The following is an 83,816-nucleotide window of genomic DNA, read 5'->3' on the forward strand; positions in this document are numbered from 1 at the left end:
CCGCTTTGAACCATGGCGAGATGTACGACAAAACCCACGCGCAGATGTGCGAGGCGCATTGCCTGCCGGTGGACGCGGCCCGCATCGGCGATCTGACTGGACCGGGCAAGGCGCATGTCTCGCGGGTCACGGCATCGCGCGTCGATGTCTCCCTGTCGTCTCAGGATTTCGCGCCCTCATCGCCCCCTCCCCGAAACTGATCTCCACGGGACCCAGTCCCGCATTGCGAAACCTCAATTTCCGGAGATCATCATGACCCGATATTCCCGCCGCGGCTTTCTGGCCGCTTCTGCCGCCATGTCTGCCTCGCTGCTATTGCCCGCAAGGGCGCGGGCGGCGACCGACCGGCTATCCCTCACCGCATGCACCCGCACTATCGAGGTGAATGGCCGTGCCGCCACTGTCATGGGGCTGACCAATGGCACGGGTGGCCAAGGGCTGACCCTCGATCCGGGCCAGCGCTTCGCCGTCGACCTGGCCAACGGCCTCGATGTGGAGACGATCACCCACTGGCACGGGCAGATCCCGCCCAACGCACAGGACGGTGCGCCCAACACCAACCCGATGCTGAAGGTCGGCGAGCACCGCGCCTATGACTTTGCCCCGCGCCCCGGCACTTTCTGGATGCACAGCCACATCCCGCAGCAGGAGATCGCCATGCTCGCAGCCCCGCTGATCGTGCGCAGCGCCGAAGATGTCGCTGCCGACCGGCAGGAGGTGGTGATGTTCCTGCACGATTTCAGTTTCAAATCCCCCGAGGAAGTGCTGGCCGAGGCCTCCGGCAGCACCGGCGGGCACCATGGCGGGGCGCATGCGCCAGCCCCGATGGACCATGGGGCCATGCACCACGGCGAGTCCGCGGCCCCGATGGGCGCAATGTCGGGCTTGGGAGAGACGGGGGGCATGTCCGGCATGGGCAACATGTCCGGTATGGGCGGCATGGCCGAGATGCCGATGGATCTCAACGATTTCGACTTCGACGCCTATCTCACCAACGACCGCACGCTCGACGATCCCGAGATCGTGACGGTCGAGCGTAACGGCCAGGTGAGGCTGCGGATCATCAACGGCTCATCGATGACTGCCTATTGGATCGACACCGGCGAACTGCAAGCTCGGCTGGTCGCGGTGGACGGCGACGCGGTCGCGCCGCTGCCCGGCACGCGCTTTCCCATCGCCTCAGGCCAGCGCATGGAGATCGACCTCGACATGCCCGGTGACGGGATCGCCCAGCCGGTAATCGCGCTTCGCGAGGGGGCGCACGAACAGACCGGGCTCATCCTCGCACCCCAGGGCGCCGCGGTGCCGCGCCTGCCGACCCGTGCCGAGACCGAAACCCCGCCCGTCGCGGGCGACATGCGGCAGGAGCTTGCCCTGCGCGCCGTCTCGCCCATCGTGGCCCGGGAGCCGGATGTTCGCCAGATGGTGATGCTCGGTGGCACGATGGACCCCTACGTCTGGACGATCAACGACGCCGTCTGGGAGGATCACAGGCCAATCACGGTACCCCAGGGCGCGCGGATCGAGATGATGTTCCACAACATGTCGATGATGGCGCATCCGATGCACCTGCATGGCCATGTCTTCCAAGTGGTCGCGGTCGGAGATCAGCCTGTGCAGGGCGCGCTCCGTGACACGGTCTTCGTACCGGCGATGGGCTCGGTGACGGTCGCCTTCGAGACGGGCGAGGCGGCCCGCTGGATGATGCACTGCCATCACATGGGGCATCTGGCGACAGGCATGATGACCGAGCTTCAGGTGCGGGCCACGGCCTGAGCATGTGACCGGCGGCGCGGTGAAACTCCGCGCGCCGCCGGTCCGCCATACAATCTGCGAGGTGGCGTCAGGCCACCTCGATCCAATTCGTCATCCCCGAGGCGGCATGGCCGAGCATGTGACAATGCAGCAGCCATTTCCCGGGGTTGTCGGCGACAAAGGCGATCTCCGCGCTTTCCTGTGGCATGACCAGCAACGTGTCTCGCATCGGGCCCAAGCCGTCCACCGCGACTGTCCGGAAATGCATGCCATGCAGATGCATCGCATGCGGGAACACGGTGTCATTGACCAGCCGGATGCGCGCGGTTTTGCCACCTACGTCGCGGGCGAGGGGGGCGTCGCCGCGTCCCACATGGCCCGCCAGCGCCCAGAACAGTCCGCATCGCAACAGCTGCTGGAAACCCACACGCAGCATTAGTCTTTCGGCGCTGGTGCAGGAGGCAGAAGACCGCACGCAAACCCCGTCCGAATGCGAAAGCCCGCGTACTTCCTTTCGCAACAAGCACTGTCATGCGTGAGGAGCAAAGGGATCCGGCGAAGGTCGTGAGAGGCCGGGGGAAGGTCGTCATGAGCAGTATAGTGAGCCGAACGAAACGCAAGCGACTTCCTCGGTTGCGATGTTCTCGTCGGGTTTCTCGAAAACGGGCAAGCGCGCGGTCGATCTGGCGGTCTGTGAGCGCCCGGTGTCTGCTGAACTGCGCCATGCTTACGGTTGTCCTGACCCAATGCAGGGCTTGCAAGCGCGGCATTCAGATCGCGCAGGTGCAGCAAACGGCAGCTTTGTCCCGCAGTTGGTGAGTTCAGCGCCGGTTCGGCGAATGGCCATGTTTCTCGAACCGGGCGTCGGTACTGACCGCAGCGATCGGCCCTTCCAAGCCCGATGCGGCCCTTAACCGTAGTGCCGATAGACTAGGTCCGACGGATCAGGCCGCGGTGCGTCGGTATCCAGCGTCGCACCGAGCCGTTCTGCCAATCTGGATGATCTTACATTTTCAGGATCAACGTAGCTCACCAGCGTTTCGATGTGCCTGACATCGAGGCTCCATGCTCGCAGAGCGGATGCGGCTTCGAATGCGAAACCGTGTCCTTCGGCAGCCGGGTAAAGCAACCATCCCAGCTCGAACTCCGGGAACAATGGCCCTGAATTAATCCCCACTTGCCCGAGACATTCGCCGCTGGCCGTGTTCTCGATCATGAGCGCTCCACACCCGAATAGGTTCCATTGGGCGTGATCGGCGCAGAACATCCCCCAAGCCGCCGAAGTGGAGAAGGGACCACCCATGTAGATGGAGCGAACTGACGCCATAAGGCGATAGTAGCCATTCCAGTCTCCTGCCCGCATAGGGCGTAGGGTCAGGCGGGGAGTGGTCAGCGTCGGGATCGTGGTCATCTGCAAGCCTTTTGCCCTTGGTTACAGGACCTTCATCACGGATCAATGACTGCAAGGTCCCGCACTGTGGACCCTCCCACCAGCGGCAGCAAAGGGCCGCTTCGCCATAGCCAGCCCGACCAGAGGCGGCGACTCTAACGAAAACCATGTTTTCGGTGGAACAGAGTGGGGTGGGCGAAGCCCGCTTCACGGGCCTGAGCCGGACAGTCAAAGGATCGCAGACGGGGATGGTGCGGCCCGCAGGCCGAAGGCCGAGGACGCGGTCCCCGGCGGAGACGACGCGCGGCGCGCGGCGCTTGTCTTTTGACTTTCCGGGGCAGGTCTGTTGGCGGACAACCAATTGGATCGTGCCAGGGCGGGGGTGAGCGGGCGCAGCCCGTCGATCCCCTGCCCTGACTTTCGAGATCATGCGAGGCGCGCGCCCCGCGCGGCTCTCCAACTTTTTAATCCGAATAAAAATTCCCGACATTCCGCTGACTATCTGACCTCGCAACAGGCCGAGCATCGCGAGGGAAGACCGTCACCCGAAGGGACGAGACTTGCCCGCTGCATCGACCATGTCGGCGCGACGCGGCCGGGCTCGTAGAGACCGGACGCATCGCACTCGGCCGGCAGGGAGATCAGGGGGCAAGGCTCGGGGAGCGCGCCGGCAACGCCGGGGCGTTCCTAGGGCCCGATCCTGGGTGTCCCCGGTCGCGGGCAGTTGCACGCGACCGGGGGCGGCCGGGAGTTGCCTAGGCCTCCGATCCGCGTGACAAAGAATTGCCGACGGGCCACACTTTCTCTAGCTCTATACGCATGACGCCCGGCTCCGAAAACGTGACCTGCCTTGCCGCCTATCGCGCGGAGAGGCTCCGTGCGCAAATTCGGCACTGTCTCTGGGAGCTCAGACAGCGCGACAGGTCACGGTCCCGCCGTGAGATGAAGTCACTCGAGAACGAGTTGAGCACCATGTGCCTCCATCTCGCCAAGCTCAATGAGGCCAAAGAAATCCGGTAGCCGAGCCACACGTTCGGGCCAAACCCGCACCCTCTGCGCCGTGTCGATCTGCCATCACCAACACTCGGCAATGCGTGAAAAACTCCCCTTGCGCCGATAGGACAAAGCACATTCACCGCACTATGTTGCACAACACAGCATAATTCTGCATATGCTTGCAAATTGTGGAATCAACCCGCAGGCTGGCACATGGCCCTCACCCTTCCCGATGCGCGGCAAGATGCGTTCCGCGCGCGTCTGACACGCGGTCAGACGCTCGAGCTCTCCGCGCTTTCTCAGGAATTTGCGGTTTCGATCGACACCGTACGTCGTGACCTGAAGACCCTTGAGGCAGAAGGTGTCGCGCGCTGCGTGCGCGGCGGGGCAATGCCCGTGAGCCGCCCCTCCGGCACCGCGCTGCAGCGCGTGGCATTGGCCGCGCCAGGCCACGACGCTCTTGCATCAAGAGCTCTGCCGCTGATCGAAGATGGCATGGTTCTGCTGCTCGACGGCGGGGCAACGGTTCACGCGCTGGCGCAAATCCTACCAAGCCTGCCGAACAGCCTTGTGGTTACCCCGGCTCCGGCGGTGGCGCTGGCCTGCCTTGCGGCGGGCATTGACACGCAGCTTGTCGGGGGACGGTTGTCGCCGAGCGGTGCAATTTCCGTCGGCCATGGCGCTGTCACGGCGCTTTCCGACGTCGCGGCGGACATCGCCTTTCTCGGGACCTGTAGTCTCGATCCGGCCTTTGGCCTGGGCGCCGATGATCTCGGTGAGGCCGAGGTGAAGCGCGCCATGGCCACGGCAAGCCACCGGTCCATTGCCCTGGCCGGCGCGGACAAGTTGGGGCGGCGCAGCCGTCACCGCGTTCTTAACTGCCAGGACCTCGACATGCTGATCACCAATGCCAGCCCGGAGAGCGTCACCCTATATAAAGAGCAAGGGGTCGAAATCTGTCATGCCTGAGCTGAGAACCCCCTGGCGGGCGGTAGCCGCCGCATTTGCCCTGAATGGCGTTCTGCTCGGATGCTGGGCCTCACGCATTCCCGCCTTCGTCGACCGGCTTGGCCCCGACGAGCGAACGCTCGGCAGCCTCCTGCTGGTCATGGGTGCCGGGGCCCTGACCTCGTTTCCGCTCGCCGGGCGGCTCTCCGACCGGTTCGGTGCGGTCCGGCTGACGCGCTGGATCGCGCTGGCCTACCTCGGGTCGGTGATCTTCCTGGGGCTGTCGCAGTCGCTGGCCATGCTCGCCGCTGCGCTCTTTTTCTTCGGAATGTGCCACGGCTCGATGGATGTAGCTATGAACAGCTGGGCCAGCGAGGTCGAGCGCCACATGAAACGCTCGGTCATGTCGTCCTTCCACGCGATGTGGAGTCTCGGCGCAGGGCTCGGCGCCGGCGGCGGCTATCTGGCAACCCTCGCAGGCGCCTCGACCGGGGTGCATTTTGCGCTGGCCGCGGTGCTCTCTGCGGTGCTCTTCGGGCCGTTCCTGCGCCTGCCCTGGCAATCGCAGATGCGCCTGGCACAGGCGGGCGAGCCTCGCGCGCCGATCTTCGCGGTGCCGCGCGGATCGCTGCTCCTGGTGGCGGTCATGGCTCTGGCGGCGGGCTTGGGCGAAGGCGCGGCGGTGGATTGGAGCGCGGTCTTCCTGACCGACACGCTGGGCACGCCCGAAGCGCAGGCGACATTCGGCTATGCAGCGTTTTCCATCACCATGGTCATCATGCGGCTGACCATCGGCACCCTCATCACCCGCTTCGGCGCAATAACGGTCGCGCGCGGCAGCGGGCTTCTTGCCGCGGCGGGCTACGCGATCTGCGCCGGCACCGACGCGCTGCCGATCGCTCTCGCTGGGTTCATCTTGATGGGCATGGGCTATGCCGCGGTGATCCCCATGGCCTTTTCCCGCGCCGCGAATGATCCCATGGTGCCCGCCGGGCAGGCCATCGCCTCGGTCGCAACGCTGGGCTATGGTGCCATGCTCTTCGGACCGCCGCTGATCGGTTTCATCGCGCATGCGACCTCGCTGCGGGCACCCTTCGCCATGGTCGGCGGCGCGGCGCTTCTGATCGCGATCTGCGCTGGAGCGCTCGGCACGACCCGGAACTCACCGGATGCTTTGCCTGGAGAAGGTGGCCGCGCCTGAAGAGGTTTGCGACCGCACTGCTCGGCTCGCGCACATATTGCTCGACAGGGTCGGCGGAAATCTCAAAGAGGATCCTTAGATCCGGGCCCCTGTCGCTGCACGGCCTGGTCCGGTCGACATGAATGTGAGCACGGCACAATGTGCGCGCGTCTCGCCAACCTCAATGGCACGCAAACGGCAAGACGTCAGGCAAAAGGGTGCCAGATCGCGCTTCTGAACCGATGGCGGACTCCACGCGCCGCCGCTGTCAAACCGGTGTAGAGGCCGTACCGACTGGCTTTGAGGGTGCCGCATCGGGATTCTGCGCCTTCGCCGCTTGCGACACGGCCTCGGTAGCCTCGTCAGTCGCCTCGGCCGTCAACTCGCTCATCGCTGTCCCGCAGCCCTTCATGACCTCGGCAAGTGCAGCAGCCATGTCCTGAGCGAGTTGGGCCTGTGCCTGCGAGAACTCCGCAATCGCTGGACCATACTCGGACCGTTCCCGGACTCCGGACAAAGCCCTAAGATTGCTCAACGCCTTCTTGGTCGACGATGCGAAAACATCCGTCGACAGAGATGCGGCTTCCAGCGCGAGGCTCGCGAACTTGCCTTGGAACTCCGAGAAAGCGGCGAAGCCGGACATGACAGCTTCTGCGTCATAGGGCGCCGACATGCTGTATGGAGCCTTTCCGAAGGCTGCTTGGGTTCCCATGCTGATCTCCTCGAATGCGGGGTAAGGGAATGGCAACAAGTGTGTTCGCTGCGCTGCGGCATAACAAGAGATTCCATAGACGGTGCTCAAATGTCGGGGCCGACTGGCGAGTACTCGCCGGTAAGAATTCCCTGGCGCCGCGGTATGCGTGCAAGCCCCGGACCGGGATGCCCAGAAATTGAGCACTGTAGGTTGCGCCTTTGCACGTAAAGAACTTCGAGGCTCCCATCCACGTAGTTGCCCACCGTCAATGTGGATAACTCCGCGCACCAGCTGGTTTCACGCGGTGACGCAATGCCGGCCACTTGATGCGCAACGCTCAGGGCCGCCCTCTCAGCTCTTTAGCGCGATGCGCGCCAGATCGGCGCGCTCGAGCTGACCAAGAAGCCGCTGCCGCAGCGCGGCTGCGCCATCCTCCTGCAGGTCATCGTTGAAATCCCCTAGGCGGGGCTCGAGCACTGAAACCGAAATGCCTGCTTCTCTGGCCCGCGCGCTCAGCTTGTCTGCCGCGGCCTGGCCGGCATCGTCGAGATCTCGCGCGATGTAGAGCTGGCGGATCCCTTCGGGCAAGTCGACGGCGCCGAGGTGCGCAGAAGAAAGCGCAGCCCAGACCGGAAGACCCGGGAGGGCTTCGCGGAGCGACAGCATGGTCTCGAGACCTTCACCGATCGCAAGGCACTCGCCCGGGTCGTCGATCTTGACGGCATTGCCCAGAAGTTCCCCCATGGCCCGGCGTTGCACCTCGACGGGCGCCTTGTCCGATCCATCCTCTGCCAGCCAGGTGCGATGTACGCCGCGAAGGCGCCCTGCCCTGTCGGTCACCGCCGCGATCAGCGCGGGACGCGGCTTGGATCCGGCCTCGTCGTGATCGCGATGCCAGCAGCGCGGATGAAAGCGCAGCGCTGTCGCGGACGCTGCGCGGGTGATGCCACGGCGCTGGAGGTAGGTTTCTGCCAGGCTCCCTGAAAGTGAAACCGACCCCTCATAGAGACGCGTTGCGGATATCCGTTTGCCGGATGCGCTTTTGCGCGTTCGAGGCGTGCTCGGATGCGCCGCCGGCATGGGCCGCCCGAGGTGTGCCCGGACCTCCGCCAGCAGATCGGGAAACCAGGCGATCCCAGTCCGCGCCTTGATGATGTCGAGCAGGTCGCCGTATTCGCCGGTCGCGCCATCGGTCCAGCGGCCGCGTGCCCCCTTGCCTTCCTCAGGGCCGGTAAGGCGCACGTAGAGCGAGCGTCCGGGCGTGTTCTGCAGGTCGCCAACCAGCCAGTACCCGCCTTCGCGCCGCCCGGCGGAGAGATAGTGACGGCACACGCTTTCGGCATTCTGTGCCAGCTCGCGCAGCAGCTCCTGAGTTTCTGTATTCATGGCAAAATCAACCTTTGCGTGTAGGTATTCCCCGAGCGACATGGATATGCAAGCCTCTGAGGAGACGCTAAAATCTGGCGCCGCGGAAATCCGCTGACCCCTACTGCCTCAGCGGCAAGCAGACGCCACGATCGACACGTTCGTGGGGCCATGCGAGATCGCCTCGGCGCTCGACGCCTTGTTCGCGTTGAAGGATTCAGGTAGGTCTGCCTCCGCCCTAACGGGGCTGAGGCGAAGGGCTCAGACGGCCCCGTGCTGGATCAGGAAGCGGCGTCCGATGCCAAAGCGATCGCCCTTCCTGAGAAGCGCCCAGGCCTCGACCAAGAGACGCGCCTTCATTTCAGAACCCATGATCAATACTCGCTCGGGAAGAGCAGGGTCAGCACGCGGCGCGTTTGCGCATCGTCCAATGGATCTCCGGCGCCATAGGCGTAGTCCGCATCGAAGATATCAATCTTCCACCAGACCACCTTGCCCGCGATGGTGACCGCGCCGAAGGTGTGATCCCCATAGGGGTCATTGTCCTCGGTGAACTCCGCAAACGCGGCCACGGCGATCTGGGCACGGGTCACGAAGTCCAGTCCTTCTTCGGCGACACCACAGGTGCAAAGAACCCGCCCCTGATAGACCGGATGTCCGCCCCGGATCATCGCGGCGCGAAATGCGTCATTTGCCGCCGCAACCTGCCGGGCGATCACATCGGGATCGTTGCCCGCTTGCTCTTGGGGTACACTGTGCTCTTCAACCATATCGGCTCCTATTTTCTGAGGCGGTTCGGGCTTGGTGCCTGCGTCCCGCCGGTGGGCTCGGCCTCGCCACTCTGATTTGACGAAAACCATGTTTTCGGCGGAACAGAGTGGGGTGGGCGAAGCCCGGTCCACGGGCCTGAGCCGGACAGTCAAAGGATCGAAGACGGGGATGGTGCGGCCCGCAGGACGCAGGCCGAGGACACGGTCCGCGGCGGAGACGACGCGCGGCGCGCGGCGCTTGTCTTTTGACTTTCCGGAGCAGGTCTGTTGGCGGACAGGAACTGAAACATGCCATGGCCGGGGTGAGAGGGCGCAGCCCGTCGATCCCCTGCCCTGACTTTCGAGATCATGCGAGACGCGCGCCCCGCGCGGCTCTCAACTCAGATCCCCTCGGGACCGATGGGCGCCGCCCTTTCCATCAGTTGTTCGACATCTTCCAGGCGAAACTTCGCAAGCGCAGCAGCAGAACCATAAACCTGAAAACCGCGATCATCCGGTCCGCGACCTTCCCCGGGATTCCCACAAGGCATACCGCGCTCGGGCTTGGTCGCGCCGAGCGGTCGCAACTCAGCGGTTTGCCAACACCGCCGAGCAAGCAGAACATTGGGGTTGAAAAAGCCCACATAGATGCGAACTATTAAGATCTATTATGAAAGGAAGTTCGCCATGTCTCGACTGACCATCTCGATGCCCGCCCAGATGAATGAGTGGGTAGAGGCCCAGATCAGCACCGGCCGCTATGGCAACGTCAGCGAGTATTTCCGCGATCTCGTTCGCCGCGACCAGGAACGCAGGGAAGCCGCGATTAACGAGCTTCGCGCGCTGCTCGATCGTGCAGAAGAAAGCGGCGTGAGTGACCGCTCCGTCGCGGAAGTCCTCGAAGCTGCACGACAAGAAGCACGCCAAAAAGGCCTCCTGCGTGGCGACAACTGAACTATCAAGGGCGGCGGAGCGGGACCTTATCGATATCTATCGCTATGGAGCCGAACACTTCGGCGCTGCTCAAGCTGAACGCTACGCAAAGAGCCTCGCCGCGAAAATCGCGACGGCGGCGGAGGATCCGGGTTCGCTGTAGACCTCGGCTATGTACGCTGCGGGCTGCACCGTTACGAGAACGTGTCCCATGCTATATACGACCAACCGACGTCGGACGGCATTTTCGTCCTGCGCATCCTACATGGCCGCATGGATGCCGCCCGCCATTTGGCTTGGCCAAGGTACCGCCGGTGCTTGAGCGTTTCAACGCTCGATGCGTTCTGGGCCCGTTAGCCCCGGTGTCGGCGATGTGTGCCGAAGTTCATTCGCCCGCCCCCTGCCCCTCAACTGACAGGATCAGTTGCCCTGTGTCGATCATCGGCGCGTCAGAGGCGATGAAGCCGCCCAGACCTGCGACTGCGTCCTTGGCATCCCGGCCACTTGGGTATCGCCGCAAAGCGTCGTGCAAATCGTAGGCCGCCGCGCGGGCGTCTTCGTGCACGTCAGCCGTGACTTGGTTCCAGCAGTTGAGAAACTCTTCGACCTCACGGAAATACATCTCGAATTCGGCATGGATTTCATTGCCGGAATATCCGGCGTCGTGGAGGTAGCTCGCTTCAGGCTTCACCGGCTCAATGCAGGTCTCGGCCTCCACAGCAAGTGGCGCCAAGAACACCAAGGACAGGGCCAAATGGACGGGACGCGTCACGACTTCGCTCCTTATGTAGTCACGGCGCACGGTCACGCCGATCAACTCTTCAAATTATTTCGGCGCGGAATGCCTCGTCCGCCGCCACTGCACCTTCCAGGCGGCACTCTCCGGCGACACCTGCGTTCGGTCCGGGCTTCGCTCAAACATCTCGCCGATAGACTGAGCCTTGACCACCCCGTGGCCCCGAAACGAAGGCATTCCGCCAAACAAAGCCAGGATCACGATGCCCTGCGCACCTACAGCGTCACACCTGGTGCCTAGCCGCCTGCGGCTCAAGCGACTGGTGCGCGACAGAGTCCGCTCTCCCTTGGGCGAAGGACGCACCGGTGGTAAACAATCGCGGAAAATCCATAAATACGTAAGAAAACCAGAATGTTATATGTGACGCTGATTGGCGTCTTTTCGCCGATTCCCTCAACTCGAGGTTCAACTCAAAGATGATTCTTCCTAGAGATTACCCGTTCGCGCCGAAACCGGAAAACGAAAGCAGCCCGGGAACTACGTTGCAAACTGAATGCCTTGCGATCCCGTTTTGCGACGCACCACCAGCCATCCGCGTGCCCCTCGCGGTAGCCGAGGCGATGAGCTTATCCTGCCATGGTTTTCCTCCATGCGCGCGATCAGAAGAACCGGAAATAAAGGAGCAGATTATGGCGCAATTCTCAGGCCTCCCAAAAAGGCGCGTTGCACAGATTCTACTTGGGAACGCCGTCCGCAAGTTCCTCAACATGGGGGGGCGACTACAGTATGACCCTCGGATAGAGGCCAAGACAAAGAGGACACTGTGGTATGTGATCGGAGTTACCGGTGACGGCAAGACTGAACTCCCCGTGTACACGGTCGCTGGACAGCCCAAATGCTTCCGCACTGCCGACGCGATGATCCGATACCATTGTGAGATGTGCCCGGACGACCGAGAGCTGACGATCCGCCTGCCCAAGATGGCTTAGTCCAAGAGTAGGATGGTCTCGCCCTTCGCGCTCTCCTGCGCCACGCAGGCGGGCTAGCCAAATGCTCGTGTGGCGCAGGAGAGCGCGAAGGGCAAGCGCACGGAAGCACCAACAGGCCGGCACCCTTCCCGTTCACGGCCTTCACAGAGAATCGAAAAAGGACTGTCGGGACGCTCTAGTGATGCGAGTTTACGTCACTTGCATGGCTGTGGATAACGCTGTCGGCGTCGCCTGCAGAGCAGGAAAATAAGGTTAAACCACTGATTAACAAAATAGAATCATCATATTACTGTCAGGTCGACTTATCGCTGCGCCCCCGCCTCCAACAGAAAATGGTGGAAATTCAGTGAGAAGGTGATAAGCAGGTCTCAATGATATAAGAACGTCGAGGGCAGCATGAGCGGTATTCGAGGCTCGCAGAGGCTGGAGAACTACGCTTCCAAGCTCATTAAGAGCTTGCAAGACCACACGGCCGAAATCTTCCCACCGGATGCGCAGAAGACGCTCCGTTCCTACTCAATGAAGGAAGTGGGCGACCTCATCGGCGTCAATCCCAACACATTCCGGCACTACATCAAGACCTATGCCGACCAGATGCCCACGGGCAAGCTGGTCAACGGCAATCGCCGGTATTTCACCGCCGAGGAGATGCAGGAGATCCGCGAGTTCCTATGGAAAGAAGGCCGGATCGGCATCAAGGAGTACCGTCGCCGCCAACCGGGCGAGGAGATGAAGGCCATCACAGTCTTCAACTTGAAGGGCGGGGTCAGCAAGACAAGTTCGACGGTCCACCTCGCGGAAATCCTTGCTCTCCGGGGGTATCGGGTGCTTGCGGTCGACCTCGACGCTCAGGCCTCTCTGACGAACCTTTTCGGCCTCACCCCCGAGGCCATGCCGGACATGCCGAGTTCCTATAACGTCATCAGCTACAAGAACCCGTTGCCAGTGCGCGATGTGATCCGGAAGACTTACTTCCCGGGCATAGACATCATCCCGGCGTCTATGGACATCATCGAGTTCGAGTATGAGACTGCTCTCTCCTTCCGCGATGGCGGCACCAGTTCTCCGTTCCACAGCAGGATGGCGGAGGGGCTCAGCCAAGTGCGCGATGACTATGACATTGTCCTCTTCGACACCCCGCCTCAGCTTTCATTCGCGGTGATCTCTGCCCTCTTCGCATCAAGTGGGATGATCATTCCGCTCACAGCGTCGATGCTGGACGTGATGTCGCTATCGACCTTTATGACGATGGCGGCCGAGCTCATGGCCGTCGTCGAGGAGCAGGATCAAGATAAGACCTACGATTTCATCAGGTTCATGATCACCAGATATGAGACCGGTGACCAGCCTCAGCTGCAGGTGGCCTCTTTCATGCGCACCGTTCTTGGCGATGCGGTCATGAACAACGAATTCCTCAAATCCACTGCGATCGGCGATGCCGCGAACACCAAACAGCCGCTATTTGAGGTCGAGCCGCGAGACATCACCAAATCGACTTACGACCGGGTCATGGCCTCAATCTCTGGCATGGCTGACGAGGTCGAGGCAGACTTGCGAAAAGCATGGGGACGAACCTGATGGTACGCAAAAACGTCTTTTCGAGCACACTTCGTGAGGCCATGTCCGGCTCCAAACAAGAGCAGCAGGAACCGCGCGCAGACGAAACTATTTCGGAGCCCCCTGCCCCGCCAGCCGCCTCGGCTTCTCAGCGGGATCAGAAGCCCGCAGCAGCGAGCACGCCAGGCAAGCGGAGCAACCCCAACGTAGAGATCTTCAGGAAGTCATTCCAAGAACAGATGCTGCGTACAATGCAGGATGTTGATCCGGATCGGGTGGACAGCTCACGTTTCCAGGACCGGCTCGATGTTTCTGAAGAACTCGACGGACTTAAGGACTCGATCCGCGTAAACGGGCAGCAGGTGCCTGTCCTGTTGCGTCGGGTGGCGGGGGACCGGTTCGAAGTGGTCTATGGGCGGCGGCGTATCATGGCTTGCCGCCAGCTCGGTATTGATGTTCGCGCAATGGTCGTGGACATCAGTGATGAAGACGCGCTGATCGCACAAGGACTTGAGAACGCGGCGCGCCTCGAAAACAGCTATATCGAGAAGGCTCTATTCGTGGCCCAGGTCACGGAAGCGGGTTACAGCCTCTCCACGATACAGAAGGCGCTAGACATCGATAAAACGCAGGCGTCGAAAATGCGCGGTGTCATCCGCGATGTCCCACGCGATGTCATCGCCGCGATAGGGGCGGCACATGGCGCAGGTCGACGGCCGTGGGAAGAGTTGCGCAACGCACTCTCGGGCGATGACGCTCCCGGTCAAGCCCGTCTCCTCAAGATGATTGACGAGGAGTTGCCAAGCCACGAGCGACTGAAAAAGCTACTAGTTTTGCTGCGGCAAGCACGACGTATCGAACACGCGGCCCCAGCCCCAGATGTGAAGATCGGCAACGGAAATTTCAAGCTCGATCGAACTCCGCGCTCACTCACCGTCAAGGCGCATCGCAACGCGCCAGAGGCTTTCCTACAGCATCTCGAAGAAAACCTCGAAAGAATATATCAGGAGTGGCAAAATGATAACGCCTAACTCATTGATTACGAACGGATTTTACCTGCATTCAGGGCTTCCTTTCCGACTTGGAAAGGACTTGGCGGCAGTTGTCCGAAAGGCAAATCCTGCATTGCATTGGCTATTGCCCACCGGGCAATAGCAACTTTCGGAGAAGAAGAGCGCCCGGCCAGGCACCGGGTTGAGGTAAACGAGCAGAAAAAGGAGCAGACCCCAGCAAAAGAAAACCCCCCAAAGACAGTGTCTTCAGAGGGCTTCTGTTCTGTGTAGCAACTAACAGATACCCGAAATCAGATTCACTGACAACACCGATTTCGGTGAACGGGTAGCTTTTGCCGTCTGAAATGACATGGAATCCATAAAATCCGCGGCATTCAATGCCGGGGCGCGGGAGAACTGCGTCCAAAGCATGGGGCCGGTTTTCCGCCCGATCCGGCGCTGGTCCCTCTTCGACCTAGTCAAGGCCTCCGCAGAAGCGCTTGCGCTCAATCCAGGCGACCTAACAGCTCTGCGAGCAATGCTAACCTTCCTTCCCTTGAAGGACGGCAACGGCACAGAAGTGCCCGCTACGCATGAAATGCTACTCATCTGCTATGCATCGAACGCCTCCATTTGCGAACGGACTGAAGGCATGGATGAAAGCAACCTAAGGCGACACATTCGCAAACTGGTAGACCGCGGTCTCGTCCGCCGGAAAGATAGCGCGACCGGCAAGCGTTTCCCTCTAAAGAGTGCCGGCGTCGTAGTCGACGCCTTCGGAATCGACCTTCGACCTTTGTTCCAAGCTGCTGAGCATTTGCAGGGCATAGCCACCAAGATTAGAGAGGAAGACCAGCTGCGACGGAACTTGCGCAGCGAAGCCTTTTCCTTGCGCCGACGCCTTCTCGATTTGGAGATGCCTTTCGATGCTTCCACCCAGAGCTTCCTCAATGGCCTCACCAACTTTCTTCGTCGGAAGAGCACGACCGTTCCTCAGATCGCGGCAGCCCGAGATCGACTGCTCAACCTGCTTAAAGCGCCCTGCCCCGCACGGCAGGATCACGCCACCTCGAAGACATGCGGCCTGCACGCCGGCAACACTAGACCGGTTGTCGAACACCTCAACAAAACAGAATGTTCAGGAACCATGCCTCGAAAGGATGACGCAAAAACCGGTGATTTGCCCGCCAGCGACGGACGAATTACCCGCCAAGTAGAGTCACAAACTTTGAGAAAAAAACATACGCAGCTACGAAAGGCGAAGAACTCGCCTGGAGTAACCTACGCCGATTTGCTGAGAAGAAATCCTCATGCCGCGAGCTTCCTTCCCGAGGCGGAACCAAGTGACGTAGGCTTGGTCGAAGCTCTCTATGGATTAGGGGTAAGCCTTGGCATAAAGAACGCGCCATACACAGTAATTCTCCAACGTCTAGGTCTGCACAGGCTCGTTGATATTTTCGACCAGATGATCACTCGGGTAGAGACTATCAGCAATCCACAGCGCTACTTCGAAGTGGCTATCGTGCAGAGTATGCCTGCGGGCTACCCATGATTTAACTCTGACCCGTGCCTGCCGGGGAAGCCATGGAGACAACTGTCGCGACTCTAAGTGTCCGTCTTGCTGAGTGTCCCGAAAGCCGCTCGGACACAAAGCAACCCTTCTGCTTCAGTAGGACCGGACGAGTTGCGGTGGTCGAGGCTTATGTCGCCCTAAAGCTCCTTCCCAATGTCAGAAAACTGACTTCCAGCGTGCAGTTTGCACGTGTCTCAGGCACCTAGTCGTGAATTGTTTTACGTGGCTGAGAGTGCCACCTCCCACTTCAGGAAAGGTTCTACATGCCTTTAAGCCAAGCCGGTCCTTGGTCTTAACGGTATTAGACTGGCTTAGGTGCGCCCATGCGAGTTCGGGAATACCGTAGCTATTGCCCACTGGGCAACAGGCAATCAAAGCGAGGAACCGTAGGGTGGCCGACCGAGAAAACTTCCTGTCGGCTAGCACTCTCAGACAGGAGGTTGCGGTTACCGATCAGCCAAACAGTCTTGGTTTTCACTGAACTTCGAACCCCACGTTTAGATCAAGTGGCGCTCACCTTAAGACCCTGCGAGCGCTCAGTAAGCACACGAAAAGCCCTATTGCCCGGTGGGCAATAGCTTGAAGGATCAAGCAGCTTGGCTTTGATATGTTTTGGCCCTTTCGAAGTCCCATACCGTTGATTGATAACGGCGGCGCCATGTTGACTTCGTCCGAATGAAACCCAACCAAATCGTAGGCTCAGGATCTACTTCGGGGAACCCCTTGGAGACGACGTCGATTTTGCGCCCGCTGGGGGGCGTCATACGTCCGTGCGTGAACCAATCTCGGGAAGCTCGATAACTGTAGCTTGGTGAAAATCTCAGAACTCGTGAAGAGTGCCCTAACGTCTCAAAAAAAGCCCTCTGCTGTGACAGGTCAGAGTCATCTGGAAAATATGAATTCAGCCAAAAAGCGCTGTCGGCCTGAAGTTAGCCTTTGCCCGGTGGGCAATAGCACCCGGCTCTCCGACTAGCGCCGGTTCTCGGCCCTAGCCGGCTGCGTGTTGGCTTAACCAAGAATGGTACGCAGTGCCGTGCTTCGAGATCGAGTTACATCCAAGCTATTTCTCCAAGAACTCTTGGTACTTCCTAGTCGATTGGTTCCCAGTTCGGATACCAAAGTCTTGTGCTCCCAAGCCACCAACGAAAACAGTGGGCACGAAAGACAATAGGTTCAAAGCGCGCCCCGTGCGCCGTGAAAAAAGTAGCGGTCAGGTCTAAGCTGATTGCAGAGAGTCAAAACTCCATCACTCGCGCGTTCCCTGCGGACGTCCGATCTCTTCCAACGCTCTGACCAGGTCCAGGTCTCCACGGCGGAAATCTCGCAGCATACCCTCGAGAATCCCGGCAGGATACGCATCAGCTCGCGCACGCTCGGAATGCTTTGCATCGGCGATGAGCACACAGATTGCAGCACTCGCAGACCCCATCGCACTGCGGAGTTTCCTCCACATGGCGGGATGCGCACCCATCTCCGGGAGCCTGTTCTGAGCCGAGACGACGAAATCGTAGAACACAAGCTGCCGCTGTCCGTAGTGGCGCATATCCAGGTGAATCTGCATTTCCTGCGAGCATAGCGCGTATAGGCGTTCCGGGCCTAGTGATCCAAGAAACGCCGCCTGACCTTCTCCTGCTTCTGCGCGCCCGCGGCTCGACGACGCTCCCTCTGTCCCGGCCTCCTTCGGAAGCTTGGCGGGCTCCCTGCAGGTTTGATCTTCCAGCTCGATGTCATCGGTATGCCGTGCGTCATCCACCGCTTTTGCCGAAACTCGACCAGCGCCTTGAGTAGGATCTTGGGTCATATCTTGTATTAAGGGCCGCTCGTTTTCGCAGGTCCGACCGCTTGCTTTTCGCGCCTCACTCAGCGTGGCTGCGATCTTTCGGCACAGCGCGGCAGCTTCCGCTTCGTGCGCGCTCAACTCCTCCAGCGACATGCGATGCAATTTGGCGGCCGAAGGCCACGCATCGAGCTCGGCCCGAAGGGCCGCGGTGATCTCGTAACCTCTGGTCCAGTCAGCAAGGTCCGCTAGGAGCATCAGCGCGCGCCGCTTGTGGGCGCTGCGCAGACCGCGGAGTTGCCCGTGGGCCCTGCGCGTCTTCTCGAGCGCATCTCGGAGTCCAAGGAATTCTTGCACGCGGGCGATCCCGCCGCCGAAGAAGACACCGCAGCCAGCGAACCCGGATCGCGCACCGTTTGCCATGGTGCGCTTCTCGATGAGGCCAGCGCGCTCCAGGACTTGTTCATGTGCACGGATGCGGCAGGGCGAGACACCGCGCTTTCGCGCGAGCTCGGTCTGACTGAGGTAGCAGCACGGCTCCTCTGCGCCGGTCTTGAAAGATCGTGGGCGCGTGGCACCGATCATCGCACGGAAGGTCATCATGGCGGCCGCCCCAATGCCGACGGCACTGGCGATGGCATCGACGAGGTTCACGAAACCGTCGCGCTCCATGCCACTGGGGAGTGTGGGGAAGGGGCTATGTTGTCGGCCATGGCTCCATTGTTGCATCACTGTCATTCTGCTCGGTCCTTCTTCTTGAGAACGCGAGGCGGCGTGCAGACAAACCTCTCCGGATCGCACAGATGCGGTTTGGGGTTGTCCGTCATGTCAGGAAGCTGCTAGACCGTGAACATGTCAGTGTTCTTTTCAGGGTTTGCAGATCCTGAAGGTCTTGAGCTTCCCCGTGTAAGGCTGCCGCCTTCGCGGGGTTTGCTTCTTAAAAGGGGCTGATCCTTTCGGGAGATGTCAGTAGTTCACCTGCTCGAACCCATAGGTTCCGCTATAGTCTCGCCAGTCGACAAACACCGCACGGGCATGGATGGATGGACAATCCTCGCCCCAACTATCCAGTCCTTCGAACGCGGCGGGGAGGTCGTCGACACTGCTGTCTGACCAACCGAACGCCCCGTGCTCCCCATAGGTCCCGATCTGAACGTTCTGAGTGCGCCGGCAATAGCTCTCTTCGCTGCCGATCTCTCGTTGTCTGGCTAAAGCGACATGATAGACCCGGACCGAGCGAACAAAGTCAAACTCCGGGCCGCTGATGTCGACATCGGCAGCAAGGGATTGATTACCGTCCTGCGCCGCCAACGTGAGCGCGGTCATCGGGTCGGTGGACATGGCCCCGAGCGTCTGGCGCAGAACCGAGGGCAGAACCGCCGTGCCAGGTTCATGGACGTCTGGCGCACTTTGCGCTGCGATTGGCACGAGACGGGGTAGGGGAGTTTCGTCGCGATCTCTGTCGTAGCTGGCGCCGAGCGGGCAGTTCCAGATTTGAAGGGGCGGCTCGATCGGCGATGGGGTGATGCGCTCAATGAAGGTCTCGCGAGCTTCGGCGCACTCCGCGGTGAACGGCCAACCGCCCGCAAGACAAATCAGGATCGCGCAATCAACCTGGTAGGCCTGGGCGGTGCGCGGGGCTCCCACTGCCAACTCGGAGGCCAGGATGGCCACACCGGCGATTTTCCGCGCATGCCGGATTCTCAACTTAGCCACGTCAACTGACCTCCATCTTCCGTAGGGTCCGGGCTCCCGCACGCTTCGTGTTGACGTTAGGGAGCCCGCTATGAAATTAAGGCGAACAAACACGGGATATGCAGCCTCAGGTTGCGCCTTGAACGGGTAAATTTCAGCAAACGCCGATTTTGTCAAATTCGCGTTTCAAGCTTTTTCGAAAATGGCATGAAAGGCGATTTTAAAAATAGGCCTTTCTCGTTGTGACTGGGTGTGTTTCAACGTTACCCATCACCTGGCCAGAAAATCCCGACGACAGGTGTCCCCGAATGAAAAAACAACGCCCGATTACAAGCGATGCAGTACAAGGCTTCCTTCAGGATGGTGGCAAAATTGAATACCGCCCGATCGAGGCTTCCAGAGGATGGCACTGGGAGCTTTGGGCGATCCGCCCTGACGGGTCGGAAACCGTCGTCATCTCATCCAAGACCGGAGATGACCGCGTCTTCAAATCCGCGGACGCGCTGGTCAACTTCCATCTTCGGACGTTCCCCGGCTCCGAAGGTGTCTGGGTTCCGATCCCGAAAGGCGCCGAAAGCCAAGACGCCAAATGACCGGCTGGGCGTATCCCGCGCCCAAATCCGCCTGCCTTATTCTGGCGCGCGCCTCTCTCTGACCCTCTCAGCACTCCTTGCGGGCTGGCCCGGGATCGCCGACGCGGAGCCGATGAATGCCGCTGCGTTCCGCGCCCTGGCTGAGAACTGCGCGCCAGGCGTTTCGCCGAGCGTGATGGAAAAGCTCGTCTCTGCCGAGAGCGGCTTTGAGCCCTACGCAATCGGCGTGAATGGCCAAAGACAGCGATCTTACACGGCGCGAAGCGCCGAGGAGGCTGCGCAATTTGCGCAGCGGCTGATCTCCGAGGGCGCCTCCATCGACATGGGGCTCGGACAGATCAACAGCGCCAATCTCGAGTGGCTTGGTCTGACGCCCGACACTGTCTTTGACGCCTGTCGTAACCTCGGCGCGGCGCAGACTGTGCTGCGCGATGGCTACGTCCGCGCGCGTGAGCGCGGCGCGGAGAAGGGCACAGCCCTGCGGCAGGCCCTGTCATCTTACAACACCGGATCGCCGACGCGCGGATTTGCGAATGGCTATGTAGACCGCGTCCTCGGGGGAGGGCAGGGGGCCGTCCCCGTAGCTGCCACGGCACGTCCGGCGGCGCCCCGCGGGCAGGCCGATCCGCCGGAGGGCCGGGATGTGTTCGCCACATCAAACGGCTCCGGAGCCCACGTCTTCCAGTAGAAGGATTTCACCTTGAAACGTTTCCTGCAACGTCACCGGTCCGCCGGTGCGCCGATCTCGCTCGCCCTGATCCTGGCCCTTGTCGCGCAGCCCGCATCGGCCGCCGGGTTCACGGATTTCCTGAACAATATTCTCGACGAGTTCGAGAGCGCCAAGCAGCCGATCGCGCTCATCGCAATCATGTTTATCGGCGCGGGCTGGCTTTTCAACTTCGTGGACCTGCGCCGCGCGGCCTGGGCCGTGGGCGGGGTCGTGATGATCTTCGCTGCCTCCGAAGTGCTGACGATGATCACCGCATAAGGCGGGGCAGGGGGCTTTGATGACCAAGGAGAAGCTCAACGAGGATACGTTGTTCCTGGCGCTGACGCGTCCGGCAATGGTCTTCGGCATTCCAATCGAGGCTTTCGCGATCTCCTGCGGGCTTGGCGGCCTTGCGATGATCGTGGCGGACTCGATTGCCTATCTGTCCCTGGCACTCCCGCTTCACGCGCTCGCGCGGCTGGTCGTCGAGCGTGACACCAACGCCTTCCAGATCCTCTTCCGGTGGCTGGATACCAGTGCCCGCTGCCGAAACCGCAGCTTCTGGGGCGGATCGTCCTGCTCGCCACTGCGGTTGCGCCGGCGGTACCTGCTCGAGGAAATCGATTGATGGGCTTTGCGCGCAAGATCAAGACCGAGACCACCGCCGAGCGCTACCTGCCGTTTCTGCGTCATGCGGATGAGCATGCGATCATCACGCGCAATCGCGGTGCGTTTCAGATGATGAAGCTCGAGGGGGCGTCCTTTCGAACGGCGGACACGCACCACATCAATGTGCTGCATGACACCCTGAGCCATGCGCTGCGCAGCATCGCGGGCCTCGGGGTGATGGTCTATGTCCATGTGATCCGCAGCCGCGACGAGGGCGCTCCGGCGGGCTCGTTCACCTCCGATCTTGCCAGCTGGATCGACGGCGCCTATCGCGCCCGGCTCGAGGCAAAGCGCCTTTACCGGAACGACATCTATCTCACGCTCTACCTGCAGCCGCGGAACCTTCCGAGCGAGCACTTCGTCCGCGGGATGCAGCGGGCCCGCTCGCGCCAGATCGAGGTGGATCAGGCGCTATTGGACGAGCTCGATGACAAGGCGGCCCAGCTTGCGGGGAGCCTCAGCCGGTTCCGGCCGCGTCGGTTGTCGGTGGTTCGCAACAACCGCGATATTCTGATCTCCGAGCCTGCAAGCATCCTGAAGCAGGTGATTTCCGGACGAAGTGCTGAAGTCCCGCTGGTTCAGGGTACGCTCGGCGGAGCGATTTATACCGATCGGGTGATCTTTGGCCGCGAGGCCTGTGAGATCCGCCATGCCGATGCCAGCACCTACGGGGCCATGTTCGGGCTCAAGGAATATCCTGCCTGGACCCGGCCCGACATGCTGGATGGCCTGCTGACCGCGCCCTTCGAGTTCATCCTGACCCAGTCGTTCCGCTGCGCGGGCAAGATCGACGCCCTGCGCCAGATGTCGCTAAAGGAAGGACGGCTGCGCAATGCCAATGACCCGGCGCTGTCGCAGGCGGACGGGCTGCGGGCGGCACGCGACGAGCTGATGTCCGGGACCTTCGTCATGGGCGAGCACAATCTCTCGCTGCTCGTGCTGAGCGACGATCCGGTGGCGTTGAAAGCCCGCGCCGCGGATGCCGTGACCCTGTTGTCGGAAGCGGGCGCGGTTGTCGCGCGCGAGGACCTGGGCCTAGAGCCGCAGTTCTGGGCACAGCTGCCGGGCAACCACGCCCACCGTGCCCGCACAGCGCTGGTGACCAGCCGCAACTTCACCGCGCTGGCCCCGCTGCACAACTACCCGACTGGACACCGCGCCGGAAACGAATGGGGCGCGGCTCTTGCGAAGCTCCAGTCGAGCGCGGGGACGCCGTTTTACTTCAATTTCCACGTCGGCGATCTTGGCCACACGTTCATCTGCGGTCCCTCCGGCACGGGCAAGACCGTTGTGCAGACCTTGCTGCTCTCGCAGCTCGAGAAGTTTGGCGTGAAGCGCGTACTTTTCGACAAGGATCATGGTGCCGAAATTTTCGTGCGGGCCTCGGGCGGAACCTACCTCGATTTCCAGCCCGGTCGGCCTACGGGATGTGCACCGTTCATGGCGCTCGAGCTTGATGCCGCCGGCCAGGCCTTCCTTGTGGACCTCGTAAAGTCCATGCTGGGCGCGGATTGCGGCAGTTTCTCGGCCAGCGATGTCCGCCGCATTGAGCAAGCCGTAGCGGGGCTGGCCAATCTTCCGCGCGCCGAGCGCAGCCTATCGGCGCTGCGTGAGCTGCTCGGGTTCGGCGGTGGGGCCGAGGACATTGGCGCGCGGCTCGACCGCTGGACGCGCGAGGGCCGGCTGGGCTGGGTCTTCGACAATGCTGCCGATGAGCTGTCGCTCGACGCCGATCTCGTTGGCTTCGACATCACCGCTTTTCTCGACGATCCGGAAATTCGCAACCCGATCATGATGTATCTCATGCGGCGGGTGGAGCAGCTGATCACCGGCCAGAGGATCGCGATCTTCATCGACGAGTTCTGGAAAGCGCTGTCGGACCCGTATTTTTCCGATTTCGTGAAGAACAAGCTCAAGGTGATCCGCAAGCAGAACGGCATCATCGTCGCGGGCACGCAGTCGGCTTCCGATGTTATCGCAAGCCCGATCGCGCGCACCATCATCGAGCAATGCGCTAGCCAGATCTACTTTGGCACGGACCGCCCCAGCCGAAACGACCTGGTGGACGAGTTCGGTCTTTCTGAACGTGAGTTTGAGATTGTGCAGAGCGAACTGCCCATGGGGCATTTCCTCATCAAGCAGGCCCAGAATTCTGTGGTCTGCGATCTCGACCTCTCCGGTCTTGATGATGTGCTGACCGTTCTGTCGGGGCGCACCGCGACCAACGCGCTCATGCATGAGCTGCTGCAGGAATACCCCGCGCCCCGGGACTGGCTCCCGCGGCTCCTCGCGGCACGAAAGGACCTGGCATGAAACGGCACGCACTTTGCGCCGCGACCCTGCTCGCCTTGCTCGCGCAGCCGATGCACGCGCAGGGCGTTCCGGTAATCGACACCACCGCGCTGGCCAATGCCAAGGCGGAATTTGCCCAGCAAATTGCGCAGATGGTGCGGGAGCTCGAGCAGGCGCAGGCCCTATACGCATCGATCAACGGCATGACCGACATGGACTCGGTGGTGAATGCGCTCAACTCGCCGGAGGTGCGAGAGCTGCTCGGACCCGAGGCCATGCAGATCGCCCGGGACTTCGATGTGACAATCGATGATCTCGGTGATCTTGCCAGCACTGCCCAGGACGCGGCGGATTTCGCCTCTCTGGGCGGCACAGACATCGACGCCGAGGATTTCTACCGCAGCGAGCTCGATCGGATCACCAATCGCTCGGTGCGAGACACCGCCATAGGCGAGCGGATCGTGACCCTCTCGGACGACCGGCTCGAGGGGCTCGATCAGCTCCGCGACAAGATTGGCGACGTCTCGACGCAGCGGGAAATGGATGCGCTTTCCGCCAGGATCGCGGTGGAGCAAGCCATGCTGCAGAACGACACCAACCGCATTCAGGGCCTTGCCATGCTGCAGGACGCGCAAACCCGCGTCGAAGAGCAGCGCCAGGCGGAAATTGCTGAAGAGCGTCATGCCCGCGAGAGCGAAGCGTTTGAGCGGCTCTACGGCCCGGACGAATTCTAAGAAGGAGAACTGCCATGAAACGTCCCATTCCAATGCTGGCGGCACTGGTCGCCGCTGCCTTCGTTGCTGGCTGTCAGGAAGATGAGAACCAGACGGTTGAGTATTTTTCCGAAAACCCTGACGCGCGTGCTGTGATGCTCGAGTCCTGCGAGGTAGCCGATCGAGCGATCGAGGACGCGAACTGCGTCAATGCCGAGCAAGCCGAGCTCGAAGGCCTGCATGCGAAAGAGAGCGAAGCTGCAGAACGCCTCTTTGGCGAGCCATCGTTCGATTGATCACGCGACGCCATAGAAGAGACGGGTCGACATGCTGCAAGCGCTCTACGACAACTTCACAAATAGTCTGAGCGAGAAGATGAGCGCGATCAGCGGGACGATGTCGGCCGAGCTGACAGCACCGCTGACCGCCGCAATGACGATCTATCTCATCCTCTACGGCTGGGCGATGATCCGGGGCTCTGTTCAAGAACCGTTGCTGGACTTCACACTGCGGGGCGTCAAGCTCGCAATTATCTGGACGCTCGTCTCCAGTGCTGGCGAGTACACCGCTTGGGTCGGCGACACCATTCAGCAAGGCATCCCAGACTTCGTAGAGGTTCTCGTCGGTGGCCCGGCGAACCTCCCGTCTGACCCAGTCATGACCATGTCCTCGAAGATCGGCGAAGAGGTACGAAAGCAGTTTGGTTCGGGCATTGCCGGGATGCTCTATGGCTACGGACTCTCGCTGTTCGTGCTCGCGTCCACGGTGCCGTTTGCGGCGTTGGCCTTTGTTGTAAGCCTTATCGTTCATTTTGGCTTGGCAATGCTCGCCGCCGTTGGCCCGCTGTTTGTCGCGTTTGCGCTTTTCGAGGTCACTCGCGGCTGGTTTTTTGCCTGGTTGGGACAGACAGTGAACTTCGCGCTCTTGAAGCTCCTGGTCATCGTGCTCACTCAGGCGATCACCGCCTTCATTGCGGACGTTTATACCGCCTTCAATCCAACCGACGGCGCCGCCGCGGTCTCGGCTTTCGCCGTCGCGATGGCCTGCGGGACGATCTTCTTCTTCCTGCTGCCGTCCATTGCTTCGGCGCTGAGTGCCGGCACGTCGGCGTCGACCGGCGCGGCGCAGCGCATGGTCGAGCGCAAGCTCTTCGGCACGTCCCCACGTGCCCATGGCCCCGGCAGTTCGAGTGGCTCGGCAACGCGTACAGATTGAGGCCGACAAATCGGCCTCTCCAACCCGCAAACCTCCAAGGTAACGAGATGAAATTTTCTGTCCTGCTCATGGCTGTGCTCGGCCTGACGGCCTGCGCGACAACCACACCGCTGCCGGATGTCGCTGGCACTCAGGTGCGCCCGCTGAACCCGACCAAATGGAACTACCAGGACGCGGTGCTGCAAAAGCAGAAGGAAATCGGCGTGTCGCCCCGGATCGCAGATACTCGGGGAGGTGCGGAGACATGAAACCCGCAGAGGACAAGGAATTTGCCGCCTATCTGAAAGAGGCGCGCAGCTTTGACTATGATCTGCGCCTGGCCGCCGAGCGCTCCAAGCGCACCGCCTGGATCATTGCCGGGGTCGCGAGCCTTCTCGCTGTGACCAGCGTTGCGGCGGTGGGGGTCATGGCACCGCTCAAGGAGGTCGTGCCCTTCGTGATCCGCGTCGATACCGCGAGCGGTGTTCCGGAGGTCATGACCAGCCTCGGTGATGGCGCCACGAGTTACGAGGAAACCGTCACCCGCTACTTCCTGGCGCGCTATGTCCGGGAACGCGAGGGCTACAGCTTTGCCGAACGCGAGGCGATCTACCGGGAGGTGACGCTGCTCTCGGCCCCCGAGGAGCAGGCACGCTTCTCGGATGCCTTCAACGGCTCGAACCCCAACAGCCCGCAATACATCTATGGCACCGACACTCGTGCAGAGATCAAGATAAGATCGATCTCCTTCCTGGGCGACGAACTCGCGCAGGTCCGTTTCTACAAGACCGCGATCAATGAGCGCGAGAACCTCCGGACCCAAACGCTCTGGGTTGCAACGATCGAGTTTGGCTTCGACGGCAAAGCCGAGATCAGTGCCGGGGATCGGACCATCAACCCTCTCGGGTTTCTCGTCGAAAGCTATCGGGCCGACCCGGAGGTGCCGCAATGAGGCTTCGGGCAGCTCTTCTTGCTTGCGCGCTGCTGACGGCGGTGACGCCAGTTCTTGCACTCGACGTGCCGCGCCCCTCGCGATCGGACACGCGGGTCCGGTCAGTCAGCTACAACGAATGGGACGTCGTGCGCGTGGTTGGCACAATTCGCACCACCGTGCAGGTTGTCTTCGCCCAGACCGAGGAGATCATCGATGTCGGCAGCGGCGATACCGTCTCCTGGGAAATCGTGCCGCGCGGGAACATTCTCTATCTGAAAGCGCGAGAGGCAAATCCGCCCACGAACCTGCAGATCGCCACGATGCGCGCCGACGGGACCACCCGAACGTATTCCTTCGAGCTCATCGTGCGCGAGGGGGCGGTCACCAACACGTCCAAGGATGTCTATTTCCAGATCCGCTTTGCATATCCGACCGATGAGGCCAATAGGCGGCGCGAGGCTGCTGCCACCCAGAAGGCCAGGGCCCAGGAACAGGCGGCCAAGGCTCGGCTGGCAGAGTCGGTGGCGACATCGGGTTCAAAGAACTGGCGCTACCTCGTGGCCGGCAGCCGCGATCTGCAGCCGACCCAAGCCTATGACAATGGCGAGATGACTGTGCTGACCTTCGCGCGCCGAACTCGCATGCCCGCCGTGTTTATCGTCGGCAGCGCCGGCACCGAGCGTTTGGCCAACACCACCGTGCGGAAAAACCAGGTCATCGTGCACGACGTCGCGCCGGAGCTGCGCCTGCGTCTCGGAGGCGAAGTGACCGCCCTTTACAACATGGGGCAGGGCTCTGCGACCGGCGGTGATGCCGGCACTGGCACCACCAGCCCCTCTGTGCGCCGCGAAATCATCGGAGAGTAAGCATGGCCGAGACTGAAAATTCCGATGAAACGCTGGACAATGCCGAGACCACTCTTCCGGGCGAGCGGGGCATCTCGTCGTTCGTAGGGGCAAAACCCGCAGGGCTGACCGAGAAGAATAAGAAGCTCCTGGTCGCAACGGGCATCGTGTTCCTTGGGGCAATGGCCTTCCTGCAATGGCCCAGGAACGCCGAGCCTGCCCCGGAAGAGGAGACGGAGCGTAGGGCCAGCACGATCCGCACCGCGGAAGATTTCCAACCCGCGGACCTTCCGGGGCAGGAAGAGACGACATCCGCGCCTGAGCCTGATGAGGAGCCCGCGGCAGCAGAGGATCCCGAGGCGCTCGGACCCATCGAACGCGCACGCCAGGAAGAGCAGCAGAGCCAGTCGTCAGAACCGAGCGAAGCCGAGCAGCTCTTTGAGGCCTCGAAGCGCGCCCCGCTCATGGCGCATGCGGGCTCAGGGAGTTCAGCTGTGGGAGGCGCAACGCAAGGCGCAGCGTCCGCAGAAGGCGCCGCACCAACACTCTTCGGCGGGGGAACTGCCGAAGGTGCCGGACGCGACCTCTCAGGGCTGGCTGCGGAACTGGTTACCGGCACGCGCGGGGCCGAGCAGGCTCGAGTGCTGGCCCACCCGAACCTGACGGTCACCCAAGGCACCGTCATCCCCTGCGCGCTCGACACGGCGATGGAGTCTACCGCGCCCGGTATGGTGCGCTGCACCGTCACGGATGATGTCTATGCCACCACCGGCGCTGTCATCCTTCTCGACCGCGGCACAAAGATCGTTGGCGAGTACCGGGGCGGTCTGCAACGTGGGCAGAAGCGACTCTTCGTTCTGTGGACCCGGGCCGAGACGCCGGCTGGGGTCATCGTGAACCTGGGCTCGCCCGGCGCCGACGCGCTGGGACGCACTGGTTTTGAAGGCGACATCGACACCCAGTTCTGGACGCGCTTCGGCGGCACGATGATGCTGTCGATCATAGATGACGCGCTAATCCTCGCGACCCGCTCGGGCACGGATGACGAGAGCAGCTATGAGAACACGCGCGACGCAGCGCGCAGCCTTGCGGAGACCGAGCTAGAGAGCACGATCGATGTGCCGGTCATCCTGCGCAAGAACCAGGGTGAAGAGGTCTCGGTCATGGTCGCCCGCGATCTTGATTTCTCCAGCGTGTACCGGCTGCGATGATGCAAGTGCGTGACACGGGTCTTGCAGAGCCGAGCGCTGCCAGCAGGGTCGTGCCCTCGGCGCTTGCCTCCCACCTGGGACCGCTTGCGCCTTGGCTCGCGCGGAGCGACGTGCTCGAGATCTGCATCAACCGCCCCGGAGAGGTGTTTGTCGAAGACGCCTCCGGAACCTGGGAGCAGGCCTCCGCCCCGGCGTTCACCTATTCCTTTTTGCTCGGTCTCGTCGCCACCGTCGGCAGTTGGACTCGCCAGCAGGTCAATGAGCAGACGCCGCTCCTGTCTGGCGCCCTGCCAGGCGGCGAGCGGATTCAGATCGTCCTGCCGCCCGCGGTGCCCGAAGGCACAGTCAGTATTACGATCCGCAAGCCGGCCCAGAAGAGCTACACGCTCGATGACCTGGTGGCTCAGGGCATGTTTGAGCAGGTGAAAAGCTGCTCGCAGGCTGGTGCCTTGAGTGCGGAGGACGAGAGCCTTCTGTCTCTGCACCGCGGCGGCAACTGGCCGGCGTTCCTGACCTCGGCGGTAAGGGCGAAGAAAAACATCCTCATCTCCGGTGCCACCGGCTCGGGCAAGACCACGTTTTCGAAAGCGCTGCTCCCGCTCATCCCGGCGCACGAGCGACTGATCACGATCGAGGACACGCTCGAGCTTGGCCTGCCGCATCAGAACGTGGTGCGGATGATCTATTCAAAGGGGGAGCAGGGCGCGGCGCGCATCACCGCCCGCGATCTTCTGGAAAGCGCCCTGCGCATGCGCCCGGACCGGATTTTCCTGCAGGAGCTGCGGGATGCCGCGGCCTTTTACTACCTGCGAAACGTCAACACCGGCCACGGCGGATCGATCACCACGATCCACGCGGACTCCCCAGCACTCGCCTTCGAGCAGCTGGCGCTGCTGGTCAAGGATAGCGACGCCGGCCGGGACCTCACGCGCGGCGAAATCAAGGAGATGCTGATCCACATGGTCGATGTCGTTGTGCAGCTCAAACGCACCGAGGCGGGGCGCCGCGTCACCGAGATCTACTTCGAACCTGCCCGGAAATTGGGAAGCGGGGCATGATTGTTCAGAACTGGCATCGTCTCGGCACGCCGGCGCGGGCCGCCGCAATCACCGCGGCCGCCGGCATTGGCGTGGTGGGCGGGCTCATGACCTCGGCCTACGCCCTGCAGTGGGGCCTCAACGTTCCGGTGCATCTGCCCCGCGACCTGCTCCTCTGGCCGCGCGCGGCGCTCGCCGGGTATACCGATCCCGAGACCCTGAAGTGGGTCAAGCTTGCCGGCTACGCCGGGCTTTTGCCCGCTGCTGTCCTGGGAGCGGCCATCCTCAAGGCAAAGCCCAAGCCGAATGTCCACGGGAGGGCCGAGTTTGCACACGAGCGCGAAATCCGAGGTGCAGGCATGCGCTCGAGCGCCGGTCTGATCGCGGGCTTCACCTCCACGCGCCCCCACAAGACTTACGGCAAGCCCGTGGACAGATGGGGCAGGGCGGTCGAGCACGGCGGCAAGCTCAAGATCCACAAGGCGGGGCACCTCAACGTCCACAACCTGCTGATGTATGGCGGGGATGAGCACGTGCTCCTCTATGCCCCGACCCGCTCGGGCAAAGGTGTCGGTGTGGTCATCCCCAACTTGCTGAATTGGCCGGGCTCCGCTGTCATCCTTGACATCAAGAAGGAGAATTGGGCGCTGACCGCGGGTTTCCGTAAGTCCGGAGGGCAGGAGGTTTTCCTGTTCGATCCGCTCGAGCCTTCCGGCAAGACCCACCGCTGGAATCCGCTGGCGACCGTGCGCCGGGGCAGCGAGTTCCAGATCGAGGATCTGCAGCGCCTGGCTGATCTCTTCATCCCGGTGGCTTCCAAGGACCCGTTTTTCGACCGGGCGGCGCAGACCGCCTTTGTCGGCGTCGGTGGCTATCTCGCCGAAACCCTCGAGCTGCCGTTCACCCTTGGGGAGATTTACCGGCAGCTGACGCTGACCCCGTCCTTTGCAAAAACATTCCGCAAGCGCATCGAGGACCGCGCGAAATCCGAACGCCCGCTCTCGGTGCAGACTGTCTCGACGCTGAACGACTTCCTGTCGAAGAGCGAAAACACCTTCGAGAGCGTCAAGTCGACCATCACCGCCAACCTCGGGCTCTTCGCGAACCCCATGTTGGATCGGGCGACCGCGGCGTCCGATTTTGATTTTGCCGACCTGCGGCGCAAGCCGATGTCCATCTATGTCGGGATCTCGCCAAACAACCTTGGCCGCCTTGCGCCGCTGATGAACCTCTTCTTTCAGTCCTGTGTCGATGTCAACATGCAGGAACTGCCCGAGCAAAATCCGGCGCTGCTGCACAAGGTGCTCCTTTGCATGGACGAGTTCGCTTCCGTGGGCGAGCTGCCCGCCTTCAAGCGCGGCATTGGCTACTTTGCCGGCTATGGGCTCAAGGTGCTGACCATCGTGCAGACCCCGGCGCAGTTGGCTGATATCTACGGCCGCGACGGCGCCGATGCCTATATGGACAACTCTGGCGTCAGCATTGTCTTCACGCCTAAGGGGCTCACGGAGGCGAAAAACCTCTCCGAGCGGCTCGGCACGCTGGGCATCGAGGTGGAGAGCGAGAGCAAGTCCAAATACCTGGCCAATCGCCAGGGCACGACCGTCAGCCAGAGCGAGCAGCGGCGGTCTCTCATGTTGCCGCAGGAATTGCTGCAGATGGACCAGAGCGAGGCTCTGGTGCTGGTGGGTGGGCACCCGCCGATCAAGGCAAAGAAGATCCGCTACTACGCGGAATCTGCGTTGCTTAAGCGCACGAAGATTCCGGCGCCGCATGTTCCGTCCATCGCGGGCAGCACGCTCGAGCGCGAGCTCGCCATGGTCAAGGCGCAGAACGCCATGCTGATCGCGCGCCAGGCGGAGATGCAGAAAAAGGTCGATCACATTATCAGCCTGCAGGCCGCTCATGCGGAGAACATCGCCAAGGGCGAACCCGCAGAAGTGCCGATGTCCGACGAGGAGATCGCTGATCCGAGCACAATTTCCTACGAGCGGCTGAGCCTGACGGGACATCAGCAACAGGCAAAGATTGCAGAGCTCAACACCGCCGGAACGATCGGAACGAAAGAAGGCGCCATCGACCTGCTCGAGGCTTTTGGGTGTGGCGACATCGCAAACCAGCAGGGCGACGAAAGGGATGACCATGGCTGAGAAACAGAACGAGGTGGGGTTCACCCTTTCCTACGCCGGCAATGACACCGTGGCGCGGTTTGCCACGGCAGCGGAGGCGGGACGGGCATTCGCCGATGCGGATGCAGCGCAGCAGCCGCGGGTGATCGAGGCAGTGGGGCAGGGCGCACGCACACTGGCCTCGACCGTGACCATCGGGACGAACGTGCAGAAATCTGTGCCGGCGCTGGACAGCCTGTCCGAGGTTTCGACCAAGGAGTTCGGTTCCAAATCCGGTGAAGGGTTTGGGGAGACCGACCTCGACTTCTGGACCGCATATCATGAGCGCGTTGCGGAGCAGAAGCGCGAGGACACCGTGAAATCCCCGGAGCCCGAGGTCGCCGCAACAGCGCGGGAGAACCAGGGGGCGGGAACGATCGCGCCGGACGAGGCCACCAAGTCCCGGGCAGGGGAGGATCGGTTCTCGCTGCCAGCAAGTTACCACGACCGTTTCCTGGTGACGAAGGCCGCGCATCAGCAGGATCTCTACCGATCCTACGAAGACGCCCGCCCGGCAATCAGCGACACGGGCGACCGGCTCAGCACACGCAATGCGGATCGCGGCACCGCCATGGACATGATCGAGCTCGCGGCGCACCGTGGCTGGCAGAACCTGACAGCCCGGGGGCCGGAAGAGTTTCGCCGCGAGATGTGGATCGAGGGCACGGCGCAGGGCCTGAAGGTCCAGGGTTATCGACCGTCCGAGAAGGATCGCGAAGAAGCCAGTCGTCGGGCGCAGATGCTCGGCGAGCGCGTGCTCGAACGCGCGGAGGGTGAGCAGATCGTGCGCGGCGGCAGTACAGCAGGGGTGTCGCGACCTGACGGGCCGGCGAAAGACGGAAACGTGGTGCGGATGCCGCGCGCCAACTTCGCCGAGGGCATCACCGGCACGATCACCGAAATCGGCTCTGCGCCCTACCGCAATCGCGAAGGCGCCGATCCCGTGCCATTCATCGAACTCACGCGCGAGGGCGGCAAGGCAGAGCGTCTCTGGAGCGTGACCCTCCCGGACGCTGTCGAGAAGCATGATCTCAAGGTTGGGGATCAGGTGACGCTGTATTCGCCGGGGGTCGAGCCGGTGACCTACAAGACCGTCGACAAGAAGTCAGGCGAAGAGGTCGAGAGACAGGGGCATCGGCGCCTTTGGGACGCGCGGGATATTCAGCGAGCGGCAGAGGTCAATAGAGGTGCGCCGGACGCCGTCGAGGCGCAGCCACAGGAAAAGTCGGCAGCCGAGGCAGAGGGGAAAAACACAGTGTCCGAAAAACCGCGGGAACAGGAAATGTCGTCAGAACGCCTCGAAGATCGCATCAAGCACTATGAGCCCGGTGATCAGGCGGTCAAAGGCCCTGCCAGCGTGCTCGCGCATATGGACGCGCGGATGCGGGCCGGCGGGGTGTCGGAAGAGGATCGCGAAGCGGCGCGGGCGAATGTCGCGAAGCTCCTGTCGCAGGGGCTGCAGGCTGGGAGGTCGGTGCAGGTTCAGAGCTTGGCGAATGTTTTCAGGGAGCAGGAGCGGCTGGTTCAGAATGCTGGGCAGGTGGCTGAGAAAGAGCGGGGGCGTGGGGGGCAGAAGGGACAGGAGCGGTGAATGTCGAGCGTGCCGTGATGGGTGGGGGGATTTCAGAATTGGGTCCTGTCCGCATGCTCGTAAGAGTTGCGGCCTTGGTCTGGCTGGAACTCCAGATCTCGATGCGTTCGGCACTATGCCATTGACGGCGCTTTGGTCCGTGGACACTAGCTCCACCTGAGGTAGATCTCGCGCCCGTGACGTGCGGCATCAGGCTTCAAAGAGGCGGGGGAAAAGCATCTCGTGCGTCTGACTGGGGAAGCGCAGTTGCAGGGGCGCGCGGGGCGTGGCGCTTCGGGTCGGCATCAAAAGTGCCTGACAAGGCGCGCTCGATCTCCCGGGGCCGGGTGTTGTTGCCCTCGATCCGGTTCGAGTATTAGCTGTTCATCACCCGGATCATCGCGGCCACCTCGGTCAAGGTCTTGGGGGGGCAGGTTCCTACCCAGCTTTGTGGCAGGCGACGCCAGGGCCAGGGCGGAGTCTGCCAACTTTATCGGCAGATCCTCGATCCGGGCAGGCTCGATCCGCGTAGGGGCGATGATCATCTTGGCCATTCCAGAACTGCATCTCTTGCCACTAAGTTGCTTGTCTAAGTATCGGCCGCGTGGTGAATTATTCAAGGCTTTCGAGATTTTATGCCACTGACTCACGCCACTGTTTCGGGCCACTCTGCCCTACCGTTAGAAATCCCGGAGTTTCCTAAGCCGCGGAAGGAAATAAACTACGGCCAGCCAGTACTGTGGCGGCGGGACCGCGTCCGTGTGGAGGCAAACTAGGTATTGCTCATGGCTTGGAAGCCAGCCACGGGCACCTTATCTGCGAACGGGGCGGACAGGGTGCTCGGCCCGGTGAGAGGACACAATGCAGCGCGAAGCGACCCAGCCCTCGGAGCCCGAAGACTACTTTGCCGAGGCGCGGGCGCGCGTCGATTGTCATGTTGCATCGACCTTTTCCCTCGCGGGCTCGGCCCGATTGCATCGCAGGGCCCTAGGTTTGGATGTTCTATGTGCTCCGCTCAACGTGGTCTTGGCGCCCCTGCATGCCATCCTGCGCCTCATCGCCCTCCTGTTGCGGGCAGTGCGTCTTAGGCGCACTGCAGGCCTTCTGGGGCGCGCCCACCTGATCCTGCCCACGCGCACGGCTCGCGCGGTGGAGGAGGGGCTTCTCGAGCATGTCTTTGCCCTTCCGGACGGTCCGGGGCGCTCGATCGCCGATCGCTTCGCCGAGGCTCCTCCGCTTCGAGATGACACTTCCCTCAGCGAAGATGAAACGCGCAGGCGGGCGGAGCGGGCTGCAGCGACCATCAAGACCTACACCGGCACCCGGTCGGCCGTGGCCGAAATGACCACGGCACTTCTGACCATCTGCTTCGGGGCCTGGCTGTTCCATCGCCTGACGCCCGGCATGCTGTCTCTGGCGCCTGCGCTGGCCGATACCTATGCCATGGACGCCGCAATCGGGAACTTCCCGCTCGGCCGTGCATTGGGCGGCCTCTGGTACGGCGCTTTCCCTGTCGGCGCCTCGCCTCTGGCCATTGTCACGATCGCCCTGATGCTGATCGTCACGGCGGCCATCATCACGGCCTTCGCGGGCATCCTGGCCGATCCCGTCCAGACCCGGCTCGGTGTTCACCAAGCCCGTCTGCGCCGGTTGGTCACCGCGGTGGAGCGGGATATGTCGGGGTCGGACTCGGTGACCTTCGCGGCGCGCGAACACCTCTATGCGCGGGTCTTCGACATCGCCGATATCGCCGGCGGACTGTTCAGGCACTTCCGCTGAGGTCAGCCTGGATTAGCCCTGAACACGCGTCATCGCCTAAGCACCAAAAGTACCAGGTGTCCGGCATGGGCCCACTCCTCGTTGGAGCGAGCGGTAGCTTTGCGTGGCCTTTTCCTTCCGAGCATCTTCTGGACGATCTCGCAGTCTTTAGACCCAATGCCGTTAGCCTTCCCCTGCCCAGTTGGGGTACCCCCGCTTGGTCGCGAACTCATTCCTAGAGCTGATGATCGCGGAGTGGGCTGACTGGGCACGGCAGACCTCGTTACATATTTCGACCTTACACGCATTCACCGTAGCAAAAGGGCAGAGCGAACCAAGCTCTTCTGTTGATGAAGGCATATACGTCGGAGGAAGCGGTAGTCTGAGTGCAACGCTGTTGATAAACACCTGACGACCATTGGCTAACTGAGAAGCGAAAAGCTCCCACTGGATATAACATTTCACTATAGCGGTAGTTCGGGAACCTGCGATCTCTGCGCGATCATCGGCTGTTATTGTCTGGGGGTAATGATCCGTGCATTCCCTGGAGCTATCATGAGCAATTTCCGTCCCGCCGCCCGCGTTTCGAGCATCCGCGTTTCGCCCACCACTGCCGCGGCGCAGAGGGCCCGGGACCTCAAAGCAGAGGGCAAGGACATCCTCAACCTCACAGTCGGCGAGCCCGACTTCGACACGCCAGAGCTAGTCAAGGCCGCGGCCGCGGCCGCGATGGCAGAGGGCCAGACCAAGTACACCCCGGTGAACGGCACGCCCGAGCTGCGCGCGGCGATCCGCGGCGACTTTTCACGCCGCCTGAACATCGAGGCGAATGATGAACAAGTCTGCGTTGGCGGCGGGGCCAAGCAAATTCTGTTCCTGGCGCTTATGGCGACCGTTGAGAAGGGGGACGAGGTGATCGTCCCCGCGCCTTACTGGGTGTCCTACCCCGACATGGTCATCGCCAACGAGGGCACGCCGGTGATCGTGCCTTGCGCTGAAGAGGAGCGATTTAAGCTAACGCCCGCCGCGCTCGAGGCTGCCATCACGCCACAGAGCCGCTGGCTGATCTTGAATTCGCCGTCGAACCCCACCGGCGTCGCCTATTCGGCTGACGAGCTACGCGCTCTCGGCGAGGTGCTCGCACGGCATCCGCATATCTGGGTGCTCTGCGACGAGATCTACGACCGCATCTGGTTCGCCGAATTCGAAGCGGTGAGCATTCTGACGGTTTGCCCCGATCTGGCGGGTCGGGCGCTGGTCGTTAACGGTGTTTCAAAGTCTTATGCGATGACCGGCTGGCGCATTGGCTATGGCGTTGGGCCAGTGCCGCTGATCGCGGCGATCAACAAGTTGCAATCGCAGATGTCCTCCTGCCCGTCCTCGATCAGCCAGGCTGCTGCTGCGGCAGCGCTGGCCGGGAACCAGAGCGATGTCGACGCACAGGTCGCGGTCTACCGCGAAAGACGCGACCTTGCGGTAGACCGCCTCAATGCCATTCCCGGCCTGTCCTGCTTGACCCCCGACGGGGCCTTCTACATCTATGCCAGCTGCGCCGGCACGTTGGGCAAGAAAACGCCTTCGGGCCGGACTATTTCGAACGATGCGGACTTCGTGCTTTACTTGCTCGAGGAGGCGGGGGTCGCGGCGGTGCATGGCGCAGCCTACGGGCTCGAGCCATATTTCCGTATTTCCACGGCGACCTCGGCAGATGTCATAGCGGCGGCCTGTGATCGCATCTCCGAGGCCTGTGCGAAGTTGAGCTGACCTACACGGCGCGGCGTGTTTAACAAAGGGTTGTCCCCGCAGGGACAACCCCTTTTGCATGTCTGCGACTGCTCGACATTTGCGCAACAAATGCGCCTGCAGCTACAATGGCATAGGAGGGCGAACCAGCGCCGCGGATGGCTACGACATGAGCTGCTAAAATCATTGAATTCCCATAAATAGGCAACTGTGTGACGATCATCGACGGGCGCGGGATCTTGCGCGCGGCAGCGCTCACCATGCAGTCGCTGGTCGAGGACACTGACATAGCGCTGCTGCGATGATCGCTGGTGATCACATGGTCTAGACAACCGAGGCGATCGCCGATCTCGACGAAGTGTTGAAGGTCGAGAGCGTGGAAGCGTTTTTGGTCGGCCCGTCGGCCCTGGCGCAGATCATGGGCTACTCGCTGGCACTTGCGGCTACCGTAATGCGCCCTCGTAGGGTATTCGGATGATCGAGCATGCCTCCGGGAAGTTCCGCGGCGCCGGTCGGGCCATCGGTACCCTGGTGCGCTAGGCCAATATCAGCCACTAAACGGAAAAGGGGGGGCACTTGGTCTACATCCACTCCAATCCACTCCTGAAGGCAGGGATGGCGCGGATGAACTCGCTCATCCGTCAGGGGTGAGCAGAGCGCCATGGCGACATTCCTATGACCGTTTCGCCAGCTTGCCACCTGCCGCCGCCAGACCCCCTGGCGGCGGCATTGTCCTGTTCGGTCGCGGTAGAGAATACGCGCTCAGACCCCGTCGTCCGTCGGCCTGAAGCTCGCGGGATCGGCGCGCCGCCAGCGGGCGAGGTAGCCCGCGCCCTCGTCCCGACCCTCGAGCAGGAAGCCGACCGGCAGTTCGGGGTAGACCTGGTTTCCGACGATCACGTTGCGGTCCTTCTCGCGCAGCATCAGGTGATGCGGGCGGAACTCTCCGGGATGGTCGAGCCCCGCGGCTCCGGTGATCTCGGCCAGAGCATGCAGCGTGTTGCGGTGGAAATTGGCGACCCGCTCGGCCTTGTCCGGCACCACGAGCGCTCGCGCCCGCATCCTGTCCTGCGTCGCCACGCCGACCGGACAGCGGTTGGTGTGACAGGACTGCGACTGGATGCACCCCAGCGCGAACATGAAGCCGCGCGCGGAATTGGCCCAGTCGGCGCCGAGCGCCATCGCCTTGGCGATGTCGAAGGCCGAGACCAGCTTCCCGCTGGCCCCAAGGCGGATGCGGTCGCGCAGCCCGGCGCCGCGCAGCGTGTTGTGTACGAAGGTCAGCCCCTCGATCAGTGGCATGCCCATGTGGTTGGCAAATTCCAGCGGCGCCGCGCCCGTGCCGCCCTCCTTGCCGTCGATGACGATGAAGTCGGGGGTGATGCCGGTGGCCAGCATTGCCTTGACGAGGCACATGAACTCGCGCCTGTGCCCGATGCAGAGCTTGAAGCCGACCGGTTTGCCGTCCGACAGGCGGCGCAAGGTGGCGAGGAACTCCATCAGCTCGAGCGGCGTGGAAAAGGCGGAATGCGCGCGGGGAGAGATGCAGTCGACGCCCATCGGCACAGCGCGGGCCCGGGCGATCTCGGGGGTGATCTTGGCGGCGGGCAGCACGCCGCCCAGCCCCGGCTTCGCGCCCTGGCTCAGCTTCACCTCGATCATCCTGACCTGCGGATGCGCGGCCGCCTCGCGGAACGCCTCGGGGTCGAAGTGGCCCGCCGCGTCGCGGCAGCCGAAATAGCCCGAGCCGATCTCGAAGATCAGATCACCGCCCTGCAGGTGGAACGCCGAGATACCGCCCTCGCCGGTGTCATGGGCAAAGCCGCCGGCCTTTGCACCCCGGTTGAGCGCGAGGATCGCGTTGTCCGAAAGCGCGCCGTAGCTCATCGCCGAGATGTTGTAGATCGAGGCCGCGTAGGGGCGTTTGCAGTCGGGGCCGCCGATGGTGACGCGGAAATCGCTGCCGGCGATGGTCTTGGGCAACACCGAATGGGTCAGCCACTGGTAGCCCGCATCGTAGACCGGCTTGCGCGTGCCGAAGGGCCGCGCGTCCTCGATGTTCTTGGCGCGCTGGTAGATCAGCGTGCGCTCGTCGCGCGAGAAGGGTTCCTCGTCCTGGTCGTTCTCGAAGAAATACTGACGCATCTCCGGGCGGATGCTCTCGAGGATGTAGCGCAGGTGCCCGATCACCGGGTAGTTGCGCAGGATCGCATGGCGGCGCTGCGAGAGGTCGTAGAGACCGAGCAGGCAGAGCGCCGCCAGCAGCGGCAGGGCGATCCGCGCCTCTGCATGGCTGGCGGCCAGCAGCGCCGCGCCCAGGGTGCCCATGAGGCAGAGACCGAAGATGCTGAAGCGGAGGGCGGCATGGATCACGTCTGTGTCTCCAGGAACGGCGAGATCGTGGCGCGGCCCGGTGCCGCGCCACGGTGGGGTCTCGGGCTGGTATCAGGCCGCTGTCGCGGCCCAGGGTCCATGCGGCGCGTCGCGGCCGTCGAGCCGCTCGAAGCCATGCGCGCCGAAGAAGTCGCGCTGCGCCTGGATCATGTTGGCCGGGCTTCGCCGCGTGCGCAGGCTGTCGAACCAGCCCAGTCCCGCCGAGAGCGCCGGAACCGCGATACCCGCGCCGATCGCGGCAAGCACGGTCCTGCGCAGCGCCGCCTCGTGCTGCTCGAGCAGGCCGCGGAAGGGCTGCGCGAAGACCAGCATTTCGCCCGGTCCCCGGTCGAGCGCGCTGGCCATGTCGTTCAGCATGTCCGAGCGGATGATGCAGCCATTGCGCCAGATGCGTGCGATCTCGGGCAGGGGCAGATCCCAGCCGAACTGATCGGACGCGGCGGTGAGCATCTCGAAGCCCTGCGCGTAGCACAGGATCTTGCCCGCGATCAGCGCCGCCTCGAGATCGTCGAGGTCGAGCGCCCCCGGCGGCAGCGCTTGCGGCTGCGCGCCAAAGGCATCGGCCCCCTGCTGCCGCAGCCCGTGTGCCGCCGACAGGTTGCGCGCGCAGACCGCGGCCTCGATCACCGGCACGGCAACCCCGAGGTGCTGCGCCTCGATCGCGGTCCAGCGCCCGGTGCCCTTCTGCCCGGCCTTGTCGAGGATCACGTCGAGCATCGGCGCGCGGGTCAGCGGATCGGCACTGCGCGCGATCCGGCCCGCGATCTCGACGAGATAGGAGGCGAGCGGCCCGGCGTTCCACTGATCGAAGGCGGCGGCAATCGCGGGTTTGTCGAGCCCGAGGCCGCGGCCCATCAGGCTGTAGGTCTCGGCGATCATCTGCATGTCGGCGTATTCGATGCCGTTGTGGACCATCTTGACGAAATGGCCTGCGCCGGCCGGTCCCATGTAGGCGGCGCAGGGGGTGCCCTCGTGCTTGGCCGCGATCGCCTTCAGCAGCGGCGCCAGGCGCAGCCAGCTGCCGCGGTCGCCGCCCACCATGATCGACGGTCCGTGCCGCGCGCCTTCCTCGCCCCCCGAGACACCGATGCCGATAAAGTCATAGGGCGCCGCCGCGGCCTCCTCGGCGCGCCGGTTGGTATCGGCGTAATTGGCATTGCCGGCATCGACAATGAGGTCGCCCGGCTCGAGCAGGCCGCGCAGCGCCTCGATCTGCTGGTCCACCACCGGACCGGCGGGCACCATGAGGATGATCGTCCGCGGCCGCTGCAGCGACCCCACGAAGGTGGCGAGGTCCTCGGTCGGCAGCAGCCGCTCGGCCAGCACGCCTGCGCCGGCGACGAAGGCGCGGGTGACAGAGGCCGTGCGGTTGTAGACGCTGACCTGGTGGTCGTTGTCCGCGATGTTGAGCGCGAGGGCGGCGCCCATCGTGCCAAGGCCGATGAGCCCGATGTCGGAGGTTTGGGTCACGGGGGATCTCACTTCAGGTCTGGTCGGGTGTCGAAATAGATATCGATAACGAAAATGGTCACGAGAACCGGATCTGCGCCTTGATGGCGCGACTGCGGTCCGAGGCGGTGAGGAAGGCCTGCTCGGCCGCCTCGAGGGCGAACTCGTGGGTGATCAGCGGGCGCAGGTCGAGCCGCCCCTGCCGCATCGCCAGCACGCCGTTCGCGAATTCCTCGTGGAAGCGGAACGAGCCGCGAAGGTCGAGCTCCTTTGCGGCGATCTTGGTCACCGGCAGGGGGATGTCGCCGCCGAGGCCGAGCTGCACCACCACGCCGCGCGGGCGCATCGTGTCGAGCGCAGGCAGAAGGGCGGGCGCGACACCGGTGCATTCGAACAGCGCGTGGAAGTGGCCCTTGCCCGCGCCGTAGCGGGCCAGCGCCTCGGCGTCGCTGCCGGTGTTGATCGTCACCTCCGCGCCCATCCTGCGCGCCATCTCGAGCGTGAAGTCCGACAGGTCGGTAGCGACGATCTCGGCGGCCCCGGCGAGCCGTGCCGAGGCGATGGCGAGCAGGCCGATCGGGCCACAGCCGGTCACCAGCACGCGCTTGCCGAGCAATGGTCCGGCGCGGCGGACGGCGTGCAGCGTGACGGCCAGCGGCTCGGCAAGCGCGGCCTCGCCCGGCGTGAGGCCGTTGGCGACGGCGCATTGCGCGGCGGTAACGATCATCTCCTCGCGGAAGGCGCCCTGGATGTGCGGGAAGGGCATGGCGGAGCCGTAGAAACGCATGTTCTCGCAGTGGTTGGGCAGGCCCTCATGGCAGTAGTCGCAGCTTCCGCAGGGGCGCGAGGGCGAGACCGCGACGAGATCACCGACAGCCAGCCCGGTGACGCCGGCACCGATCTCCGACACGTGGCCCGAGACCTCGTGGCCCAGAACCATCGGCTCGCGCAGCCGCACGGTGCCAAAGCCGCCGTGGTGGTAATAGTGCAGGTCCGACCCGCAGACGCCGCCCGCGGCGGTGCGGATACGTACTTCGCCGGGTTTCAGGTCGGGGCCTTCCGCGGCGGAGTAGGCCTCGAGGCGGAGGTCCTTCGGGGCGTGAATGACAAGCGCTTTCATGGGGATGCCTCAGATGACAGGGGTGACGAGGGGGGCGCCAGCGAAATGGGCGGCGAGGTTGGCGCGGACCAGTTCGCCCATGGCCTTTCGGGTCTCGATGGTGCCCGAGGCCTGGTGCGGCTGCAGCAGGATGTTGGGCACCTCGCGGAAGCGCGGATCGAGCGCCGGCTCCCCCTCGAACACGTCAAGCGCCGCGGCGCCGAGCGTGCCGTCTGCCAGCGCCGCGATCAGCGCCTCCTCGTCGACGTTCGACGCCCGTGAGACGTTGATCAGCATTCCTTCCGGCCCCAGCGCCTGCAGCACGCGGGCATTGACGATGTGCTGGGTTTCCTGCGACGCGGCGGCGGCGACGAAGAGAAAATCGCTCCGTGCGGCCAGCGTCTCGGGGTCCTTCACGAAGCTCCAGTCCGCCGCGTAGTCCTTGGGGGCGACATCGGAATAGGCGATCTGCATTCCGAACCCGGTGAGGCGCCTGGCGATCTCGAAGCCGATGCGGCCCAGCCCGAGAATCCCTGCGCGGCGGCCGAAGGCGCGGCGTTGCAGCGGCATGCCGCCCTGCGCGGCCCAGCTGCCATCGCGGACCCAGGCATCGCCCGCCACCACGCCGCGCGACTGCGCGAGCATCATGGTCACGGCGAAATCCGCGACATCGCCGGACAGCACGTCGGGGGTGTTGGTGACGCGGATGCCGCGCTCCCGGCAGGCGCCCAGATCCACGGCGTCATAGCCGACTCCGTAGACCGAGATCACCTCGAGCTGCGGGCAGGCAGCGATGATCTCGCGCGAGGCGCCAAGCTCGCCACGGGTCGCGATGGCGCGGACGGAAGGGCCGTGCTCGGCAAGGAAGGCGGCCTTGTCCGCGGCCTCGAAATAGCGGCGCAGGTCATAGGCCTCGTTCAGCGGCGTCTCGTCCCAGGACGGGTAGGCGCCCATCTGCAGGATCATGGGTTTGGGCATGCGGTCTTCTCCTCGATCAGGCCCGTCGAGCCTCGAATTCGGCGAATCTTCGGCTTGACGGAAAATAGTTATCGATAACATATTGAGGCGAGTCGAGCTTGTCGACACCCAAATGAGGATGACCCCGTGACCCCCGAAAAAGAGACCCCCCGGAACGACTTCCTGCAGACAACCTTCGGATTGACCGGCCGCAGGGCCCTCATCACCGGCTCCTCGCAGGGCATCGGCTTTGCCCTGGCGCTCGGACTGGCCAAGGCCGGGGCATCGATCGTGCTGAACGGGCGCGACGTGGCGAAAATCGAGCGCGCGCGGCAGGACATCCTGCACACCTGCCCCGAGGCCGACGTCCAGGCGCTGTGCTTCGACGTCACCGACCACGAGGCGGCGCGCCGGGCGATCGACGGGTTCGAGCTTGGGCAGGGGCCGATCGACATCCTGGTGAACAACGCGGGGATGCAGCATCGCAGCCCGCTCGAGGATTTCCCGGCCGAGCGTTTCGAGGCGCTGCTGCAGACCAACATCGCATCGGTCTTCAACGTCGGGCAGGCGGTGGCGCGCTACATGATCGGCCGGGGCAGGGGCAAGATCGTCAACATCTGCTCGGTGCAGACCGCGCTGGCGCGGCCCGGCATCGCGCCCTACACCGCCACCAAGGGCGCGGTGGCGAACCTGACCAAGGGCATGGCGACGGACTGGGCGCAGCACGGGCTGACCTGCAACGCCATCGCGCCGGGCTATTTCGAGACGCCGCTCAATGCCGCCCTCGTTGCCGATCCCGACTTCACCGCATGGCTGAAGAAACGCACGCCCGCGGGGCGCTGGGGCAAGGTCGAGGAACTGGTCGGCGCCTGCGTGTTCCTGTCTTCGGGCGCCTCGAGCTTCGTGAACGGGCACATCCTCTTTGTCGATGGAGCGATCAGTGTCTCTCTTTGAACATCGCCATATCGTGCTGATGGGGGTTTGCGGCTGCGGCAAGTCCACCGTCGGCGCCGAGCTGTCGCGCGCCTCCGGGATCGCCTTCCTTGACGGCGACGACCTGCATCCGGCGGAGAATGTCGCGAAGATGCGGGCAGGCCACGCGCTCGACGATGCGGACCGCGCACCCTGGCTCGCCGAATGCGGGCGCAGGCTTGCGACTGCGGAGGAGGGGCTGATCCTTGGCTGCTCGGCCCTGACCGGACGGTATCGCGACATGATCCGCGCGCATGCGGCCCCGGCGCAGCCGGTCTTCGTCTACCTGCACGGCACGCGCGCCACCCTGAGACAACGGCTCGGGGCGCGGCGGGGGCACTTCATGCCGACTGCGCTGCTCGACAGCCAGCTTGCCACGCTCGAGGTCCCGGCGCCCATCGAAGCGGCGCTCACGGTCAGCATCGAGAACACGTCTCCGGCGCTGGCGGCGCAGGTGTTGACGCGGCTCGCGGGGCGCGGCGGCTCTGTTGCCCGTGCGGCCTGAGCGGGGTAGGTGTTTGCTCCAGCAGGGAGATCGGCGATGAAGAAGGCGCAGGGCGGCAAGGTCAAGATGTCGGACATCGCGTCCGCGCTTGGCGTCTCGGCGATGACCGTGTCGCGCGCCTTCCGGGGGGACGCGGGGATCAACGCGCGGACCCGCGCCCGCATCCTGTCAAAGGCCGAGGAGCTGGGCTATGTCTTCGACTCTACCGCCTCCAACCTGCGGCAGAACCGGACGGGCTTCGTTGCCGTCACCGTGCCCTCGATCGAGAATGCCAACTTCTCGGCCACGGTACGCGAACTCTCCAGGGGCCTGCTCAAGCGGAACATCCAGATCCTTCTGGCCAACACCGAGTACGACCCCGAGGAGGAGGAGCGGCTGATCGCGCAGCTGCTGCGCCGCAACCCCGAGGCGATCGTGCTCACCGGGGCGCAGCACACGGCCAAGACGCGGGCGCTCCTCTCCAAGGCGCCGATGCCCGTCATCGAGATCTGGGACCTGCCCGCGAAGCCCATCGGCCATGTCGTCGGCTTCTCCAACGAGGCCTCTGTCCGGGGGCTGGTCGATCACATGGTCAGATCGGGGCGGCGCCGGCTGGCCTTCCTCGGGGGCGAGACCGCGCATGATCCCCGTGGCGCGCAGCGGCGCGCCGGATTTGTCGAGGCCATGGCCGGGCATGGGCTGGAGGCGACGCGGCTGGTGCCCGCCGGCGCGGCGCCGGTCGGCATGACCGAGGGCGCCTCCGGGCTCGAGTTGATGCGCGAGCTCTTCCCGGATACGGACGGGCTGATCTGCGTGTCCGACCTCGTGGCCTTCGGCGCACTGGCGCAGTGCCACCGGCTCGGCGTGAAGGTGCCCGAGGATCTGGCGATCGCGGGCTTCGGCAACTACGAGATCGGCCGCATCTGCGAGCCCCCGCTCACCACGATCGACGTGCACGCGGGGCTGATCGGGAGCCGCACCGCCGACATGGTGCTGGGCCTGCTGGAGGGTACACCCCCGGCCGCGCCGCTGCGACAGGTGCTGCAACCCGACCTGATCCTGCGCCGCTCGACCTGATCATGCTCGAATTTCTCATTGCAGGGGCGCTGTTACTCAAATCGGCTGATGGCTGAGACAGCCAAATCCCCGGACAGACTTTTCCTGCGGTCGCTGGAGTCGCTATACGGGATACGGGAGGTGCCCGCTTGTGGCGCGACAGTGTTCTGAATTCGAACACTGTCCAGTCGAGACCGGCCAGCCTGAGGCTCTCGAGGAACCCGGGTATCTGGTGCAACGCCATCCCGAATACCTTCATCGACAGAAAGGCCTGAACGTCGGTAGCGTGGTAGATTAGTTGCCGAACACGCTTGGCTGTTGGCAGGGCATCCCAAGCTCATCGCGGGGTTGAACCAGATGGTGAGCGTGTCCCGGGACTTGAGCACTTCGCTAAGGCGGGGCGCGATCTTGGAACCGGCACGGCGATGTAGCATGAGTTCGAGGTGTCTCCGAACTGGTGAAGAACCAAGGATGCGATGTGTCGACGAAATCACGCGCGGATTCGGTTTCAATCTCATTGGCGATGACAGCGCGCGCAGCAATATCGACAAGGCAAAGTAACGCTGCTCGCTCTGTGAGGAGCGAGCAGCAATCGAGTGCCAACTATCGGGAAGGTGTGCAGGCGACGGCCATCACCAGCCCGCCGCTGCCGATTTTGTGTTCGTAGGTAAAGTTCTTTGGTAGATACATGGCATCGCCCGGACGGAAGGAGTGCTTGCGCCCGTCCGGAGTTTCTTGCTCAGAGCCGCCGTGTAGGCAGAACAACACGCTTTCATGCACGCCGTCGCCCACTGCCGTATGCTCAAAGTTGGCCTTAAAGGTGGTGATGTGAAACGAGAAGGAGGCTCCCTGGTTAGCATTCGTGATCAATCGGTGCGTGTATTCGATGCCCTCCTTCAGCCAGATCTGCTCTACGTCTTCCTGACGGCTCCATTCGATGCGATCACCCATTTCGAAACTCCTTGTCTGTGTGATGGGTCCAAGGGGACGCATTGGGGCCGCAAGCGCAATGCTGACGCGCCTGCCATAAATTTTCTGAATGGGACCATTGCGATGTGGGGGAGGTCGGAGGCAAGGTTACACTGGTCCGAGAATGTCCGGATGGGTAGCATCCGATCCGACCTCCGGCCAGGGCCAGCCAGTAGTAACAGCGAACAAGCAAAATGAATGTCGATTTCCGGAAACTGCAAAACTTCGTGAAGATCGTAGATGCGGGCAGCATCTCGCGGGCTGCGAGCCTGCTGAACACGGCGCAGCCTGCGCTCAGTCAGCAACTCGCGGCCCTCGAGCAATATTTCGGCGAACAGTTGTTAATCCGATCCAATAGCGGCGTGGCACCGACGCAGGCAGGGTTGGTACTTTATCGGCATGCACATTCGATCCTAAAGCACCTCGAGCAGGTAACACTGGAGGTCAGTAAGGCCTCGGCCAGCCTTGCAGGGCATGTGTCAGTGGGGCTGGCGACCTATTCTACTACCTCAGTATTGTCGCTTCCGATCATCCAAGCGGTGCAGGCACTGCACCCTGATATCACGGTTTACGTGAATGACAGCTTTGGCCAGATTCTGTCGGAGTTGGTCATGAGCGGGCGTATGGACATGGCGGTTATCTATGCGAGCCAGCCCATCAAGGGCACATTGCTGACACCACTGTTCTCCGAGGAATTGTTCCTCGTCTCGCCCAAGAACTTTCCGTTTGCTGGGGATGACATCGAACCGCTCGAGTTGCGGGCGCTGCAGGACATGCCATTGGTTCTGCCTGGCCGTGACCATTTTCTACGCAAGCTCATCGATCAGGCATTCGCGCGCGCGCGGGTGGAACCGCGGATCGTGGCTGAGATTGACTCGGTTGGGGCGCTGGCCGGGGCAGTCAAGTCAGGCATGGGGGCCAGTATCCTGCCGATGTCGGTGGCGCGGGGGACGGCAGGGTTGGAAGACGCTCCCATCCGCAGTCTGACAAGGCCAGTCATCGAGGCAAACGTCTCTTTGTGCACACCTGACCCCATGCCGATGAGTGAGCCGGCCTTAGCGGTCAAGGCGGTTCTTCTGAAGGTCGTCGCCGAACTCTTGGACACCCGACCGGCAGGCCTGACGGTCTTGAGGGACACGCCCCGGCCTGCGGAGTCATAAGAAAAATCAATACCCCCAGATAGGATTATTTCTGTGCAGGACCTCTGCGCTGGCGTCTCATGACAGACATGTGACAGGCCGCGAAAGCATAGGCAACAAGGCCAAAGGCCGGTCACGCCAACAGAGAGGATCACTGACATGACCGTGAAAACGGAACGCGCAATTCTGCGCGCGGGAACACTTGCGCTTTTTTCCGTCCTCGCCCTGCCCAATCTGGTCAAGGCCCAGGACATCGTTGTCGGGTTGGTCTCGCCAAACTCCGGCGCCAATGCACGCTATGGGGCCTTTGCCCAGAGGGGCGCTGCCATGGCCGCGGAAGAGATTAACGTCGGTGGCGGAATCGACGGGCGGATGATCAAGATTATCCCCGCCGACAGTATCTGCACCCCGGTCGAAGGCGTGTCCGCCACCCAGCGCCTGATCAGCCAGGACGAGGTCGACTTTATCATCGGTGACATCTGTTCCTCCGTGACGCTGGCAATGCAGCCGCTGGTGGAGGATGCGGGCAAGTTGCTGGTCAACGCGGCCTCCTCAAACCCCGAAATCACCTACAAAGCAGGCGTCGGCGGTTACCAGCATTCCTTCCGCAACTACCCCACCGACGAGATTCGCGCCAAGGCGGTGGCTGAATACGCGGTCGAGAAGGGCTACAGCAAGTTCGCTGTGCTGTCGGTGGACAGCGACTATGGCCGCGGCGCCATCACTTATACCCGCAAGTATCTCGATGAGCTGGGCGCGGAGTTCGTCTCCGAGGACTACTACAAGGAAGGAGAGGTCGATTTCCGTTCGGTGCTGACAAAGATCCGCAATTCGGAAGCGGACAGCATCATGGTCTATGGCCTGGCCGATACCACGCCGATCATTGCCCGCCAGATGATTGAAACCGGGCTGGCCGGCAAGCTGCCGCTACTGGGTAATGGCGAATTCTCGGCAGAGGCGACCATTCAGGCGGCCCCGAAGGCCATGGAAGGCGCGATTGAGGCCGCCGCATGGCTGCCGGGCTATGACAGCGAAGGCTCGATGGCCTTCGTCGCCGACTACAAGGCCAAGTATGATGGCGAGGAGCCGAACAACCACGCGTATGGCCATTGGGAAACCATGCACATGCTGGCCGAGGCAGTAGATGCCGCGGACAGCACCGACGCAGAGGCTGTGATTGCAGCCCTTCAGGGTATCCAGTTTGCAAGCCCCATGGGCACGATCACCTTTGACGATCATCATCAGGCGATCCGTCCGCTGCTGATGCTGGAAATTCGCGAAGGTGAACCGGTCATCACCGGCTCGGTCGCGGGCGAAGTCACCTATTCCGAGCAGTAAGCAAGAGGGTAGGGCAGACCATGATGACAATATTTTTGGAGCAGATCCTGAACGGTATCTCGACCGGCGCGGTCTACGCCATCGTCGCGGTCGGGATGACGATGATCTTCGGAGTGTTGCGCGCGATCAACTTCGCTCACGGCGAATACTACATGCTGGGGACGTTTGGCGGTTGGTTCGTGATCAGCACCATTGGTCTGCCCTATCCCGCAGCCGTGATTGTCGGCGTGGTGGTGACGATGGCCATAGCTTACGTCATCGGACGCTTCGTCATGCAACGCATGATCGGAATGCCCGAAGAGGGCAGCGTCGTCGCCACGCTAGGCATCGCGCTGATCCTGCAGAACACTGTGATCCTCGTGTTCGGCGGCGGCTACAAGTTCTTCTCGGCGGGCTACATCGAGCCGGTTTTCTTCGGGGACATCGGCATTGCACAGCAGCGCCTGCTGATTATCGCGCTGTGTATCGCCGTATTCGTCGGGCTTGAACTTCTAGTAACCTACAGCCGCATGGGCAAGGCGATGCGCGCCGTCTCGCAAAACGTCGAAGCCTGCGCAGTCGTCGGCATTGATGTGCGCACAGTGGTGCTTTCGACCTTTGTTCTGGGCACCGGGCTGGCGGCATTCTCCGGCATTCTAACGGCCCCGGTCAACGTCTCAGTCTATGGCGGCATGGGCGAGATCATCACATTCAAAACGTTGCCGATCATCGTGATGGGTGGGCTTGGCAACGTACGCGGCACGCTGGTCGCCGCGATGATCCTTGGCATCGCCGAAAGCTTCGTCGCCGGAAACTTCGGCCTGCAATATCGCGACTCGGTCGGCTTTGTGACGCTGATCCTGATGCTGCTGTGGCGCCCGCACGGGTTGTTCTCGGCCAGGGCACGCTTCTGAGCGTGCCAAGACCCCTCTTTCCACAGGACATTTCGATGACTGACTCCTCATCTATTCCGGCCGACACCAGGCCGCAGACCCGTGATCTTCGCACCCCCGTTTCGATCCTGCTGTTCCTTCTGGCGCTCTGCTCGCCGCTCTTTCTCGGCACCTACGCGGTCCACGCACTGGTGATCGCTATGATCTTCCTGTTGCCGGCCCACGGGCTAAACCTGCTTGTGGGCTACACAGGGATGCTATCACTGGCGCAAGCTGCTTTCTTTGGCATCGGAGCCTATTGCGCGGCGCTCATGGCCACGCATTTCGACACGTCGTTCCCGGTCAACCTCTTAGCGGCCGTCGTGTTGGCCATGGCCGTGGCTGTGCCGCTGGGCATCCCAGCGCTGCAATTGCGGGCGACCTCCTTTGTCATGTGTACACTGGGCTTCGTGATCATCACACAGGCCATCGCCAAGAACTGGATCAGCGTCACGCGCGGTGACATGGGCCTGTCTGGTCTGCCCAAGCCCACATTCTCGCTGGGTGGCCTGAGCTGGACGGCCAGCACCGCACAGCAATCCTACTACGTGGCGCTCGGGCTGGCAGCATTGGCGACCTTCGTCTTTTGGCTGATCGTTCGCTCACCTGCCGGGCGCAATCTGATCGCCATCCGTGAGAACGAAACGCTGGCGGAATCGCTGGGCGTCCCCACATGGCGCTATCGACTGGCGGCCTTCGTGCTGGCGGCTGGCTTTGCCGGGGCAGGTGGCGCGCTCTACGCACACTATATCTCGGTCGCGAGCCCGCTGATGTTCCAGACGCTCTATACCACGACGATGCTGATCATCGTATTGGGAGGCGGATCCGGATCGATTTCCGGCGTGGTCATCGGCTCGATCCTCTTCGTGGCCCTTTCCGAAGGCCTGCGCATCGCACCCGAACTGCGGATGATCGCCTATGGTGCCTGCCTTCTGCTGCTGGTGTTCCGGTTTCCGCAAGGCTTTGCGCCCTATCTCAGCAAACTTTGGGATCGGATCGGCGGCCAGACTCGTAAGGAGGGTTCGGCATGAGCGGCGGCGTTTCTGTACTCGACATCAAGGGCATGTCCAAAAGCTATGGCGCAGTGAAGGCGGTCGACGACGTGGATCTGCACATCGACCATGGCGAAATACTCGGCCTCATAGGTCCGAACGGGTCGGGTAAGTCCACCTTCTTCGATTGCACCACCGGGCTGGCGCGGCCCGATGGGGGCAAGGTTTCGCTTGAAGGGCAGGACATTTCGGACTGGTCACTGAATCGCATCGCCCGCGAGGGCCGGATGCTGCGTAGTTTCCAAAAAACGGTAGTGTTCAAAAAACTCAACGTAGAAGAGAATCTGGTCATCGCCGGGCAGATGTTCACCTTTGGCGGCGTACTATCCACCTTTGGCATCGGGCGCGGTACGCGCGCTAAGGTCAAAGGGCTGCGTGAGCATGCGCGTGAACTGATCTCGCTCGTGGGGCTGGATCAAGTGGCGCATATGCCCGCAGGCAACCTCTCGGGCGGCCAGCAGAAGCTGATCCAATTCGCGTCCATGCTGATGCCCGACCCGCGACTGATCATGTTGGACGAGCCAATGGCGGGCATTAACCCCAAGCTCATCGAGCGGGTCGTCGAGACCATCCAATATGCCAATCAGAAGATGGGCGTCTCTTTCCTCATCATTGAACACAATATTGACGTCGTAACGAGCCTGTGCTCGCGGACAATTGTGCTAGATCGCGGGCGCAAGCTTTGCGAAGGCACGCCCGCGCAGGTGATCGCGAACGATCAAGTGCGGGAGGCTTACCTTGGTGGCTGATAACACCCTTTCCATCCGCGATTTGCGCGCAGGCTATGCATCGCTCGATATCCTCAACGGCGTGACACTGGACATCCCTCAGGGGCAGTTTGTCGCCCTGATGGGGCCTAATGGGGCGGGTAAGTCCACGTTGCTGAAAACAATCTTTGGCATGACCCAGCACAAGGGCGGCAACATCGGCTGGAACGGTGGCGATATCGCGGGCAAGACCTCGCGCCACGTGCTGGGGCAGGGGATTTCCTACGTCCCGCAAGGGCGCTGCAACTTCCCGCTGATGACGGTACAGGAAAACCTCGAAATGGCAGCCTATACCATCCGCGATGCCGGGGTGAAATCGGACCGGGACTACGTCTACGACCTGTTTCCGGCGTTGAAAACTCGGCGTTCCACGCTGGCGGGCAACATGTCTGGTGGCGAGCAGCAGTTGCTCGAAGTGGCGATGGCCGTGTTGCAACGCCCAAAGCTGCTGCTGGTCGACGAGCCGTCGGTCGGTTTGTCGCCTGCCGCCATCGGCGTTGTGTTCAAGGAATTGATCCGCCTGCAGAAGGAAGGGCTTTCTATCCTTCTGGTCGAACAGAACACCCGCAAGGCGATGGAGGTGGCGGACCGCGCCGTCATCCTGCGCCTGGGCGAGGTCATCTGGGACGGTAGGCCCGCCGATATCTCGCACGATGAATTGGGAGACCTGTTCCTTACGGGGCGGATGCGGACCGAGCACGAGACGAGCCGCCATAAGGAAACGCTATCGGTCTAGACTTCACTGATGTTGGCGGGACCATGCCGCCAGTGCTTACACTCACATAGAACCATAACAGCAAGACCCGGATCGAGGACCAGCGCAGCCCGTTACCAACGGCGGTCTGCGACCGGGGATGCCGTGCCAGACAACCAGGAAGAAAAGATGGCCAAACTTGCATTCGACACCGGTGGCACCTTCACCGACTTTGCGCTACTCGACGACAGCGGCGCGCTGCATCTGCACAAGGTACTCTCGACCCCGCTCAACCCTGCCGATGCGGTTATCCAGGGGGTCAGCGAACTGCTCGAGCAGCACGCGCAGACCGTCGACCGCGACACCGTACAGGTGCTCGGCGCCACCACCGTGGTCACCAATGCTGTGCTCGAGCGCCGCGGGGCAGAGACCGGGCTGATCACCACCCAGGGCTTCCAGGATGTCCTGCGCATTCGTAACGAGGGGCGCTACGACCTCTACGATCTAAAGATTCAGTACCCCGACCCGCTGGTTAGCCGCGCCGAGACCTTTGGCGCGCCGGAACGCATCACCGCCGAGGGCGTGGTGGTCCGCGGGCTCGACGAGGAGGCGGTGCGCGCGCTCGGCCAAAGCTTTGCCGACAAGGGCCTGCGCTCGGTCGCCGTGTGCCTGCTGCACGCCTACAAATACCCCGAGCACGAGCGCCGGATCCGCGACATCCTTGCCGAGGTCGCGCCGGACGTCTTCGTGACCATCTCATCGGACGTCTGCCCCGAGGTGCGCGAGTTCGACCGCGCCTCGACCACCGTGGCGAACGCCTACACCCGGCCGTTGATGGAACAGCACGTGGCCGAGCTGGCCTCGGCCTTCCACGAGCGCGGCATCGACCGCGACCTTCTGTGGATGACCTCCTCGGGCGGGCTGGTGCCCAGCCCGCGTGCCGCCAAGCTGCCGGTGCGCCTGATCGAGTCCGGCCCCGCCGCCGGTGCGGTGGCCGCGGCTGAGTTCGGCCGCATCGCCGGCGAGACCAGCGTGCTCTCCTTCGACATGGGCGGCACCACTGCCAAGCTCTGCCTGATCCCCAATGGCGAGCCGACCATCGCCTCGGAACTCGAGGTGGCGCATTACCACCGCTTCCGCAAGGGCTCGGGCTTCCCGCTCAAGATCCAGTCGATCCACATGATCGAGATCGGCGCGGGTGGCGGCTCGATCGCCGCCAAGACCCCGCTCGGCCTGCTCAATGTCGGTCCGCGCTCGGCCGGGGCGCTGCCGGGGCCGGCCGCCTATCAGCGCGGCGGCACCGAGCCGACCGTTACCGACGCCGATATCGTGCTGGGCTACATGGGCACCGAGAACTTCGTCGGTGGCAGCTTCAAGGTCTCGAAAGAAGCGGCGATCGAAGCGATCGACCGGCTGGCGGGTGAGCTGGGGGTCAGCCGCGAGCGTTGCGCCTGGGGCATCCATGACCTGGTGAACGAGGCCATGGCCAAGGCCGCCTCGATGCATGCGACCGACCTCGGCGTCGATCCGCGGCAGCTGCCGATGGTCGCCTTCGGCGGCGCCGGTCCGGTGCACGCCTGGGGCATCGCGCGCAAGCTCGGCATCCGGCGGATCATCTGCCCGACGGGGGCGGGCGTCACGTCTGCCCTGGGCCTTATGATCGCCCCGGTGGCGGTCGACGTCTCGGCCTCGCAGCCGATGGCGCTGGCGGATTGGGACGCGGCGGCGGTCGAGCCGCTGCTCGCCGATCTCGCCCGTCAGGGCGCGGATGTGGTGACCGCGGCGGGCGTCGCGGCAGAGACCATCGACCTGCGCTATTCGGTGGACATGCGACACGTCGGGCAGGGCCACGAGATCTCGGTGATCCTGCCGGACCTCGCGCTGCCGAAGGACGCATTCCTCGCCGAGCTCGAGGCGCGCTTCTACGCGCATTACATCGAGCTCTTCGGGCGCAAGGTCGAGAACTCGGCGATCGAGATCATCACCTGGCGCATGCGGGCCAGCGGCCAGAAGGCCGAGGCGCGCCGCCCGGTGGCGGTGAAGGTCGGCCCGCAGCCGCTGAAGGGGCACCGCGAGATCTACTTCGACACGCTCGGCCGCGCGGTCCAGACGCCGATCTACGATCACTACGCGCTCGAGGTGAATGCGCCCATCGCCGGGCCGGCGATCATCGAGCAACGCGAGTCCAGCATCGTCATGGGCCCGGAAGGCACCGCGCATGTGGACGCCAAGGGCAACCTCATCATCGACATCAAGGAGTGATCGACATGGGCAAAATGGAAACTCTCAAGGCCGACCTGACCGATCCGATCACCCTGCAGGTCATGTGGAACCGGCTGATCTTCATCGCCGACCAGGCCGACACCGTGCTGGGGCGCACCGCCTTCTCGCCGATCGTGCGCGAGAACCACGACTATGTCACCGTGCTGCTCGACAGCCGAGGCCGGGCGCTGGCGCAATGCACCTGGTCAATCCCGGTCTTCATCTCGTCGCTGCCGGCGGCGGCGCAGAAGCACTTCCTGCCGACCTTCAGCCCGGACATGCTTGAAGAGGGCGACGTCCTGGCGACCAATGATCCCGAGATCGGCACCGGCCACCTTCCCGACGTGACGATGATCACGCCGATCTGGAAGAACGGCAAGATCATCGCCTATGCCGGCTCGATCGCGCACCTCCCCGACATCGGCGGCCGCCCGCTGCATTCCGAGGCGGTGGACATCTTCGAGGAGGGCGTGCGCTTTCCGATCGTCAAGCTGCTGAAGAAGGGCGAGCCGAACCGCGACGTGCTGGCGATGATCGCCGCCTCGGTGCGCCTGCCCACCGAGGTGCAGGGCGATCTCGACTCGATGGTCGCGGCGAACAACGTCATGGGCCGCGAGCTGCTGCGCTTCCTCGACGAGTACGGGCTCGACGAGGTCGACACGTTGGCCGACGTCATCCAGGGCCTGTCCGAACGGCAGACCCGCGCTGCCATCCGCAACTGGCCAAACGGCACCTACTGCTCGGAGCTAACGCTCGACGGCTATTCGCCGGACGTCGTGCTGAAGGCCGCGGTGACGGTCGAGGACGACCGCATCCACGTGGACTACACCGGCTCCTCGGCGCAGGTGCTGAACTCGATCAACTGTCGGACCAACTACCGCTACGCCCACACCGCCTATGCGCTGAAGTGCCTGCTCGACCCGGAGACGCCGAACAACGAGGGCTGCATCGCGCCCTTCACCGACGAGGCGCCGATGGGCTCGATCCTCAACCCGCAGCCCTGGACGGCGGGCAATTCGCGCAACCTCATCGGCCATGCGATCCCCTCGCTGATCTTCAAGGCGCTCGAGGAGGTGGCCCCCGAAGGCGTCATCGGCGACAGCGGCGGCGCACCGATCTGGGCGGCGAACTGCGTCGGGCAGCGCGCCGACGGCAGCCAGTACGGTTCGGTGCAGAACTTCCACGGCGGGCAGGGCGGGCGCTCGGACAGCGACGGGCTCGACACGCTGTCCTTCCCCTCGAACTGCAAGGTGACCGCGGTCGAGATGTTCGAACTGGTGGTGCCGGTGCTGACCCATTGCAAGGAGCTGATCCCCGACAGCGGCGGCGCTGGCAAGTACCGCGGCGGGCTCGGCCAGCGCGCGCTCCTCGAGAACCTCGGCGACAGCCCGATGTCGATCTACCTCGCGTCGGAGCGCACCCGCACGCCCTGTTTCGGCGTGGTCGGCGGGCAGTCTGGCCGCAAGGGCGTGGTGCTGAAGAACGGCGCGCCGCACCAGCCCAAGGGCAAGGTCACGCTCGAGAAGGGGGACCGGCTCACGCTCGAGACCCCGGGCGGCGGCGGCTGGGGGGCGGCAGAAGCGCGCCCCGCAGAGCTGCTGCGCGAGGATCTGCGGCTTGGGCTTGTCACCGCGGCGGCAGCCGCGGAAATCTACGGCTACGAAGAAGGAGAGGAAGCATGAGCGAAGCACTGAACGGCAAGCTGGCGGTCGTCACCGGGGCCGGGTCGGGCATGGGGCGCGAGATCGCCCTGTCGCTCGCCGGAGCCGGGGCGCGGGTCGTGCTCTGCGGTCGCCGGGCCGCGCCGCTGGAGGCGTTGGCCGCTGAGATCGCCGCGCAGGGCGGGGCCGCCGAGGCGGCGGCTCTCGACATTTCCGACCGCGCCGCGGTCTTCGCGCTGGTCGAGCGGCTAACCGGTGCCGATGGCAGCATCGACATCCTGGTGAACAACGCCGGCAGCGCCAGCAAAGTTCTGAACGCGCGCTGGCTCTCCGAGGAAGAGTTCAACTCGACCGTGCAGGTGAACCTCACGGCGGTGTTCAATTTCTCGCAAGCGGTGCTGCCGGGCATGCTGGCAAAGGGCGAGGGCACGATCCTCACGGTCTCGTCGCTGGCGGCGGTGAACCCGAACTTGCTGGGCGGAGCGGCCTATGGCGCGGCCAAGGCCGGGGTGCGCAATTTCATGGGCTTCATGCACAACACCTACCGCCACCAGGGCATCCGGTCGATCTGTATCCTGCCAGGCGAGGCGGCGACGCCGATCCTCGACAACCGCGCCCGCCCGCCCAGCGAGAGTGAACGCGCACGCATGCTAGCCCCTGAGGACGTCGCCGCTGCGGTCATGATGTGCGTGTCGCTCCCGGCACGCGCCACGGTGCCCGAGTTGCACATCTGCCCGACCTTCCAGCGCGACATCAGCGAGGACCTCGAGATCGCCCGCTGGCAGGGTGCCCCGAAGGAACTTCCGGACCTGCCCGCCAAGTTCGGAGGGACCGGATCATGATCGGCTCGCACCTGCGCGCCCGTCTGAAGGCGGGCGAGACGCTGACTATGTACAATACGCATCACGTGTCCTCGGGTCTAGCGCAGCGCATGATCGAGCACGGCGCCGATGCGCTGTTCCTCGACTGCGAACATGGGATGTGGAGCCATGATGACATCCGCAGTCACGCGGTGGCCGCTCGAGCCGTGGGTGGCGCGGGGATCGTGCGGCCGCATTCGCACGAGCGCCCTGTTATGATCCGCTACCTCAACGCCGGGGCGGACGGGTTGATGGTGCCGATGGTCAACACCGCCGAGGAAACGGCCGCTATTGTCGAGGCGGTGCGCTACGCGCTCCCGGGTACCTACGAGAACCGACTGGTAATCTGTATGATTGAAACGCCCGAGGCGGTGGAAAACCTCGACGAAATGCTGAAGGTCGAGGGCGTGGACGTGTTCTTCGTCGGCCCCTCGGACCTGTCTCAGAACATGGGCTTTGATCCGGGTCTGCCCGCAGATGCGCCGCGCCCAAAAGAGGTCGTAGAGGCTATCGAGGATGTATTTTCTCGTACCCGCGCGGCTGGGGTCGCCACCGGCACGCTGGTACGCGAGGTAGACATTGCGCACTTCACCGGCAAGGGCGCGCAGTTCCTGTACATTCACTCCGACCCGTTCCTGAAGTCTGGGATCGCACGGATGAAGAGCCTCATCGCCTGACGACAAGATGTCAATCGGTAGTCCCGCTTTGGCGGGGCTACAAATCTTAAGACAAACGATAAAACAGGGAGACGACTAAAATGAAAATATTCAATGAACCACTCTGCACTGGCATGCGCCACCTTACAGGGGCCACCGCGCTGGCCGCGATGCTGCCGCTGGCAGCCATGGCGCAGGAGGTGACGGTGGTCATGGATCCGATCGCCTCGGAGAGCACGCTCTACTGGGAAACCGAAGGCGCCTTTATGCTGCCCTCACTTCAGGGACTGGTTGGCAACAACCCCGAGACCGGCAAGTTCGACAACAGCGGTCTGGCCTCAAGCTGGGAGACGAACGACGACTTGACCTCGTGGACCTTCACGCTCAAGCCCGAGGCGACCTTCAGTGGCGGCTGGGGTAAGGTGACGGCAGCGGATGTGGTGCATTCCGTGAACCTACACACTGGTGACGACAGCCGCCTGAGCGGCATCGCTAACCTACGCGCCGCGACTGTGACGGCGGTAGACGATCACACAGTGCGCTTCGATTTCGACAGCCCGCAGGCGGATTTCCTATTCCTGCTGGCAGGTCGCGGTGTGCTGGCGATCTACTCGAAGGCGCAGTTTGATGCCGAAGGGCTCGGCGGCTACAAGACCGCTCCTGCAGGTACCGGTCCATTCGTCTATGACGGCACAGAGCTGGGTCAGGGAATGACGTTCTCGGCAGTTAAGGATCACTGGTCTGGCATCAGCGCCGACTATGACACCTTGTCGATCCGCTTTGTGGGCGAGGCAGCTACCAAGCTGGCGATGCTGCTGTCGAATGAGGCCGACGTCGTCAGCCTGCCGCGCGAACTTCAGCCGCAAGCCCTGGACGAGGGCTTCGAGATCATCCGCTCCACCCAAGGCGCAAGCCAGACGGCGTTGGTCTTCGGCGCACTTTACACCGATCCCGAAGGCGGTGAACTGCCGCAGGGTCTGCCTTGGGCTGACGTGCGAGTCCGCGAGGCGATGAACCGGGCGCTCGACCGCGAACAGATGCTCGAGGCGCTCTATTCGGGACGCACCGAGGCGCTGCCGGTGTTCACGATGGACGAACAGTACGAAGGGTACACCCCGGAGCTTTCTGCGCAGTTTGATCAAGACTATGGTTATGATCCGGAACGCGCCATGGAACTGCTCGCCGAGGCGGGCTACCCGGAGGCTTTCGACAATCCGGTCATTCCTATCATCCTGACCTCGCTGCCGGGAAACCCTGAGTTCCCGCTGATCTCTGAGATGGCGCAGGCTTTCTTTGAATCAGTCGGCTTGCAGACCGAAATGCGCGAGATGGACGGCGCCTCAATCCTCGCGGCGCGCAGGGCGCGCAACGCCCCGTGGGTAATGCCGGTACGCAATGCGCCGATCAGGCCCGCGCAGTTGGGACTTCAGGTCTACTTCTCCAAGGTGAACCGACCAACCGCCTATGTCGACAGCCCCGAAATCAACGCCATGTTCGACCAACTCGCGGCGGCGACCGACATGGACGAACGCGACGCGCTGGCCTCCGATATCTTCACCATGCTCTATCAGGATTACAGCCACATGCCGCTGGCCAAGATCTTTGCCGAGGTGACGGTAGACCCCGATAGCATCGAGAGCTGGACCTTTCCCGGCTCGACCTCAAGCGGACTGAGCCACTACCACTTGATCAAGACTGCCGACTGATCGGGAGAACCGGGCGCGGCCTGATGAGGGCCGCCCCGACCTAGGGAGCGCCAGATGAAGAAATATATCGGCACAAGGCTGATCGAAAGCCTAGCCGCCATCCTCGTAATCACGATACTGGTCTTTGCACTGACGCATATGTCGGGCAGCCCGGTCGACGCGCTGCTGCCGCAAGACGCGACGCAGGACCAGATCGACGCTTTGGTGGCGCAATGGGGTCTGGATCAGCCGCTGGCGGTTCAATACTTGACCTTCCTCAAGAATGCGCTGGCCGGCGATTTCGGGGACTCGCTGAAATGGCGCGGCTATTCCGCCATGGGCGTGGTCCTGGACCGCTTTCCGCAGACCTTACTGCTTGGCGGTGTCGCGGTGGCGATCTCGGTGATTGTGGCGATCCCGTTGGGCGTCATGGCGGCGATGAATCGCAATGGCCCATTGGACCGCGGCGCGCAGATCTTTTCGCTGTTCGGGCAGTCCGTGCCGCAGTTCTGGTTCGCCATTCTGCTAATCTGGTTCTTGGCCGTAGCACTGCAACTGGTGCCGACATCGGGTTCCGGCAGCTGGCGGCACTTGATCCTGCCGGCTATCGCAATGGCTTGGTTCCAGATCGCCGCCCTAAGCAGATTAACACGCTCAGCTATGCTCGACGTGCTGGACGCGGAATACATCAAGCTCGCCCGCGTCAAGGGAGTGCGTGAGGCCCGCGTCGTCTGGGTTCATGCGCTGCGCAACGCAGCCGTAGTGCCGCTCACCTATTTTGGCGTGTTAGCCGGGTCGGTGCTTACCGGCTCGGTCACCATCGAGACGGTATTTTCTTGGCCGGGCCTCGGATGGGTCGCGATAGAGGCGATCCGCGCCCGCGACTTTCCCGTCGTCCAAGCAGTGGTGGTGATTTTTGCCATCATCTACATTGTTTCCAACTTCCTCGTGGACATTCTCAATGCCTACATCGACCCCCGTGTACGGTCCTGACAAAATGGACACGCCCCGCACCTCACGTACCCTGCCGAGGGCATGGTCTGAGCTTCGCAGTTGGCCGTTGATTCCCTTGGCGATAATCACGCTGGTACTGCTCGTTCCCGGCCTCTTCGCCGACATCCTCGCGCCCTATGGCCCGCTCGAAATCGACATGCGCGCCCGGCTGCAACCGCCTGTATTCTTCGGCGGCGACTGGAGCCATGTCCTCGGCACTGACCGGCTGGGCCGCGACATCTTCAGCCGTACACTGCACGGCGCGTATTACGCCATGTCGATATCGGTAACGGGCATCGTTGTTGGAGTGGTCATCGGCACCACCTTGGGACTGATCGCGGGCTACGCGCGCGGCTGGGCTGACACGATCATCATGCGGCTGGTGGATATCTCGCTTGCGCTACCCGCGATCCTGCTGGCGCTGGCATTGGCAGCGATGTTCGGGCCGAGCTTCCAGTCGGTAATCGCCGTGGTGGTCTTTGTGCTATGGGCTTATTTCGCACGACAGGTCAGGGCCGAGGTGCTATCCTTGCGTGAACGCGATTTCGTCGCCAGGGCACGGGTGGCGGGTGCCTCACACTTTCGCATCTTGCGGCGCCACATCTTTCCCAACGTGATCAACACCGTGGTCGTGCTGGCGACGCTACAGGTGGGCATCGTCATTTCCCTCGAAGCCTCACTGAGCTTTCTTGGTATCGGCATCCCGCGACCCACGCCGACCTGGGGCATCCTGGTGGCCGACGGGCGCGAACTGATCGTGACCGCTTGGTGGATCTCGTTCTTTCCCGGCCTTGCCATCCTGCTAGTGGTGCTGTCGGTCAACCTGTTCGGCGATTGGCTGCGCAATCGCCTGGACCCCAAGACGAGGCAGATGCGATGAAGGATACCTTCACCGAAACCGTGCTCGAGGTGCGCGGCCTGACCACGACCATCTCCGGTAAGCGCGGCGAGTTCACCGCCGTCGAGAACGTGGATCTAACCCTGAAACGCGGCGAGACGCTGGGCCTCGTGGGGGAAAGCGGCAGCGGCAAGAGCCTGACAGGCCTGTCCCTGCTACGTCTGGTGCCGAAACCTGCGGCACGCATCGCGGCGGGGTCGGTCGTGCTGGACGGCATCGACCTCATGAGCTTGACCGAGGACCAGATGCGGCAGGTTCGCGGGCGGAAGATCTCGATGATTCTGCAGGATCCGCAGACTTCATTGAACCCTTCCTTCACTGTCGGCAGCCAGATCGCCGAGGCGCTCGCGCTGCACACCGACACGCCGCGCAAATCCTTGCGCGATAAGGCAATCGAAATGTTGCGCCGCGTGCGCGTGGCGGCCCCGGAGCACCGGGTCGACGCCTACCCTCACCAGATGAGCGGCGGGATGCGACAGCGCGCGGTGGGGGCGGTCGCCATCTCCTGCGCGCCGGATGTGATTATCGCCGACGAGCCGACCACCTCGCTCGACGTAACGGTTCAGGCGCAATACATCCGGCTGCTGCAGGAATTGCAGCGAGAAAGCGGGATGGGTATCATCTTCATCACGCATGATTTCGGCATCGTCGCCAAGGTCTGCCACCGGTTGGCGGTGATGTATGCTGGCCAGATCGTGGAAACTGGTCCGGTCGCGCAGATCTTCGATCAGCCACTCCACCCCTACACTCGCGCGCTGCTGTCCTCGGTGCCGAAGCTACACGGCCAGATCGGGCGGCTGCCCTCAATCGAAGGCACGCCTCCACCTTTGTGGGACCGACCGAGGGGGTGCAAGTTTTCGCCCCGCTGTCCCCTCGCCGATCACCGTTGTCGGAACGAGGAACCGCCCACAGTAGACAGCCCGGCCCCTGATGGCAGCGAACACTGGGCGCGGTGCTGGAAACCGGAGGCCATATGACTAAGCCCATTCTTCAAGTCCGCGGCCTGTCGCGCAGTTTCCCTATCGGCGGTGGTCGCGACGTCCAGGCCGTACAAGATCTGAATTTTGAGGTACCCGCCGGGCAGACGTTGGCGCTGGTAGGGGAATCCGGCTGTGGCAAGACCACGACGACGAAGATGATCCTACGATTGGACTCTCCTACCCACGGGCAAGTGCTGGTGGATGGCCAAGACGTCCACGGGCTCCGCGGTAGCGGTCTTCGTGACTACCGTGCGAAGGTGCAGGCGGTGTTCCAGGATCCTTTCGCCTCACTAAGCCCACGAATGAGGGTGCGCGATATCGTGGCCGAGCCGCTTGAGGTGCAAGGTCACCATAGCCGCAAGGAGATCGACCGCCGGGTGCATGAGGTGCTGGACGCGGTCGGTTTGCGGCACGATCAGGCACGGAACTACCCGCATGAATTTTCGGGGGGTCAGCGCCAACGTATCGCCATCGCCAGCGCACTTGTCTCTCGCCCCGAGCTGATCGTTCTGGATGAACCCGTTTCGGCGCTCGACGTGTCGATCCGGTCGCAGATCATGAATCTGTTCAAGGATTTGCAGGAAGAGTTTGGTGTCAGCTACTTGCTTGTGGCTCATGATCTTGCAACCACACGCTACCTCGCCGACCAGGTTGCTGTCATGTACCTTGGGCGGATCGTGGAATACGGTCCCTCGGAGCAGGTCTTCAACGATCCGCAGCACCCGTACACAAAGGCGTTGTTCTCGGCTGCGCTGCCGAGCCATCCGTCCGAGCCCGACACGGAAATCATGCTCGAAGGCGAAATCCCTTCGCCGTTGGCGCCGCCTTCAGGCTGTGCCTTCCATCCGCGCTGTCAACTGAGGTTGGGCGAGGTCTGTGCCCGCGACAGGCCCCGGCCCGAATGGTCCGACACGGGCGTCATGCTAGCTTGCCATCGCGGGTTCGGATGACCCGCGGCTAATCCAGGGCATTCTTTGCACGAACGATTTTACCACGCCGGGCGCGCTCCTAAGCGCCCGGCGTTCCTCTGCGGTCGGGGAACTCCCGCCCACAAAAGCGATCGCTCTGGCTTAAAAAAATTTCGCTCACAATCTGGGCAATGATCAAGAAACAGAGGGATTACAGAGGCCCGGCGCCGATTGTGGCTATGTCTAAAAGAGCACCGACCGCAAGCGACAGCGGAGAATGGGGTATGAGAAACCGTCGACCACATCGGCAAGAAGATCGAAACGATCGGATCGGGAGAACCTGAGGGCAACAGCATGGCCCGGAACTCGGGATACAGAGGTGGTCCCGCTGCGCTGATCTCCATCCCGGCCAGCGACTTCCCGTAAGTGCCGCATCAACAGGCCCGATGGCATTCGATCACCTACGCCTGAAGCTAGACGGGCTTGCACAATAGGTGGCAACCACAAAAGTAACTACAAAGCTGCGCTGACCCTCAGCGGCTGGCGTTTCCGCTGCCCGAGAGAATTGGCTCTAGGTCCTGCAGGTTCAGGATGACGGTGCCAAGATGGTGCTGCATCGCGACGGCGGCATCGCTGTTGCGTCCGCGCCGGAGCAGTTCGATGATCTCCAGGTGCTCGGGGGTCTGCTTCAGGAAGCGGTTCCGCGCCAGGTTGGCGCGGTAAGCGAGCAGGCGGCGGATCCGGTTCACCCGCTTCAGGGCATCAAGAAAGTAGGGGTTGCCGCTCGCGGCCACGATGGTCTCGTGGAAGGCGACGCCGCATTGATAGAGCGCGTCGGAGGACATGGTCTCGATCTCGCCGCCGAGCAGCCGGTGCTCGACCTCGGCCAGCCGATCGAGCGTGCGCGTGTCGATGCTGTAATCGGGCTCCAGCAGCGCCGCGGGCTCGATGGCCGCGCGCAGGCGGTAGGTCTGTACGAGGGCATCCGGCGTGGTCAGCATCGGCGAGAAGCTCCAGCCGTAGCCGGGCCGGGGCTCGATCCAGCCTTCCCGCATGATGCGGTGCAGCAGGCCACGCAACTCGGCCTTGCCGAGGCCGTAGCGGTCCCGCAGCAAGTTCTCCGAGATCGCATCCCCCAGCTTGCCGTCCAGCCGGTCCTCCGCCATCTGGAAATAGACCCGGCTCAGCGGGTCCTCGGTGCCCTCGGCAGGCAGCTGCCGCGCCTCCGCTGCAAGGAAATAGCCGCGCCGCGCCTCGTGGCGCACGATGCCCTCGTCGGCCAGCATGGCCAGGGCGCCGCTCACCGGAGAGCGTGACACGTTGAACGCATCGGCCAGCCGTTGCGCGGACACGTGGTCACCGGGTTGCAGCCCGGCATCGCGCAGGAACTGCGGAATTCGACGTGCGAGGCTTTCCGACAACTGGTCTCGGGCGTTCATGGCGGTCCTGTTTCCTGCGGGTTGGGGACATCTTGTGCCACGCCAGATTGCATTTTGCTACCGAGATAGTTGGAAAATTTGCATGTGCGTTCAAGGATGCTGGGATACATCTCCGCATAGTTGCATTTTGCGCGAGCAAAATGGAATTGTATTGACCCTGTGTGGGCTCCGGGACTATGGGTTCGTCAACGGCGCGGGGAGGTCGCGTCGATTCACCGAAGGAGACTGACCCGATGACGCAACGCACGCTCGCCCTCTTGCCCGGCGACGGCATCGGCCCGGAAATCACCGAGGCGACCCGCGTGGTACTGGCTGCGGCCTCCGAAGCCTTCGGACTCGGCCTGGCATTCAAGACCATCGACATAGGCTTCGCGGCGCTGGAAGCCTCTGGCTCCACCTTCCCCGACGCGGCATTCGAGGCGATCCGTGCCTGCGACGGCATCGTGCTGGGCCCGGTCTCGCACAACACCTACCCGGCGCGCGACAAGGGCGGGCTGAACCCGTCGGGCGAGCTGCGCAAGCGTCTCGACCTCTTCGCCAACATCCGGCCTGCCCGCACCCGCGCCAATATCGCGCCGCGCGCCGGCGTGCCGCTCGACATGGTCATCGTCCGCGAGAACACAGAGGGCTTCTACGCCGATCGGAACATGCATTCCGGCCCGGGCGAGGTGATGGTGACCGAGGACGTGTCCATTGCCTTCCGCCGCATCACCCGCCACGCCTCGATGCGCATCGCGCGTGAAGCCTTTGCGCTGGCCGAGACGCGCGGGAAGCACGTCACCGCGGTGCACAAGGCGAACGTCATGCGGGTCAGCGACGGGCTCTTCCTCGAGTGCTGCCGGAGCGTCGCCGCGGACCACCCCGATGTCAGCTACGACGAGCGTATCGTCGACGCGATGTGCGCGCATCTCGTGCGCTCGCCCGACCAGTACGACGTGATCGTCACCACCAACATGTTCGGCGACATCCTGTCCGACCTCGCCTCGGAACTGGCGGGCAGCCTCGGGCTTGCCGCCTCGCTCAACGCCGGCGAGACTTCGGCGATGGCGCAGGCGCAGCACGGCTCGGCCCCCGACATCGCGGGGCAGGACATCGCCAACCCCTCGTCGCTGATCGGCTCCGCTGCGATGCTGTTAACCTGGATGGGTCAGCGCGAGAACGATGCCGCGCTGCTCAAGGCGGCCGACGCCATCGACGCCGCGCTCGAAGCGGCGCTGACCTCTCCCGATCTGCGCACCCGTGACCTCGGCGGCTCCACCGGCACGCAGGCCTTTGCCGCGGCCGTCGCGGCGGGGCTGTCGCAGGTGAGCCTGGCCGGTGCCTGACCATGTGGGACAAATTATTCGACACGCTCGATAGGGGGCTGGCGCGGATCGAGACCGTGATGATCGCGGCGCTCAGCCTTGCGGGGCTGGGCATCGGTACCATGCAGGTCGTGCTGCGCTATGTCTTTAACATGGGCTTCGAATGGAGCGAGGCGGTCTTCGTGCTCTGCACCGTGACCGCCATGCTGATGGCCGGTGTCCGCGCCGTGCGCGACGATCGCCATGTCCGTGTCGACCTGGTGCCGATGCTGCTGCCCGAGAAGGGCATGCGGGTGATCGACATCATCTCGCTGCTCGCCTCTCTGGCGCTGTGCCTGTTCTACGTCTGGTGCGGCTTCCTCTTCGTCCGCTTCGCCAAGATGATGGGGACGGCCTCGCCGGACACGGGCTTCATGGACTGGGTCGTCTATTCGATTATGCCGGTCGCCATCGCGCTGTTTTCAATTCGCTACATCCTCAAGATCCGCCAGCTCGCACTGGGGCGCACCGGCGTGAAGCACGGGCTCGAGGATGCCATCGCCGGGGGGTCCGGGTCATGACCGCCATCTGCCTTGTCGTGCTGTTCTTCGTGCTGATCACCATCGGTGCCCCTGTGGCGGTTGCCCTGGGCGGGTCGGTCGCGGCGGTGTCGCTCCTGCTCGATCCGATCCCGCTGCCGATCATCGGCCAGAAGCTCTTTGCCAACCTCGATCACTTCTCGCTGATGGCGGTGCCGTTCTTCTTCTTCGCGGCGGCACTGATGGAGACCGGTGGGCTGGTGCGCCGGCTCATCAACCTCGCGAATGCCATCGTCGGCCACTGGACCGGCGGCCTTGGGGTGACCACCGTGCTCAGCTGCGTGTTCTTCGCGGCGATCTCGGGATCGAGCCCGGCCACGGTCGCGGGGATCGGCCGGATCATGTATCCGAACCTGACCAGGGAGGGCTATTCGCCGCGCTACGCGCTCGGCGCGCTGGTCACCGCCGGCTCGATCGGCATCTTGATCCCGCCGTCGATCCCGCTGATCATGTTCGGCTTCGTGACCGAAACTTCCGTGACGCGGCTGTTCCTCGCGGGGGTCGTCCCCGGCGTCATCTACGCGCTCGGAATGATCGCCATGGCGATCTTCCTCGCGCGCCGCACCGACGTACCGCGCCATCCGCCCGCACCGATGCGCCAACGCGCCTCGGCAATCTGGACGGCGCTGCCCGCGCTGGCGCTGCCGGTGATGATCTTCGTCGGCATCTACGGCCTGCCGCCGGTGTCGCTGGGGCCGGTTCAGATCGAGGGCGGCGCCATCTTCACCCCGACCGAGGCCGCGGTGATGGCAACCCTGCTGGCCATGGTCATCGGGATGTTCTTCTACCGCGAACTCAGCCCGACCGGCGTGGTGAAGGCCATCGTCTCGACCGCGCCGTCGGTCGGCATGATCTTCTTCATCACCACCAACGCGCTGCTCTTCGCCTTCTTCATCACGCAGCTCGGCATCCCCGCCGCGGTGACCGACCTGATCATGTCGCTGGGGCTCGAGACGTGGCAGTTCCTGCTGCTGGTCAACCTGCTGTTCCTGATCATCGGCTTCTTCCTCGAGGGCGTGCCGACGATCCTGATGTTCGTGCCCGTGCTGTTTCCAGCGGCGGTGGCGATGGGCGTGGACCCGGTGCATTTCGGGATCATCGTGATCGTCAACATCGAGCTGGGGCTGGTGACACCGCCTGTGGGGCTCAACCTCTTTGTCGCCGCAGGCGTCTCCGAGAGGTCCGTGGTGGATGTCTTCAAGGGCGCCCTGCCGTGGATGGCCGTGACCATCGCGGTGCTGATGCTGGTGACCTTCGTGCCGCAACTCTCGCTCTTCTTGCCGAACCTTATGTTCAACTGATCGTAATCAGGGAGGATTACATGAAACTGACCACCGTGACCGCAGCCTTCGCAGCGCTGCTCCTCACCGCCCCCTTCGCCGAGGCGAAGACCAAGATGGTGCTGTCGAACGACGCCAGCGCCCTCGGGGTGAAGGGCCAGACCTTCGATAAGCTGAAGTCCGAGATCGAGGCTCGCCTCGGTGACGAGATTACGGTCGAGGTGCACCATTCTGGCGCGCTCTTCGACCAGAAGACCCAGCTGCAGGGTCTGCAGCTGGGCTCGGCCTCGCTGGTCGCGCCGACCTCGGGGATTTACACGCCGATCGCGCCGGGGATCGGCGTGATGACCCTGCCGTTCATGCTGACCAGCGCCGAGGCGGTGGCTGAGGCGTGGCAGGACGAGACCGTGCGGTCGGCCTATTTCCCCGAGCTTGAGAAGAAGAACATCCAGCCCGTCGCGATCTGGATGAACGGCCCGCGCGAACTCAGCTACCGCGGCGACAAGCCGATCCTCACGCCCGAGGACATCAAAGGCGTCAAGATCCGCGTGCAGAGCGTTCCTTCCGATATCGAGGCGTTCAAGATCGTCGGCGCCAACCCGGTCTCGATGTCCTGGGGCGAGGTGCCCTCGGCGCTGCAGCAGGGGGTCATCGACGCCATCGAGCCCACGCCGAACGCGGTTGCCGGCGGCGGCATGATCGACGTCGTCGATCAGATGACCAAGTTCGGCTACCAGTATTCCTACTACATGGTCAGCGTAAACAAGATGTGGTGGGACGGGCTGCCCGAGGACGAGCGCGGCCAGTTGTCGGACGCGATCGACGCGACGACGCAATGGAACTGGGAGAACGCGGCCAAGGACAACGAGGACGCCTACCAGGCGCTGATCGACGCGGGCAAGCAGGTGCATGAGCTCGACGACGCACAGAAGGCGGCATGGGCGGAAGCGATGCAGCCGGTCTGGGAGGAATACGGCACCGGCATCGCGGGCGAGGAGGTCATGAACCGCCTGCGCGAGATCGCGGGCGTTTCGGAATAAGTCACCTTCCAGCCGGAAAAGACGGGGCGGGCCATCTGGCCCGCCCCTTTCTTATTCGCTGCGGCGTGGTTTCAGAAATCGTAGAGCCGCGCCGGGTTCGCAACGAGGATCTGTTCCTGCACCGCAGCATCGGGGAACCACCGGGCAACGGTCTGCACCATCGCCGGGGTGTCGAGCGGGCGGTAGTCCATTTCCTCGGGGGCCTCTGTCGCGATTCCCGAATGCGCCGGGGTGTGCGGCCAGTCCGATGCCCAGACCACGTGATCCGGCGCGGCGGCCTGAAGGTCGCGCGCCAGCGCCGCGACAGCCGTTTCGTCCTCGCCGCCATCCAGCCGGTAGGGTGCCGAGAGCTTGACCCATGTGTTGCCACCGCGCAGCAAGGCCAGCACGGCGCGTTCCTCCGGACCGCCGCGGCGCGCGACCGGCAGCAGCCCGAAGTGGTCGAGCACCACGGGCGCCGCCAGATCGTTCAGAACGTCCTGCAGATCCATGATCACATGCGGGCCCGCGAAGAGCTGGACATGCCAGCCCCGCGTCATGCAGGTCTCGGCGGTTTGCTCGAGGCGCCTTGTCGCCGCCGAGATGTCGTTGGCCGAGGTGCTGTGCAGGTTGATCCTCACGCCGCGCACGCCGGCGGCATGCATTGCGTCGAGTGTCTCGGCGCTCTCGCGGCCGTCAAGCTGGACGACGCCGCGGGCTGCGGCTCCGAGTTCGGCCATCGCCTCGTGCATGGCTCCGTTGTCTGCCCCGAAGACGCTCATCTGCACGAGGACCACCCTGTCGATCCCGCAGGCATCCATCATCTGCCGCGCGGCGTCCGCGCGCACGATCTTGGGCGTGTAGGCACGCGGAGAGGCCATGCGATACTTCGGGTAGACCACGTGGATGTGACAATCGGTTGCGCCTACCGGCGGGAAGTCTCGAGTCAAGTTAAAACCTCGCAAGCTATTGAGGTATAATTACTATATTGCTCTGCCAGTGCCAACAGAAAGCGCCGTTTCTTGGCCGGAAAACGGGATCGGACGGCGGGATCCGGCAGGGCGTTGGGACCGGCGTGGAGGGAGCACGCGCGGCGCCTCGTCCGACGCGGGAACCGGGTCCGGAATTGCCAGCCCTACGGCGCGGATGGGCGGCGCGGAATGCCGGGCGGGCGGCACGGAAAGGGCCGGAGCGACACGCGCTCCGGCCCTGATGTCATGAATTCGGGGTGACGCCCGGTCCGGCCGCCGCGATCCCGTTACTCGGACTTGGCGATCTCGATGAGCCGCTGCATGCCGTCTTCACCGATGACCTCGGTGCCGTATTTCTCCCAGACCGGGACCATGGCGTCCTTCCAGGCGGCTTGCTGCTCTTCGGTCAGCCGGTTGATCTTCTTGCCCTCGGACTCGAAGAACGCGAGGTCCTCGCTGTTGATCTGGTCGGCCTGCTCGGCATTCCAGGCTGTCGCGGCATCCAGAGCGGATTGCAGGCCCTCTCTCTGCGCATCGGTCAGCCCGTCCCACCACATCTTGTTGGCACCGACGATCCAGGCTGTGTAGATGTGCTTGGTCAGGGTGATCTGGTCGATCATCTGCCACATGCCCGAGCCGCGCCAGGCGTTCGGGGTCGGCTCGGCGCCGTCGATCACGCCCTGCTCGAGCGCAGTCGGGGTCTCGGACCAACTGACGCCGACCGGGTTCGAATGAATGGCCTCGAAGGGTGCCACGTAGACCGGCGCGGACTGGACGCGGATCTTCAGACCCTGGGCGTCCTCGGGCAGCAGCACCGGCTTGTCGCCGCGGTAGCCGATGGCGCGGGGACCGTTCATCCAGATGGCGACGGGCTCGATCCCCTTGGCCTGGAGGTTGGGCACCCAGAGCGCGCGCAGGGTCTCGTCCTCGAAGGCGGCCTGGATCTTCGCCGGGCTCGACAGCAAGAAGGGCAGCTCGAACATGTTCACCTCGGGAACGAGCTGCGAGTAAATTCCGATCGCGGGCGAGATGATCTGCGCTTCGCCAAGTTGCGTGCCGACGACTTGGCTGCTCTGATCGAACAGCGTGCCGCCGTGATGCATCTCGGCGGTCAGATCGTCGCCGAGCGCTTCCTTGGCCTTCTCGACGAAGAAGTCGAAGGTCTGCCCTTTCAGGCCCTTTGCGTTGTTGTCGTTCGACAGCACCATGGTCAGCGGCTGCGCCGTGGCCAGGATGGGCATCGCCGCGACCAGAAGGCCGGCGAGGGTTGCGGTCAGTTTCATGGTGTCCTCCCTATGTGAAACTATGGATCAGTGGATGGTCGGGCCGGGCAGCCAGAGCGAGACCGCGGGCACGAAGGTGACGATCATCAGGGCGATCAGGGTGGCGAGCATCCAGGGGATCGTGGCGCGGAAGACCTCGAAGACCGACATGCCCGACACACCGGAGGCGACAAAGAGGTTCATGCCGACAGGCGGGGTGATCATGCCCATCTCGATGTTGACGATCATGATGATCGCAAAATGCACCGGGTCGATCCCAAGGCTCTGAGCGGCCGGCTGCAGCAAGGGCGCGAAGATCAGAATGGTAGGCACCGCCTCGAGGAAGAAGCCGACGACCAGCAGCAGCAGGTTAACGCAGATCAGGAAGACGATCGGCGAGAGGTTGGCGTTCAGCACCGCCTGCGCCAGCTGGCCAGGCAGGCCGATCTTGGTGATGAAATAGCCGAAGATCAGCGCGTTGGTGGTGATCCAGAAGATCATGCCGACGCGCGGGCCGACGGCGATCACGACGCGCGGGATGTCGCGAAGCTTCAGCTCGCGGTAGATCAGGAGGCCGATGATGATGGCCAGCACGGCTGAGACCGCGGCGGCTTCGGTGGGCGTGAAGATCGCGCCGCCGTCGTAGCTGAAGGCACCGAGGTCGAAGGCCGGCAGCCCGTAGATGCCGATCACGATGAACACCGGCAGCATCAGGGCGGGGATCGCCGAGGTCACGGTCGACCGGGCCTCTGTGGCGGTGGCGCGGGGTCGCACGGCGACCTTTTCGTTGCGCGCCAGGAAGCGCGCGGTGAAGAGCAGCAGCGCGCCGTAGATGAGGCCCGGCACGATACCGGCGAGGAACAGCGCGGGGATCGGGGTCTCGGTGACGAAGCCGTAGAGGATCAGCGGGATCGACGGCGGCAGCAGGATTCCGATCGCGCCTGCGGTGGCGAGCGCGCCGATGGCGTAGCGGTCCGAGTAGCCTTCCTCGCGCAGGGCGGGGAACATGATGTTGCCGACGGCGGCGACGGTCGCGGGGCTCGAGCCCGAGATCGCGGCGAAGAGGATGCAGGTCAGCACGGCTGTCATCCCGAGGCCCGCGCGCAGGTGTCCGACGAAGACGCGGGCAACGCCGATCAGCCGGTGCACCAGCCCGCCCGTCTCCATGAATTCCGCCGCGAGGAAGAAGAAGGGCACCGCCATCAGCGTGTAGTGATTGACGTTCCCGAAGAGCTTCTGACCGAAGATCCCGTCCGGGATCGGCGCGAAGATCATCGAGGCCAGCACAGCCGAGCCACCAAGGGCAACCGCGATCGGGGCGCCGATGACGATCAGCACGAAGAATAGGGCAATGAGGAATGCAATGGTCATTTGTGCACCTTGGTCGCTGGGGTGCCCACGCGGGTCAGGAAGGCCTCCTCGGGTTCGGAGGCGATGTCGGTCCACATCGAGACGATCAGCATGGCGTAGCGGATGACGAAAAAGGCGAGGATTACTGGCAGGATGGCGAAGGGCAGGGCGAGGTTGCCGCCGAATTCCGGGTGGGTGACGCCCATGCCCCAGACGAAGCGCGCATAGCTCACCGCATCATCGAGGTAGAAGGCCGTCAGCAGCAGCGCTGCGCCGAAGGCGACGGTGTTCAGCGCCGCGCGGGCCCGGGGCGGCAGGACATGCGCCAGAAGGTCGACGCGGGGGTGGGTTCCGGTGCGGATCGCTCGGCTTGCCGCCATCAGCATTGCCCAGACCAGTGCCGTGACGGATCCGGCCTCAAGCCAGTGGATGCCGGTGCTGAAGGCGTAGCGCAGGATGACCTGCAGCACGGCAAGGCCCAGCCCCAGCAGGGATCCGATCAGGATGATCGAAACTTCGACGGCTGACAGCAGCCGGTCTATCGCTTTCATGTCTTTCCTCCCTTCGGCGCTCTCCTCGCCGGATAGTGATTTCAGCTCAATGCGAACATCGGCTTGCCGGCGAAGGGCAGCTGGACGCGCAGGATAGAGGCGGTCGACGCCTCGGTGATGTAGAGATGCCGCCCCTCGGGGCCGCCGAAGGCCATATTGGCGGTCAGCAGCCCCTCGGGGCTGCGGATGCGGAACATCGGCTCGCCGAGGCGCGACATGATCCAGACCGTCCCCAGCCCCATGTGCCCGATCGCAAGCTCGCCGCCCGCGCCGAGCGCCAGTCCGTCCGGCCCGGCCAGGCCGCCCGAGAGCTGGATGAAGGTACCGGATTTCGCGACGGTCCGGCCATCGGGCAGGAAGCGGACGCGCCAGACCGCATTGGCCCGGGTCACGGCAAGGAATAGCTGGCTTTCATCCTCGTTCAGGCACAGGCCGTTGGGGCTGGGGATGTTGTCGATGACGCAATCGAGCGCGCCGCCCTCGGTCAGCCGGAACAGCCGGCCATAGGGCGCGTGCAGCCCGCTCTGGCCCTGATCGGTGAACCACAGATCCCCGCTAAGTGCGAAATGGAGGTCGTTGAGCCCGTGGAACCGCTCGAGCCCGGGGCGGGTGAGGAACGGCTCGACCTTGCCCGAGACCGGGTCCATCACCATCAGCCCGTGGGCGTGATCGGCGATGAAGATGCGGCCGTCGCGGTGGATCTTCAGGCCATTGGGCTCGCCGTCGTATTCGGCGGCGACGGTGACATCGCCCTGCGGGTCGAAGCGCAGGATCCGGCCGTGGCAAATGTCGACGCAGTAGAGGTTGCCTTCCCGGTCGAAGGACGGGCCCTCGAGAAAGGCGCGGAAGGATTTTCCCGGGTGCTGTACGCGGGCCCAGCCCGACGCGTTGACCGGCGCAAGCTCGGCCGGAACGCGGGCGAAGACTTCGGCGGTGAGCTCGGATGGCGGGGCGAAGAACATGGCGACTCTCTTTGGCTTTTTAACAACGTAAAGCCAACGATGGTCGAGGCACAAGGAAAATGATTGCCGTCATATCAAATGACTACTCATTTGATATGACGGGTCTGATCCGAGGGTCAGGCCTGGAAGCCGGCTGAGTAGCGGAAGGCGAAGGGCTCCACGTAAAGCGCCTCGCCATAAAGGATCTTGTCGTCGTCCGGCGTCAGCAGCACATGCGCGCGCATTAGCAGCGGCGCGCCTTCCTCGATGCCCAACTCGCGGGCCTCCTGCGATGTGGCGACCACCGCGCGCAGCGCCGCGTCGATGCGTCCGATCTCGAGTCCGAGACGGTCCTTGATCAGCGCGTGCACGCCCTCGGTGGCCAGCGCCTGCGCGGTCATCGACATGGACAGATCCGGGTGAAACCATCGGGTCTCGCTACCGATGCACTGGCCCGCGACAAAGCGCAGCCGGCGCAGGCAGAAGACCTCGAGACCTGGCTCGAGATCCAGCTTGCGCGCGGCACGGACCGGCAGAGGGCTGGGCGCGAAGCTGAGCAGCCGGAAGGTGACGGTTTCGCCTGCCAGCGCCACCTCGTCTTCGAAGGACTGGATATTGTGGATATCGAGCCCGACCCGGATCTGCATGTCGTCGTCGCGGCGACAGGCAAAGGTGCCGCGACCGGCCTGGCGGCGCACGAGGCCTTCCTGCATCAGGCGGGACATCACGTTCTGAACCGTCGAACGGCTGACCTCGAACTCCTTCGCGATCTCGGCTTCTGTAGGAAGCTGGGCCCCCGGAGCGATGGTGCCGGTTTGCAGCGCCACGGCAAAGTGCTCGTAGATTTTCTGCCGGACAGAGGGCGCGCGCATGCGGTCAGCCTTCGGCCCAGGCGCGGGCGTTGGGTGCCTTGCGATCGCGGGCGTCCTCGAGGTGCCGGCGTAGCCGCTCCGAGGCTTCGGTAATGCGCTCCTGCTCGAGCAGTGTCAGGATCTCCAGGTGCTCGCCGCATTCATTCGCCAGCCGGCCCCGGTCCACCCGCGCGCGATACTCCATGAGGCGGCGCATGCGGTTGACCCGCTCGAGCGCGATCAGGAAGAAGGGATTGCCGGACATCGCCACGAGGCTCTCGTGGAAATCGGCGCCGTGCTGAAGGATGGTCTCGTTGGGCATGGTCGCCGGGTCCGCATGTACCAGCTTTTCCTGCACCTCGCGCAGTTCCGCCAGCTTGCGGAAATCAACCTTGAAGGTGGGTTCCAGCATCGCGACGGGTTCGTTGGCGATGCGGAAGCGATAGATCTGGTCAAAGGCCTCGGGCGTCTTGGCGACCGGCAGGAAGCGCCAGCCATAGCCCTCCTTGCGCTCGGCCCAACCCTCGCGCTGCGCTCGGCCCAGCAGTTCCTGCGTGCGCACCTTGGTCCAGGAATAGCGTTCCCGAAGTGCAAGCTCGGTCATCTCCTCGGGAATGCGGTCGCGGATCCAGTCCTCGGCAAGCGACTGGTACTCACGGGTGAGCTCGTCCTGGTTGGTCGCGGTCAGCGCGCCGTCCGGAATCGTGCGGCTGACGAAATAGCCGCGGTTCGGCACCTGCCCGAGAATGCCCTGCTCGGCGAGCAGACCGAGAGCCGAGCGCACGGGTGTGCGGGACACGCCGTAGCGGTCCGCGATCGACTGCGTCGTGAGGCGGTCGCCGGCATTGTAGTGGCCCTCGGCGATCTCGCGGATCACCCGGTTCGAAATTTTCTGGGCAAGATCAGCGCTGCGCATCCCGGTCCTCCTTGGTTCAAATGAACACTCATTTGTGAGAAAGTGCAAGCTGGCTCTTTGGAGCGCCAAAAACCAAAATAGTTTGCATTTCGGTATTCAAAAGACCAAAAAGAGGGACGGAATCAAGGGAGGACAATCATGATTCGCATTCTTAGCGCGGCCGTCCTGGCAGCAGTTACCGCCCTGCCGGTCGCGGCGCAGGACAAGCCCTCGAACACCGAATGCATCGCACCGGCCGCGCCCGGTGGTGGCTGGGACTTCATCTGCCGCACCGTGGCAAAGGTCCTGCGTAACGAGGACCTGATCGACGGCACCATGCAGGTCACCAATATGACCGGCGGCGGTGGCGGTGTGGCCTATGCCCACGTCGTCTCCAAGCGCAACGAAGACGAGAAGCTGCTGATCGCGGCCTCGAACGGCACCACCACCCGCCTCGCACAGGGCGCCTTCCCCGGCGCGAACGAGGATGACGTGCGCTGGCTCGCCTCTTTCGGCGCGGAATATGGCGTCATCGCCGTGGCGGCGGACAGCGAGATCGACGACCTGCCGGAGCTGGTTGAAATGATGAAGGCGGACCCGCGTTCGGTGTCCTTCGCCGGTGGCTCCGCGGTCGGCGGCTATGACCACCTGAAAATCCTGAAGCTGGCCAAGGTCGCCGAGCTCGAGGACGTGCGTCAGGTCAAATACGTTGCCTTCTCGGGTGGCGGCGAGGCTATGACCCAGGTTCTCGGCGGTTCGATCACCGCCTTCTCGGGCGACTTCTCGGAAGTGCGCGGCTTCGTCGAGGCGGGTGATATCCGTATCGTCGCGGTGCTCTCGCCCGAGCGTCTCGAGCAGTTCGACCAGTACCCCACCGCCATCGAGCAGGGCTACGACGTGACCGGCCCGAACTGGCGCGGTCTCTATGTGCCCAAGGGCATCTCGGACGAGACCTACGAATCCTGGAACCAGATGATCCAGAAGATGGTCGCCTCGGAAGAGTTCCAGCAGATCCGCGCGGATCAGGGCATCGAGCCGCTCGACCTCTTCGGCGCCGACGCCGAAGAATTCGTGAAAGAGAACGTCGCCGAGATCCGCGCGCTCTCCAAGGAAATTGGTCTCATCCAATAAATTATCGGCGGGCCGGGGCGTGATCTCCGGCCGCCCCTTACCACGAGAGGTCACCGCATGAGCGATCGCATCATGGGGGGAATCGGGCTCGCCCTCGCAGCCTTCTACATCTGGGCCGCCACGATCATTCCCGAAAGCTTCATGGCCGACGTCGTCGGCCCCGCCACCTTTCCCATCATCATCGGAGTGATCATCGCGATCTGCTCGATCTGGTTCATCCTGAGACCCGACCCGGAGCCGGTCTGGCCTTCCCTGAACCGGCTGGCCGAGATCGGCTTCGCCATCGCGGTCTGCCTGCTCTACGCGATCCTGCTGCCCAAGCTGGGCTTCCTGATCTGCACCGCGCTCGCCGCAAGCTACATGAGCTGGCGCCTTGGCGGCACGCCCGTCGGTGCTGTGCTGACGGGCGTCGGTCTCTCGATCGGCATCTGGGTCGTCTTCAAACTCGTGCTCGGCCTCTCGCTGGCCGTGGGTCCGCTCGGCATCTGAGGTCAGCACATGGAATTTCTTTCGTCTCTCGGCGTCGGTTTCGACGCCGCCCTCACCTTCTCCAACCTCGGGATTGCGCTGCTTGGCGCTTTCCTCGGCACGATGATGGGCGCGCTTCCGGGCCTTGGTCCGGCCAACGGCGTCGCGATCCTCATCCCCATCGCCTTCTCGATTGGGCTTGGGCCGCTGCCCTCGCTGATCCTGATGACCTCGGTCTACTACGGGGCCATGTACGGCGGCCGGATCAGCTCGATCCTGCTCAACATTCCCGGTGACGAACCGGCGATGATGACCTGTCTCGACGGCTATCCGATGGCCCGCAAGGGCATGGCGGGCGAGGCGCTGTCGCTGTCGGGAATCGCGTCGTTCATCGGGGCCATCGCCGCGACCTTCGGCCTCGCGCTGCTGGCGCCGCAGCTGGTGAAGATCGCGCTGCTCTTTGGACCGGCGGAATACTTCGCGCTGTTCACCATCGCCTTCGCCACGCTGGGCGGCATCTCGTCGACCAACCAGGCCAAGGCCGCTTTCGCCGCCGCCTTCGGTCTCAGCATCGCGATGATCGGTGTCGATACGCAGACCGGCGTTCAGCGCTTCACCTTCGGCGAGGTGCATCTCTTCGACGGCATCGACTTCCTGATCGCCATCGTCGGCCTTTTCGCGCTGTCAGAGGTCTTCGTCTTCCTCGAGCATCGCGGCAGCGAAGGCAACAAGGAAGAGAGCATCGGCAAGATCGGCCGGATCGTCGCGCCCTGGAGCATGATCCGCAGCTGCATCCCGACCTTCGGGCGCAGCACAATCATCGGCTTCCTGTCCGGCGTGCTGCCGGGGGCAGGGGCATCGCTGGGTTCGTTCCTGTCCTACTCGGTCGAGAAGCAGATCGTCGACCCGAACAGCAAGACCTTTGGTAAGGGCGACCCGCGCGGTGTCGCGGCTCCCGAGGTCGGCAACAACGCAGCGGCTGGCGGCGCGCTGGTGCCGATGCTGGCGCTGGGTGTTCCGGGCTCGGGCACCACGGCCGTGCTGCTCGCAGTGCTGCTCTCGCTCAACATCACGCCCGGGCCGTTGCTCTTCTCGCAGAACCCCGACGTGGTCTGGGGCCTGATCGCAGCGCTGTTCATCGCCAACGTGATGCTGCTGATCCTCAACATCCCGCTGGTGGGTCTGTTCAGCCGCGTGCTGCTGGTGCCCATTCACATCCTCATGCCATTGGTGGCGATGGTCAGCTTCGTCGGAATCTACGGTATCTCCGGTTCGTCTTTCGACCTTGTCCTGATGGTCCTCTTCGGCGTCGTCGGCTGGCTGTTCCGCAAGCTCGATATCCCGCTGGTGCCGATCATCCTCGGCATCCTGCTCGGCAACGAGATGGAAGTGAACCTGCGTCGCGCCATGACCCTCTCGGACGGCGACTGGCTGACCCTTGTCGGCAGCCCGCTCGCGATCACCCTCTGGGTGCTGGCCATCATCGGCTTCGTTGCCCCGATGGTCTTTGGTCGCAAGGTGAAGAAGGCGATCGCCGAAGAGAGCGACGAGATCGCCGTCGGCGACTGACCGGGACAACAAGAGACGGTCCGGGGCGTGCGTGCGCCCCGGCCAGTGGCGCGACGGGCTTTACGATCCGCGCCACGCCGCCTGCGCCGGTTGCCGTCCCTTCCCGACGTGGACCGGCGCGGGCGGCACATCGCAGAGGCGTCCCATTGGAAAGAAGGATTGCGCAATGATCTCCGTCACGACGATTGACACACCCCAAGGCGCTCTCGAGGCCACCGACCTGAAGGCGGTACTTGGCGAAGAGCTGCTGGCGCGGCTGCCGCATGTCCTGCGCCTGCTGGCAGAGAACCATCTGCGCAACGGCGGCGAGGCCGCCCCGCTCTGCGCCGCGCTTGCCGGCTGGGCCGAGGGCCGCCGGACGCCGTTCGAGCTGGACTTCCGTCCCAACCGCCTCTTGATGCACGACACCACCTGCACGCCCGCGCTTGCGGACATCGCCGGGTTGCGCGATGCGCTCGCCGAGGGCGGCGCCGATCCGCGGGTGCTCTCGCCGGTGCTGCCGGTTGAAGTCTCGGTCGATCACTCGCTCGCGGTGGACCTCTACAGGCAGAGCGGCGCATGGCGGATCAACCAGCAGAACGAGATCGCCCGCAACGCCGAGCGCTACAGCTTCATGAAATGGGCCTCCGAGGTGATGGACACGGTGCACGTGAACCCGCCGGGCACCGGCATCATGCACACGCTGAACCTCGAGCAATACGCGACGCTGGTCGAGATCGACGGCAGCCGGGCGCATCCCGACATGATGCTCGGCACCGACAGCCATACCCCGATGATCAACGGCATCGGTGTGCTCGCCTGGGGCATCGGCGGGCTCGAGGCGGAAAGCATCATGTTCGGCCAGACCGTCTCGCTGGCGCTGCCCGAGGTGGTCGGCGTGCGGTTGACCGGGGCGCTGCGCGAGGGGGTCCTCTCCACCGACCTGGCGCTCGAGATCACCGCGCAGCTGCGCAGGCTCGGGGTCACCGGCGCCTATGTCGAGTTCCATGGCCCCGGGGTCTCGACCCTCTCGGCCGATGATCGCGCGGTGATCGCCAACATGGCCCCAGAATACGGGGCTACCACCGGCTTCTTCGCCGCCGATGCGCGCAGTGTCGACTATCTGAAACGCACCGGCCGACCGGCGCGCATCACCGAAACCGTCGAGCCGCTGTTCCGCTCCATGGGCCTCTGGTTCGATCCCGAGGCGACGCCGCATTTCGACCGCGGCATCGAGATCGACCTCTCGGCCCTGACCCCGACGCTTGCCGGGCCGCGTCGGCCGCAGGACAGCCTGCCTGCCTCGAACACACGGCAGGCAGTAGCGGAGGCCGCCGGGCGCGAGTTGCCGCCCCTGTTCGGGCGCCCCGAAGCGCTGCCGGATGGCGGCATCGGCGTTGCCGCCATCACTAGCTGCACCAACACCTCCGATCCGCGCCTGCTGATCGCCGCAGGGCTGCTTGCGCGCAAGGCGCGGGCCCGCGGCCTCACGCCGCCGGACTGGGTGAAGACCTCGCTCGCCCCGGGCTCGCCCTCTGCCGCGAGCTACCTCGCCCGCGCGGGGCTGCTCGAGGACCTCGGCGCCGTGGGCTTCGGCATCGTCGGCTTTGGCTGCACGACCTGCATCGGCAACTCCGGCCCGCTGCCCGAGGCGGTCGAGGACGCGCTTGCCGAAGGCAAGGCGGTCGCCGCCGTGCTATCAGGCAACCGCAACTTCCCGGGCCGGGTCCACGCCAAGCTCGACCTCGGCTTCCTCGCCTCGCCGCCAATGGTGGTGGCCTTCGCGCTGCTGGGACATGTCCGCGCCGACATCCTGAAGGACCCGCTGGGCACCGGGCCGGGCGGGCCGGTGTACCTGGCCGACATCTGGCCCGCTGCCGACGAGATCGATGCCGCTATGGCACAGGCCTTCCGTGCCGAGGATGTGCACGCGGACTTCCGCGCCGCGCTGGCCAGCGCCGACTGGGCCGCGCTCGAGGCGCCGCGCAGCGACCGCTTCCCCTGGGACCCGGACAGCCGGTCGCTGCGCCGCCCGAAATTCGCGCGCGCGGCCACTGGACCCACGCTCGGCACGATCACCGCACGGCCGCTGCTGGTGCTCGGCGACGACATCACCACCGATCATATCTCGCCCGCGGGCTGGATTGACCCCGAGAGCGCGGCGGGCCGCTGGCTGATCGCGCGCGACGGTGATCCGGCGAACCTCAACGTCTACGCCAGCTATCGCGGCAACTGGGAGGTGATGCTACGCGGTCTCTTCACCAACCGGATGGCGGTGAACCACCTGAACCGCGACCTGCCGCCCGCCCATCTGCGGATGGAGGACGGATCGGTCCTGCCGCTCCACGAGGCCGCGGCCCGGATGGAGCGCGACAAGGTGCCGGCGGTGATCTTCGCCGGGGAGCGCTATGGCATGGGCTCGAGCCGCGATTGGGCCGCCAAGGGCGCGGCGCTGCTCGGGGTGCGCGCGGTCGTCGCCCGCAGCTTCGAGCGCATCCATCGCACCAATCTGATCGGCATGGGCATCGTCCCGATCGAGATCGACGGCGCCTTCCAGCCCGAAACCAGCGGCTTCCGCGTCAGCGATACCGTCGAAATCACCATCGACGCCGAGACGCTCCGGCCGGGTCAGCCGACTGAGGTGCGGGTGCTGCGCTCGGACCTCGTTGCCAGGATCAAGGGCAGGGTCGCGGTCGAGACGGCGCAGGAAATCGAGACACTCAAGGCCGGCGGCGTGCTGCCGAAGATCCTGGCGGAACGACTCGACAGAACGGCGCGGACGCACCGGAGCGCCTGACCGCTCCTGCGACAAGTATTGCGCGTGCTGGCGGCGGTTTGCGCAGCCAGCACGTGGGGCTCTGGAAAGACGCGAGGGCTCGTGCCGCTCATCTGACCGCCGGGGTCCCGTTGTTGCTTTCGGTGGCCCGTACCGCGTCGAGGGTGTCCTGCTACGCTCGGCCCATCGCGCATGGCCCTGCGCTTGACACGCCGCCGGAAGGGAGCCCCCGGCGGCAGTGGGTCACTCCGGAAGGATGGCGCAGCTGCGCGCGATGCCATGCCGTTCGAGGATGTCGCCGGTCAGCCCGGACCTTGCCGCCTCGGACAGCCAATCCTTGAGGATCTGCGAGGCCTCGGGGCGGCCCTGCGGCATCGCCATGGCCTGACGGATTTCCATGAAGGGCGGCGACAGCACGCGCGAGCCGGGGCGCGTCGCGCCTTCATGCGCCATTGCCTCGCCGATGCCCGCGATGGCGGCTACCTTGCCTGCGTCCAGCGCAGCGAGCGCGGCGCCGAGGTTTTCGAAGAGCACGAGGTTCTCCGCGCCTTCCTGCCGCGCCAGGGTCAGCGTGTAGGCACTGCCATGGACCGAGCCGACCTTCGCACCCGACGAGATGAGCGCACCGGCATCCGCGGCGTCGCAATGTGCCCCTGCCAGGTAGCGCCCCTCGATGCGGATGTAGGGCATGGTGAAGTCGATGGTCTTGGCGCGTTTCGGATCCACCGCGAGAAAGCAGATGTCCCACAGGTCGCTCGTTGCGGACGATGAGACATCGACCGCCCGCTCGAACTCCACGAACTGTAGGTCTAGCTCGCAGGCCCTGGCGAACTCTTTGGCTAGATCGACGCTGATGCCGAAGGGCTTGCGGCTTTGGTCGCGCCCCACGAGGACGAAGTTGCCATGGTTCAGCGCGGCACGCAGATGGCCTTTGGGGGCAAGAGCTTCACGGTCTGCAGGAGAAAGTGTCATCGGTATCCCGTTATGGTTTTAAAAACCCATAAAGCCAAATATGTTTGCTGTCAGCACATTTTCCGGCCCGCGGCTGCTCTGATGCCGATGGACGGGGTGGCCGGGCATAAGAATCACATGGCGGGAGTTAGTCCTCCTGCGATCTGAAGCGGGAAGGGGTGCTAAGCCAGAGCGCGACGGACCACTGATGTTTTGGAGATAACATGAACAATTTCCAACCTGCCGCCCGGGTTTCGAGCATCCGCGTCTCGCCCAGATCGCTACCGCTCAGAAGGCTCGAGACCTGAACGCGACGGGCAAGAATATTCTAAACCTCACGGTTGGCGAGCCCGGATCTTTTTGGTGGCTTCACGAACGAATGGAGAATTCTATCTAAAAAACAAGAAGTTGCGAGGAGGATGAGGGATGGTTCGGATTGGCCTTCAGCTGGCCAATGAAGAACGGATCAAGATTTCGAGGGCTGCAGCGGCGCACCGAAGACATCTTGAACCAGAGCCTGCGCGGGAGCCTGCCTCCGCCGATGATCAAACACGGGCCTTATTGGGAAAGGTCATATTCGCGCTCTCGATCGTGCTCAACGAGAAGATCAGGATAAACGTATGCTATGACGGCGTGACAACTTGAACACAGTCGCTACTCACGAGGTTGAGGCTCCCGAGAAACCTGAGGCGGTTCCACGAGATGTCTCCCACGTCACCCTAGCTCTTAGTATAGTCATCCAGATACGGCCACTTGATCCGTGCTGCCTGCCGACCGCCACGCGTCACAGAAAAGGCAAGAGCCTTGTCCACAACTAATGAGAAGAGTTGAAACTTGTTGCGGTCCGCAGAAGGCGCAACGTCGGGACCGGTCAGGCTCCGACCCTGTTTTCCAGCGGCTCGCCGGCCTCAATGTTGCGGATGTTGCGCGCGATGGTTGCCTGCCTGCGCGCAATCGTCCCATGGGTCCAGCCGGACATATGCGGTGTCAGGGTCACGTTTTCGAGGTTGTGAAACGGTTTGTGCCCCGGCATTGGGTTCGGCTGATCGGGCGTCGGATAGAGGTACCACGTGTCGATGATCGCGCCACCGATCCTTCTGGTCGAGAGCACCTCGAAGAGCGCGTCCTCGTCGATGACCGGACCGCGGCCGACGTTCATCACGATGGCCTCTGCTCCCAATGCGTTTAGGACGTCTGCGCCGATGATCCCTGCGGTCCCGTCGCTCAGCGGCAGCGTGTTGATCAGAACATCGATGTGCGATGCCATTTCCGTCAGGTCCGCAAGGCCATAAGTGGCCGCATAGTCCGGGGTGGAGACCGGTGAGCGGTTCGCCACATGTACAGTCATGCCGAAGGCAAGAGCTCGCGCCGCAAGCGTGCGGCCGATGTGTCCGTGCCCGACGATGCCGATGCTCTGCGCGCCAAGTTCGGTTCGCAGGCCCGAGGGGCCGCCGGCCCAGTAGTGCCAGTCGCCCTGTCGGAGTTGCCGGTCGGCCTCGGCCAGCGGGACGTGCCGCGCGAGCAGCGCCGCCATGACGTATTCGGCGATGGC

76 protein-coding genes and 1 pseudogene (1 of these 77 cut by a window edge) are annotated in these 83,816 nt (G+C 63.6%); 53 read left to right on the top strand and 24 right to left on the bottom strand.

Annotation, left to right across the window (positions count from 1 at the left end; all coding sequences use genetic code 11):
- Positions 1 to 200, top strand: the 3' portion of a protein-coding gene (locus LC039_RS20265; protein WP_226627814.1) for a hypothetical protein. The gene continues 154 nt to the left of window position 1, outside the view; only the last 200 of its 354 coding nucleotides appear in the window; the start codon falls outside the window, past its left edge; it ends in the stop codon at positions 198 to 200.
- Between the two features lie 52 nt (positions 201 to 252).
- Positions 253 to 1,776 carry a multicopper oxidase family protein gene (locus LC039_RS20270; protein ID WP_226627816.1) on the top strand — a complete coding sequence of 508 codons (1,524 nt, stop codon included), beginning with the start codon at positions 253 to 255 and terminating at the stop codon, positions 1,774 to 1,776.
- A 67-nt stretch (positions 1,777 to 1,843) separates the two neighbouring features.
- On the opposite strand, the gene LC039_RS20275 is transcribed toward LC039_RS20270, so the two are convergent.
- Both LC039_RS20275 and LC039_RS20280 read right to left on the bottom strand, forming a co-directional pair.
- On the bottom strand, positions 1,844 to 2,191 hold the full coding sequence (locus tag LC039_RS20275; protein ID WP_413463853.1) for a multicopper oxidase domain-containing protein: 348 nt from the start codon (positions 2,189 to 2,191) through the stop codon (positions 1,844 to 1,846).
- A gap of 474 nt (positions 2,192 to 2,665) precedes the next feature.
- Entirely contained in the window at positions 2,666 to 3,166 is a 501-nt protein-coding gene (locus LC039_RS20280) for a GNAT family N-acetyltransferase (RefSeq protein ID WP_226627817.1), read from the bottom strand.
- Between the two features lie 1,188 nt (positions 3,167 to 4,354).
- Here LC039_RS20280 and LC039_RS20285 point away from each other — a divergent pair.
- Together LC039_RS20285 and LC039_RS20290 are read left to right on the top strand one after the other, a co-directional pair.
- Entirely contained in the window at positions 4,355 to 5,110 is a 756-nt protein-coding gene (locus LC039_RS20285) for a DeoR/GlpR family DNA-binding transcription regulator (RefSeq protein ID WP_226627818.1), read from the top strand.
- Positions 5,103 to 6,290, top strand: a complete 1,188-nt coding sequence (locus LC039_RS20290; protein WP_226627819.1) for an MFS transporter — start codon at positions 5,103 to 5,105, stop codon at positions 6,288 to 6,290. Before LC039_RS20285 ends, LC039_RS20290 begins: the two co-directional genes overlap by 8 nt.
- Before the next feature lie 247 nt (positions 6,291 to 6,537).
- Here the strand turns inward: LC039_RS20290 and LC039_RS20295 are convergent, their stop codons facing one another.
- From LC039_RS20295 to LC039_RS20305, 3 genes are all read right to left on the bottom strand, one after another.
- On the bottom strand, positions 6,538 to 6,981 hold the full coding sequence (locus tag LC039_RS20295; RefSeq protein ID WP_226627820.1) for a hypothetical protein: 444 nt from the start codon (positions 6,979 to 6,981) through the stop codon (positions 6,538 to 6,540).
- A gap of 333 nt (positions 6,982 to 7,314) precedes the next feature.
- Entirely contained in the window at positions 7,315 to 8,349 is a 1,035-nt protein-coding gene (locus tag LC039_RS20300) for a toprim domain-containing protein (protein WP_226627917.1), read from the bottom strand.
- Positions 8,350 to 8,702: 353 nt separating this feature from the next.
- A complete protein-coding gene (locus tag LC039_RS20305) occupies positions 8,703 to 9,098 on the bottom strand; it encodes a DUF3768 domain-containing protein (RefSeq protein ID WP_226627821.1) in 396 nt (131 codons plus the stop codon).
- Between the two features lie 422 nt (positions 9,099 to 9,520).
- On the opposite strand from LC039_RS20305, the gene LC039_RS20310 reads away from it, so the two are divergent.
- Genes LC039_RS20310 through LC039_RS27080 form a run of 3 tightly spaced genes read left to right on the top strand, consistent with a single transcriptional unit; the run spans position 9,521 to position 10,173 of the window.
- On the top strand, positions 9,521 to 9,739 hold the full coding sequence (locus LC039_RS20310; RefSeq protein WP_226627822.1) for a hypothetical protein: 219 nt from the start codon (positions 9,521 to 9,523) through the stop codon (positions 9,737 to 9,739).
- A 25-nt stretch (positions 9,740 to 9,764) separates the two neighbouring features.
- The gene (locus LC039_RS20315) at positions 9,765 to 10,031 is read left to right on the top strand and encodes a type II toxin-antitoxin system ParD family antitoxin (RefSeq protein WP_092430719.1); all 267 of its coding nucleotides are present in this window, start codon (positions 9,765 to 9,767) and stop codon (positions 10,029 to 10,031) included.
- Entirely contained in the window at positions 10,018 to 10,173 is a 156-nt protein-coding gene (locus LC039_RS27080) for a type II toxin-antitoxin system RelE/ParE family toxin (RefSeq protein ID WP_226627823.1), read from the top strand. Before LC039_RS20315 ends, LC039_RS27080 begins: the two co-directional genes overlap by 14 nt.
- A gap of 222 nt (positions 10,174 to 10,395) precedes the next feature.
- Here the strand turns inward: LC039_RS27080 and LC039_RS20325 are convergent, their stop codons facing one another.
- Positions 10,396 to 10,827: a hypothetical protein gene (locus LC039_RS20325; RefSeq protein WP_226627825.1), complete on the bottom strand. Its 432-nt coding sequence runs from the start codon at positions 10,825 to 10,827 to the stop codon at positions 10,396 to 10,398.
- Between the two features lie 1,304 nt (positions 10,828 to 12,131).
- Between LC039_RS20325 and repA the strand changes: the two genes are divergently transcribed.
- The 3 genes from repA to LC039_RS20340 all read left to right on the top strand — a co-directional run bounded on the left by repA (position 12,132) and on the right by LC039_RS20340 (position 15,836).
- Positions 12,132 to 13,313: a plasmid partitioning protein RepA gene (repA, locus tag LC039_RS20330; RefSeq protein WP_092430647.1), complete on the top strand. Its 1,182-nt coding sequence runs from the start codon at positions 12,132 to 12,134 to the stop codon at positions 13,311 to 13,313.
- Positions 13,313 to 14,323 carry a plasmid partitioning protein RepB gene (gene repB / locus LC039_RS20335; RefSeq protein ID WP_226627827.1) on the top strand — a complete coding sequence of 337 codons (1,011 nt, stop codon included), beginning with the start codon at positions 13,313 to 13,315 and terminating at the stop codon, positions 14,321 to 14,323. Before repA ends, repB begins: the two co-directional genes overlap by 1 nt.
- Before the next feature lie 331 nt (positions 14,324 to 14,654).
- Positions 14,655 to 15,836: a helix-turn-helix domain-containing protein gene (locus tag LC039_RS20340; protein WP_226627828.1), complete on the top strand. Its 1,182-nt coding sequence runs from the start codon at positions 14,655 to 14,657 to the stop codon at positions 15,834 to 15,836.
- A gap of 1,267 nt (positions 15,837 to 17,103) precedes the next feature.
- On the opposite strand, the gene LC039_RS20345 is transcribed toward LC039_RS20340, so the two are convergent.
- Positions 17,104 to 18,372, bottom strand: coding sequence for a helix-turn-helix domain-containing protein (locus LC039_RS20345; RefSeq protein WP_226627830.1), 1,269 nt, complete (start codon positions 18,370 to 18,372; stop codon positions 17,104 to 17,106).
- A gap of 228 nt (positions 18,373 to 18,600) precedes the next feature.
- On the bottom strand, positions 18,601 to 19,350 hold the full coding sequence (locus LC039_RS20350; protein ID WP_226627831.1) for a hypothetical protein: 750 nt from the start codon (positions 19,348 to 19,350) through the stop codon (positions 18,601 to 18,603).
- 287 nt (positions 19,351 to 19,637) lie between these two features.
- Between LC039_RS20350 and LC039_RS20355 the strand changes: the two genes are divergently transcribed.
- From LC039_RS20355 to LC039_RS20435, 17 genes are all read left to right on the top strand, one after another.
- The gene (locus LC039_RS20355; protein WP_143015445.1) at positions 19,638 to 19,922 is read left to right on the top strand and encodes a hypothetical protein; all 285 of its coding nucleotides are present in this window, start codon (positions 19,638 to 19,640) and stop codon (positions 19,920 to 19,922) included.
- Between the two features lie 112 nt (positions 19,923 to 20,034).
- Positions 20,035 to 20,610, top strand: coding sequence for a lytic transglycosylase domain-containing protein (locus LC039_RS20360; RefSeq protein WP_226627833.1), 576 nt, complete (start codon positions 20,035 to 20,037; stop codon positions 20,608 to 20,610).
- Positions 20,611 to 20,622: 12 nt separating this feature from the next.
- Positions 20,623 to 20,910 (top strand): TrbC/VirB2 family protein, encoded by a 288-nt coding sequence (locus LC039_RS20365; RefSeq protein WP_226627835.1) that lies wholly within the window; start codon positions 20,623 to 20,625, stop codon positions 20,908 to 20,910.
- 19 nt (positions 20,911 to 20,929) lie between these two features.
- Complete coding sequence (locus LC039_RS20370) at positions 20,930 to 21,259, top strand: type IV secretion system protein VirB3 (protein WP_226627837.1); 330 nt, start codon at positions 20,930 to 20,932, stop codon at positions 21,257 to 21,259.
- On the top strand, positions 21,259 to 23,613 hold the full coding sequence (locus LC039_RS20375) for a VirB4 family type IV secretion/conjugal transfer ATPase (protein WP_226627839.1): 2,355 nt from the start codon (positions 21,259 to 21,261) through the stop codon (positions 23,611 to 23,613). The genes LC039_RS20370 and LC039_RS20375 overlap by 1 nt, the downstream gene beginning before the upstream one ends.
- Positions 23,610 to 24,326: a type IV secretion system protein gene (locus LC039_RS20380; RefSeq protein WP_226627841.1), complete on the top strand. Its 717-nt coding sequence runs from the start codon at positions 23,610 to 23,612 to the stop codon at positions 24,324 to 24,326. Before LC039_RS20375 ends, LC039_RS20380 begins: the two co-directional genes overlap by 4 nt.
- 14 nt (positions 24,327 to 24,340) lie before the next feature.
- On the top strand, positions 24,341 to 24,601 hold the full coding sequence (locus LC039_RS20385; RefSeq protein ID WP_226627842.1) for an EexN family lipoprotein: 261 nt from the start codon (positions 24,341 to 24,343) through the stop codon (positions 24,599 to 24,601).
- Between the two features lie 31 nt (positions 24,602 to 24,632).
- The gene (locus tag LC039_RS20390; protein ID WP_226627844.1) at positions 24,633 to 25,520 is read left to right on the top strand and encodes a type IV secretion system protein; all 888 of its coding nucleotides are present in this window, start codon (positions 24,633 to 24,635) and stop codon (positions 25,518 to 25,520) included.
- A gap of 47 nt (positions 25,521 to 25,567) precedes the next feature.
- Complete coding sequence (locus LC039_RS20395) at positions 25,568 to 25,768, top strand: hypothetical protein (protein WP_092430665.1); 201 nt, start codon at positions 25,568 to 25,570, stop codon at positions 25,766 to 25,768.
- Positions 25,765 to 26,451 (top strand): virB8 family protein, encoded by a 687-nt coding sequence (locus LC039_RS20400; RefSeq protein WP_226627846.1) that lies wholly within the window; start codon positions 25,765 to 25,767, stop codon positions 26,449 to 26,451. Before LC039_RS20395 ends, LC039_RS20400 begins: the two co-directional genes overlap by 4 nt.
- The gene (gene virB9, locus LC039_RS20405) at positions 26,448 to 27,299 is read left to right on the top strand and encodes a P-type conjugative transfer protein VirB9 (RefSeq protein WP_226627848.1); all 852 of its coding nucleotides are present in this window, start codon (positions 26,448 to 26,450) and stop codon (positions 27,297 to 27,299) included. Before LC039_RS20400 ends, virB9 begins: the two co-directional genes overlap by 4 nt.
- Before the next feature lie 2 nt (positions 27,300 to 27,301).
- Positions 27,302 to 28,489: a type IV secretion system protein VirB10 gene (gene virB10 / locus LC039_RS20410; RefSeq protein ID WP_226627850.1), complete on the top strand. Its 1,188-nt coding sequence runs from the start codon at positions 27,302 to 27,304 to the stop codon at positions 28,487 to 28,489.
- On the top strand, positions 28,489 to 29,547 hold the full coding sequence (gene virB11 / locus LC039_RS20415) for a P-type DNA transfer ATPase VirB11 (RefSeq protein WP_226627852.1): 1,059 nt from the start codon (positions 28,489 to 28,491) through the stop codon (positions 29,545 to 29,547). Before virB10 ends, virB11 begins: the two co-directional genes overlap by 1 nt.
- Positions 29,544 to 31,676, top strand: coding sequence for a type IV secretory system conjugative DNA transfer family protein (locus LC039_RS20420; RefSeq protein WP_226627854.1), 2,133 nt, complete (start codon positions 29,544 to 29,546; stop codon positions 31,674 to 31,676). The genes virB11 and LC039_RS20420 overlap by 4 nt, the downstream gene beginning before the upstream one ends.
- Positions 31,669 to 33,285 (top strand): LPD7 domain-containing protein, encoded by a 1,617-nt coding sequence (locus tag LC039_RS20425; RefSeq protein WP_226627856.1) that lies wholly within the window; start codon positions 31,669 to 31,671, stop codon positions 33,283 to 33,285. The genes LC039_RS20420 and LC039_RS20425 overlap by 8 nt, the downstream gene beginning before the upstream one ends.
- 840 nt (positions 33,286 to 34,125) lie before the next feature.
- A complete protein-coding gene (locus LC039_RS20430) occupies positions 34,126 to 35,043 on the top strand; it encodes a DUF6635 family protein (protein ID WP_226627858.1) in 918 nt (305 codons plus the stop codon).
- A gap of 534 nt (positions 35,044 to 35,577) precedes the next feature.
- Entirely contained in the window at positions 35,578 to 36,786 is a 1,209-nt protein-coding gene (locus tag LC039_RS20435; protein ID WP_226627860.1) for an aspartate transaminase, read from the top strand.
- A 741-nt stretch (positions 36,787 to 37,527) separates the two neighbouring features.
- On the opposite strand, the gene LC039_RS20440 is transcribed toward LC039_RS20435, so the two are convergent.
- The 4 genes from LC039_RS20440 to LC039_RS20455 form a co-directional block, all read right to left on the bottom strand.
- Positions 37,528 to 39,093, bottom strand: a complete 1,566-nt coding sequence (locus LC039_RS20440) for an FMN-binding glutamate synthase family protein (protein ID WP_226627918.1) — start codon at positions 39,091 to 39,093, stop codon at positions 37,528 to 37,530.
- Between the two features lie 117 nt (positions 39,094 to 39,210).
- On the bottom strand, positions 39,211 to 40,629 hold the full coding sequence (gndA, locus tag LC039_RS20445; RefSeq protein WP_226627862.1) for an NADP-dependent phosphogluconate dehydrogenase: 1,419 nt from the start codon (positions 40,627 to 40,629) through the stop codon (positions 39,211 to 39,213).
- A 58-nt stretch (positions 40,630 to 40,687) separates the two neighbouring features.
- On the bottom strand, positions 40,688 to 41,728 hold the full coding sequence (locus LC039_RS20450; protein ID WP_226627864.1) for an L-idonate 5-dehydrogenase: 1,041 nt from the start codon (positions 41,726 to 41,728) through the stop codon (positions 40,688 to 40,690).
- Positions 41,729 to 41,737: 9 nt separating this feature from the next.
- Positions 41,738 to 42,685: a 2-hydroxyacid dehydrogenase gene (locus LC039_RS20455; protein ID WP_226627866.1), complete on the bottom strand. Its 948-nt coding sequence runs from the start codon at positions 42,683 to 42,685 to the stop codon at positions 41,738 to 41,740.
- Between the two features lie 126 nt (positions 42,686 to 42,811).
- Between LC039_RS20455 and LC039_RS20460 the strand changes: the two genes are divergently transcribed.
- The 3 genes from LC039_RS20460 to LC039_RS20470 are packed head-to-tail and all read left to right on the top strand — an operon-like array spanning position 42,812 to position 45,197.
- Positions 42,812 to 43,618, top strand: a complete 807-nt coding sequence (locus LC039_RS20460) for an SDR family oxidoreductase (protein ID WP_226627868.1) — start codon at positions 42,812 to 42,814, stop codon at positions 43,616 to 43,618.
- On the top strand, positions 43,605 to 44,141 hold the full coding sequence (locus LC039_RS20465; RefSeq protein ID WP_226627869.1) for a gluconokinase: 537 nt from the start codon (positions 43,605 to 43,607) through the stop codon (positions 44,139 to 44,141). Before LC039_RS20460 ends, LC039_RS20465 begins: the two co-directional genes overlap by 14 nt.
- A gap of 36 nt (positions 44,142 to 44,177) precedes the next feature.
- Positions 44,178 to 45,197 (top strand): LacI family DNA-binding transcriptional regulator, encoded by a 1,020-nt coding sequence (locus LC039_RS20470; RefSeq protein ID WP_226627870.1) that lies wholly within the window; start codon positions 44,178 to 44,180, stop codon positions 45,195 to 45,197.
- A 136-nt stretch (positions 45,198 to 45,333) separates the two neighbouring features.
- Here LC039_RS20470 and LC039_RS27085 read toward each other — a convergent pair.
- Together LC039_RS27085 and LC039_RS20480 are read right to left on the bottom strand one after the other, a co-directional pair.
- Positions 45,334 to 45,501: pseudogene (locus tag LC039_RS27085) on the bottom strand (transposase); the annotation flags it as partial.
- Between the two features lie 278 nt (positions 45,502 to 45,779).
- Entirely contained in the window at positions 45,780 to 46,127 is a 348-nt protein-coding gene (locus tag LC039_RS20480) for an ectoine synthase (RefSeq protein WP_226627871.1), read from the bottom strand.
- A 212-nt stretch (positions 46,128 to 46,339) separates the two neighbouring features.
- On the opposite strand from LC039_RS20480, the gene nac reads away from it, so the two are divergent.
- The 15 genes from nac (at position 46,340) to LC039_RS20555 (ending at position 62,991) form a co-directional block, all read left to right on the top strand.
- Positions 46,340 to 47,305, top strand: a complete 966-nt coding sequence (nac, locus tag LC039_RS20485; RefSeq protein WP_226627872.1) for a nitrogen assimilation transcriptional regulator NAC — start codon at positions 46,340 to 46,342, stop codon at positions 47,303 to 47,305.
- 138 nt (positions 47,306 to 47,443) lie between these two features.
- On the top strand, positions 47,444 to 48,622 hold the full coding sequence (locus tag LC039_RS20490) for an ABC transporter substrate-binding protein (protein WP_226627873.1): 1,179 nt from the start codon (positions 47,444 to 47,446) through the stop codon (positions 48,620 to 48,622).
- Positions 48,623 to 48,657: 35 nt separating this feature from the next.
- Positions 48,658 to 49,515, top strand: a complete 858-nt coding sequence (locus LC039_RS20495; RefSeq protein ID WP_226627874.1) for a branched-chain amino acid ABC transporter permease — start codon at positions 48,658 to 48,660, stop codon at positions 49,513 to 49,515.
- A 35-nt stretch (positions 49,516 to 49,550) separates the two neighbouring features.
- Entirely contained in the window at positions 49,551 to 50,564 is a 1,014-nt protein-coding gene (locus tag LC039_RS20500) for a branched-chain amino acid ABC transporter permease (RefSeq protein ID WP_226627875.1), read from the top strand.
- Entirely contained in the window at positions 50,561 to 51,334 is a 774-nt protein-coding gene (locus tag LC039_RS20505; RefSeq protein WP_226627876.1) for an ABC transporter ATP-binding protein, read from the top strand. Before LC039_RS20500 ends, LC039_RS20505 begins: the two co-directional genes overlap by 4 nt.
- Positions 51,327 to 52,088, top strand: coding sequence for an ABC transporter ATP-binding protein (locus LC039_RS20510; RefSeq protein WP_226627878.1), 762 nt, complete (start codon positions 51,327 to 51,329; stop codon positions 52,086 to 52,088). Before LC039_RS20505 ends, LC039_RS20510 begins: the two co-directional genes overlap by 8 nt.
- A gap of 147 nt (positions 52,089 to 52,235) precedes the next feature.
- A complete protein-coding gene (locus LC039_RS20515) occupies positions 52,236 to 54,308 on the top strand; it encodes a hydantoinase/oxoprolinase family protein (RefSeq protein ID WP_226627880.1) in 2,073 nt (690 codons plus the stop codon).
- A gap of 5 nt (positions 54,309 to 54,313) precedes the next feature.
- Positions 54,314 to 55,990, top strand: coding sequence for a hydantoinase B/oxoprolinase family protein (locus tag LC039_RS20520; RefSeq protein ID WP_226627881.1), 1,677 nt, complete (start codon positions 54,314 to 54,316; stop codon positions 55,988 to 55,990).
- Complete coding sequence (locus LC039_RS20525) at positions 55,987 to 56,811, top strand: SDR family oxidoreductase (RefSeq protein ID WP_226627882.1); 825 nt, start codon at positions 55,987 to 55,989, stop codon at positions 56,809 to 56,811. The genes LC039_RS20520 and LC039_RS20525 overlap by 4 nt, the downstream gene beginning before the upstream one ends.
- On the top strand, positions 56,808 to 57,506 hold the full coding sequence (locus LC039_RS20530) for an HpcH/HpaI aldolase family protein (protein WP_226627883.1): 699 nt from the start codon (positions 56,808 to 56,810) through the stop codon (positions 57,504 to 57,506). Before LC039_RS20525 ends, LC039_RS20530 begins: the two co-directional genes overlap by 4 nt.
- A gap of 113 nt (positions 57,507 to 57,619) precedes the next feature.
- Entirely contained in the window at positions 57,620 to 59,191 is a 1,572-nt protein-coding gene (locus tag LC039_RS20535) for an ABC transporter substrate-binding protein (protein ID WP_226627884.1), read from the top strand.
- Between the two features lie 54 nt (positions 59,192 to 59,245).
- Positions 59,246 to 60,163 carry an ABC transporter permease gene (locus LC039_RS20540; protein WP_226627885.1) on the top strand — a complete coding sequence of 306 codons (918 nt, stop codon included), beginning with the start codon at positions 59,246 to 59,248 and terminating at the stop codon, positions 60,161 to 60,163.
- Positions 60,164 to 60,167: 4 nt separating this feature from the next.
- Positions 60,168 to 61,043, top strand: coding sequence for an ABC transporter permease (locus LC039_RS20545; protein WP_226627886.1), 876 nt, complete (start codon positions 60,168 to 60,170; stop codon positions 61,041 to 61,043).
- Positions 61,040 to 62,038, top strand: a complete 999-nt coding sequence (locus tag LC039_RS20550) for an ABC transporter ATP-binding protein (protein ID WP_226627887.1) — start codon at positions 61,040 to 61,042, stop codon at positions 62,036 to 62,038. Before LC039_RS20545 ends, LC039_RS20550 begins: the two co-directional genes overlap by 4 nt.
- Entirely contained in the window at positions 62,035 to 62,991 is a 957-nt protein-coding gene (locus LC039_RS20555; RefSeq protein ID WP_226627888.1) for an ABC transporter ATP-binding protein, read from the top strand. Before LC039_RS20550 ends, LC039_RS20555 begins: the two co-directional genes overlap by 4 nt.
- A gap of 491 nt (positions 62,992 to 63,482) precedes the next feature.
- On the opposite strand, the gene LC039_RS20560 is transcribed toward LC039_RS20555, so the two are convergent.
- On the bottom strand, positions 63,483 to 64,388 hold the full coding sequence (locus LC039_RS20560) for a GntR family transcriptional regulator (protein WP_226627889.1): 906 nt from the start codon (positions 64,386 to 64,388) through the stop codon (positions 63,483 to 63,485).
- A 233-nt stretch (positions 64,389 to 64,621) separates the two neighbouring features.
- On the opposite strand from LC039_RS20560, the gene LC039_RS20565 reads away from it, so the two are divergent.
- The 4 genes from LC039_RS20565 to LC039_RS20580 are packed head-to-tail and all read left to right on the top strand — an operon-like array spanning position 64,622 to position 68,590.
- On the top strand, positions 64,622 to 65,713 hold the full coding sequence (locus LC039_RS20565; protein ID WP_226627890.1) for an isocitrate/isopropylmalate dehydrogenase family protein: 1,092 nt from the start codon (positions 64,622 to 64,624) through the stop codon (positions 65,711 to 65,713).
- A 2-nt stretch (positions 65,714 to 65,715) separates the two neighbouring features.
- Positions 65,716 to 66,252: a TRAP transporter small permease gene (locus LC039_RS20570; protein ID WP_226627891.1), complete on the top strand. Its 537-nt coding sequence runs from the start codon at positions 65,716 to 65,718 to the stop codon at positions 66,250 to 66,252.
- Positions 66,249 to 67,571: a TRAP transporter large permease gene (locus LC039_RS20575; protein ID WP_226627892.1), complete on the top strand. Its 1,323-nt coding sequence runs from the start codon at positions 66,249 to 66,251 to the stop codon at positions 67,569 to 67,571. Before LC039_RS20570 ends, LC039_RS20575 begins: the two co-directional genes overlap by 4 nt.
- Positions 67,572 to 67,591: 20 nt before the next feature.
- The gene (locus tag LC039_RS20580; RefSeq protein WP_226627894.1) at positions 67,592 to 68,590 is read left to right on the top strand and encodes a TRAP transporter substrate-binding protein; all 999 of its coding nucleotides are present in this window, start codon (positions 67,592 to 67,594) and stop codon (positions 68,588 to 68,590) included.
- Positions 68,591 to 68,661: 71 nt separating this feature from the next.
- Here the strand turns inward: LC039_RS20580 and LC039_RS20585 are convergent, their stop codons facing one another.
- From LC039_RS20585 to LC039_RS20615, 7 genes are all read right to left on the bottom strand, one after another.
- Positions 68,662 to 69,534, bottom strand: a complete 873-nt coding sequence (locus tag LC039_RS20585) for an amidohydrolase family protein (RefSeq protein WP_319003736.1) — start codon at positions 69,532 to 69,534, stop codon at positions 68,662 to 68,664.
- Between the two features lie 293 nt (positions 69,535 to 69,827).
- Positions 69,828 to 70,823 carry a TRAP transporter substrate-binding protein gene (locus tag LC039_RS20590; RefSeq protein ID WP_226627897.1) on the bottom strand — a complete coding sequence of 332 codons (996 nt, stop codon included), beginning with the start codon at positions 70,821 to 70,823 and terminating at the stop codon, positions 69,828 to 69,830.
- 27 nt (positions 70,824 to 70,850) lie between these two features.
- Positions 70,851 to 72,173 (bottom strand): TRAP transporter large permease, encoded by a 1,323-nt coding sequence (locus tag LC039_RS20595; RefSeq protein ID WP_226627899.1) that lies wholly within the window; start codon positions 72,171 to 72,173, stop codon positions 70,851 to 70,853.
- Positions 72,170 to 72,703 carry a TRAP transporter small permease gene (locus LC039_RS20600; RefSeq protein ID WP_226627901.1) on the bottom strand — a complete coding sequence of 178 codons (534 nt, stop codon included), beginning with the start codon at positions 72,701 to 72,703 and terminating at the stop codon, positions 72,170 to 72,172. Before LC039_RS20600 ends, LC039_RS20595 begins: the two co-directional genes overlap by 4 nt.
- Before the next feature lie 41 nt (positions 72,704 to 72,744).
- Positions 72,745 to 73,665 carry an SMP-30/gluconolactonase/LRE family protein gene (locus LC039_RS20605; protein ID WP_226627902.1) on the bottom strand — a complete coding sequence of 307 codons (921 nt, stop codon included), beginning with the start codon at positions 73,663 to 73,665 and terminating at the stop codon, positions 72,745 to 72,747.
- A 116-nt stretch (positions 73,666 to 73,781) separates the two neighbouring features.
- Positions 73,782 to 74,516: a GntR family transcriptional regulator gene (locus tag LC039_RS20610; RefSeq protein WP_226627904.1), complete on the bottom strand. Its 735-nt coding sequence runs from the start codon at positions 74,514 to 74,516 to the stop codon at positions 73,782 to 73,784.
- Between the two features lie 4 nt (positions 74,517 to 74,520).
- On the bottom strand, positions 74,521 to 75,411 hold the full coding sequence (locus tag LC039_RS20615) for a GntR family transcriptional regulator (RefSeq protein WP_226627905.1): 891 nt from the start codon (positions 75,409 to 75,411) through the stop codon (positions 74,521 to 74,523).
- Positions 75,412 to 75,549: 138 nt separating this feature from the next.
- Here LC039_RS20615 and LC039_RS20620 point away from each other — a divergent pair, with 138 nt between their 5' ends.
- The 4 genes from LC039_RS20620 (at position 75,550) to acnA (ending at position 81,334) form a co-directional block, all read left to right on the top strand.
- Complete coding sequence (locus LC039_RS20620; RefSeq protein ID WP_226627907.1) at positions 75,550 to 76,521, top strand: Bug family tripartite tricarboxylate transporter substrate binding protein; 972 nt, start codon at positions 75,550 to 75,552, stop codon at positions 76,519 to 76,521.
- 57 nt (positions 76,522 to 76,578) lie between these two features.
- Positions 76,579 to 77,010, top strand: a complete 432-nt coding sequence (locus tag LC039_RS20625; RefSeq protein ID WP_226627908.1) for a tripartite tricarboxylate transporter TctB family protein — start codon at positions 76,579 to 76,581, stop codon at positions 77,008 to 77,010.
- A gap of 9 nt (positions 77,011 to 77,019) precedes the next feature.
- Positions 77,020 to 78,558 carry a tripartite tricarboxylate transporter permease gene (locus tag LC039_RS20630; protein ID WP_226627909.1) on the top strand — a complete coding sequence of 513 codons (1,539 nt, stop codon included), beginning with the start codon at positions 77,020 to 77,022 and terminating at the stop codon, positions 78,556 to 78,558.
- Positions 78,559 to 78,724: 166 nt separating this feature from the next.
- The gene (acnA, locus tag LC039_RS20635) at positions 78,725 to 81,334 is read left to right on the top strand and encodes an aconitate hydratase AcnA (protein WP_226627910.1); all 2,610 of its coding nucleotides are present in this window, start codon (positions 78,725 to 78,727) and stop codon (positions 81,332 to 81,334) included.
- A gap of 222 nt (positions 81,335 to 81,556) precedes the next feature.
- On the opposite strand, the gene LC039_RS20640 is transcribed toward acnA, so the two are convergent.
- Together LC039_RS20640 and LC039_RS20645 are read right to left on the bottom strand one after the other, a co-directional pair.
- A complete protein-coding gene (locus LC039_RS20640) occupies positions 81,557 to 82,285 on the bottom strand; it encodes a transporter substrate-binding domain-containing protein (RefSeq protein WP_226627911.1) in 729 nt (242 codons plus the stop codon).
- A gap of 850 nt (positions 82,286 to 83,135) precedes the next feature.
- Positions 83,136 to 83,816, bottom strand: a 681-nt coding sequence (locus LC039_RS20645) for an NAD(P)-dependent oxidoreductase (RefSeq protein ID WP_226627912.1), incomplete at its 5' end; no start/stop codon positions are given.

The sequence above is a fragment of the Alloyangia pacifica genome, assembly GCF_020524285.1.
Classification (GTDB): domain Bacteria; phylum Pseudomonadota; class Alphaproteobacteria; order Rhodobacterales; family Rhodobacteraceae; genus Salipiger; species Salipiger pacificus_B.

Bases quoted from the DNA above. Each gene is read 5' to 3' on its own strand.
- LC039_RS20270 (WP_226627816.1), top strand. From the start codon at position 253: ATGACCCGATATTCCCGCCGCGGCTTTCTGGCCGCTTCTGCCGCCATG.
- LC039_RS20275 (WP_413463853.1), bottom strand. From the start codon at position 2,191: ATGCTGCGTGTGGGTTTCCAGCAGCTGTTGCGATGCGGACTGTTCTGG.
- LC039_RS20280 (WP_226627817.1), bottom strand. From the start codon at position 3,166: ATGACCACGATCCCGACGCTGACCACTCCCCGCCTGACCCTACGCCCT.
- LC039_RS20285 (WP_226627818.1), top strand. From the start codon at position 4,355: ATGGCCCTCACCCTTCCCGATGCGCGGCAAGATGCGTTCCGCGCGCGT.
- LC039_RS20290 (WP_226627819.1), top strand. From the start codon at position 5,103: ATGCCTGAGCTGAGAACCCCCTGGCGGGCGGTAGCCGCCGCATTTGCC.
- LC039_RS20295 (WP_226627820.1), bottom strand. From the start codon at position 6,981: ATGGGAACCCAAGCAGCCTTCGGAAAGGCTCCATACAGCATGTCGGCG.
- LC039_RS20300 (WP_226627917.1), bottom strand. From the start codon at position 8,349: ATGAATACAGAAACTCAGGAGCTGCTGCGCGAGCTGGCACAGAATGCC.
- LC039_RS20305 (WP_226627821.1), bottom strand. From the start codon at position 9,098: ATGGTTGAAGAGCACAGTGTACCCCAAGAGCAAGCGGGCAACGATCCC.
- LC039_RS20315 (WP_092430719.1), top strand. From the start codon at position 9,765: ATGTCTCGACTGACCATCTCGATGCCCGCCCAGATGAATGAGTGGGTA.
- repA (WP_092430647.1), top strand. From the start codon at position 12,132: ATGAGCGGTATTCGAGGCTCGCAGAGGCTGGAGAACTACGCTTCCAAG.
- repB (WP_226627827.1), top strand. From the start codon at position 13,313: ATGGTACGCAAAAACGTCTTTTCGAGCACACTTCGTGAGGCCATGTCC.
- LC039_RS20340 (WP_226627828.1), top strand. From the start codon at position 14,655: ATGGAATCCATAAAATCCGCGGCATTCAATGCCGGGGCGCGGGAGAAC.
- LC039_RS20345 (WP_226627830.1), bottom strand. From the start codon at position 18,372: ATGACAGTGATGCAACAATGGAGCCATGGCCGACAACATAGCCCCTTC.
- LC039_RS20355 (WP_143015445.1), top strand. From the start codon at position 19,638: ATGAAAAAACAACGCCCGATTACAAGCGATGCAGTACAAGGCTTCCTT.
- LC039_RS20360 (WP_226627833.1), top strand. From the start codon at position 20,035: ATGAATGCCGCTGCGTTCCGCGCCCTGGCTGAGAACTGCGCGCCAGGC.
- LC039_RS20370 (WP_226627837.1), top strand. From the start codon at position 20,930: ATGACCAAGGAGAAGCTCAACGAGGATACGTTGTTCCTGGCGCTGACG.
- LC039_RS20375 (WP_226627839.1), top strand. From the start codon at position 21,259: ATGGGCTTTGCGCGCAAGATCAAGACCGAGACCACCGCCGAGCGCTAC.
- LC039_RS20380 (WP_226627841.1), top strand. From the start codon at position 23,610: ATGAAACGGCACGCACTTTGCGCCGCGACCCTGCTCGCCTTGCTCGCG.
- LC039_RS20385 (WP_226627842.1), top strand. From the start codon at position 24,341: ATGAAACGTCCCATTCCAATGCTGGCGGCACTGGTCGCCGCTGCCTTC.
- LC039_RS20390 (WP_226627844.1), top strand. From the start codon at position 24,633: ATGCTGCAAGCGCTCTACGACAACTTCACAAATAGTCTGAGCGAGAAG.
- LC039_RS20395 (WP_092430665.1), top strand. From the start codon at position 25,568: ATGAAATTTTCTGTCCTGCTCATGGCTGTGCTCGGCCTGACGGCCTGC.
- LC039_RS20400 (WP_226627846.1), top strand. From the start codon at position 25,765: ATGAAACCCGCAGAGGACAAGGAATTTGCCGCCTATCTGAAAGAGGCG.
- virB9 (WP_226627848.1), top strand. From the start codon at position 26,448: ATGAGGCTTCGGGCAGCTCTTCTTGCTTGCGCGCTGCTGACGGCGGTG.
- virB10 (WP_226627850.1), top strand. From the start codon at position 27,302: ATGGCCGAGACTGAAAATTCCGATGAAACGCTGGACAATGCCGAGACC.
- virB11 (WP_226627852.1), top strand. From the start codon at position 28,489: ATGCAAGTGCGTGACACGGGTCTTGCAGAGCCGAGCGCTGCCAGCAGG.
- LC039_RS20420 (WP_226627854.1), top strand. From the start codon at position 29,544: ATGATTGTTCAGAACTGGCATCGTCTCGGCACGCCGGCGCGGGCCGCC.
- LC039_RS20425 (WP_226627856.1), top strand. From the start codon at position 31,669: ATGGCTGAGAAACAGAACGAGGTGGGGTTCACCCTTTCCTACGCCGGC.
- LC039_RS20430 (WP_226627858.1), top strand. From the start codon at position 34,126: ATGCAGCGCGAAGCGACCCAGCCCTCGGAGCCCGAAGACTACTTTGCC.
- LC039_RS20435 (WP_226627860.1), top strand. From the start codon at position 35,578: ATGAGCAATTTCCGTCCCGCCGCCCGCGTTTCGAGCATCCGCGTTTCG.
- LC039_RS20440 (WP_226627918.1), bottom strand. From the start codon at position 39,093: ATGGGCACCCTGGGCGCGGCGCTGCTGGCCGCCAGCCATGCAGAGGCG.
- LC039_RS20450 (WP_226627864.1), bottom strand. From the start codon at position 41,728: ATGAAAGCGCTTGTCATTCACGCCCCGAAGGACCTCCGCCTCGAGGCC.
- LC039_RS20455 (WP_226627866.1), bottom strand. From the start codon at position 42,685: ATGCCCAAACCCATGATCCTGCAGATGGGCGCCTACCCGTCCTGGGAC.
- LC039_RS20470 (WP_226627870.1), top strand. From the start codon at position 44,178: ATGAAGAAGGCGCAGGGCGGCAAGGTCAAGATGTCGGACATCGCGTCC.
- LC039_RS20480 (WP_226627871.1), bottom strand. From the start codon at position 46,127: ATGGGTGATCGCATCGAATGGAGCCGTCAGGAAGACGTAGAGCAGATC.
- nac (WP_226627872.1), top strand. From the start codon at position 46,340: ATGAATGTCGATTTCCGGAAACTGCAAAACTTCGTGAAGATCGTAGAT.
- LC039_RS20490 (WP_226627873.1), top strand. From the start codon at position 47,444: ATGACCGTGAAAACGGAACGCGCAATTCTGCGCGCGGGAACACTTGCG.
- LC039_RS20500 (WP_226627875.1), top strand. From the start codon at position 49,551: ATGACTGACTCCTCATCTATTCCGGCCGACACCAGGCCGCAGACCCGT.
- LC039_RS20505 (WP_226627876.1), top strand. From the start codon at position 50,561: ATGAGCGGCGGCGTTTCTGTACTCGACATCAAGGGCATGTCCAAAAGC.
- LC039_RS20515 (WP_226627880.1), top strand. From the start codon at position 52,236: ATGGCCAAACTTGCATTCGACACCGGTGGCACCTTCACCGACTTTGCG.
- LC039_RS20520 (WP_226627881.1), top strand. From the start codon at position 54,314: ATGGGCAAAATGGAAACTCTCAAGGCCGACCTGACCGATCCGATCACC.
- LC039_RS20525 (WP_226627882.1), top strand. From the start codon at position 55,987: ATGAGCGAAGCACTGAACGGCAAGCTGGCGGTCGTCACCGGGGCCGGG.
- LC039_RS20530 (WP_226627883.1), top strand. From the start codon at position 56,808: ATGATCGGCTCGCACCTGCGCGCCCGTCTGAAGGCGGGCGAGACGCTG.
- LC039_RS20535 (WP_226627884.1), top strand. From the start codon at position 57,620: ATGCGCCACCTTACAGGGGCCACCGCGCTGGCCGCGATGCTGCCGCTG.
- LC039_RS20540 (WP_226627885.1), top strand. From the start codon at position 59,246: ATGAAGAAATATATCGGCACAAGGCTGATCGAAAGCCTAGCCGCCATC.
- LC039_RS20545 (WP_226627886.1), top strand. From the start codon at position 60,168: ATGGACACGCCCCGCACCTCACGTACCCTGCCGAGGGCATGGTCTGAG.
- LC039_RS20550 (WP_226627887.1), top strand. From the start codon at position 61,040: ATGAAGGATACCTTCACCGAAACCGTGCTCGAGGTGCGCGGCCTGACC.
- LC039_RS20555 (WP_226627888.1), top strand. From the start codon at position 62,035: ATGACTAAGCCCATTCTTCAAGTCCGCGGCCTGTCGCGCAGTTTCCCT.
- LC039_RS20560 (WP_226627889.1), bottom strand. From the start codon at position 64,388: ATGAACGCCCGAGACCAGTTGTCGGAAAGCCTCGCACGTCGAATTCCG.
- LC039_RS20565 (WP_226627890.1), top strand. From the start codon at position 64,622: ATGACGCAACGCACGCTCGCCCTCTTGCCCGGCGACGGCATCGGCCCG.
- LC039_RS20570 (WP_226627891.1), top strand. From the start codon at position 65,716: ATGTGGGACAAATTATTCGACACGCTCGATAGGGGGCTGGCGCGGATC.
- LC039_RS20575 (WP_226627892.1), top strand. From the start codon at position 66,249: ATGACCGCCATCTGCCTTGTCGTGCTGTTCTTCGTGCTGATCACCATC.
- LC039_RS20580 (WP_226627894.1), top strand. From the start codon at position 67,592: ATGAAACTGACCACCGTGACCGCAGCCTTCGCAGCGCTGCTCCTCACC.
- LC039_RS20590 (WP_226627897.1), bottom strand. From the start codon at position 70,823: ATGAAACTGACCGCAACCCTCGCCGGCCTTCTGGTCGCGGCGATGCCC.
- LC039_RS20595 (WP_226627899.1), bottom strand. From the start codon at position 72,173: ATGACCATTGCATTCCTCATTGCCCTATTCTTCGTGCTGATCGTCATC.
- LC039_RS20600 (WP_226627901.1), bottom strand. From the start codon at position 72,703: ATGAAAGCGATAGACCGGCTGCTGTCAGCCGTCGAAGTTTCGATCATC.
- LC039_RS20605 (WP_226627902.1), bottom strand. From the start codon at position 73,665: ATGTTCTTCGCCCCGCCATCCGAGCTCACCGCCGAAGTCTTCGCCCGC.
- LC039_RS20610 (WP_226627904.1), bottom strand. From the start codon at position 74,516: ATGCGCGCGCCCTCTGTCCGGCAGAAAATCTACGAGCACTTTGCCGTG.
- LC039_RS20615 (WP_226627905.1), bottom strand. From the start codon at position 75,411: ATGCGCAGCGCTGATCTTGCCCAGAAAATTTCGAACCGGGTGATCCGC.
- LC039_RS20620 (WP_226627907.1), top strand. From the start codon at position 75,550: ATGATTCGCATTCTTAGCGCGGCCGTCCTGGCAGCAGTTACCGCCCTG.
- LC039_RS20625 (WP_226627908.1), top strand. From the start codon at position 76,579: ATGAGCGATCGCATCATGGGGGGAATCGGGCTCGCCCTCGCAGCCTTC.
- LC039_RS20630 (WP_226627909.1), top strand. From the start codon at position 77,020: ATGGAATTTCTTTCGTCTCTCGGCGTCGGTTTCGACGCCGCCCTCACC.
- acnA (WP_226627910.1), top strand. From the start codon at position 78,725: ATGATCTCCGTCACGACGATTGACACACCCCAAGGCGCTCTCGAGGCC.
- LC039_RS20640 (WP_226627911.1), bottom strand. From the start codon at position 82,285: ATGACACTTTCTCCTGCAGACCGTGAAGCTCTTGCCCCCAAAGGCCAT.